The following is a 115,343-nucleotide window of genomic DNA, read 5'->3' on the forward strand; positions in this document are numbered from 1 at the left end:
ACCACGTCCCCAAGGTCGGTGACTTCATAGATATCGTCGCCGAGACCTCCAGCCATGGTATCGGCACCGACACCCCCGATGAGAATGTCATTGCCCGCGTCACCATTGAGGATGTCGTTGCCGCCCAGCCCGTTCAGGATGTCGTTGCCATCACCTCCGCTGGCCACGTCGTCGCCTGGCGTGCCGATAAAAATGTCGGCACCGGGAGTACCGACAAACACTACACCGACGGTCACCGGGGCCGTGGCGTCGGACGCAATGCTTTCGGCCACACCGAAGTCATCCACGTAGCTGACCACCACGCGCACTTGATCGCCGACCTGATTCTGGCCAAGCGTGAGCGTGCTGCCGGTAGCTCCGGCAATGTCGACGAAGGTGACCCCGTTGGTCTCCTGCCACTGGAAGGTGAACTGCGGATTGCTGAGGCCATCGACGTCGACGATGGTCGACAGGTCCGCGGTCAACACCTGGTTCAGAAACGCAAACCCGAGGATGCCCGGCCCAGCGGTCGGTGCGTTGTTCCCCGACGAGTCGACGATCTCCAGCGTACTGCTGCCATCCTGATACACCGCCCGAACGCGGATGTTCAGGCCGGCGACATCGTCCGCCACCTGGTAGGTGGCGCCCGTCACCCGCGATGCCTCGCCGGCGGCAATAACGGTGATGTCGTCATAGATGCCCGAACCGGCAATGGTTTCGACCTGCCAGTAGTAAGACACCGGACCGGAAATCGCGCCGGTCGGATTGGCCGCACTCGCGCTGTTGGCGTCGCGTATCGACTGAGAGCTGACGCGCAACAGTTGGCCGGCGACAGGTGCATCGCTACGCGCACCGGTGGCAGCATCGAGGATTGCCAGACGCCCCACGGGACCGCTGTTCAAGACGGTGCCAACACCGGACGACTGCGCCAGGTCGGCGAACTGCAGGCGCTCGATGCCCGTCAGGCGATCGACGCCATCACGGCCCGCCACCAGGTCGGTCACAACGACAGCGTTGCCATCGACAGCGACTGTGTACTCCGACGCATTACCGGAGTACACCGCAGTGTCGAAGCTGTCAGTGCCAGTCAGAATCTCCCGCACGATGACCAGCTGGCCCGGGTTGTAGGTACCGTTGAGCATGAACGGCACCAACGGCTCCATGCTGTCGAACGTGGCGATTTCCGCGCCGGTGCCATCAGCGTTTGCCCGTACGCTGATGCGCACGTTCAGCCACTTGTCACCGTCGATGATGTCGTCACCGCCGCGACCTTCGATGAGGTCGCTGCCGCTACCACCGAGGATGATGTTGCCGCCGTCGAAGAACGTCGCTCCGGCTGCCAGCAAATCAGACAGACCGTTGATCAGGCTGATGTTGGTCAGCACACTGCCGGTTGCACCCGCGGTGGGCAGCGATGTCGCATCTGTGCTGTCACCGCGCAGGAAGTCACCGTGGGATGAACCCGACAGGCCTTCCATGATGTCGAAGCGTACCAGCGCCGAGGCACCCGAACCCGGCATCGGTGGTACATCGAAGAAGCGGTCGCTGAAATCGATGCTCACGCCTTGGGCGAGCCCCTTGAAGGTCGCCCAGTCATAGCCGGAGCCGCCGATATAGCGGTCACCGAAGCCGAGACTGCCGACCATGATGTCGTCGCCGCCTTCGCCGTTGAACTTATCGTTCTCGCTGCCGCCGATGTAGACATCGTGGCCGATCACCGGGTCGTTGCCGAGCGGATCGAAGTTGTCGCCAGGTGCACCGTCCGAAGTGCCCTTCTCGATCCAGTCGTCGCCTTCGTTACCCATGTCCTGTTCATTGGCTTTGCTGCCCAGGATGAAGTCGTTGCCCTGGCCACCAATGGCCTCGGAAGCGTCCTCACCGGTAATGATGAAGTCGTTGCCGAACCCGCCAATGATCAGGTTGACGCCATTACCACCGTGCAGCACGTCGTTGCCGTCGCCACCCTGGAGGTTATCGTCGCCGCCAGTGTCGGTGATGATGTCGTCGCCGGCACCACCGCGCAGCTGGTCGTTGCCGTCACCGCCATCGATGCGATCGTTGCCACCATCACCCCAGACCGTGTCATCGCCTTCACTGGAGATGAGGATGTCTGCGTTGTCTGTGCCACCCAGCACGATGTGCTCGGCACCTGTGTACTTGATGTAGTTGGTGTCCAGCCCCACGGTCAGCGGGTTGTCGCGGAACACCACCTGCTCGCCGTTCGGGCCGAGCGGGTCGGCGGTGAGCAAGCCTTCGTTGAATTGCCTGCCCTGGTCCACTTCCAGATAGAACCCCGGATCCGAGAACACCAGGCCCGGCAAGTGAGTGGCCGAGGTGTTGGCCATGATCAGCTTGGCGAACGAGTTGCTTTCAAGCTCGGCATTCATCGTCAGACCAGCGGTACGTTCCAGGTAGTAGAAGCGATCGCCGTCCTGCAGTTTTTCCAGCTGGTTCTCGAACACGAAGTTGAAGGTCGAGCCGAGCATGCCGCCGAACGGAGTTTTCTGTTCGGCCAGGCCGCCGATCCACAGGTCGATGGCATCGACGCCCGTGACCGTCACACCCCTCAGGTCGTCGACAGTACCCAGCACGCCGTCGGTGCCGGGCAGCGTTACGTTGGCAAAGGCACCGGTGCTGTTGAGGAAGTCCAGGCGGTCAGCCGGCGCACCCACACCACCGAAGACCAGCGCCAGGGCTGCGGCGCGTTTGCCTTCCAGCGTGGTCGCCGCCGTGATCGTGTCATGCGTGCCATAGGCCGCGATGAAGTTGATCAACGACTCCGGATGCTTGAGGTACTGCACCAGATCGACCCAGCTGGTGTACGGCTTGAGTTGGGTATCACCGGTTTGGCTGTAGATGTCGCGGCGGATCGCATTGAGTGAGGGAATCCCCACGTCGCGGCCACGGGCGATGTTGATCGCCGGCAGGTCGAGCGGCAGGCCGAGCAGGTTATTGCGCAGCGCCTCGGTGACGAACTCGTCGATTTCGTTACCGGCTTGCCGGGTCACCCCACGTATGATCGCACTGGTCGCATCCTCGGGCGACACGCCACTGGCGGCGTACGCCAACGGGTTGAGGAACGCCGCGATCAGGCCCAGCTGCTGAGTAGGATCAGCACTGTTCGGATCGCTCACCACGTTGAAGTCGATATCGAAGCGATCGACGGTCTCGGTCAGCATCGAGTGGCCAAACCGGTACACGGTGTGGGCGAACTCGGCGACGATCGAGGCATCGAGGTCGACGTCGTAGACCTGGGTCGGTGCGAAGAACAGGTCGATGTTGGGCTGGATGGTCCGCGCAAACTCCTCGAACACCAGGTGCTGATACTGCATCTCGGTGCCGAACTTGGCCGCCTGGAACAGACGCTCGCCATTCCACTGCAGCGCATCGAACTCAGCCTGGGTGGTTGGCAACGCACTCACCGGAGTGAGCAGCCACTCGTTGAGGAAGGCTACGTCGCCCGAATCGAGCACGGTGTCCTTGGTCTGCTGGACCAGGCGGTTGTGTTCGGAGTGGAAGATCGCATGCACCGCGGTCAGGCCGATGTTCTCGTTGACCCGGCCGTCGCCAGCCATGTAGTGAGCATCGAGCAGTTCGTTGTCATAGGTCAGGTTGTTGCCGGCCCCGTCAACAGGCTGCGCATTGCCGACAGCGGTGTCGGCATCAGCCTGCAGAACCCCACCAACGACTACCGGCACGGCATTGTGGGCGATGTCGACGAGGAACTGGTGACCGGTGCGCACAGCATTGGTCAGGTCAAGTGGAGCAAGCGGATTGCCCTCGACAAGTTCGTCATCAGCCGTGCCACCAATACCGTCATCCCCTGTCATCACCACCATCGGGAAGCCGTTCGGCCCCTTGATGAAATTGCCATAGGCGTCAGTCGCCAACAGCGGGGCGTTGTCGACATCGGCATCGGTAAGGTTGATACCCAGGATGTCGCGGGCTTGCGCCTTGACCACCTTCCAGGTCGCCATGCCACCAATTTCGACGTCGTCCGCGGTACCAAACGTGCCATCCACACCCAGATCACGGTTGGTGATCAGCCTGCCGGTCGCTACGGGGCCGTTGGCAGTAAGTTCATAAGCACGCAGGAACACCTGGTGCGACGGATGCGAGCTATAGGTCTGGTTCTGGTCCACGAACGGCGAGGTGGTATTGGTGTGCTCATGGATGTCGTCGGCCGTGCCAAGAACGCCATCCGCCCCTGGCAGGTTGGTCGCGCGGGTCAGGACCATGAAGTTCGTCGGGCTACCTGGAACAAACAGCGGATCATCCGGCTGAAGCGGAATGAAGACGGTACCCGAACCACCTTTGGTCACCAGGTCCAGGCCATGATCGAAGAACTGCCCGAAGAAGGTCATCCAGGCGTTGAACGGCGCGGACAATCCCGCGTCCGGCGCGGTGTTCTCGATCAGGAACACATCGTGGTCGTCGGCTGTACCGAACTGTCCATCCAGCCCGGGGCTGGCAACGATCTGTACGCCTTCCTTGAGCACGTCGTCGTTACCCACCGCGCCGAAGTTGAGCACACCGTCCAGGCCCGGGTCGAATGCCGTGGCATAGGCCGCCGGGTTGTTCGCCGTCTGATCGACGATCAGGTTACTGATGGTGCGCGGCTGCGAGTCAATCACAAGGCCGCTGTTCTGCGTATACGACGTTCCCCCTTCCGCCGGATTGAAGACCGGATCGGTCACGCGCGGAAAGAGGTTATCGGCGGCACCGAACTCGGTGTTGTTAATGCCGTTGAGGTTCATCAGGTTGTTGTTCGACCCGTCGACCGTACGCAGGCCCAGCGGCGCGCGGATATTCGGGATCAGCGAGAGGATGTCCTGACCGGCCGCATCAGCCTCGGCAATCTTGATCTGGTCAAGAATGAAGTTGAGGTCGGAGCGGACCATGTGCAGGCCCGCGCCACCCGCGGTGGCATCGACTACAGGTACCTGCGCCGTTGGCGTAACCGGTGCACCGGCAACGATGGCAGCCGTCGGCGTGGAGAACAGGATCTCCGTGGTGCCGTGACCGTCCTGATAGATCGCCTTGACCCGCAACGACAAACCGGCGAGATCAGGAGAGACCTTGAACGCGGTACCATCGGCGCTTTGGAACGCCAGGTCGCCAGCCGGCAACAGGATGATGTCCTCGAATACACCAGTGCCTGGATCGGCCTCGAACTGCCAGATGTAGGACACCGAGGAGTTGGTGATCAACCCCTGCGGATTACCCGCCGCGACGTTGTCGTCATCGGTCACCCCGGCCACGCTGACAGTCAGTATATCGCCCACCGTGATCGCGCCGCCGTTGCCATCCGCGACAGTCGGACTGCCATCCGGTTGAGCATTGAGCCCCGCCACCAGCACTTGCTGGTTATCGGCGAACTGCAGGCGTTCGATATTCAGCAGGGTATCGGTGCCGTCGCGACCCACTACGCTATCGGCCACCGTCCAGACATCGTCCGTCACATCGTCCGTGCCACGGTCGTCGACAGTCACCGCATACTCGGCCTCAAGCCCGGAGAAAATGGCAGTGTCGAAGGCGGCCCCGCCAGTCGAGGTGCCGGGCATGATTTCCCGCACGGCCTGGAGCTGACCAGGGTTGATGGTGCGGTCCAGAATGAACGGGATCATATCGACCATGCTGTCGAACGTGGCGATCTCGGGGCCGACATGGTTGACGTCAGCCGGGTCATAAACGGCAATTCTGACATTGATCCATTTGTCGCCATCGATCAGGTCATCGCCACCGCGGCCCTCGATCAGGTCGCTGCCATCACCGCCGAGGATGATGTTGCCAGTGGCAAAGCCGGTGACCGGCAGACCGGCATCGGCGAGGAACTGGTCCAGTCCGCGGATCAATGCGACATTGGTCAGCGCACTACCCGTGGTACCACCGTGGTTGATGATAGTGTCCGCATTGACATCATCGCCTCTGAGCACATCGCCGAAACTCGAACCGGACAAGCCTTCGACCTCGGCAAAACGGTCAAGAATCGAGGCTGGCGAAGCACCGACCGGATTGAATATGCCGGCATTCTGGTTTGGTGTATTGCCGTGGGGCTGCGCCAGCGCGGCCATGCTCAGGTCGGCGGTCACGCCGATCCGGTCATTCTTGTAGCTGATCCAGTCGAAACCGGACATGCCTTCCATCTTGTCCTGGGCATCGCTGCCGATAAAGATGTCATCGCCACCCTCGCCGATCATTTCGTCGAAACCGCCACCACCAATAAAGATGTCGTTACCGATCACATCGTCATTGAGCAGCGGCGAGAAGTTATCGCCAGGCGCACCGTCCTGGGTGCCCTTCTCGATCCAGTCGTCACCTTCGCCACCGGTAGGTGGCAGGTTGGTCTTGGCACCGAGTATGAAGTCGTCACCCCGGCCGCCGAAGGTCAGGGAGATGTCTTCCGTGGTGATGATGAAGTCCTGGCCGTCGCCACCCAGGATCAGGTTGCCACCAACCAGCATGCTGCCGGCCACGATCACATCGTTACCGTCATTGCCTTCCAGACGGTTGTCACCGAACGAGTCGCTGATGATGTCATCACCCGCGCCGCCCAGTACCGCATCGTTCCCGGCACCGCCTTCGAGGCGGTCGTTGCCGGCGTCGCCGTAAAGGGTGTCATCGCCTTCACCGGAAATGATGATGTCATTGCCGGCGGTGCCGCCCATGACGATATGGTCTTCACCGGTGTACTGCAGATAATTGGTGTCCGGCCCCACGGTGTCAGGGTTGTCGCGAATTACCAGCGCCACGACTTCGACGCCGTTGATCATGATGCCGCCCGTCGGATCGGCGCGGCCGTCCACGCCAAGGCCGGTGAACTGCGCTGTCTGATCCACCTCGAGGGTGAACGTCGGCGTGAGGAACACGGTGTTCGACAGGTGGGTGACATCGGTGTTGAGCATGATCAGCTTGGCAAAGGAGTTGTTTTCCAACTCGGTGCCGAAGTCCAGGCCCGCGGTACGCGCCAGGTAGTAGAAGCGGTCGCCGTTCTGCAACGCCTCCATCTGGGTTTCAAACACGAAGTTGAAGGTCGAGCCGAGCATGCCGCCAAACGGCATCTTCTGTTCGGCGAGGCCACCGACCCAGAAGTCGATGTCGTCGACGCCCGTGACCGTCACACCGGTCAGGTCATCCGCGGTACCCAGTACCCCATCCGCGCCGGCCAGCGTTACGTTGGCATAGGCACCGGTGCTGTTGAGGAAGTCCAGGCGGTCAGCCGGCGAACCCGCAACATTGAATACCAGCGCAAAGGCTGCAGCGCGTTTGTCTGCCAGCGTGGTCGCCGCCGTGATCGAGGCATGCGTGCCATAGGCCGCGATGAAGTTGATCAACGACTCGGGATGCTTGAGGCTGTCCGCCAGGTCAGCCCAACTGATGTACGGCTTGAGTTGGCTGTCGCCGGTTGACGCGTAGAACTCACGGCGCGCCTCATTCAACGTGGGGATGCCCGTGTCGCGACCACGTGCCAGGTTCAGGCTCGGCAAATCGAGCGGCAGACCGAGCAGGTTGTTGCGCAACGCTTCGGTGACGAACTCATCGAGTTCGTTGCCGACCTGGCGGGTCACACCGCGAATGATCGCCCCTGCCGCCTGGTCTGCAGTCACCCCGCTGCTGGCGAACGCCAGCGGGTTGAGGAAGGCCGCGATCAGCCCCAGTTGCGAGTCCGGGTTGGTCGGGTCAGTGAGGAGCGGATTGAACGCGGGATCGAAGCGATCGACAGTTTCGGTCAACATCGAGTGACCGAAGCGATACACCACGTGGGCGAACTCGGCGAGGATTGCCGGGTTGATCGAAGTGTCATAGCCGCTGGGCGCAAGGAATTCGTCGACCTGCGGCTGAATGGTCCGCGCGAACTCCTCGAACACCAGGTGCTGGTACTGCATCTCGGTGCCAAACTTGGCGGCCTGGAACAGGCGTTCGCCGTCCCACACCAACGCTGCAATCTCGGCGGGTGTAGTCGGAATCGCGGCCACGTCGACTGCCAGCCACTCATTGAGGAAGGCCAGGTCGCCGGCGGCCAGGAGGGTGTCCTTGGTTTGCTGGACCAGGCGGTTGTGCTCGGAGTGGAACACATGGTGCACGGTGGTCAGGCCGATGTTCTCGTTTACCCGACCGTCGCCGGCAATGTAGTGGGCGTCGAGCAGTTCGTTGTCATAGGTCAGGTTGTTGCCGACCCCGTCAGTTATCTGCGCATTGCCGACAGCGATGTCGGCATCCGCCTGCAGAACCCCGCCGACGACTACCGGCGCGGCATTGTGGGCGATGTCGTCGAGGAAACCATGCCCGGTACTCACGGCACTGGCCAGACTGATGGGAGCTGCCCGGTTGCCTTCGACCAGTTGCGTGACGTCATCAGCCGTCCCGGCGATGCCGTCAGCACCGTTACTAATGCGAATCACCACCTGCGGCATGCCGTTCGGCCCGCGGATGAAGTTGCCGTACGCGTCGGTTGCCAGCAACGGCACGTTGTGCACATCGGCGTCGGTCAGGTTGATGCCGAGAATGTCACGGGCCTGGGCCTTGACCACCTTCCAGGTCGCCATGCCGCCATTTTCGCCGTTGCCATCGTCGGCAGTGCCGAACAGGCCATCGGCGCCGAGATCACGATTGGTAATCAAGCGCCCCGTTGCAACAGGATCGCCCGCCGCGTTGAGCACGTACTCACGCAGGAACACCTGATGCGACGGGTGCGAGCTATAGGTCTGGCTCTGGTCGACGAACGGCGAGGTGGTGTTGGTCTGGCCATCATCGGCAGTGCCGACTACTCCGTCCGCGCCGGCGGTATGCACTGCGCGTGACAGCACCATGAAGTTGGTCGGGCTGCCCGGGACGAACAACGGATCGTCCGCCTGCAGCGGAATGAACACGACGTCGGTAGTGCTCTTGGTGACCAGGTCGAGACCGTGGTCGAAGAACTGGCCGAAGAAAGTCATCCACGAGTTGAAGCTGGCGGTCAGGCCGACATCCGGCGACACGTTGGGCATGAAGAACACGTCCTTGTCATCGGCCGTGCCGAACACGCCATCCAGTCCGGGGCTGGTGACTATCTGTACGCCATCCTTGAGTACGTCGTCATTACCCACCACGCCGAAGTTGAGCACACCGTCCAGGCCCGGGTCGAACGCTGAGGCATAGGCCGCCGGGTTGTTGGCGGTCTGGTCGACGACCAGGTTACTGATAATCCGTGGTTGCGGGTCGATCACCGTACCTGTTCCGGCGTATTCCGCCGATAGAAAGGAGGGATCAAGCAGGCGCGGAAAGTCAGTGTCCGCCGCGCCAAAATCAGTCTGGCCGGTGACCAGGTTGTTGAAGCTGCCATCGACGGTACGCAGGCCGAACGGCACCTGAGTGTTGGCAAGCAAATCAATGAGGCTGGCGCCGTCGGCATTCGCTTCAGCGATGAAGATTTGCTTGAGGATGAACTCCAGGTCCGACTTGGTGAAATTGGCCATTTTGAATTGCCCTCGATATGTCTGGGTAAAGGCGCGGGACGAGAAAATCCTCCCGCGCCAAGTCAAGTGCTGGCTTGCGCAGTTTGTTGGTTATGTTTTTTTGCGAGAGCTGGCGTTACCCGGGACCCGGGATTCGCGCCTGGAATTCGCGATATGAATTGCTCGCCGGGCGATCAGGCAGAGCGGATTCGAGCCCTGGGGGGGCCATGGAATCTGGAAGTGAAGGCGAACGTCCTGGACAGCCCCTTCCCTCTGCAAAAGAACGAAATGATCGACATGATTTTGCTCCTCCCGGGAAAATCACCGCGCCTTGCGCTGCCAAAACGATGGCAGGCTTCAGGCGGGCGGGCCCCCCGATAACTAAGACTAAAGTTCCATAGCAAATCTTTGTCAATATTACGTCGCTAAAACAGACGACTGGTGTTGAGCCTCACAACTAGCTGTTTTTAAAAGACATATAGAAAGTTGAGTGCAGGTATAGAGCGAAATGTTATTTCGGACTGTTACGCTGCCACCTACGCTGCTGCATAAGGGAGTAACGCAGCGATTTCGGAAGACTCGCCATCCATAGAGCGACCAGCCTGCGTGTCCATAAGCTGTTTAAGGAACTACATTTATCGTTAGCTGTTGCGCCACAAGGGCAACCGGCTTTTCGAAGTGGGAGGACCAACATGTCCAGGCAGTCGAGCATCCGTTCCGAACTGGCCGACGCGCTCTTTCGTCTGCGCCGCAGCTTTTACTTGCTGGCAGGGTTCAGCGGCGTCATAAACGTCATGATGTTGACGCCAGCTATTTATATGCTGCAGGTCTATGATCGAGCCCTGGTCAGTCGCAACGTCACGACGCTGGCGATGTTGACGGTCCTGGTGGTGGGTCTGTTCCTGCTGATGTCCACGCTGGAAATGGTCCGCACCCGCGTACTGATCCGGGTCGGCAACTGCCTCGACATGGACCTCAACCGACGCATTTTCACCGCTGCATTCGAGCGCAACCTGAGCCGCGCCGGAGGTAATCCGGCCCAGGCCCTGCAGGACCTCGCCCAGGTTCGTCAGTTCGTCACCGGCAACTCCCTGTTCGCTTTCTTCGATGCACCGTGGACGCCGATCTACCTTCTGGTCGCCTATCTGATTCACCCAATTCTCGGACTGATCACGCTGATCGGCTCGCTGATTCTGGTGGTCCTGGCCTGGCTCACCGAGCAGGCGACGCAGAAACCGTTGGCCGAAGCCAACCAGGCCGCCCTCTCCTCAGCCCAGTACGCCAACAACAACTTGCGCAATGCCGAGGTCATCGAGGCCATGGGCATGCTGCCGTCGATCAGCAAGCGCTGGTACCAAAGCCATTTGCGTATTCTGGAAATGCAGACCCTGGCCTCCGACCGCGCCGCCATTATCAGCAGCACCGGGCGCTTCGTGCGGATCACTTTGCAGTCTCTGATCCTCGGCGCCGGCGCACTGCTGGCGATCGAAGGCAAGATCACACCGGGGATGATGATTGCCTGCTCGATCCTCACAGGCCGTGCGCTGGGCCCGGTGGAGCAGGTCATCGCGTCGTGGAAGCAACTGCTCGGCTGCCGTTCGGCCTGGGGGCGGCTCAACGAGATGCTGCAAGACTATCCCCGCAGGCCACCGAGCATGTCGCTGCAGCGGCCAATGGGCATGCTGGCCGTGGAGAATGTATATGCCGGTGCCCCCGGTACCAACAACACGATTCTGCGCGGGGTGAGCTTCAGCCTTATCCCCGGCGAAAGCCTTGGCATTATCGGCCCGTCCGCCTCGGGCAAATCCACCCTCGCCCGCCTGCTGGTCGGCGTCTGGCCGGCGCAGGCAGGCAAGGTGCGCCTGGACGGCGCTGACATGTTCACCTGGAACAAGGGCGAACTTGGCCCCTGGCTCGGCTACCTGCCACAGGATGTGGAGCTGTTCGAGGGCAACATCGCCGACAACATTGCGCGCTTTGGCGAAGTCGACAGTGACGCGGTCATCCGCGCCGCCAAGAGCTCTGGAGTGCACGAGATGATCCTGCGTTTTCCGCAGGGTTATGACACCCGCCTGGGCACCGATGGCAGCCCGCTTTCCGGTGGTCAGAAGCAACGCATCGCCTTGGCCCGCGCGCTGTATGGCGACCCCAATCTGATCGTGCTGGATGAGCCGAACGCCAACCTCGACGACGTCGGCGAAAAGGCCCTGGTGGATGCGCTGGCCGAACTCAAGGAACGCGGCGCCACCGTCATTCTGATTTCTCACCGTCCCAACGTACTCTGTGCCGTCGATAAGGTGCTGATGATGCGCGACGGCGGCGTGCAGATGCTCGGCACGCGCGATGAAGTATTCGCAGCGCTGCGCAAGGCCAGTGTGATCCCTGCAGGCGCGTCAACTCCGCTGGCCTCCGTCAAAGCACGGGAGTGACCGATCATGCAAATGAGCCAACGCACCGAAATGATTCCCTCCGACCCCAAGAGCCTGATCGATCTGGATGTCCGTAAACCCGCGCGGTTAGGCATTTGGCTGGTGATCGCCGGCTTCGGCGGCTTTCTCCTGTGGTCCTGGTTGGCGCCGCTGGATGCCGGCGTGGTAGCGACAGGTACGGTCAAGGTCACCAGCAATCGCAAAGCCGTGCAGCATCTGAGCGGCGGTACCGTGGACGCCATTCTCGTTCGCGAAGGCGATCTGGTGACAAAAGGCCAGGAGGTGGTCCGTCTCGACTCGTTGCGTGCCCTTGCCGAACAGGGTGCGGTCAGCGCTCAGTACATCGTCAGCAAGACGGTGGAGAACCGACTGGAAGCGGAACGTGACAACCGCGACGTGGTGAAATTCGACCCTGAACTGCTCAAGCGCTTCAAGGATGACTACCGCCTGGAAGCCGCCATGGACCTGCAACAGCGCCTGCTCGACACCCGGCGCGCCGGTCTCGCTGGCGAAATCAGCATCCTGCAGGAGAACCTGGCGGCGTCGGCCGTGCAGCTCAAGGGCCTGCAGCAGGTCTATAGCGCCCGCGCCTCGCAGATCAGCTTCCTCAACCAGGAACTGCAAGGCACCCGTGTGCTGGCGGCCGAAGGCTATGTGCCGCGCAACCGCCTGCTTGAGCTGGAACGCAGCAATGCCGACCTCTCCGCCGGCCAGGCCGAGAACCTCAACAACATCGCTCGCGTGCGCAGCCAGACCACCGAAATCAAGCTGCGCATCCTGCAGCGCCAGCACGATTACCTGAAGGAAGTCGAATCGCAGTTGACCGACACCGCCAAGGAAAACACCACCCTGGCCGACCGCTTACGCGCGCTGGACTATGAAGTGACCCACACGGTGATCCGCTCGCCGATCGACGGCATGGTCCAGGCCCTGAGCATCGCCACCGTCGGCGGGATCATTCAGCCCGGCTTCAAGATCATGGAAATCGTTCCGGTCAACGAACCGTTGCAGGTCGACGCGATGATTCCCGTACAGGCCATCGACAAGATGTTCCCCGGCCTGCCTGTGGACATTTCCTTTCCGGCCTTCAACCATGCCCAGACGCCAAACATCCCCGGCCGCGTGATGACCATCTCCGCCGACCGCCTGATGGACGAGGAAAGCAAGCAGCCGTTCTATCTGGCCCAGGTGGAAGTCACCCCCGATGGCATGAGCCTGCTTGGCACCAATCACATTCGCCCCGGTATGCCCGCCAGCGTCACCATAAAGACCGGCGAACGCAATATGTTGAGCTATCTTCTTAAACCAATGCTCGAACGTGTGGACAGCTCATTCAAGGAACAATGAAATGGACCGTCATTGCCTGCTCTTCTGCCTGATGGGGTTGGCTTTGCCGGCCGACGCCATGGACCTCAAGCAAGCCTGGGATCTGTTGCAGTTCCAGGGCCCTATCTACCAGGCCGCGGTGCATGAAAAAGAGGCCGGCGGGGAAAACCGCGCCATCGGCACGGCCGGCCTGCTACCGCAGATCAACGCCTCGGCCTACGACAACAAGGTCAATGGCACACAACGCCAGAGCGGTATCGAAAGGGATCTCGACTACGACTCCAAGGGCGCAAACGTGCGCCTGCGCCAACCACTGTTCAACAAACAGAAAATGGCCGAGTACCGCCAGGGTCAGCAGCGTGCCGACTACAGCAACGCGGTATTCGATGCCAAGAGCCAGGACGCCGCGGTGCGCCTGGCCGAAAGCTATTTCGATGTGCTCCTGGCCAGCGAAACCATCACCCTGGCCAAGTCCAAGCTGAACGCCTTCGAAGAACAACTCGCCTCGGCGAAACGGCGCATGGAATTGGGGGCCGGCACCGTCACCGACATCGACGAGTCGGCCGCTCGCCGCGACCTCGCCGAAGCCGAGCTGATCGAAGCGCAAGACAACCTGGTCAACGCGCGCCGCAAGCTCGAGGAGTACATCGGTGAAACCCCCGAATCGCTGACCACCTTGCGTCCGAGTTTCGATACACCACCGCTGGTACCAAGCAACCTGCAGGACTGGCTGGTCAAAGCCCAGGTCGATAGCCCACTGCTCCATGCACGCCGGTACAGCCGCGACCTCGCTGAAGAAGAAGTGAACCGTGCCAGGGCCGGCCACTGGCCAACCCTGGATTTCGTTGCCGGCTACACCGCGGGTGAGAGCCAATCACTCTCCGAGCTGAATCAACGCAACCGCTACGGTTCGATCGGACTGGAAGTCAATGTCCCGCTGTTCAGTGGTGGCGGCGTCAGCGCGCTGACACGCCAGGCCAGTGCCAATAGCGATAAGGCCACGGACGAACTCGACGCCGCGCGACAGGAAGTCATCACCGGAACCACCCGAGAGTTTCAAGGCATACTGAGCGGCGCCAAACGCATTCGCGCGCTGGAGAAGGCCGTAGCGTCCAACGAACGCTCACTGGCATCGTCACGCAAGGGCTTCAAGGAAGGTGGCACCAGCACCAACTCGGACGTCCTCAACGCCGAAGAGCTGCTCTTCGTTGCGCGCCACGATCTGTTCGATGCCAAGTTGCGCTATTTGATGTCACGCCTGCGCCTGGCCTCTTCGGTGGGCAACCTGGGCGACGACGATATCGACCAGATCAACAACTACCTCGGCCCGGAACTGCTGGTCACCAAATAACGTTCACCTGCCAGCCGGTCTAGCCAAATGACGGCTGACCGGTGCTCCCCTTCCATGATCGCCACCCCGTCAATTCATCTCTCGTTTAACCCGGTCATTCATTGCTGCATCTCGGCGCAGAACGGCAACCGCCAGCGAAAAAAAACCGTCGCCGCTGAAATTTGCCCACTAAGCCCTTGATTCCCTTTATGCTCGATCCAGTTCCTAATGAAAAGCCACGCCCGGCTCCAGGCTGTAAACTGTTTTCCCATGCGCAAACTTTTGTACCTGACATTTTCCATGGCGTTGCTCGCCGCCCTCACGACCTACGCGATGTGGGCCGCGGACCGGCCGGTGGGTCATTACCTTTCGGACCTGCGGATCAACCTGGCTGTCGACCAGGGTACGCCTGCGGACCGCGGCAATCTGTTGGGCATCCAGCCCGAACTGTTTCCTACCGATTATCAAAGCCCCGAGCGCTTGCACCGCAAGCTCGCGGCCTATCTGCAGGCAGCCCGGGACCAGGGCTTGTTGAACAGCAAGACCGTCGTCGTATTGCCGGAGCACGTCGGTACCTGGCTGATGGTCAGCGGCGAGAAGGATGAGCTGTATCAGGCCAGCAGCCTCAAGGAGGCCATGAACTGGCTGGCGGTGAGCAATCCCCTGAAGTTCGCCAAGGCGTTGATCAACGCCGAGGGCGGCAACCGTCTGGACGATGCCCACCTGCGCATGAAAGCCAAGGCAATGGCCAGGGACTACCAGGCATTGTTCGGAGGGCTGGCCAGGGAATTCCACGTGACGCTGGTGGCGGGTTCCATCGTGCTGCCCGAACCGAGCATCATCGACGGCACTTTGAAAATCGGCCGCGGCGCGCTGTACAACAGCAGCGTGGTGTTCAACAGCGAAGGTTTGCCGATCGGCCAACCCCAGCGTCAGATACACCCGTTCTTCGCTGAACAGAACGGGATCAAGGCGAACGGCGAGCACTCGCTCAACGTCGTTGATACCCCCGCAGGAAGGTTGGGCGTATTGATTGGCCACGACAGCTGGTACCCGGAAAACTACCTCAAGCTCAACGATCAAAGCGTACAACTGGTTGCGGTACCGGCCTTTGTTGCCGGCCGTGGCACCTGGGATCAACCGTGGCGCGGCTACAGGGGTTCGTCGGCGCCGGCATCGGTCAACTTGAAGCCTGGAGAAGTCAGTGAAGGCCAGGCCTGGCAGCGCCTGACCCTCACGACCCGGATGCCGGCCAGTCAAGCCGTTGCTGGCATGAGTGTGTTCCTGCGGGGTCAATTCTGGGATCAGGCCAGCGCCGGGCATAGCTTCCTCAGCAGCAACGGCCAGCACTTTGCCGACGGCAACTCCCAGGGTGCGCATTTGCTGAACCTCTGGTTGTAAGCCATGAAACCGCAGCCGATGCGCCTTGGCGATCTGTCAGTGGGCTTTGTTCATAGCCTGGCCGATGCCGTGCGCAGTCATGGCGTCGATCCACAGCCACTGCTCGATCAATACGGCCTTGATGCCGCTCGCCTGAGCGAAGCCGGTGCCCGGCTGTCGATACCGCGCTACATGCGCCTGGGCCACGGCGCCATTCAACTGACCGGCAACCCGGCCCTTGGCTTGCGCATGGGTCAGCTCAGTCGCCTGAGCCAGGCAGGCCTCGCTGGCATCACCGCGGCGCAGGCACCGACGGTACGGGAAGCCGCGCGCTGCCTGATTCGATTCGAAGCCTTGTATGGCTCCAATTATCGGGGTCAATCAAGCTTTCACGAAGACGCCCAGGGCGCCTGGCTGCGCTTCTATTCGATCAGCCCCTATAACGCCTATAACCGCTTTGTGGTGGATTCGATCATCGCCGGCTGGTTGCAGCAATTATCCAGTGTCAGCCCTGCCCCTCTGCGCGCCGAGCGCATCGAAATCGAATTCGAGGAGCCCGGTTACCGCGCGGCCTATGACGTGTTGGGTGACTGTCCGATGCAGTTTGGCGCAGAGCGCAATCAACTGCGCTTGAGCCTGGCAAGTCTCGCCCAGCGCAACCCCGAGCATTGCCCGAGTACCTGGCGGCATTTGCTGCAACTGTGTGAGCGGGAACTGGAACAACTGACACGTACCCGCAGCCTGCGTGAACGCATCATCGCGCTGCTGGGACCCTTGCTCAATGGTGGCCGGGAGCCCGACCTGCAAGAGGTGGCGGCACGCCTGAAGCTGCCCACCTGGACCTTGCGCCGCAAGCTCGCCGATGAAGGCACACAATTTCGTGCGATTCTCAACGACACCCGCCGCGACCTGGCCATGACTTACATACGCGACACCGAATTGGCGTTCGGAGAGATCGCCTACCTGCTGGGCTTTGCCTCAGCCGAAGCGTTTCAACGCGCTTTCAAACGCTGGAACGGGCAGACACCCGGCGAATTTCGCCGCAGCCATAGAAAAACAGCCCAAAGCCTCTAGCTGCAAGCGACAAGTTGAAGCCTTAAAGCTCAGTAGCGTCTTCCGCTGGCTCCAGTGGGTCCAGTTCGAATGCCTGGTACTCGAGCAGCTCTTCTTGATAATCGTCCATTTTTGAATCCCCCAACCCTTATTGAAAAACGTCTGAATAAATGACCAATCCCTTGAGCATAAAGTGCCCGCGTGAAGGAAAAATGACGCGGACACGACACTCTGTCGCTACTGAATAAAACGTAGCAGCTGGTCAGGAATTTATCATTGGTTTTTTCGCGGGAGGGCACAGAACAGCGGACTTGCTTGATGCGGGTCAATCTTTGCGCCTGCTACGGGATCGTTACTCGTTGGCCGATCCCGTAACGCGATCGATCACTGGCCAGAGACAGGAATCGCCTGAATCGGCTCGCTCGGCGGTGGTATGTCCGTCGGGTTTGTCGGTGGCGAGATGGTTTCTGCCGAAGGTGCCGGTTCTGTGTTCTGAACCGGGGTAATCGGCGCCGCTTCAGGAGGCGGGGCAAGCGGCTCGGAGGCCGCCGGAGCCGCTTCAACGGGTGCAGGTGCCACAGGCTCTACCGCGGGAGCTGCTGCCGGGGCAGGTGCCAGCGGTGCCGGTGCCGTCTTGGCTTCAGGCATGCCCAGGTCGGTTTTCGGCTTTTCGGGGATGTGCGCAGCCTTTTTCGCTTCCGGCGGCAGGAACAGCTCGACCAGTGCGAAAAAACGCTCGTAGAACTTGGCAGACGATACGGTTTCGCTGGCGACCTTGACCATCGAGTCATCGGAGGAGCCGATCGGCATCGACACCGAACCCAACACACCCACACCGAGACTGGCGGAGTTGTTGGTCTTCTTCAGCGCATAACGATCCTGCAGGGCATTGGCGAATACGGTCGCGTGATGCCCTTCGCTGCCGTCATCGGTACACACCACACTGAAGCTGATCTCCATGTGATTCTCGCCGGTCTGCTGAAAGCTCTTGTGACCGCTGACCAGCTTCGGATCGTTGCTGGTGATGATGTATCCCTGGCTGAGCAAGGCGCGACGGGCGGCTTCACAACTCTGGGTATCGGTGACCGGATAGTTGCGGGAAAAGGTACCGGAGTCGTCGAAATTCTCATGCTCATAGATGGCGGTCTTGTTCGATGAACAACCGGCCGCAGTGGCAAACACGGCTGCCAACCCGACAACCCGCATGGGAAGTGATTTAAACATTGAACATCCTGAGGAAAACGGTTCGGGGCGTATTGTGCAACAGATCGATGCTTAGCGGAGCATCGATCATGTCTTAAAACGGTTACAGGCTGATTGACCCCGGTTTTGTGCAAAAGTCACCGCGGCAAATGACGTACGGCAAAACAAAAAAAAAGACCCCGGCCTTCCGGCCGGGGTCTTCTGTGCAGCGCTAAACCTGGTGAGGCATCAGTAACGCTTGATCTCTGCCTGGCTTTCCAGTTGCTTGCGATAAGCCGCGAAGTCTTGCTGGCCGATGCGCGAAGCGAGGTAGCGACGATACTGTGCTTTCTCTTCTTCGGTTGGCGCCGCGGCTTCGTTCACGCCATTGAGGCGCACGATCATCAGGCTGCCATCAGCCAGCGTCACGCTGCTGAAGGTCGGCTTGTCCTTGGCCGCTGGCTTCGCCATGCGGAACAGCGCTTGCAGCACCGCTGGGTCGACCCCTTCCTGAGCGCGAGTCGCCGCCTCGGTGACTTTCCAGGCCTGGCCGTCGACCGCCTGATCCAGCGGGGTCTTGCCATCGCGCAGACTGGCAATCAGGGCGTCAGCCTTGGTCTTGGCATCGGCGCTGGCGTGCTCCTTGGCCAATTGCACACGGATCGCGGCAGAGACGCTTTCCAGCGGCAATTGCGAAGGCTTCAGGTGCTCCTTGGCACGCAACACGACCACGGTTTCCGGATCGAGCTCGATGGCGGTGCTGTTCGCGCCCTCATCCAGGACTTCCGGGCTGAACGCGGCAGTGATCACGGCACGGTTGGCCGCAATACCCTCACCGCCTTCACGGCCGAACGGCTTGGACGTGTGGACGGTCAGCTTCAGGTCCTGCGCTGGCTGAGCCAGATCGGAGGCTTCGAACGCGGCGTCTTCCAGTTGCTTGGTCGCCTCGACAAAACGCTGTTCGACCTGCTGGGTCTTCAATTCGCGGGTCAGCTTGTCTTTGAGGCTGGCGAATGTCGGTACTTCAGGCGCTTCCACGCCCAACAGCTTGATCAGGTGGAAGCCGAAATCGGTGCGAACCGGCGCGGAAACCTGGTCCTTGGCCAACGAATACAGGGCTTTCTCGAACGCCGGGTCGTAGACGCCAGGACCGGCATAACCCAGGTCACCGCCGTTGTTCGCCGAACCCGGATCCTGGGAGAATTCCTTGGCCAGAGCCTCGAATTTCTCGCCCTTGGCCAGACGGGCCTGGATCTCTTCGATCTTCGCCTTGGCTTGCGCCTCGGTGGTCTTGTCGTTCACTTCAATCAGAATGTGCGCCGCCTGGCGTTGCTCGGACAGGTTCGCGATTTCTTTCTGATAGGCCGCCTGCAGGTCTTCGTCATTGACGCTGACCTGATCGAAGAAGGAAGCCTTCTTCAGTTCGAGGTAATCGATGACCACCTGATCCGGCGTCATGAATTCCTTGGCGTGCTCGTCGTAGTAGGCTTTGACCTCATCGTCGGTCAGCTTCACCGCGGCCGGGTCGGCCTTGATGTTCAGGGAGGCGAAATCGCGGGTCTGTTTTTCCAGACGGGCAAACGCCAGCACCTGTGCATCGGTTACGAAACCGCTACCGGCCAGACCGGCACGCAGCTGACCAATCAGCATTTCCTGAGCCAGCATCTGGCGGAATTGCATGCGGCTATAGCCGAGTTGGCGAATCACCTGGTCGAAACGCTCGGAGCTGAACTTGCCATCCACCTGAAACTCAGGAGTTTGCAGGATGACCTGATCCAGAGCCGCTTCGGAAAAAGCGAATTTCGAACTTTCTGCGCCTTGCAGCAGCAGTTTGCGATCGATCAGACCCTTGAGAGCCGACTCGCGCAGCATTTTTTCATCGAGCAAGGAAGCGTCGAAATCCTTGCCGAGCTGTTGCATGAGCTGACGGCGTTGCATATCGACCGCCTGGCTCAGCTCGTTCTGGCTGATTTCTTCACCATTGACCTTCGCCGCTTCATTCTTGGTCGTCGTGGCCTGAAAAATGGCGTCGAAACCGGTCAAAGCCATCAATGCAACGATGACCCCGATAATAGTCTTGGCAATCCAGCCTTGTGAATTGTCCCTGATATTCTGCAGCATGCGTCCCCCAGAAACGGTTGAACTTCAAAAATTAGGCAACCGTGGAGCGTGGGTAGAATCCGAATAGAAGAAAGGCGCATCCGAGGATGCGCCTTCTCGTAACTGGCGGAGCGGATCGAGGGCTCGAACTGGCGACCCTCGGTGTCTTGAACCGGCGACCTGCAGTCAGGACTGCCGCTCCGCTGCCAAGTCAGGCATGACCCCGACCCGGATGGGTAAAAACCTGAATCGAACTTAGTTGACAGCTTCTTTCAGTGCTTTACCGGCTTTGAAACCTGGTTTTTTGGCTGCTGCGATTTCCAGCGTCTTACCGGTCTGTGGGTTACGACCAATGCGAGCTGGACGATCAGTTACGGAGAAAGTACCGAAACCAACCAGAACAACAGAGTCGCCAGCCTTGAGAGCGCCAGTGACGGATTCGATTACAGCGTCCAGCGCACGGCCAGCAGCAGCTTTCGGGATATCAGCGGATGCAGCGATAGCATCAATCAGTTCCGACTTGTTCACTCTAAGTCCCCTTATATCTATTTGAGTATGATTCTAAGTTTTTTTGGTGAAAGCAAAAACGAGTGCTGAATGGCCTACAGACACTTAAGAGCCGCTTTATAACAAGGGCTCTAAAAAGCTGTCAAGAAAGCCCCCCAGGCAAATACGTACTAATGCGTGCTAATTCTTTCCTTAGAATCTGCGTCGCGTTTCTCATCCTTCGCGACTATCTCCGGAGCCACGTCCGGCAAGGGCTCCGGCGCGTATTGCAACGCAATTTGCAGGACCTCGTCAATCCATTTAACCGGTTTAATCTGTAGATCCTGCTTGATATTGTCCGGAATCTCTTTGAGATCGCGCACATTCTCTTCAGGAATGATCACGGTCTTGATTCCGCCACGATGGGCAGCCAACAGTTTTTCTTTCAAGCCGCCAATGGCCAGTACCTGGCCACGCAACGTGATTTCGCCGGTCATGGCGACATCCGCGCGTACCGGAATGCCGGTCAATGCCGATACCAGGGCCGTGCACATGCCCACGCCGGCGCTAGGGCCGTCCTTTGGAGTCGCCCCTTCCGGCATATGGATGTGCGTGTCACGCTTCTCATGGAAGTCCAGGGGGATCCCCAGGCTCTTCGCCCGACTGCGGACAACGGTCAAGGCCGCGGTGATCGATTCGACCATCACGTCACCCAGGGAACCGGTCTTGATCAACTGGCCCTTGCCCGGTACGACGGCCGCTTCGATAGTCAGCAGTTCGCCACCCACCTGAGTCCATGCCAGCCCGGTCACCTGGCCGATCTGATCCTGCTGCTCGGCCAGGCCGTAGCGGAATTTGCGCACGCCCAGGAAGTGCTCCAGCATGTCTGCGGTGACCTTCACCGAGAAGCGTTTTTCCAGCGCATGCTCCTTGACGGCCTTGCGGCAGACCTTGGCAATCTGGCGCTCCAGCCCGCGCACACCGGCTTCACGGGTGTAGTAGCGGATGATGTCGCGGATCGCTTCTGCGTCAAACTCCAACTCGCCTTTCTTCAGGCCGTTGGCAGTGATCTGCTTCGGCGAAAGGTATTTGACGGCGATGTTGATCTTCTCGTCTTCGGTGTAGCCCGGCAGACGGATCACTTCCATCCGGTCCAGCAACGCTGGTGGGATGTTCATCGAGTTAGAGGTGCAAAGGAACATCACATCGGACAGGTCGTAATCGACTTCCAGATAGTGATCGTTGAAGTTGTGGTTCTGCTCGGGATCAAGCACTTCCAGCAACGCCGATGCCGGATCGCCACGCATGTCGCTGCCCATTTTGTCGATTTCATCGAGCAGGAACAGCGGGTTGCGGACCCCCACTTTTGTCATTTTTTGAATCAATCTTCCTGGCATCGAACCGATGTAAGTACGGCGATGACCACGAATTTCCGCCTCATCACGCACACCGCCGAGGGCCATGCGCACGAATTTGCGGTTGGTGGCGTGAGCAATCGACTCCGCCAGGGACGTTTTACCCACCCCTGGAGGACCGACCAGGCACAACACCGGACCACGAATTTTTTTCACGCGCTTTTGCACGGCGAGGTATTCGAGGATGCGTTCCTTGACCTCTTCCAGGCCATAGTGGTCGGCATCCAGAATGTCTTCTGCACGCGCCAGGTCCAGGCGCACCTTGCTCTGGGCCTTCCACGGCACCTGAACCAGCCAGTCGATGTACGAGCGCACCACGGTCGCTTCCGCGGACATCGGCGACATCTGCTTGAGCTTGTTCAGTTCAGCCGTCGCCTTGGCCAGCGCGTCTTTCGGCAGGCCGGCGGCATCGATACGTTTTTTCAGCTCTTCGACTTCGTTGTGACCTTCGTCGCTGTCGCCGAGCTCTTTCTGAATGGCCTTCATCTGCTCATTCAGGTAGTACTCGCGCTGACTGCGCTCCATTTGTTTTTTGACGCGGCCGCGAATGCGTTTTTCGACTTGCAGCAGATCGATCTCGGCATCCAGCAGCGCCAGAACGTGCTCGACCCGGGCCGACAAATCGATGATTTCGAGGATTTCCTGCTTCTGTTCGATCTTCAGGGCCATGTGCGCGGCCATGGTGTCCACCAGGCGACCTGGCTCATCGATGCTGTTGAGCGACGACAGGACCTCAGCCGGGACTTTCTTGCCCAACTGCACGTATTGCTCGAACTGGGACAGCAGGCTGCGAACGAACACTTCCGACTCGCGCTCTGGGGCGTCAACTTCGTCGATCAGGGAGACTTCGGCACGGCAGTGGCCGTCCACTTCGCTGAAGCGCTCGACAGCGCCCCGCTGCTCGCCCTCGACCAGAACCTTGACCGTTCCGTCAGGCAGCTTCAGCAGCTGCAGAACGGTGGCAATCGTACCAACGCGATACAGGGCATCTTCACCGGGATCGTCGTCAGCCGGGTTTCTCTGGGCCAGCAGAAGAATCTGCTTGTCACCCGTCATCGCAGCCTCGAGGGCTTCGATGGATTTCTCGCGCCCCACGAACAGCGGGATAACCATGTGCGGATAAACCACGACATCACGCAATGGCAGGAGAGGCAATTCGATGGTTGTCTTCATGATTTCGCCTCTACGGCGGCCGCAAGGCCGTAAACAGATGGAAGTAAGCTTGAAACCAAGATGGGGGCTGCCTTGGAAAAAAACAAGCGGATAAAAGGTCCACTTGAAAGATTGCAGCTTACGAAAGCTGCTGCGATGGGTCGGATACGCCTTCAAGGACCGCCATCGCTGGCAAATCAACGCTTGCAGGCCAGGTCCCACAATAGCAAAGGGGCCCGAAGGCCCCTTCTTTATTCAAGCTGCGTGACGCTTAAGCGTCTGGCGCGGCCTTGGCGGTCGGCTCACTGTTTTCATAGATATACAGTGGCTTGGACTTGCCTTCTATCACGCTTTCATCGATCACTACTTTGCTCACCTCCGATTGCGAGGGGATTTCATACATAGTGTCGAGCAATACACCTTCGAGAATCGAACGCAGGCCACGGGCACCGGTTTTACGCTCCAGGGCACGCTTGGCGACCGATTTCAGAGCGTCGCTGCGGAATTCCAGATCCACGCCTTCCATCTCGAACAGCTTGGCATACTGCTTGGTCAGAGCATTTTTCGGCTCGGTGAGGATCTGCATCAACGCAGCCTCGTCAAGCTCGTCCAGCGTGGCAAGTACCGGCAGACGACCGACGAATTCCGGGATCAGACCGAACTTGACCAGATCGTCAGGCTCGACTTCACGCAGGGATTCACCGACTTTCTTGCCTTCTTCCTTGCTGCGCACTTCTGCGTTGAAACCGATGCCACCCTTGGTGGAACGGTTTTGAATGACCTTCTCAAGACCAGAGAACGCACCACCGCAGATGAACAGGATGTTACGGGTGTCGACCTGCAGGAATTCCTGCTGCGGATGCTTGCGACCACCTTGAGGTGGAACGGAAGCGACCGTGCCTTCGATCAACTTGAGCAGGGCCTGCTGCACGCCTTCACCGGAAACGTCCCGGGTAATCGAAGGGTTGTCAGACTTGCGCGAAATCTTGTCGATTTCATCGATGTAGACAATGCCCATCTGGGCTTTTTCCACGTCGTAATCGCATTTCTGCAGCAGCTTCTGAATGATGTTCTCGACATCCTCACCCACATAACCCGCCTCGGTGAGGGTGGTTGCGTCGGCGATGGTGAACGGAACGTTCAGCAAACGGGCCAGTGTTTCGGCAAGCAGGGTCTTACCCGAGCCTGTCGGGCCGATCAGCAAAATGTTGCTCTTGCCGAGTTCGACGTCGTCATTCTTTTTGTCACGCTGGTTCAGGCGCTTGTAGTGGTTGTACACCGCTACGGCCAGAACCTTTTTCGCACGTTCCTGACCAATCACATACTGATCAAGGATGCCGCTGATTTCTTTAGGCGAAGGCAATTTATGCGCGCTGCTTTCGGCCTGTGCCTCCTGCACCTCCTCGCGGATGATGTCGTTGCACAGGTCGACGCACTCGTCGCAGATAAAGACCGAGGGGCCGGCAATCAATTTGCGTACTTCATGCTGGCTTTTGCCACAGAAGGAGCAATAGAGCAGCTTGCCGTTGTCCTCGCCGTTGCGGGTGTCAGTCATTCGTTCGATCCAAATCCGATAGGCTTGCAACACAAGATGAAGGCTATTGCGGGCTTTTTCAAGCCCGCAGGTGTCGGACCCGCCGACCAACCCTATTTTGAGCTGCTTATTTTAAGCAGGGCGCTGGCTGATCACTTCGTCGATCAACCCGTACTCACGCGCGGCTTCTGCACTCATGAAATTGTCGCGGTTGGTATCGCGCTCGATTTCTTCAAGAGTGCGCCCGCTATGCTGGGCCATCAGCGTGTTGAGACGCTCACGAATAAAGAGGATTTCCTTGGCATGGATTTCGATATCCGACGCCTGGCCCTGGAAACCGCCCAGTGGCTGGTGAATCATCACACGTGAGTTCGGCAGGCAGTAACGCTTGCCATGGGCGCCGGCCGTCAGCAGGAACGCCCCCATGCTGCACGCCTGACCGATACAGGTGGTCGCCACGTTGGGCTTGATGAACTGCATGGTGTCGTAGATCGACATGCCCGCCGTCACCGAACCGCCCGGGGAGTTGATGTAGAGATGGATGTCCTTGTCCGGGTTTTCCGCTTCAAGGAACAGCAGTTGCGCACAGATCAGGTTGGCCATGTAGTCCTCTACCGGGCCAACCAGAAAGATCACTCGCTCCTTGAGCAGGCGCGAGTAAATGTCGTATGCGCGCTCGCCACGAGCGGACTGCTCGACAACCATCGGGACCAGGCCGCCTGCGGCCTGGATATCAGAGTTCTGCTGAATATACGAATTACGGAACATGCTCTGCAGTCACTCCCAAATAGTTATGTCTTGAATACGCATAAGCCAGCTCGAAGGCTGGCTTATGGTGTGTGCTTCTTACCGCAAAAGTGATCAGTCGGCTTGTGGTGCTTCTACCGGCTTGACCGCTTCTTCGTAAGAGACCGATTTGTCGGTCACGCTAGCTTTCTGCAGAACAGTATCCACAACTTGCTCTTCCAGCACAACCGAGCGAACTTCGTTCAGTTGCTGGTCGTTCTTGTAGTACCAGGACACAACTTGCTCAGGCTCCTGGTAGGCCGAAGCCATTTCCTGAATCATCTCGCGAACGCGGGCTTCGTCAGGCTTGAGGTCGAATTGCTTGACCACTTCAGCCACGATCAGGCCCAGCACTACACGGCGCTTGGCTTGCTCTTCGAACAGCTCGGCCGGCAGTTGGTCAGGCTTGATGTTGCCGCCGAACTGCTGAACAGCCTGCACGCGCAGACGGTCAACTTCGTTGGACAGCAGGGCCTTTGGCACTTCGATCGGGTTGGTGGCCAGCAGACCGTCCATTACCTGATTCTTGACCTTGGACTTGATCGCCTGACGCAGTTCGCGCTCCATGTTCTTGCGAACTTCGGCGCGGAAGCCTTCCAGACCGGTTTCCTTGATGCCGAATTGAGCGAAGAACTCTTCGGTCAGTTCTGGCAGCTTTGGCTCGGAAACGGTGTTGACGGTCACGGTGAACTCGGCGGCTTTGCCAGCCAGGTCCAGGTTCTGATAGTCCTCTGGGAAAGTCAGGCTCAGAACGCGTTCTTCACCGGCTTTTGCGCCAACCAGGCCATCTTCGAAACCAGGGATCATGCGGCCGGAACCCAGAACCAGCTGAGTACCCTTGGCGGAACCGCCAGCGAACACTTCACCGTCGACCTTGCCGACGAAATCGATGTTCAGCTGGTCTTCGTTTTGAGCGGCGCGATCGGCCACTTCGAAACGGGTGTTCTGCTTGCGCAGGATGTCCAGCATCTTGTCCAGATCGGCATCAGTCACCTCAGCGCTCAGGCGCTCTACGGTGATACCTTCGAAACCGGCAACGGTGAACTCGGGGAACACTTCGAATACGGCTACGTATTCCAGGTCCTTGCCAGCTTCCAGGGATTTAGGCTCGATCGAAGGCTGACCAGCCGGGTTCAGCTTCTGCTCAACCACAGCTTCGTAGAAGGAAGACTGGATCACGTCGCCTACAGCTTCCTGACGAGCGTCAGCACCGAAACGGCGCTTGATTTCGCTCATTGGCACTTTGCCTGGACGGAAGCCAGCAATCTTGGCCTTTTGGGCGGTCTGCTGCAGACGCTTGTTGACCTGGCTCTCGATGCGCTCAGCCGGCACGGTGACGCTCATGCGGCGCTCAAGAGCAGTAGTATTTTCAACAGAAACTTGCATGGATATTCCTCGTTGCACAGACGTTAGCCGGCCGTTTCCGACCCCAGAATCAAGGGCATGCATTCTAGTGGGTCAAACTCAAGAAGTCACCCTACTGAAAACGGGTAAAAACGCAGCAGGCAATTTATAGGTGCGAATGCACGAATGCACCTCGCCCCGATGGCAAATACAACCAATCACGCCAGGGCTCTGCGCCAACCTTTCCATATATAGAGGAGGACGCCAACCATCTCCCTGACGACCGATCTCGCAAGCGAGGCCGGCGGACAACACAGCATCATCGAGAAACATAAATACGACGAAACGCCCTGCCCTTGCGGCCCGGAACCTGCAGCCACCGAAACAAAAAAGGCGCCAGACTTTTCAATCTGGCGCCTTTCGAAATATGGGGTGGACGATGGGGATCGAACCCACGACAACGGGAGTCACAATCCCGTGCTCTACCAACTGAGCTACGCCCACCATATTGCCTGTTAAAGAAGCCAAACAACTTCTTTATCAAGCTCCAGCCAGGCCAACAGCCTGATTGAAGCTTTATTTGGTGCGGATGAAGAGACTCGAACTCTTACGCCTCGCGGCGCTGGAACCTAAATCCAGTGTGTCTACCAATTCCACCACATCCGCGGATGAAGCCTTTAAAGCAAAGGCGCCAGACTGTTAATCTGGCGCCTTTCGAAATATGGGGTGGACGATGGGGATCGAACCCACGACAACGGGAGTCACAATCCCGTGCTCTACCAACTGAGCTACGCCCACCATATCGCGTTACTTGTGCCAAAGCTGCCTAATGGCGCACCCGGCAGGACTCGAACCTGCGACCATCCGCTTAGAAGGCGGATGCTCTATCCAGCTGAGCTACGGGCGCCTTGTTAGCTGTAACCTTGGAGGACTACAAACTAAGTGCTTTCCAGTCTTGCAGAATCGTAATCCCGCTCAACCTTCCTAACCAGTGCTAGGCTGTGCCCGACAAGTGCGACGAATAGTATAGAGCCACCCGAAGGTCGTCAAATCCTTTTTAAAAAAAATTCATTTAATTAAAGGAGTTAGGGGAATTTGCAGACCAAGCGCCTTTGCCCTCACCGCATGACATGCGAGAATGCGTTCTCTTTTTTTCCCCTCTCGATGGTTAATCACGCGCAATGACTGCACAACTTATCGACGGCAAATCGATCGCCGCCAGCCTGCGCCAGCAGATCGCCCAACGTGTCACCGAGCGTCGCCAGCAAGGCCTGCGCACGCCCGGCCTTGCGGTGATCCTGGTCGGCAGCGATCCTGCCTCTCAGGTTTATGTCTCGCACAAGCGTAAAGACTGTGAAGAGGTCGGCTTTCTATCCCAAGCCTATGACCTGCCTTCGGAAACCACTCAAGAAGCGCTGACCGAGCTGATCGATCGCCTGAACGACGATCCTGCAATCGACGGCGTTCTGCTTCAGCTTCCGCTTCCCGAACACCTGGACGCCTCCAGGCTGCTGGAGCGCATTCGTCCGGATAAAGACGTCGACGGTTTCCATCCTTATAACGTCGGTCGCCTGGCCCAGCGTATCCCGCTGCTGCGCCCATGCACCCCCAAAGGCATCATGACCCTGCTGGAAAGCACCGGTGTCGACCTTTACGGGATGAATGCCGTGGTTGTCGGCGCGTCCAATATCGTTGGCCGCCCGATGGCCATGGAATTGTTGCTGGCCGGTTGCACCGTGACGGTCACCCACCGCTTTACCAAGGACCTGGCCGGCCATGTCGGCCGTGCGGACCTGGTCGTCGTCGCCGCCGGCAAGCCGGGCCTGGTCAAGGGCGAATGGATCAAGGAAGGCGCGATCGTGATCGATGTCGGCATCAACCGCCAGGACGACGGCAAGCTGGTCGGTGACGTGATCTACGAAACCGCCCTGCCCCGCGCCGGCTGGATCACTCCGGTACCGGGCGGCGTAGGCCCGATGACCCGTGCCTGCCTGCTGGAAAACACCCTGTACGCCGCTGAAACCCTGCACAGCTGAGTTTCAACGCGCACGCTGTCAGCGTGACAAGGAACCCCGCCCTGGCGGGGTTTTTTTTGCCCACGAAAAACACCGACCGCTCGCCGGAAAATGACTTTTTTTTCATGTTTCTCAGGACTTTCACCTGCTACTTGAACAACCATCGACAGTTATTCAGCCATACTCCAGAATGTCGCGCTTTTTGGGAAATAGCCCGTTACAAAACGGCTTATCAATACTTTATGAGTCTGCCAGCGTGAAAATCCGTCTTTCCATCCTGAGCCTATTTTTTGCAGTTACAGGGACTTTCATCACGCCAATCGCCAGCGCTGGCGAAACCACCGCAGCGCCTCGAAATACCTCGCAACTCAAGCTCGCTTCCGGCAGCTCTTTACTGCTGGATATGCAGACCAACAAAGTCATCTATGCCAGCAATCCGGACGTCGTCGTCCCCATCGCGTCCGTCAGCAAACTGATGACCGGCCTGGTCGTGGTTGAAGCCCGGCAAAACATGGATGAATACATCAACATCAACATCAGCGACACACCGGAAATGAAAGGTGTGTACTCCCGGGTCAAGCTCAAGAGCGAACTGCCGCGCCGGGAGATGCTGCTGATTGCCCTGATGTCATCTGAAAACCGAGCCGCTGCAAGCCTGGCCCACCACTATCCGGGTGGCTATGTCGCGTTCATTGCTGCAATGAACGCCAAGGCCCGGGCCTTGGGCATGACCAATACCCATTTCGTCGAACCGACAGGTCTCTCGCCGCGCAACGTTTCGACCGCTCGCGATTTGAGCAAACTGTTGATCGCCGCGCACAAGCACCCGCTGCTGACGGAGCTGAGTACAACCAAGGAAAAGACCGTTTCGTTTCGCAAACCCAACTACAGCCTGGGTTTTCGCAACACCGACCATTTGGTCCGCAAGCCGGACTGGGACATCCAGCTGACAAAAACCGGTTTCACCAACGAAGCAGGTCACTGCCTGGTGCTGGTGACCCGAATGAGTAACCGCCCGGTGGCCTTGGTGATCCTTGACGCTTATGGCAAGTACACCCATTTTGCCGATGCCACGCGCATGCGTAATTGGGTAGAGAGCGGAAAGAGTGCGGACGTGCCTTCCGTAGCCTTGCAGTACAAGGCAGACAAGAACCTCAAGCAGCGACAGAGCGGCGTGGTTGAAGCCTCGAAGTAACAAAACGGCAACGCACAAAAAGCCCCGATCATTCGGGGCTTTTTTTCGCCAGACACTCAGTCGTTGGGCAGCGGCATCTGGTCGTCATCCGGAATACCGTCGCCGGCACTTGGATCTCTCCACCCCTTCGGCTTTTCAGTGGGCACTACCGTTGGCCGCGCCAGGGGATCCCTCAACGGGCTGTCGGGATCCATCACCGGATCGGTGCTTTGCTCGGGGGTTGTGGGGACGGTTTCCGGACGCTTGTCGTCGAAACTGGAATCGGTAGACATACGCACCTCCATTGGACCTAAGGCTTCAGGTCACCCAGTGGATCGTAGGGCTTGGCGGGAGCCTTGGGGTTGTCACCCGGCTTCACATCCCGCGGGGCCTTGGCGGGTCCGATCGGGTCGACCTGAGGATCGGCAAGGTCCGGGGAATCGGGATCGAAACCCAGCTCGTTGCCAGACGAATGTTCAGACGAATGCGGACCGACGGGCGTTGTGGAATGAGCCATGGGCGCCTCCTGATCTCGGCCCGAAATAATGTTCCGGGCCCTTAAAGATCAGAGGCTGGCGATGGGCGAAGGTGCCCGGCGGGTGACCAACGGACTTACTGGCTGGCCAAGGCTTTTTTAGCCTTGGCGGCGGCCTGTTCCTGACCGGCCTGAGCCAGATCGCTGGCGGCCTTGAGCCAACGCTGCTGATCGACATGGGCCGGGATTTGCGTCGGATTCTGGATCAGCACAGCCCAACCACCGGCGTCCTTGAACGCCGACTCGAAGGAGCTGAAGCTCATCAGTTCGCGGTGATTCATCCCGGCCCGCAGCAGGACTGTCTGCTTCTGGCGGTTGTAGCCGGCCAGAATGGCGTAACGCGGTTCGGCCCACATGGCCGAGCCCTCAGTAAAGCGCACCATCACCGGATAGCCGGCGGCGACTTGCGCCAACAGGGCCGGCAGGTTGCTGTCGAGGGGATAAACCACCATCCCGTACTCACGGGCCAGGTTCTGCATGTTCTGTTGCAACCGGGCTTCGCCCCCCGGCAAATGCAAGGGTTTTTCGAGCAACCCCGGGGTGATCACGATGCCCTGCTGGGACAGCATGCTGGCCAGCACCTGCGGCCCGCTTTGATACGCATCGCCCCGGTAGAATCGGCCGCTGAGCTCGACACGCTCCGGCAAACGCTTGATCTCGGGCGCAACGCTACCGGCACAGCCCGCCAGGCCTGCCATGCAACCGGCGATGAGCATGGCCGACAAAATTCGAGAAAATACCCGCACCATCGTCTCTCTCTTTTTCAGGTTCAGACGCCAGGCAATCCCATTCCCGGCTTGGTCGTCGATCATAGGTCGCCGCGCCGCTACGGTATAGCTCTAAACGGTAGTCGCGTGCATTCGATAGAGCGAACTGGTTGGTGACTGCCGACTTTCGGTCAATAGCCTGAAATACAGCAACGGCTAGACTGTTCCCTGAAGGAACGACAGCGAAGCACGTGTGCCCACAGAAGGGCAAAAAGGAGGCACAGATGAGCCTGACCATGATCATTGTGATGTTGATTGGCGGTTGGCTGGCGGTAGCCGCCGCCATGTTGTGGGGCGTGCTGCGCATTACTCGTCGCCACCATCACCCTGTCCAGCCGGCTCCTGCGCCGGAAGCGGACAAGACGCCGAACCAACACGCCAACGCCCACTGACCAGACCTTTACCCGAGACCAACAAAAACGGCCGCCTGCACTCCTTCGAGTTCAGGCGGCCGTTTCCTTTAGCGTGGGTCAGGCCTCAGTGGCTGCCCGCTTCTGCCTGGACCGGCGGGACATCATGTTCAACACCTCGATCGAAGCCGAGAATGCCATGGCCGCATAGACGTAGCCTTTCGGTACATGGGCGCCGAAGCCTTCGGCGATCAGCGTCATGCCGATCATGATCAGGAAGCCCAGGGCCAGCATCACCACCGTCGGGTTGTCGTTGATGAACTTGGCCAGCGGATCAGCCGCCAGCAACATCACCAGGACCGACACCACCACCGCGATGACCATGATCGGCAAATGCTCGGTCATGCCGACAGCGGTAATGATGCTGTCGATGGAGAACACCATGTCCAGCATCAGGATCTGACCGATCGCGGCAGCGAAGCCCAGGGTCACGGTCGAGGTCGCCGACTTCGGATCTTCCGGCGCCGGGTCCATGCTGTGATGGATCTCGGTGGTCGCCTTCCACAACAGGAACAGGCCACCGGCAATCAGGATCATGTCTTTCCAGGAAAGCGCGTGGCCGAGAATCTCGATCACCGGATTGGTCAACTGGACGATGAACGCGATGGTGCTCAGCAAGCCAAGGCGCAGGATCAACGCCATGCCGATACCGATGCGCCGTGCCCGCTGTCGATTGTGCAAGGGCAGCTTGTTGGTCAGGATCGAGATGAAGATCAGGTTATCGATGCCGAGCACGATCTCCATCACAATCAGGGTGGCAAGGGCGACCCAGGCGGTGGGGCTGGCGGCAAGTTGTAAAAGGTAGTCCATGGGTCAGTCCTGACTCGTTGTAATACGGTTTAGATTTCCTGGGAGGAAGATTCGGTTTTTTCCGAGTCTTTTTCCGATGATTCTTTTTTGCTGATCAACCCGCTGGTGGCGTCACTGAGTGCTTGCTCGGCGGCCTTGTGGGTATCGTCAATCGCCTGTTTGGCGCTTTCGGCAGCCTTGCCCATCAATTGTTGCGCGCTTTTCTCGGCCTGGTCGCAACCGGCCAGTACCAGTAAAGACGTAATCAACAGTGCCGTGGCTTTAAGCTTCATGATGCTTTCCTCGATAGAACGAACGGGACCTAAACGATGGCCCGTTGATAGCGATGCATTCTAGGGAAGCAAACACTTCAGGAAAATTCGTATTTTCAGCTGTTATACTTCGATTTTTGCGAAGTGTTAGACGCCATGCTCAACTATCGGCAATTGCATTACTTCTGGGTGGTGGCCAAGACCGGCAGCATCGTGCGCGCCTGCGAGCAGCTCAATCTCACGCCACAAACCATCAGCGGGCAGATTTCATTACTGGAACAGACCTTTGGCATCGAGTTGTTTCGGCGAGTCGGACGGCAACTCGAACTGACCGAGGCCGGCCGCCAGGCACTGCCCTACGCCGAACAAATGTTCCAGCTCGGTGGCGAACTGGAACTGATGCTGCGGGCACAACCCAATGAACAGCAGATCCTGTTTCGCGTTGGTGTGGCCGACGTGGTGCCCAAGTCCATCGTCTATCGCCTGATCGCACCGACCATGGAGCTGAGCGAACCGCTGCGCATTACGTGCCGCGAAGACAAGCTTGAACGTTTGTTGGCCGACCTGGCGATCCAGCGCCTGGACCTGGTGATCTCCGACAGCCCGATGCCGTCGCACCTCGACATCAAGGGCTACAGCCAGAAACTCGGTGAGTGCGGGATCAGCTTCTTCGCCACCCCTGAGCTGGCGGCACGTTATGGACACGACTTTCCGCGCAACCTGCACGGTGCGCCGCTGCTGATTCCCGGGCCGGAAACCGTGGTGCGCAGCCGTTTGCAACGCTGGTTCGCCGAGCAGCAGATCCAGCCGCAGATTGTCGGTGAGTTCGACGACAGCGCCCTGATGCAGGCCTTCGGCCAATCCGGCAGCGGGATCTTCATCGGCCCGAGCGTGATCGCCGATGAAGTGCAACGCCAATATGGCGTGGAAGTGATTGGCCAGACTGACGCGGTGAGCGAGTCGTTCTATGCCATCTCAGTGGAACGCAAGGTCAAGCACCCCGGCATTGTCGCCATTACCGAAGGTGCCCGACGCGAGCTGTTTACAGCGCTGTGACCTCTTCGCGCGGCTTGAAGGTCATCAGGGCGATGGCCAGCAGGATCGACGCCAGAATGAAAGCGGCGGCTGCAAAGCCAAGGCCTTGCAGGCCGACGCTGTCGATCACCCGACCACCGATCATCGCGCCCAAGCCAATACCGAGGTTGGCCCCGGCGATGTTCAGCGACGCGGCGAAGGCCGGCGCTTCGGGCGCGGCTTTCATCAGGCGCACATGGCTGACCAGGAACAACGCCGCCTGAGTCACGCCCCAGATGCCCATCGCTGCCGCCAGACCGAGCGGCGAATGGATGTTCGGCACCAGCGCCACCAGGCCGGCAATCATGAACGCACAGAACATCATCGACGCCATCAGCGGATGACGATCCACCGCCCGGCCGCCCAGGGAGTTGCCGAGCAACCCGACCGCGCCGAAGCCCATCAGGCACCAGCCGACCACGGTACCGTTGAAACCGGCCAGGCGCTCAAGGATGTCCGCCAGATAGGTGTACGCGGTGAACATGCCGCTGAACACAATCACAGACAGCAACACGTGACCGAGCATCAGCGGGCTGCGCAATATCTTGAACTGCGACCGGAAGCTCACCTGATGCTGGTGCAGGTTGGTCTTCGGCAGATAGATAAACAGCAGCAACGCCTTGGCAAAGGCAATGACCGCCAGAATCGCGAAGGCACTGCGCCAGCCGAACGCATCGGAAATCAGCGTGCCCACGGGAATGCCGAACACCGTGGCGCAAACGATGCCGAAGCCGATCTTGGCGATGGCGCGACCGGCGTAATCCGGCCCGACGATGTCCACTGCCGTTTCGCTGGCCAAGGCCCAGAACACCGGCAGCCCCAGCGCCGGGATCAAGCGGGCAAACGCCATCACCCAGATGTTCGGCGCCAGCGCCGCGAGCGTGTTGGCCAGACCAAACATGATCAGCACCGAGATGAACAGCTTGCGGCGCTCGAAGCGGGCGAAGTACGCCGTCAGGAACGGCCCGAACGCGGCCACGGTGAAAGCGAACAGGGTCACCAGCAAACCGGCCTGCGGGATGCTGACCTCCAGATCCCGGGCGATGGCCGGCAACAGGCCAACGATGACGAATTCCGTGGTCAGCACCGTGAAGCCGGCGGCGGACAACAGAAGAATGGGCAACAGCATGCAGAACTCCAGAAAACGACGACACCAGCGATAGCCCGAAGGCCCACTGGCAGACATGAAAATGAGGATGGCGAATCTTAACAGAGTGTTTCCGAACGCGGTTGCACGAACCTGCCTATCTCGTTGAATGCCAGGGTGGCAGTTCGTCACAGGTCTGAAAGATCGCTCCTGCGCTGTGATAAAGTCCGCGCCCTGAAAAACGTACACCCTGTGATCAAAGCCGATCATTCAAGGGGCAAACCTGTGGGAGCGAGCTTGCTCGCGATGGCGGACTGTCAGTCAACGCATGTGTCGACTGTGCCACCGTCATCGTGAGCAAGCTCGCTCCCACAAGGAATGCGGCGTTCTACACCCTGTGTTCCCCTCTCGGTTTCCCGTCTGCGGCCTGCCCTGCTTGTTGCTGCAACTGCGGCGAAACCATGCACTTATAAAAAATCAGAGATGCCGTTTTATGACTGCTACATCCCCTTCTCTATTGCACCGCCTTAAACGCTTGAGCCTGGTCACACAGATCGTGATCGGCCTGATCGCCGGTATTGCCCTGGCGCTGATTGCCCCCGACATGGCGAAGTCCACGGCGTTCATCGGCAAAGTGTTTGTCTCGGCGCTGAAAGCCGTCGCGCCGATTCTGGTGTTCGTGCTGGTCATGGCGTCGATTGCCAACCACAAGCACGGTCAGGAAACCCACATCCGGCCGATTCTGTTCCTGTATCTGCTGGGCACTTTCGCCGCGGCCGTGGTCGCGGTGGTTGCCAGCATGACGTTCCCGTCGAACCTGGTGCTGTCGACCCAGGACGTCGCGGTCACAGCGCCAGGCGGGATTGGCGAAGTCTTGCAAAGCCTGTTGCTGAGCGTGGTCGATAATCCGGTCAGCGCCCTGATGAATGCCAATTTCATCGGCATCCTGGCCTGGGCCATCGGCATGGGCATTGCCATCCGCCACGCCGGCGACACCACCCGTGAAGTGCTGGGCGACCTGTCCAACGGCGTGACGGTGATCGTGCGCCTGGTGATCAGCTTCGCCCCGCTGGGCATCTTCGGCCTGGTGGCCTCGACCCTGGCCACCTCCGGTTTCGGCGCCTTGATCGGCTACGCCCACCTGCTGGCCGTGCTGCTGGGCTGTATGCTGTTCGTGGCACTGGTGATGAACCCGCTCATCGTGTTCTGGAAACTGCGTCGCAACCCGTACCCGCTGGTGCTGACCTGCCTGCGCGAAAGCGGCATCACGGCGTTCTTCACCCGTAGCTCGGCGGCGAACATCCCGGTCAACCTGGAATTGAGCAAGCGCCTGGGCCTGCACGAAGACACCTACTCGGTATCGATCCCGCTGGGCGCGACCATCAACATGGCCGGCGCAGCGATCACCATCACCGTACTGACCCTGGCGGCCGTGCACACGCTGGGCATCGCCGTGGACATTCCTACCGCGATCCTGTTGAGCGTCGTCGCAGCCATCTGCGCCTGCGGCGCCTCGGGCGTGGCCGGTGGTTCGCTGTTGCTGATTCCACTGGCGTGCAGCCTGTTCGGCATCCCGAGCGAAATCGCCATGCAAGTGGTGGCGGTTGGTTTCATCATTGGTGTGTTGCAGGACTCGGCGGAAACCGCGCTGAACTCGTCCACCGATGTGCTGTTCACCGCGGCGGCTTGCCTGGGTGAAGAAGATAAAGCAGCACGATTGGCGTAACACCGCCGCCCCATGTGGGAGCGGGCTTGCTCGCGAAAGCGGTGTGTCAGTTAATGAAGATGTTGAAGCTGATGGCCCCTTCGCGAGCAAGCCCGCTCCCACAGGAGACCGCGTACACATGAAAAAGCCCCCGCAGCCAAAGGCTCCGGGGGCTTTTTTGTACCCGGACGGTTTAGAACGCGCCCATGTAGTCGCGCTTGCCCACTTCCACGCCGTTGTGGCGCAGCAGTGCGTAAGTGGTGGTGACGTGGAAGAAGAACTGCGGTAGGCCGTAGGTCAGCAGGTAGGACTGGCCGCTGAAGCGCTTCTCTTTAGGCGTGCCCGGGCGGGTGACGATCTCGATGCCTTCCTTGCCGTTGATCTGCTCTGGCGTGAACTCGCCGATGAACGCCAGGACCTTGGCGATCAACGCTTGCAGCTCGGCGAAGGTGGTTTCAGTGTCGTCGTACTTCGGCAGTTCGACTTCAGCCAGACGCGCCGAAACACCCTTGGCGAAATCAACGGCGATCTGCACCTGACGCACCAGCGGGAACATGTCCGGGTACAGGCGAGCTTGCAGGAAAGCGTTCGGGTCGATGTTCTTGGCGGTAGCGTGGGCTTCGGCCTTCTTCAGCACATCGCTCAGGGCGTTGAGCATTTGCTGGAAAACAGGCACGGAAGCGTCGTACAGGGAAATGGTCATGGCAAGTCTCGTCTGGAGGGAACGTGGGTCATTTGTAGGAGCGAGCTTGCTCGCGATGGACGTGAACGATAACGCGTTCTGTCTGAATAAACGCGTTGCGCTGGAGTTCATCGCGAGCAAGCTCGCTCCTACAGGTGATCGGCATCAGGGGCCGATTATAGCCATGCATACTCCTCCCGAGACCGTTCTTTTTCAGCTGCCGTAAACCTTCGCCGCCGGAACGGCCTGAGTCATCAGCTGCGCAATCGCTTCGCCCATCTCAGCGACCACCCAGCGGCCCTGGCGATCCAGTTGCGGACCACGGCGCCAGCCGTCGGCGATCGACAACTTGCCGCCCTCGACTTCGAACATCTGCCCGGTCACCTCGGCGGAAGCCTCGGAACCGAGCCACACCACCAGCGGTGCGACGTTTTCCGGGGCGAAGTAATCGAAGCCTTCTTCAGGCTTTTTCATGGTGTCGGCGAACACTTGCTCGGTCATTCCGGTGCGCGCGGCCGGCGCCAAGGCGTTGGCGGTGATCCCGTAGCGGCGCAGTTCAGCCGCCTGCACCAGCGTCAGCGAGGCAATACCGCCCTTGGCCGCCGCGTAGTTGGACTGGCCGATGGAGCCCTGCAACCCGGCGCCGGAGCTGGTGTTGATGATCCGCGCATCGACCTTGGCACCGCCCTTGGCCTGCTCGCGCCAGTACTTCACGGCGTGGCTGGAAATGCAGAAGTGGCCTTTGAGGTGCACGGCTACCACGGCGTCCCAGTCGGCTTCGCTGAGGCTGGCGAACATGCGGTCGCGGCAAATGCCGGCGTTATTGACCACCACGTTCAGGTCGCCGAAGGTTTCGATGGCCTGGCGCACGATCAGCCCTGCCGAGTCATAGCGGGTGATGTCGTCGCTGTTGGCCACGGCGCTGCCGCCCTGGCCGAGGATTTCGCCGACCACGGCGAGCGCCGCTTCGCGGTTGATGTCGTTGACCACCACTTTCGCGCCTTCGGCAGCGAAGGCCAGCGCGTAGGCGCGGCCCAGACCACCGCCGGCACCGGTGATGATCACGACGCGGTTTTCACAGATATTCATATTGCTCATCCTTCAAATTCATCACGGGTCGCCGCAACTCCCTGTGGGAGCGGGCTTGCTCGCGAAGGCGGACTGTCAGCTACATCAATGTTGGCTGACCCACCGCTTTCGCGAGCAAGCCCGCTCCCACAAGTTCAGTGGGCATCTTGAAATCACAAGCGTTCGATAATCGTCACGTTGGCCTGGCCGCCGCCTTCGCACATGGTCTGCATGCCGAAGCGTCCGCCGCTGCGTTCCAGTTCATGGAGCAAGGTGCACATCAAGCGGGTGCCGGTGGCGCCCAGCGGATGGCCGAGGGCAATCGCGCCGCCGTTGACGTTGGTCTGTTCATGGGGATAGCCAGTCTCTTTCAACCAGGCCATGGCCACCGAGGCGAAGGCTTCGTTGATCTCCACGCGGTCGATGTCTTCGAGTTTCATGCCGGCACGCTTGAGTGCGTAAGCGGTGGCCGGGATCGGCGCGGTAAGCATCCAGATCGGGTCTGCGGCGCGCACGCTCAGGTGATGGATGCGTGCCCGTGGCGTCAGGCCGTAACGCTTGAGCGCCGCTTCCGAGACGATCAGCATCGCACTGGCCGCGTCGCAGGTCTGGCTCGACACCGCGGCGGTCACCCGGTCGCAGCCGAACAGGAATTCCAGCTCGGCCATTTTTTCCAGGCTGGTCTGGCGCGGCGTTTCGTCATGCAGCACACCGGCCAATGGCACGATCTCGCGGTTGAAGCGGCCCAGTTCGATAGCCTGCAAGGCACGTCGATGGGACTCAAGCGAATAGGCTTCAAGCTGCGCCCGGGACAGGTCCCACTTTTCGGCGATCATCTGCGCCGAACGGAACTGCGTTGGCGGTTGCGCGCCATAGCGCCGCACCCAGCCTTCGGAACCGCTGAACGGATCGGTGAAGCCCAAGGGTTCGGCGGCGATCATCGCCGAGGAAATCGGGATCTGGGTCATGGTCTGCACGCCACCGGCGGCGACCACGTCCTGAGTGCCGCTCATCACTGCTTGCGCCGCGAAGTGCACCGCTTGCTGGGACGAACCGCACTGACGATCGATGGTGGTGCCCGGCACCGATTGCGACAGGCCGGCCGCCAGCCAACTGGTGCGGGCGATGTCCCCGGCCAGCGGGCCGATGGTGTCGACACAGCCGAAGATCACGTCGTCGTAATCCTCGTCGGGAATGGCGTTGCGCTCGACCAGCGCGCGCAACACATGGGCGCCCAGGTCGGCGGCGTGGATCTGGCTCAGACCACCCTTGCGCCGCCCGGTGGGCGTGCGCAGGGCGTCGACGATATAAGCTTCAGGCATGGTCTACCTCGGTATAAAAATTAAAATCAGGCGCCGATAACCTGTGGGAGCGGGCTTGCTCGCGAATGCGTCAGTTCAGTCGACAAAAATGTTGAATGTGCTGCCGCCTTCGCGAGCAAGCCCGCTCCCACAGGGATTTCGTCACCCTTAATGACTGGTTAGAACGTACTGCCCGCACCCAGCGCAGGCTTGCCGTCCAGCAACGCCGCGCGAATCCGCCCTTTGTGATGGCCGCGATCGCCCCAGACCTTGTCCAGGGCCCAGGCGCGCTTCATGAACAGATGCAAGTCGACTTCCCAGGTGTAACCCATGGCGCCGTGGGCCTGGATGGTGTTCTTCGCCGCGAGTATCGCCGCTTCCGCCGTCGCCAGCTTGGCGTGGGACACCAGCACGTCCTGCCCCGGTTGTTGCTCGGCCAGCGCATAAGCGGCGCGATACAGCGGGCCTTTGGCGAACTCGATCTGCACCGCGACGTTGGCCATCAAGTGCTTGACCGCCTGGAACGAACCCACCGGCTTGCCGAACTGCTTGCGCTCAAAGGTGTAGTCCACCGCCAGGTCGACCATGCGTTTGGCCAGCCCCAACAATTGCGCGGCACTGGCGAGAGCGCCACGGTTGAAGGCGGCTGCCCACAAACGCCGTCCCTGTTCACCACTGGCCACGCAGGTAGCAGGCGTTGGCGTCCACTCGACCTGGAACAGTTGACGGCTCGGGTCGACCGACTCGTTGCGGGTCAGGCGCACGGCATCACGCTCCAGGGCGTGCACTTCGTCACCATTGGCCAACAACAGCAGATCGGCGACATGGGCATCGCTGACCAGCGGATTACCCGGCTCGGAAACCGCGAGACGTGCACCGCCCTCGGCCACTCGCGACAGCCATTTTTGTTTAAGCGGCGCGTGTTGCTCATCCAGGGCGGCGAGCAATGGCACGCCGACCAGCATGGTGTCCACCAGCGGTTCGGGCAGACCGGCGTAACCGCATTCCTGGGCAATCAGCACGAAGTCCAGCTCATTCATCCCCATGCCGTCCTGTGCCTCGGGCACGGTCAGTGCGGTCAGGCCCAGCTCCACCAGTTGCGCCCAGAGTTGTTCACTGCGCCCGCTGTCGCTCTGCCACAGTTCGCGAATGCGCTCCGGGGTGACTTCGTTGATCAGGAAGCTGCGGACGTTGTCCTGAAACAGCAGTTGGTCGCGGCTGAAACTAAAGTCCATGGTCTACTCCTCAGGCACGCGGCATGCCGAGCATGCGTTCGGCAATGATGTTGCGCTGGATCTCGTTGGTGCCGGCGTAGATCGGCCCGGCCTGGGCAAACAGGAAACCTTCCAGCCAATGACCGACGTCACCGGCGGCCGGGGCTTGCGGCAGCAGTTCGCCGCGCAGGCCGAGAATACTCATGGCGGTGTCGTGCATGCGCTGATCGAGTTCCGACCAGAAGATCTTGTTGGTCGACGATTCCGGCCCGATCTTGCCGCCCTGCACCAGTTGCGAAGCAGTCATGTAGGTGCTCAGGGTGTAGGCCTCGGCATCAAGCCAGGCGCGCATCACCGCCTCGCCAATGGCCGGGTCGCGGTCGGCGTGCTCACGGTTGGCCAGGTACAACTGCACCAGACGCTTGGCGGTTTCCTGGAAGCGCGCCGGTGAACGCAGCAACAAACCACGCTCGAAACCAGCGGTGGACATCGCCACGTGCCAGCCCATGCCTTCGCCACCGAGGGCGTTTTCCACCGGCACCTTGACGTCGTCGAAGAAAATTTCGGCAAAGCCCGGCAAACCGTTGAGCTGCGGAATCGGCCGCACGGTGATGCCCGGCGTGTCCAGCGGCAGCAGGATGAAGGTCAACCCGTGATGACGCTGGGACTGCGAGTCGGTACGGAAAATACCGAACGCCCAATCCGCCCACACCGCACGGGTCGACCAGGTTTTCTGGCCGTTGATCACGTAGTGGTCGCCCACCCGTTCAGCCTTGGAACGGATCGCCGCCATGTCGGAACCGGCACCCGGCTCGGACCAGGCCTGGGCCCAGATGTCCTCGCCTGTGGCCATGCGCGGCAGGAATCGCGCTTTCTGCTCTTCGCTGCCGTACTCCATCAAGGTTGGGCCGAGCAGGAAGATGCCGTTCTGGTTGACCCGTGCCGGCGCCCCGGAACGGTAGTATTCCTCTTCGAAAATCAGCCATTCGATCAGGTCGCAGCCGCGCCCACCGAGTTCGGTCGGCCAAGTGACCATGCCCCAACGACCTTCATTGAGTTTGGCTTCCCAGGCGCGGTGCTGGGCAAAGCCAGGCTCGGTGTCGAACGATTGCAGCGCTTCACTCGGTACATTGGCCGCCAGCCAGGTCCGCGCCTCGGCGCGAAAGGCCTGCTGGGCCGGGGTATAGGTCAGGTCCATGGATATGCCTTCAGCCGTTGAATCGGGCATCGCGTTTCTCGACGAACGAGTCGCGTGCTTCCTGAGAGTCCAGTGAGCGGTAGGCTTCGAGGGTGAAGCCCTGCTCCCAGCGGTATTTGTCTTCCAGATTGCCGTCTTCGATGCCGCTCAGCGCTTCCTTGGCCAGGCTGATCATGCCGGGGCTCTTGGCGGCGATGGTGCGGGCGATCTGCAACGCGGCGGCGCGCAAGTCTTCGCGCTTGACCACCCGCTCCACCGCGCCCAGGCGGTAGGCCTCGGCGGCGTCGATGGCCTCGCCGGTGAAGTACATGTGGCGGACTTTCTGCACCGGGAACAAACGCTGCAAATGCGCACCGCCGCCCATGGCCCCGCGATCCACTTCCGGCACGCCGAAGGTGGCGCACTCGGACGCGACAATGATGTCGGCGGCGCCGCAGATGCCGATGCCGCCGCCCAGCACGAAGCCGTGCACGGCGACGATCACCGGTTTCGGGTTGCGGTGAATGGCCTTGAAGCTGTCGTAGTTGCCCTTGTTCACCGCGACGATCAGGTTGCCGTCGGCGGCCAGTTCCTTGATATCGACCCCGGCGCAGAAGCCGCGACCTTCGGCACGGATCACGATCACCCGCACATCGCTGTTGCGGCCCAGGCCCTCGATCTCGCTGGCGATATCGGCCCAGCCCTGGCAGTTGAAGGCATTGACCGGTGGTCGGTTGAAGACCAGTTCGGCAATGCCGTGTTCGATGCTGACGCTAAATGGTTTCATGGTTTCCTTCCTTCACAATGCATGGCCCCTTCACGACACACGGCGACACAGCTCGCCCAGGCGCGCTTCGGCGTCGCGGACGATCTGTTCAATCAATTGGGCGCAGCTGGGCAAGCTGTCGATGGATGCGGCGATCTGCCCGGCGGGCAACACGCCCGCGGCCGGTTGCCCGTCGACCATGGCTTTCTGGATCACCATCGGCGCGTTGGCGGCCATGATGCTTTGCGCGGCGGTCAGCTCTCCGCTGCCGCGCATCTTCAGCGCGCTAGTGAGCAACTGGGTCAGGCTCATGCCCGTATGGCGGCGGTAGGCCAGGCCACTCTGCAAGGCCAGCAACAGGCGCTTGAGGCCGCCGCTGTTTTCCAGCTGGTTGAGCAATTCGTTGCGGATCATCCGTTGCGGCATACCGTCGATGGCGCGACTGATGATGATCGCCGCCGGGTCCTTGACCGCCAGGTAACGGGCAAGCGTCGCCTGGGGCACCGGGCTGTCGGCGCACATCAAAAAGCGAGTGCCCATGGCGATGCCTTCGGCGCCGTAGGCCAAGGCCGAAACCAGCCCTTTGCCATCCTTGAATCCGCCGGCCGCCACCACGGGCACCGACACGGCATTGACCACCTGATCAAGCAGCATCGAAGTAGGTACGGAACCGGTGTGTCCCCCGCCCTCGCCGCCCTGTACGGTCACCGCATCGGCGCCCATTTCCACGGCTTTCTGCGCATGCTTGAGCGCGCCCACCGTGGGAATGCACACCACCCCGGCGTCCTTCAGACGGCTGATCATTTGCTTGCCCGGCGAACGGCTGTAGCTGACCGCCCGGACTTTGTGGCGCAACACCAGCTCGACGATCTCGCCGGCATTGGCCTGGTACATATGGAAATTCACCCCGAACGGCTGATCGGTCAGGCGCCGGGTTTCGATAATCGCCGCTTCCATCTGCTGCGGTTCGATGGTCGCCCCGGCGAGAAAACCAAAGCCACCGGCATTGCCCGTGGCCGCCACCAGTTTCGGGTCGGCGACCCAGCCCATGGCGGTCTGGATGATCGGATAACGGCACCCGAGCAGTTGTGTTAAACGGGTATTCAACGAGATCGCCATGCTCACGCCTCGCCCGTTTTGCGCTGGGAACTGGCCATGGCCTTGGCGTCGTAGCCGCCGAGACGGTCGCCGGACACCAGTTCATTGTGGGCATGGGCAAAGTGATGCAGGCCGAACACCATGTCCATGGTTGCGCGCTTGCCCATCAGGTCTTCGGCGTTGTTCACCGCTTGCTTGCTCAGTTGCAGGCCCAGGCGCGGCATCTGCGCGATGCGCCCGGCGATGTCGAGGGTCTGTTGTTCCAGTTCGTCGCGAGCCACCACCCGATTGAGCATGCCCATCTGATAGGCGCGTGGCGCCGGCATGCGCTCGCCGAGGAACAGGAACTCCTTGGCGATGCGCGGGTTCAGTTCATGCACGTGGGCGAAATACTCCACACCGGGAATGCCCATGCGCACCACCGGATCGGCGAAGTAGGCATCTTCGCTGGCGACGATCAGGTCGCAGACCCAGGCCAGCATCAACCCACCGGCAATGCACGCGCCCTGGACCATGGCGATGGTCGGCTTGGGCATCTCGCGCCAGCGGCGGCACATGCCCAGATAGACTTCCTGCTCGCGGGCATAGAGAAACTCGCCGCCCGGTTTGTTCACATGGTCGTACCACAGGCTGGCGCGGTCGAAGGTCTTGTCGACGTCGCGGTCCGGGGTGCCGATGTCATGCCCGGCGGAGAAATGCTTGCCGGCACCACGCAGCACGATGACCTTCACTTCATCGTCATCGCAGGCCCGGCGAAACGCCGCATCCAACGCATAAGTCATCTGCGAGTTCTGCGCGTTGTGGAACTCGGGGCGGTTCATGGTGACCAGGGCCACCGCGCCACGCACCTCGTACAGCACCACCTCGGCCTGATTGTTATCGTTATGTTCAGCCATCACTTTTCTCCGCAACGCGTTGCTCAGCGTTGGCCTGGCGGGTTGTCTTTGAGTTGCAGGGCGCGCAGGTTGTGCGGGTCCAGGCGCTGGATCAGCTGCAACTGCTCGGCCGTCGGTGCTGCCGTGGTCGGACAGTCATCCGGAACGTGCAGCTCGAAGCCGGTGTTGTCCTGGACTTGCGCCGCCGTCACGCCGGGGTGCAGCGAACGGATGCGCATCTGCCGCTGCGGGCCCTGGAAATCCAGGACACAGAGGTCGGTGATGATCAGGCGGATGTCGATGTCGTCCAGCGACCAGCCTCGCGCCAGGCGGGCCGGGTTGTAACCGACCGAGGCGACCATATCGACCTCGCCTTCGACGAACACCCGACGGTTATGGCTCGGCACGCAAAACGAGTTGGCGTGGCTGATCGAGTTGCCAGGGAAACCGCGCACGCCGAGCATCTGCGCCTTGGGTTTGGCGTAGTCGCCGATGCAGGAAATGTTGGCCTGACCGTAACGGTCGATCTGGGTCGGGCCGACCAGTGCATGGCGCTTGCCGCCCCAGACGTTGTCGAAAATCCGCGAGAAACCCATCCAGCTGTCGCGCTTGGGTTCGTAGCTTTTACGTGCGCCCAGCGGCACCGGTTCGGCGACCATGTAGGCTTCGGAGTCGGTCATCAGCAGTTGCGGGTTGCTGGTCAGCATGGCCAGCGATGCCGCCAGGCGCGGGATCACGCCGATGCCGGAGGCCAATACTTCGCCGTCTTCGCGCCAGGCTTCAGAGGCCGCGCAGATCATCAACTCAGCGAGGCTGAAATCAGTAGTGCTCATCGAAAGGCTCCTTAGAAAATCGGCAACGGCAGTTCACGGATCGCAGCCAGGCCGCCGACCTTTTCCAGATACTGTTCGTGGGTGCAGTCGACGTAGTCGCGCACGTAGCCTTCCCAGCCATCGGCCGCCTGGACCGTGGCGTTGTAGGCCTTGAAGTGCGCGACGTCGAAACCGTACAGCGGCGCACAGGAAGACGGATGCGCCCCACCCGGCACGTGGGCCACGGCGGTGGTCAGGTTGCGTTCCCAGAACACTTGATGTGCGTGGGCGGCGTCCTGATGGAAATACTCGCTGTCGACCAGCTCATCGCAGGTCACGTAGCTGTGGGTCGCGGCCCGCACGAACAAGTCGTCCATGTAGTGATCCGGACCGCTGATCTGGCACACGCCGCGTTTGTCGGCGCGGTCGACATGCACCAGCGCCGCGTCGAGCTTAAGCGCCGGCATGGCCACCCAGTCCTTGCCGTCGGCATAGGGCGAGGCGATCAACTTGATCTGGCGGTTGTGGCGCAGCACGTCAGTGCCCAGGCCCACCGCCGTCGGAATGAACGGCACATTCATTGCCGCTGCGCGCAGACCGAGCAGCAGCATGCCTTCGTCGATCTCCATCACTTCCAGCGCCGCTTCCTGGCGCGCCTTGCGGAAGTACGGCTCCAGCGGAATGAAATCCAGGGACACGAAGGCGAACACCAGTTTCTTGATCTTGCCGGCCGCGCAGAGCATGCCGACATCGGCACCACCGTAGGCGACCACGGTCAGGTCCTTGAGGTCCGAGCGCAGAATCTCGCGCACCAGCGCCATCGGCTTGCGGCGCGGGCCCCAGCCTCCGATACCGATGGTCATGCCGTCACGCAGTTGGCCGACGATCTCGGCGGTGCTCATTTGCTTGTCCATCGTCTTGTTCCTCATTGGCGACCGACACTGAAGTCGTGGCCCCAGTGGCTGACCACGGTGCTTTCGAACGGCGTGTGGCGGTCCCAGTCGACCACCAGGCCATCGCAGCCGTACTCCAGGTCAAACCCGGACGGGGTCTTGATATAGAAAGAAATCATCTGGTCGTTGGTGTGCTGGCCGAGGGTGGCCGACAGCTTCACGCCGTTGGCGTGCACGCGGTCCAGCGCACGGCCGACTTCGTCCAGCGCGTTGACCTCGACCATCATGTGCACGCAACCGTGAGGCATCGGGCACTCGAAAATCGCCAGCGAGTGGTGGCGGCCGTTGTTGCAGTGCAGGAAGTGAATGCGCTTTTGCGGCTCGGCCGGGTCCGGGGTGAAGCGGACTTTCATCAGGTCCGACAGGCCGAAACCCATCACCTGTTCGTAGAAGTCGCGGCAGCGCTCGAAGGCCGGGGCTGGCAATACGACGTGGCCCATGCCGAGGTCGTTGGTAACGAAACCTTTGACGCCCACTGGCGAGACGAAACGGGCGAAGTCCTGCAGCGGGCCCCAGAACAGTTCGTGGCGATTGCCATCCGGGTCGCTGAAGTGCACCAGCTCCTGGACCTTGCGCAACTCGGCCTCGGCCGCAGTGCCACGGGTCACTTGCACGTCGGCCTGTTGCAGCTCGCTGACCGCCTGTTCCAGCGCCGCCTTGCCGGCCACTTCCCAACCGCAGGCACCAAAGCGGTTCTCGGCGTTCTTCTGCACCAGGAGGCGGTAGTGGCGCTCGTCCATCTTCAGGTACAGGTGCTCGTCGTCATCGCTGCCGATGACCATCATGCCCAACACCTGGCTTGCGTAATGGCGCCATTGCGCCAGGTCGCTGGACAGCAGGGTGACGTAACCCAGACCACGGATATCCATGGATGCACTCCTCGTTTTTCTCAGGCGGTGCCGCCCTTCGGCGACTGCCGGGGGAGACTTTATGTAGGGCCTATTCAAGCGGGTTCGGGGAGGGGCAACATCGTCCAATGGGACTAGCGGATTTGGTGGGGTACACGCATCAAAAACTGTGGGAGCGGGCTTGCTCGCGAAGGCGGCGTGTCAGGCAACATGAATGTTGAATGTGCCGGCCTCTTCGCGAGCAAGCCCGCTCCCACAGGGGTAGGTGGTGTTGCGGGTTTATGCTGGCGGGTCGATTTGATCGAGCACGCGGTTCGCGGTGATTTCGGCCAGCATGACGCTATTGGAAATACCCAGCAGGGCATTGCGGTCACCGCCCTCCAGATGATCCACCAGTTGATGCACCATCACATCCACCGAGGCCAGGGTCTCGACCAGATAGACCACCAGGGTTTCGGTCGTGGCCCCGGGGTCGACGCTGAACAGCGTGTTGATTGTTCGAGGGGTGGCTTTGATGTCGGCGGTCGAGGGGAAGTGGTAAGCGAGGGCTCGCTCGGCGGCCTCGTTGAGTTTTTTTGAATCGGGTTCGTACGGGGATGCCGGATCGGTGTCCGGCGGGTTTGGTGTGACCTTGAACATAGTGTGGATTCCTGATGTGGGCTGGAAACCACTTCTCTACTAAAAGAAGGGGTGGCAGCTGTACGCAGGTTAGTAGACCGGGGAATCCAAGAAGCCGGCGCGCCCAAGGGCGCCCTACGTACAGCCACCATCAAAATGCAGGCACAAAACCTGATTGATGCGTCGTACGTCTCGGATTAAGCCACGGGCTACTAAACCCGATCACTGGGAGTCAGTGACACGAATCAAGTTACCGAGGGGGCCCAAGGCGCACAAGCCGGCGGATTCTGGCGTACCTGTAGGCAACGACGCAAGGCGTTGTAGCTTTCATCAAGTAACGCTGACAGCCGTTAAATATGCGCTGTTTAAAGATTCACAAGGGATTGGTGCAGGCATAAAAAAACGGGCCTTGGGGACCCGTTGGAAAGTTGGCCTGACGTCCTTGCCTGGCCTGAAATGCGGTCAAACTGTGGGAGCGGGCTTGCTCGCGAAGGCGGTGTGTCAGGCAGCATAAATGTTGAATGTGCCGGCCTCTTCGCGAGCAAGCCCGCTCCCACAGGGGTTGTGCGGTGTTCATGCCTTATGTGGCAGGACTTAGCCCTTGCGGAAGTGCGGAATCACCTTCTCGCCAATGTTCTTCAAGGTCTCCAGCTGCGCCCACTGCGGCACGGTGCCCATCTGGCAGATGAACAGGATTTCGTCGGCGCCGGCATCGATCAGGCGCTGCACGTAGCCGATGCAATCCTCGACGGAGCCGTAGGCGTGGTTCGGGTTCATCATGGCCATGGTCGGATCGGAGAAGTCGACGCTGACTTCTTCCGAGGCGAAGCGCGACTTGATCACGCTCTGGCCGTTGCCATCGACGTAGGTGTCGTCTTTCCACTTCTCCGGGTCCGGACGCTCACCGCCGCCGTACCAGTAGCCCAGGGATTCCATGAAGTAGCGCTGGCCACGGATACCGATACGGCGCGCTTCTGCGTTGTCGTCCAGCACGATGGCCGGGCACAGCGCGGCGATGTGACGGTTAGGACGGAAGCCCACTTGCTTCTTCTCATCGCGGTTGTCGTAGGCCGTGTGATACACCTCGACCTTCTTGGCGATCTCTTCCGGGCCACCGAAGCCCAGCACCAGTGCGCCCATGCCGCGACCGCCGGCATTCTTCAGCGACTCGGTGTTGGTGCATGCCAGGTACATCGGCGGGTGCGGATCCTGGTAAGGCTTTGGATGGATCGGGCGCTTGGGGATCTGCACGAAGTCGCCGTTGTGCTCGATCTCGTCCTGTACGAACATTTTCGGGATCAGGTACATCATCTCGTCGATCTGCGGCTGCAAGGTCGCCAGGTCGTAGCCGAAGGTGCCGGCTTCCTGCTGGGTGCCGCCCTTGCCCACGCCAAAGTGCACACGGCCCTTGGACAACAGGTCGAGGGTGGCGATGCGCTCGGCGACTTTCACCGGATGGTTCATCGCCGGAGGCAGGCAGACCACGCCGTGGCCGATGCCGATGCGTTCGGTTTTACCGGCAACGAACGCCAGCATGGTTTCCGGCGCGGACATGTGCGAGTAGTTGCTCAGCGCGGTGTGCTCCACGCACCAGAAGGTGTCGAAACCCAGCTTGTCGGCGAGCACGGCCTGCTCAACGGTGTCTTCAAAAATCTTGCGGTCGCCTTCACGGCTGGAATCCACCGTCTGTGCTTCGTAAATCAGGGAAAATTTCATGGTTGATCCTTGTGCTTATTTGGATGCGCAGTCGGCGCCAGAGACCTGTGCCTTGCGCCCATGCTCGGGTATTGGCAGGGCGCTCGAATCACGCAAACGGACTAGCCGATTCGGTTAAAAAATCAGAGGAAAAAGTCGTTACTGTCCTGCCCCATGCTCACGCCGCCGAGATTCCAGGCGTACTTGGCCGGGCTGTTGGCGACGTGGGCGCGACCGGTGTGAATGTCGCGGAAGGCACGGTTGATCGGATGGCTGCGGAAGATCGTCGAAGCACCGCTGTTGAACATCAGGTCGCCAACGGCCTTGGCACACTTGTCGGCCACCAGCGCCGAGTCGTAACGCATTTTCACCCGCTCAGGCATGCTCAACGGCTCACCCTTCTGCGCGCGCTCCAGCATCAGGGCGAAGTTGCGATGCAGCGCGGTCTTGCACTCGTCGACGCAGACCATGGCATTGGCCAGCGCCGCTTGCGCGGCCGGGTCCTGGACCATTTTGCGACCGTCATTGACCCCGACCCGGGCGCGGTTGTGCTCGACAAACTGATCCACCGCGCCTTGCAGGGCACCGATAGCGGACGACGAAACCGCACGCACGAAAATCTGCCCGAATGGCAGGCGGAACAACGGCGAGGTATTCACCGCGTTGCCCGGACTGTTCTGCATGAAACCGTCCAGGGAGCGATGAGTGCGGTACTCGGGAACGAAAGCGTTCTCGACCAGAATGTCGTGGGAACCGGTGGCTTCCAGACCCATGACGTTCCAGTTGTCGAGAATCTGGTAGTCGTTGCGCGGCACCAGGAACGTCCGGTAATCCGGCGCCCCACCCGCCTCTTCCGGCGGCACCAGCGCACCGAGGAACGCCCAGTCGCAATGCTTGCTGCCGGAAGAAAAGCCCCAGCGCCCGCTCAACTTGAAGCCACCGTCGACGCGTTCGACCTTGCCGACCGGCATATAGGAAGACGAGATCAGCACGCTGGAATCGTTGCCCCAGACATCCTGCGCGGCGCGGTCGTCAAACAGCGCCAGTTGCCAGTTGTGGATCGCCACCACCCCCAGTACCCAGGCCGAGGACATGCAGCCTTCGGCAAGGGTCATCTGTACGTCGAAGAAATCCTTGGGCTCCAGCTCATAGCCTTCCCAACGAGATGGTTGCAGGATGCGAAAGAACCCGGCGTCCTGGAAATCCTTCAGGGTTTCTTCAGGCAACTGGCCTGCTTGCGCGGCGTTCAGGGCGCGTTCACGCAGGATCGGCACCAACTCCCGGGCACGTTGGCTCAGACGCTGGCGAATCAGGTCTTGGTTGAGCATTTTTATTGTTCTCCTTTGTTCACCCCATCCGCCGGGGCGCGCGTGCAACGGGGCGGGTGTAGCGCCCCTACACTGGCATTCAAGCAATGCGCAACAGAGTGGACATCCCTCAAACGGACCATATGGTTTTGGGGGAACAGGTATCAGGGGGTGTATCTGAAAGGGATGTGTTGGTTGGCAGGCCGCCATCGCGAGCAGGCTCGCTCCCACATTGGGTCTCCGGTTTTACTCGGGACTTGTGGTCACTGAAGATCCCTGTGGGAGCGAGCCTGCTCGCGATGGCTTTGTATCAGGAGATGATTGTTTTGTGGGTGTACATATCCGTTGCTGCGGTAACGGCCTCCGGCGGTTCCGCTCTTACAGCGGGTCACTTGGAAAAGCCCCAAGTAACCAAGGGCTCTTGCCCCTGACGTTCGGTGCCTCGCTTAGGCTCGGCATGCCCTCGCTCCGGTCCTGCTCCGTGGGCCCGCCGCCATCGGCCATCCATGGCCGACGGCGGCTAACCCGGCATCCATGCCGGGTTGCCCACTACGCAGAACCTCCACTCGGCCTCACGAGGGGGCAAGAAGATCAAGATCAAAAGCCAAAGCGAGGCGGCCTACCGGCCGGCCTGTTTGCGGGGTTCGTTCGCCTGTGATGCTCTTGGTCGACAGGTAGGCCGTCATCGCGAGCAAGCTCGCTCCCACAAGAGGGCGGGGATGTACATGGATTTTGCGCCTGACACTGGTCAAATGTGGGAGCGGCGGTGCGACGATTCGACTTGCTCGCGAAAGCGGAGTGTCAGCCAACAGAGATGTTGAATGATCAACCGCATTCGCGAGCAAGCCCGCTCCCACAAAAAAGCAAAAGCAGAACGGCGTACACCACGCTTCTCACCACTCATCAGGCCGAGCGTTAGCTCGCCTGCAGCTCTTGATCTTGATCCACCCGCCCCCTCGGAAGGCTGAGTGGAGGCGTTCATCCGGGGGGTAGGCGCGCAGCGCCGTTCGGCGCAGCCGAACACATCGAGAGGAGGTCGCGCGAAGCCGACCGGAGGCGATGCCCCCGGATGAATGCCGGAGCGAAGGAACCCCGAGCCTTAGCGAGGGGCCGGACGTTCGGGGCGAGCGCTTTTTTTGCTTACTTTTTTTGAGGCGCTTGTTAAAAAAGTGAGTCGCCGTAAGGGCGAAACCATAAGCCGCCGTTACCGCAGCAACGGATATGTACTCAGTCAACCCAGCAGCCTGGTCGGCCCAAAGGCCGCCAAGGCCAAGACCTAGTCCCCTCGGACGATGCTCCAGACAAGAGCCAGAGCAAGAATCCATCGCACTCCCCAACCAACAAAAAGGCCCAGTGCGATGAACGACGTCAATCTCAAAGCCGACATGCTCCAGGCCATGCGCCGCCTGGCCAAGTCAGTCACCATTATCAGCACCAGCAACGGCTCCGAACGCTTCGCCATGGCCGCCACCGCGGTCGACTCCCTGAGCACCGAACCACCATCGCTGCTGATCTGCGTCAACAAGACCGCCTCGCCCCACGCCGCACTGGCGACCGGCGCCGACTTCTGCGTCAACATCCTCGGCGTCGAACAACAAGACCTGGCCAACCTGTGCAGCGGCGCGATCAAGGGCGAAGCACGCTTCGACCGCGGCAACTGGCTGACCAGCCCAGGCGGCATCCCATACCTGGGTGACGCCCAGTCGGCGATCCTCTGCCGCCAGGACGGCCACTTCAGCTACGGCACCCACACCGTGTTCATCGGACGCATCCTGCAGATTCACACCACCGATGCGATCACCCCGCTGGTCTACCTCGACGGCAGCTACACCACCACCGCCAAACCCACTCCTTCTTTCGCTGTAGCCGGCTGAGGCCTGGACATGGACGGCGTGAACGGGTTGACGGCGTTGCGAGTGAACAGCGCCGACCAGTTGCCATGGGATGACCGTTGCGATCTGCTGATCGTCGGGTTTGGCGGTGCCGGCGCCTGTGCCGCCATCGAAGCCAGCACTCGCGGCCTGTCAGTGCTCGCACTGGATCGCTTCGAAGGCGGCGGCGCCACGGCGCTGAGCGGTGGCGTGGTCTATGCCGGCGGTGGCACGTCGTATCAGCACCAGGCTGGCTATGAAGATACCAGCGACGCCATGTTCAATTACCTGCGCCAGGAAGTCGGCGAAGCGGTCAGCCACGAGACATTGCGCAATTTCTGCGACGGCAGCCGCGAGCAACTGGCCTGGCTGGAGCGCCAGGGCGCGGCGTTCGAGGCCAGCGTGCCGCCGCACAAAACCTCATACCCGAGTGACCAGTACTACCTCTATTACTCCGGCAACGAAGCCGTGCCGGCCTACGCCGCCAGCGCCAAGCCGGCGCCCCGTGGCCACCGCACCAAAGGCCCGGGCATGTCCGGCGCCAGCCTGTTCGCCCCGCTCAAGGCCAGCGCCTTGCGTCATGGCGCGCGCCTGCGCAGCCAGTGCGAAGTGCGGCGATTGGTGCTCGACCTCGACGACAAGGTCCTCGGTGTCGAAGCCTGGCAATTGCCGTCGGGTAGCCGTGCCGCCAAACAACATTCGCGTCTGTCACGCTGGGCCGCCGCCATTCATATGTACGCTCCGGCGTTGGCCGACCGTTTGCGCGCCCGCCAGCGCCACATCGAACAGACCAGCGCCATTCGGCAATTGATTCGCGCCGAACAGGCGGTGTTGCTGAGCAGCGGCGGTTTTATCTTCAATCGCGATCTGGTGCGCCAACACGCGCCACAGTATCTGGCCGGCCTGCCACTGGGCGCCACCGGGTGCAACGGCAGCGGCATCGCCCTGGGCCAAAGTGCTGGCGGCAGCGTGGCGCGGATGGACAAGGTCAGCGCCTGGCGCTTCATCAACCCGCCACTGGCCTGGGCTCGCGGGCTGATCGTCAATGCCCGCGGGCAGCGTTACGCCAACGAAGAAATCTACGGCGCAACCCTCGGCCACGCCATGGTCGAAGAACAGGGTGGTCGCGCCATTCTGATTCTCAATCGGGCGCTGGTTCGAGAAGCACTCAGTCAAGTCGGCCCCGGCAAAGTCTGGAATTTCCAGCGCCTGCCGGTCCTGCTCAATCTGCTGTTCAACGCCAAGCGCAGCAACAGCCTGGCCGGGTTGGCCAAACGTTGCAACCTGCCGCCCGAACTGCTGCGCCAGAGCGTCGAACGCTATTCCCGCGCGGCACGCGGTGAGGTCGCCGACGAGTTCGGCAAATCCGCCGCGATGCTCGCCAACCTCGAACAAGGCCCGTGGTACGCCCTCGACCTGTCCTTCGACAGCAAACTCTTCCCCTGCCCGGTCATCACACTCGGCGGGCTGAAGGTCTGCGAAGACAGCGGTCGGGTGCTGGACCACGCCGGCCAGCCAATAAGCGGCCTGTACAGCGCCGGCCGCAATGCGGTCGGGGTCGCTTCCAACCTGTATGTCTCCGGCCTGTCACTGGCCGACTGCATTTATTCCGGTCGCCGGGCTGCCGCCCACGTGGCCGACCAATTCGCACTTCAAACCGCACGATCAGGAGAACAACAATGCAACGTGTAGAAGGCAAAGTCTGCATCATCACCGGCGCCGCCAGCGGCATCGGTCGCGAAGACGCCCTGCTGCTGGCCCGCGAAGGTGCCAAAGTGGTGCTGACCGACCTCAATGAAGAGGCCGGTCGCCAGGTGGCTACAGAAATCGGCGCCAATGCGCTGTTCATCCGCCACGACATCGCCAGCGAAAGCGATTGGCAACACGTCGTTAAAACCACCGTCGAACACTTCGGCCGCCTCGACGTACTGGTCAACAACGCCGCGATCCTGGCCCTGGGCAGTATCGAAGACACCACCCTGGAGCTGTGGCAGAAGGTGCAGAAGATCAACGGCGAAGGCTACTTCCTCGGCTGCAAGTACGCGATCCAGGTCATGAAGGAAACCGGCGGCGGTTCGATCATCAACATGTCGTCGGTCGCGGCCTTGGGCGCGATGCCGATGTTCTGCGCTTACTCGGCGTCCAAAGGCGCGGTGGCGGCGATGACCCGTTCCATTGCGCTGCACTGCAAGCAGCAGGGCTACCGCATTCGCTGCAACAGCGTGCACCCGGATGGCGTGAACACGCCGATGACCCAGGCCCTGGCTGGTGGTCAGCCGATCCCGCAGGAAGCGCTGGACCAGGACCCGATGAACCGCATGGCCGCGCCACGGGACATTGCCAACGTGGTGCTGTTCCTCGCCGCCGACGAGTCGCGGTTCGTCAACGGTGCCGAGATCCGCGTCGACAACGCCCAACTGATCAGCGGGCTCTGAGGCCGAGGTGAACATGGGCACGCAACAACAGAACCTGACCCCGGCCGAACACACGACGGCAAGCGTCTCATTGCAAGTGTGCGCGGTGATCGACGAGACCGCTGACGCGCGCTCGCTGGTGCTGGACGTACCGCCAACCCTGCGTGAGCGCTTTCGCTACAAACCGGGCCAGTTCCTGAGTTTTCGCGTGCCCTTCGCCGGCAAACTGTTGACCCGCTGCTATTCCATGGCCAGCTCGCCCCTCGCGGACGCGCTACCCAAGGTCACCGTGAAACGGGTCGATGGCGGCCGGGTGTCGAACTGGATGAACGAAGTCCAGGTCGGCGACTGGCTGGAAGTGCTGCCACCGGCCGGACATTTCTGCCTGGACCCGCAGGCGGACACCGAAAAGCCCTTGGTCCTGTTCGGTGGCGGTTCGGGCATCACCCCGGTGTTTTCCATTCTCAAATCGGTGCTGCACAGCAGCCGGCGGTCGATCAAGTTGATCTACGCCAACCGCGATGAGGCGTCGGTGATTTTCAAGGACGAGCTGTGCCGGTTGATCAAGGCGCATCCTGATCAACTGCACGTGGTGCACGTCCTCGATTCGGTGCAGGGTTTCCTGACGGACCATCAGGTCCGTCATCTGCTGCGCGGATCGGCCGGCGGCGACTACTTCATCTGCGGGCCGGGACCATTCATGGACACCGTGGAGCGCACGCTGCTGGCACTGGGCGAAGCGGCCGAGCGGATTCATGTCGAACGCTTCGTCTCACCACCGGATCCCGATGAACTGTTGGCCGAAGAAGCCCTCGCCCGCGAGGCAGCGATGGGGTCGCAGTGCGAAGCGCTGATCGTCGAACTCGATGGCGAACAACACGAAATCGCCTGCCAGCCCGGCGATACCTTGCTGCAAAGTTGCAAAACCGCTGGCCTCGACGTGCCGTCGTCCTGTGAAGAAGGTTTCTGCGGGGCCTGCATGTGTGTGGTCAAGGAAGGCGAGGTTCAGTTGGCACGCAACGATGTGCTGACGCCCAAGGAACTGGCCGACGGCTGGACACTGGCCTGCCAGAGCCGACCGAGCGGGGCGAAAGTACGCCTGAAATTCCCGGATTGAGGTTACGTTCCTACGGGGGAATGCGGTCAATTGTGGGAGCGGGCTTGCTCGCGAAGGCGGTGTGTCAGACAACGATGATGTCGAGGCTGCCGCCCCCTTCGCGAGCAAGCCCGCTCCCACAGTTGAAATGTGCACGACGGGGGATCTGTTGCTTAGTCTCAACGGACGATCACTCGGGCCCGGTCTGCGGTTAGACTCGGCCACAGCATTAGCCCACAACAATAAAGAGGTACAGTTATGGCTCGTTTGCAGAATAAGGTCGCGGTGGTCACCGGCGGCGCTTCGGGGATCGGTCTGGCCTGCGTGCGCCGTTTCGCCGCCGAAGGCGCGCAAGTGGTCGGGCTGGACATCGGTAGCGCACCGGCAGACTTTCCCGGCCTGTTCATGACCCTGGACGTGCGCGACGAAGCGCAGGTGCAGCAGGTCATGCAAGAAGTCATCAGCCGCTTCGGTCGCATCGACGTGCTGGTCAACGCCGCCGGCGTCGCCGACCAGGGCAGCGTGACCCAGACCACCACCGCCGCCTGGCAACGGGTGATGGACATCAACCTGACCGGCAGCATGCTCACCAGCAAATACGCGCTGGAATCGATGGTGTCGCAACGCGGCGGCTCAATCATCAACGTCGGTTCGATCTTCGGCCTGCAAGGCTGTGACGGCAACGTCGCCTATAACGTGTCCAAGGGCGGCATCAACCAGTTGACCCGCTCGATGGCCATCGACTACGGCTATGCCAACATTCGCGTCAACGGTCTGTGCCCGGGCCTGATCGAAACGCCAATGACCAGCATGGTCCGTGAAAATGAGGCGGTCCACGCGTTTTTCGCCTCGCAACACATGCTCAGCCGCTCCGGGCAACCGGAAGAAGTGGCCAACGTCGCGCTGTTCCTGGCGTCCGACGAAGCGTCCTTTGTCAGCGGCCAGATGATCGCCGTGGACGGTGGTTTCTCCGCCGGCCGCCGTTTCGCCCCGCCCGCGCAGTAATTCGTTATCCGGCCGGGCGCCCTGCCCGGCCTACTCCCTTTCTCGTACTTGTCTTCTAACCGGGGAGGCCCCATGCCGCCTGTCGCCACCGCACTGACCATTGCTCAACTGTTCGCCAACGCTGCCCAGGCCTACGGCGACCGCCCGGCCATCGAGGACGCGGGCCACACCATCAGCTACCGACAACTGGACCAACTGCGCCGCCAGGCTGCCCGCGCACTGCTGGCCCTCGACGTACAGGTCGGGGACCGCGTGGCGATCTGGGCGCCCAACGTGTGGGAATGGATCGTTGCGGCTGGCGCCCTGCAAAGCGTCGGTGCCGCCCTGGTGCCGCTCAATACCCGGATGAAGGGTAGCGAGGCCGGCTACATCCTGCGCGAAAGCGGCACCTGCGTGCTGTTTGCCATCGGTGAATTCCTCGGCGCGGACTACCCCGGCATGCTGGCGTCGGAAGACCTGCCTGAGCTGCGCCACATCGTCAGCGTGCGCGGCGCCAACTCGGGCACCCTGGCTTGGGAACGGTTTATGGACCTGGCGGTCGACGTGCCGCACCTGGCCTTGCGCACCCGCGAACAGAGCGTTGGCCCGCAGGCCCTGTCCGACGTGCTGTTTACTTCGGGCACCACCGGCAAGCCCAAAGGTGTGATGACCAGCCACGGCCAGAACCTGCGCATCGTGCGCGACTGGAGCGATATCGTCGGTTTGCGCGAGAGCGATCGCTACCTGATCGTCAATCCGTTCTTCCATTCCTTCGGCTACAAGGCCGGGTGGCTGGCCGCATTGATGCGTGGCTGCACCCTCCTGCCGCAGCAAGTGTTCGACGTGCAGGCCGTGCTCGAATGCGTGCAACGCGAACGCATCACCGTGTTGCCCGGGCCGCCGACGCTGTATCAATCGTTGCTGGCCCATCCGCAACGCGGTGAACTCGACCTGAGCTCCTTGCGCGTGGCGGTGACCGGGGCGGCGGCGATCCCGGTGGAGATGATCCACCGCATGCGCGACGAACTCGGATTCGCCACCATCGTCACCGCGTATGGTCTGACGGAAGTTTGTGGTTTCGCCACGATCTGCCGCTCCGGCGACTCGGCGGAACTGGTCGCCAACACCAGTGGCCGGGCGATGCCGGGGGTGCAAGTGCGCTGTGTCGGCAACAGCGGTCGCAGCCAGCCGGTCAACATCCCCGGTGAAGTGCAGATTCGCGGCTACAACCTGATGCAGGGTTATCTCAACAACCCCGAAGCCAGCCAGGAGATTCTCGACGCCGACGGCTGGCTGCACACCGGCGACATCGGCATGCTCGACGAACAGGGTTACCTGCGCATCACCGATCGCCTCAAGGACATGTTCATCACCGGCGGCTTCAATGTGTATCCGGCGGAGATCGAACAGTGTTTGCTGACCTATCCGGGCGTGGCCCAGGCAGCGGTGATCGGCATTCCTGACGAGCGCCTGGGTGAAGTGGCGATGGCGTTCCTGCTGCCCGCCCCCGGGATGGAAATCGAGCAGGCCCGATTCCTCGCCTGGTGCCGTGAGCAGATGGCCAACTACAAGGTTCCACGCCGGGTGCAGGTGCTGCAGAAGATGCCGATCAATGCGGCGGGGAAAGTGACCAAGAATGTGTTGCGCGAGTGGGCACTGCAACCAGTCGGTTAATCGCAATCCCTGTGGGAGCGAGCCTGCTCGCGATGACGGAGTGTCAGCCAACATCAATGCTGCCTGTGCCGGCCTCATCGCGAGCAAGCTCGCTCCCACAGTGTTCGAGGGTGTACACAGATTTCGCGTCCGACACGGTTCAACTGTGGAAGTGAGCTTGCTCGCGATAGCGGAGTGTCAGCCGACATCAATGCTGGATGTGCCGGCCAATTCGCGAGCAGGCTCGCTCCCACAGTGTTCGAGGGTGTACACAGATTTCGCGTCCGACACAGTTCAACTGTGGGAGCGAGCTTGCTCGCGATAGCGGAGTGTCAGCCGACATCAATGCTGGCTGTGCCGGCCTCATCGCGAGCAAGCTCGCTCCCACAGTGTTCGAGGGTGTACACAGATTTCGCGTCCGACATAGATCAACTGTGGGAGCGGGCTTGCTCGCGAAGGGGGCATCAGTCTCAACATTATTGTTGACTGACATACCGCTTTCGCGAGCAAGCCCGCTCCCACAGGTTTTGGGTGTGTGTGCCGAGATGACGGAGTTAAACCACCCGCGCCGGATGCTGCTGGCGCGGGTCGCCGAGCATGGCGCGGTGGGATGGCGGCTGGCGGCCTTCGGCTTCGCTGATGCCGTAGCCAGGGGCGATTTCGGCGGTGATCAGGGTCTGCCCGGACAACGCCATCAACTGCGGATCATTGAGCAAGGCATGAATCACCCGCCCGTTGAATTGCGGGGTTTCGGCGTGGGCCAGAAACGCCTGGTACTGCTCGCCATGCTGCTCACCGGCAATCTTCGTGCGCTCAGTCAGTTGCGGGCCAAGCCACAGCGACAACGCCGCCACGCCCTGCCCTTCGAAATCGATCGCCATGTCCGCCGCCAGCTTGTCGACTCCAGCCTTTTGCGCGCCGTACGCCGGGCCATGCATGTAGCAGCCGGCACCGAACGACGAGGTAAAGCAAATCAGCCCTTGGGCACTTTTCAGCAACAGCGGCGCGGCGTAGTAGCTGGCGATGTAGGCCGAGCGCAGACCGACGTCGAGAATGCGCACCAGCTCCAGCGGCTTGGCCCAGAACGGTCCTGGTTCGATCAACTGGTCATGGATGAACGCAGCGTTGTTGACCAGCAAATCCAGATGTCCGCACTCTTCTTCTACGCGGGCAAACAGTGCCTGAACCTGCGCGTCATCGGCGTGATCACAGACCACCGCGATACCGCGTCCACCGGCGGCGGTGATCGCAGCGGCGGTGTCCTCCAGCGAGCCGCGCAAGGCATGCCCGTACAAATTCGATCCGCCCTGCGTCGGGGCGCGGCCAGTGACGTACACGGTCATGCCGGCCGCCCCGAGGGCCAAGGCGATGCCCTGGCCCACTCCGCGACTGGCGCCGGTAACGACAGCGATCTGTTGACGTGGGTGATTCATTCGACACTCCCGAACAAGGCTTTCGCCGAAGCGGTTTCGCTCTGGCGCTTGATGTGATTGGCCGCCAGGTAACCGAAGGTCATGGCCGGGCCGATGGTCGAACCGGCGCCCGGATAGGTGCGGCCCATCATCGAGGAGGCGCTGTTGCCGATGGCGTACAGACCGCTGATCGGTTCGCCGTCTTCATGCAACACACGGGCGTGCACGTCGGTCAGCAGGCCACCCTTGGTGCCGATGTCGCCGGCGTCGATGCGCACGGCATAGAACGGCCCTTTGAGCAACGGCGCCAGGCACGGATTGGGTTGCACGTTGGGGTCGCCGTAGTAGCGATCGAACAGCGATTCACCCTTGTGGAAATCCTCGTCGACACCCTGCACGGCCATGCCGTTGAAACGCTGCACGGTGCGCACCAACCCGCCCGCATCGACGCCGATTTTCGCCGCCAGCTCTTCCAGGCTCGACGCCTTGTGGAAGTAGTCGCGCAGGTGCTCGGGCAATTGCCAGTCGCGCTGGGCATAACCCGGCAGCAAGGCACCGCACGGGTATTTGCGGCGGAACTCGGCGTCGAACACCATCCAGCACGGCACGCTCGCGGCGCCTTCGCGGTTGTTGGCGTACATCGCGTAAACGATATCGGTATAGGGCGCAGCTTCGTTGACGAAACGCTCCCCCGCTGCGTTGACCATCACGCACCCCGGCAAGGTGCGTTCAACGAACAGCGCACGCTGTTTTTCTTCGCCCTTGACGTAAGTGGTCGGCGCCCACCAGCTATGTTCCATCAACGCGGTCCGCGCGCCGATGGCCTGACCGGCGCGAATGCCGTCGCCGGTATTGTTCGGCGGCGTGGCACTCCAGTTCGCCCGGGACGGCTGCGGCAGGTACTGCTCGCGCATCGCCTGGTTACGCTCGAAACCACCGGCGGCGATGATCACCCCGTAGCGTGCCTTGACGTTGAGCAACTGACCGTTGCGATTGACCCGCGCCCCGCCGACCCGCTCGCCGACCAGCAGCAGCTCTTCGAGCGCACAGTTGAGCCACAGCGACTTGCCGCGATCCTGCAACGAACAGCGCAAGGCACCGATCAAGGCATTGCCCAGGGTCAGGAAACGGTCGCGGCGGGACAAGCGCCGCCCTTCACGATCACGCCAGTAGCGCCACATCACCCGCAGGGTCAGGCGCAACCAGCCGGGGCCGCGGCACAGCAACACTTGCGCTTCTTTCATGGTCATCGCCATGCGCCCCATCATCAGGGTGCCGGGGGACGGTGCGCGCATGCGCAAAAATTCTTCACCGAGTTCGGCGGCATCGAACGGTTGCGGATCCATCGAGCGATAGCCCGGTTTGCCGCCCTCGACTTCCGGGTAGTAATCGGCGTAGCGCGGTTGCGCCTCGAAGCGCACGCGGGTGTGTTGTTCCAGGTACTCGACCATCTCCCGGCCGTGCTCGACATAGGCTTCGATGCGCCCGTCGTCGATCTCGCCATGGGTCACCGCGCGGATGTAGGCAATCGCTTCGGCCGCCGAATCACTGCCGCCGATCGCATTGATCCGGTGGTTGTTGGGGATCCAGATGCCGCCGCCGGACACCGCCGAGGTGCCGCCGTACTCGCCGCTCTTCTCGATCAGCAGCGCATTCAACCCCAGGTCATGGGCGCGCAGCGCAGCGGTCATGCCCCCGGCTCCCGAGCCAATCACCAATACATCACAGCACTCGTCCCATTTGATCCCGGCAGCGTTCATGCGATCACCCTTGTTCAGCGCCCATCAGGCAGAAACCGCCACCGCCGGATCTTCGCCCGGTGCAGTCGGTCTCGGGATTGTTCGCCGCGCGCGCCGGGTGTTCATCGTCCGATAAGACTAAGGCCTGGACTGCGGCTGCCCTGTACAAATCGCTTAGTCCGCTTGGACGATGTTGCGCACAATTGGTGACTCCATAGTCGCCCACAGCACCAATCACCCCCTGAAATGCAGGTCGGGCAGGTCTGACCTGGGCCATGAGGACGACATGATAAAAACAATAATCGCCCCACCAACACAGCACCCTCGCACACAGCTTGTTCTATTGATGCTGGCTGGCGGACTTAGCGCTCACGTTAACGCCATGAGCTTTCAGCCAAGCGAAGACTTGAGCATCGACTGGGACACCACACTGACGTACAGCCTCGCCTGGCGGACCGAGGCTCGTGATCACAAACTGACCGCGAACGCTAACGGCAACGATGGCGACAACGCGTTCGACAAAGGCAGCCTGATCAACAACCGCAGCGGCTTTCTCACCGAAGCCAACATCAAGTGGCAGGACGACTACGGCGTGTTCGTCCGGGCAACGGGCTTCTACGACAACGTTTACGATCAGGACAACGACAACACCACCGGCACCTCGAACTGCTTCGCTGGCGGCCATTGCAGCAAACCCGACCGTTTCTCCCAGGACACCATCGACCAGCACCGCAATGAACTGCGCATGCTCGATTACTACGCCTATGGCACCTGGGACGTGAGCGGCCACGCCCTCAACGCGCGCCTGGGTAACCAGGTGGTGAGCTGGGGTGAAAGTCTGTTCTATCCGGGTATTTCCGCGGCCCAGAGCCCGGTGGACGCGACCAAGGCGACCACCCCGGGCGTCGAGGTCAAGGAAATCCTGCTGCCGGTCGGCCAACTGTTCACCCAGTTCGCCCTGACCGAAAGCCTGGGGATCCAGGCCTACTACCAATACAAGTGGGAGAAAACCGAGTTGTTCGGCGTGGGTAGCTACTTCTCCACCACCGACTTCATCGATGAGGGTGGTTTCAACGACGCCTTCGGTTTCATAACCCGCCTGAAGGACGACAAACCGAGCGACAGCGGCCAGTACGGTCTGGCCTTCACCTACGCCGCCGAGTCGCTGAAAAACACCGAGTTCGGCATCTACTACTCGCGTTATCACGACAAGACCCCGTCGCTGGACTTCGCATCGACCCTGGGCCGCTATCAGGTGCGCTACTTCGACAACATCGACCTGTTCGGCGCGAGTTTCGCCACGGTGCTGGGCGACGTCAGCTGGGCCGGTGAAGTCAGCTACCGCGACGGTACGCCGGTGATGGTCGACAACGGTTTCTCCAGCCCCGTGCGCGGCAAGACCGTGCAAGCGCAAACGTCGATGATCTACGTGCTCGGCCCGACTTCTTTCGCCGACAACACCACCCTGACCGGCGAGGTGGTCTACAACACCGTGGTCAGCAACGACAAGTCGCAGCCAGTGACCCTGGCCCCTGGCTTCGCGCTGCCGGGAACCGACAGCCTGGTCTATGACCGCGATGCCTGGGGCTACACGGTGCAGGCGAACTTTGACTACAACAACGTGTTCAACGGATGGGACATGTCGGTGCCTGTCACCTTCAGCGCCGCCGCCCACGGCGACAGCTCGATGGTCGGCTCGATCAACGCCGGCCAGAACGATAACCGCGCCAGCATCGGCAGTTCGTGGCGCTACCTGGGCAACTTCACCGTCGAGGCCCGCTACAACGCCTACCTCGCCAGTGCCAACAACAGCCCGTTGGCCGACCGCGACAACGTCGCACTCAACTTCAAGTACCGGTTCTGATTCCCCTGTCGGAGGAGCACAGCATGTCCAGATTCACCCAAACATTATTGAGCACCGCGCTGACCGTCGGCCTGCTCGGCAGTGGCCTGGCCTACGCCAAGGTCAGCCCCGAAGAAGCCGCCCGCCTGGGCCAGGACCTGACCCCGATGGGCGCCGAAAAGGCCGGCAACGCCGACGGCAGCATCCCGGCCTGGTCCGGCAAATGGCGCGGTCTGCCACCGGGTCTCACATTCGGTGGTTCAGGCACGCCGTACCCGGACCCGTACGCCGCGGAAAAACCACTGTTCGTGATCGATTCGAAGAACATGGACAAGTACGCCGCCAACCTCACCGACGGCCAGAAAGCGTTGTTCAAGCGCTACCCGGACTCTTTCAAGATGCCGGTGTACCCGAGCCATCGCGACTTCCGTGTCGATCAGCTCACCGAAGACGGCATCAAGAAAAACGCCCTGAACGCGGAGCTCTCAAACGACGGCAACGACACCAGCAATGCCTTCGGTGCCTCGCCTTTCCCGATTCCAAAGAACGGCAACGAACTGATCCTCAACCACACCATGTCAGGACGGTCCTTCACCGAAGAGGCCGTCTACCAACAGGCAGTGATCTATCCCGACAAAAATCGGGTGACGGAGAAGGTCGACTACAAGATCTTTTCGGTGTGGGCCGACCCCAAAAAGACCCTGGACACATCCGGTGGCATCCTCACGCACTTTTTGCTCACCACCCTGGAACCCGTGCGCAAGAAGGGTGAGATCGTCGTCGGTCACGAGTTCATCAATGCCACCGCCGAACCTCGGCAAGCCTGGCAATACTCCCCGGGTCAACGCCGCGTGCGCCGCGCGCCGACCGTCGGCTACGACTCGCCTAGCGGTGCGGGCGGCTTCCGGGTCTATGATGAAGATCGCTTGTTCAACGGCGCCCCGGATCGCTACAACTGGTCCATCGTCGGTAAAAAAGAGATCTACATTCCGTACAACAACTACAAGATCGACCAACCTGACGTAAACATCGAACAGATCCTGTCCACCACCGGTCACATCAACCCGGATATCATGCGCTACGAGAAACACCGCGTGTGGATCGTGCAGGCCACGCTCAAGCCAAACGCACGGCACCTCTATGCCAAGCGTGTGCTCTACCTGGACGAGGACAGCTGGCAGGCCGCCCTGGCAGACAACTACGACAGCCGTGGGCAACTGTGGCGCACCAACATGCAAACCTCGATCTACGCCTATCACATCGAGCGTTTCCACTCCCGTCTGGGCATCTACCACGACCTGATCGCAGGCTCCTACCTGGTTGACCGCATGCTGGTCGATCAAAAACCTGCCAAGCTCAATGCCAGCAATTTCGTCGACGACGATTTCACCGCCGGCAACCTGCGCAAGCTCGGCACCCGCTAAACCTCTGACGCTCCGACCGATTCATTTGGTCGGGGCGTCATGCTCTGTCAAATCCGCTCCTCCCACGGAAGACTCCCCCATGAACAAACTCCTTACCGGCATCATCGCCATGGCCAGCGTTGGCCTGTCGATGCAAGCCAACGCCCTGAACATTTTGCTGACCAACGACGATGGCTGCCGCGCACCCGGCATCGATGCGATGTACCGCGCCCTGACCGCCGCCGGGCACAAGGTCACCCTCGTTGGCCCGTTGAACGACAGCAGTGGCATCAGTGCTGCCAGCGTGGTCGTGCCCGGCCAAGCGCTGGCGGTGACCGAACTGTCGCCGGGCAAATTTTGCGTCGGGCCGCCGGAGGGCTACACCCCGCCTGCCGGCAAGAGCTCTGCCATCGGCACGCCGGTGGATGCGGTGAATGTCGGTCTCGACGTGATCCTAAAGGACAACCGGCCAGACCTGGTGGTGTCAGGCAGCAACTTTGGCGAAAACGTCGGCCCGCTGACCCAGATGTCCGGCACCCTCAACGCCGCGGTGCGGGCGATGTTCAAGGGGATTCCGGCGGTGGCGGTGTCCACGGCCATCGACATGGACCTGATCATCCGTGACCAGCAGGCCGGCTACCGCAAGACCCTCGGCGCCATGGACGACACGGCGCGGTTTGCCGTGAAGGTCATCGAACAGGCGAGCCTGGCCGGTACAGAAGCCAGACAGACCTGCGCCAGGAACAAACATCAGTGTGATTTGAACGTGCTTGGCCTGCCGGGTGTCAGCGGCTTGAACCTCAACTACCCGCCACTGAAACCCGATGAAGTCAAAGGCGTGAGCTTTGCCCCGATCGGCAACTGGGATCGGGTGAACTTCACCTCACAACGCGGCGCCGACGGCGTGGTCCACGTCAACCTGGCTCCACCGTCGACACCGACCGAAGTCCAGCAAAAGGCCGATGCCTATCAACTATGGCAAGGCCACGCGGTGATCACCGTAATCGACGGCAACATGACCGCACCGCAGGCGATGCAGGATCAGGCGAAGAAGATGTTGCGCGGGATCAAGCCTTGAGCCAATGCGGATGGGGTGTACGCAACTTCTGTGAACCACCCGAATCACTGTGGGAGCGAGCCTGCTCGCGATGAGGCCGGCACATTCAAAATAGTTGTCGACTGACACTCCGCCATCGCGAGCAAGCTCGCTCCCACAGGGTTAGCAGGTGTACGCAATATCTGCGGATATCCAAAAAATCATTGTGGGAGCGAGCCTGCTCGCGATGAGGCCGGCACATTCAAAACAGTTGTCGACTGACACTCCGCCATCGCGAGCAAGCTCGCTCCCACAGGGTTAGCGGGTGTACGCAATATCTGCGGGTATCCAAAAAATCATTGTGGGAGCGAGCCTGCTCGCGATGAGGCCGGCACATTCAAAACAGTTGTCGACTGACACTCCGCCATCGCGAGCAAGCTCGCTCCCACAGGGTTATCAGGTGTACGCAACATCTGCGGGTATCCAAAAATCATTGTGGGAGCGGGCTTGCTCGCGAAGAGGCCGGCACATTCAACATGGATGTCGCCAGACGCTCCGCCATCGCGAGCAAGCTCGCACCAACAGGGTTAGCGGGTGTACGCAATATCTGCGGATAACCAAAAAACAGTGTGGGAGCGAGCTTGCTCGCGATGAGGCCGGCACATTCAACATGGATGTCGCCAGACGCTCCGCCATCGCGAGCAAGCTCGCACCAACAGGGTTAGCGGGTGTACGCAATATCTGCGGGTATCCAAAAAATCATTGTGGGAGCGAGCCTGCTCGCGATGAGGCCGGCACATTCAAAATAGTTGTCGACTGACACTCCGCCATCGCGAGCAAGCTCGCTCCCACGGGGTTATCAGGTGTACGCAATATCTGCGGGTAACCAAAAATCATTGTGGGAGCGGGCTTGCTCGCGAAGAGGCCGGTACATTCAACATCGATGTCGCCAGACGCTCCGCCATCGCGAGCAAGCTCGCTCCCACAGGGTTAGCGGGTGTACGCAATATCTGCGGGTATCCAAAATCATTGTGGGAGTGAGCTTGCTCGCGATGAGGCCGGTACATTCAACATCGATGTCGCCAGACGCTCCGCCATCGCGAGCAAGCTCGCTCCCACAGGGTTATCAGGTGTACGCAACATCTGCGGGTATCCAAAAAATCATTGTGGGAGCGGGCTTGCTCGCGAAGAGGCCGGCACATTCAACATCGATGTCGCCAGACGCTCCGCCATCGCGAGCAAGCTCGCACCAACAGGGTTACCGGGTGTACGCAACATCTGCGAACAACCATATTTACTGTGGGAGCGAGCCTGCTCGCGATGGTGGCAACGCGGTTACGGATCAAACCCAGATAGCGTCCCACAACGGATAATCACCCAGCTTCTCCACCAACCCAGCACGTAACGGGTTGGCGACGACATATCGAGCAAGCTTTACCAGATCCTCATCCCGCCGCAGCGCCCGATCATGATAACCCTGCTGCCAAAGACTGCCGCTACGACCAGAGGTCATGTTCACAGCCCGCGTACTCAATGATTTGGTTTTTTGCATCAGTTGACTGAGTGAGCACTGCTGCAACTCGATCAACCAATGAAAATGATCAGGCATGACGACCCAGGCTAAAGAGTTCGCCCAGTATTGTTCCTGTGCATATTGAAATTGCGTGACGACCAGCCTGCCCAAACCGAACTCCTTGAAAACCGGTTCTCGGCCCAGTGTGTTGCTCGTCAGCAGGTAGATCCTGTTGGGTTCAGGATAGCGGCCTGTGCGCAGGCGATGTGAAGCGGGTAAATCCGGCATTCCTTTGCCCTCTCCATGGTGAATTCAGGAGGAAGGCTAGACCGGTGGATGCTTGAGAGTTGGGTCAGCTTTTGACTGGATGTGTCTGATAGATCGCTATCGTCGGAACGCCGCCCGGAGCAAGCTCGCTCCCACAGGGTTACCGGGTGTACGCAACAACTGCGAGCAACAAAAAACATTGTGGGAGCGAGCTTGCTCGCGATGAGGCCGGCCCAGTCAACATCAATGTAGCCTGACAGACCGCTATCGCGAGCAAGCTCGCTCCCACAGGTTTTGTGTTGGCTTCAGACTACGGGCTGGAACGGCACGAACTCCGTCACTTCCAGATCAAACCCGGACACGGCCTTGTACGGCACTGGCGAGCTCATCAGGCGCAATTTGCGTACGTTCTGGTCGCGCAGGATCTGCGCGCCGATGCCCAGGGTCCGTTGCGGAAACTGTGACGTCAGGTGCTTGCCTGCGTTGCGCTGACGCAGTTGTTCGAGCACGCCCTCGGCGGTTTCCTTTTGCGCCAGAAGTACCAGCACACCGCTACCGGCCGCCGCGATACTGGCCAGCGAACGCTCCAGGGTCCACTGTTGCGGCCCGCCTTCGCGTTCACACCCCAGCACGTCACGCAACGTCTCGATGCTTTGCACTCGCACCAGCACCGGTTGCGTGCTGTCGATCCGGCCCTTGACCAACGCCATGTGCAACGAGCCCTGGTAGGTGTCCTGATAGGTGGTCACCTGGAACTCGCCGTGGCGGGTATGCAACGGATATTCGCCGCCCCGCTCGATCGTGCCTTCATGCAGGATGCGATAGTGAATCAGGTCGGCAATGGTGCCGATCCGCAAGCCATGACGTTGGGCGAAGTCATGCAACTCGGCACCACGGGCCAGTTCGCCGTCCTCGTTGAGAATGCCCACCAGCGTTGCCGCCGGTTGCAGCCCCGCCAGTCGCGTCAGGTCGCAAGCGGCCTCGACATGACCGGCCCGCTGCATCACGCCACCGGGCAACGCCTGCACCGGGAAAATGTGCCCCGGCTGCACCAGGTCTGCCGGAACGCTGGCCGGGTCGACTGCCACCTGGATCGACCGCGCCCGGTCTGCCGCCGAGATACCCGTGGACACCCCGGTGGCGGCTTCGATCGAGCGGGTAAAACCCACGCCATGTTGCGCCCGGGAGTTAGGCACCATCAGGTCCAGGCCCAGCGCGCGGCAGCGCTGCTCGGTCAGGGCCAGGCAAATCAGCCCGCGCGCCTGCACCGCCATGAAGGTGACGGCCTCGGCTCCGGCCTGTTCGGCGGCCATCAGCAACGAGCCTTCGCCGTTGTGTTCGTCGTCGGTGATCACCACCATCCGGCCGGCACCGATGGCCTCGATCAGTTGCGGCACCGTGTTGAAAGCCAGGCCGTTCACTGGAGTGCCCTGCGCAGGTCGGCCGCCGCATCGGACAAGGCATGTGCCGCCCCTTCGACAAAGGGCGCCATGCTGATAAAGCCGTGGATCATGCCGTCACAACGCTGGACGCGCACAGGCACTCCGGCCTCGCGCAGGCACTCGGCCATTTCCTCGCCTTCATCACGCAACGGGTCGAATTCGGCGGTAATCAGGGTCGTTGGCGGCAATCCCGCCAGGCTCTCGGCACGCAGTGGCGAGGCCAAAGGATCATCCGCCTGCCCGACGTCTTGCAGATATTGCTGCCAGAACCAGCGCATCATCCCGGCGGAAAGCAGATAACTCTCGGCAAAGTCTTCGAAGGACTGACTGTCGCAACCTGCGTCGGTAACGGGATAGAACAGGCACTGATAACTGATCTTCGGCCCCTGGCGTCGTGCCGCCAACTGACTGACAGCCAGCGCCAGATTGCCCCCGGCACTGTCCCCGGCCACAGCCAGCCGGCTGCCATCGACGCGCAGTTCAGCCGCGTGCTCAACCAACCAGCAGGTGGCCGCGTAACAATCGAGCGGTGCCGCCGGGAACTTGCTTTCCGGCGCCAGCCGGTAGGCGACCGACACCACCACCGCTTCGGTCTGGCGGGCCAGCGAGCGGCAGAGATTGTCGTGGGTATCGAGATTGCCCATGACAAATCCGCCGCCATGGAAAAACACCAGTAACGGCAGGTAGGGTTCTTCCGATGGCCGGTACAGCCGTGCGTCCAGATCACCGTCCGCGCCGGCCACCCGCAAGTTCCGCACCTCGCTCATCGGATCGCCGGGGATGGCCGGCAGCAGGTTGTCGGAGAACTGCCGGTACTGTGCGGCATCGACCTGACTGAAATCGGGTTCCGGGATGTCGCGAAACTGCTGGAGTACTCCAGCGATCTGCTTATCGAGCGGCATGGACATCGTCCTCTACGTCAGTCATTTGAAACTGCGGATTGGTTTCTTCCAGGATGCTTTGCAGACGGCGCTCAAGGGCCGGTTTGAAACTCTTGTGGGGCAGGATCCAGAAACGCTTTTGCTCGACGGCGGCGAACACTTGCGCGGCCAGCTCCGCCGGGGTCATGCCCTGGCGAACGGTGCTGTCGAGCAGTTGACTGAAGTCGGATCCGGCGGTGCCCACTTCCTGGTTCGACGCCATGATTTCACTGGCCACCGGCCCCGGGCACAGCACCGAAACCGACACCGGTGCACCCAGCATGGCGAGTTCGTAATGCAGGGTTTCCGAGAGCGCGACCACGGCCTGCTTGGTCACGTTGTACGGTGCCATCAATGGACTGCTGACCAGTCCGGCAAGGGACGCCGTGTTGATCACATGGGCTACCCGGCCCTGACTGAGCAGCAGCGGCACAAAGCTGCGAATGCCGTTGATCACGCCGTTGAGGTTGACGTTCAGTATGCGCTGCCATTGCGCCTCGGTGATTTCCCAGCTGAAGCCGGTTTGCATCACCCCGGCGTTGTTGAACAGCAGGTCGACCCCGCCAAAGTGTTCGACTGCCTGGTCACGCAAGCGCTCGACCTGCTTCACATCACCGACATCGGTGACGCAGGCAATCGCTTGCACACCGCGGGCTTTCAATTCGTCGCACAGGGCTTGCAGGCCCGTTGCATCCCGATCCGCCAGCACCAGGCGCATGCCCAGTTTCGCCGCGTGTTCGGCCAGGCCTCGGCCAATACCACTGGCGGCCCCGGTAATCACCGCTACCGGCCCTTGTTCATTACTCATCGCCTACTCCTGCCATGGGTCCAATGTCGCCAGTAGAGCGGGCCAACCAAAAGCAGCCATCGTCCATTCAGACGATGCCCGCTTTTACAGGGGCGGCAGAATCCGTTACATGCGCCAAACCCGTGATCCCTTGGGAGAATAATAAGATGAGTACCCTGCACCGCATCGAAGCCAAACTGCTGGAAGACCGTTACGCCCGTGGCTGGCATTGCCTGGGCCTGGCCGCGCAATACCGCGACGGCAAGGCCCATCGCCTGGAGGTGTTCGGCACCCGCCTGGTGGCGTTCCAGGGTGAAGACGGCGAACTGCATATTCTTGATGGCTACTGCCCGCACATGGGTGCCGACCTGAGCACCGGTTGCGTTGAAGGCAACTCGATCCGCTGCCCGTTCCACGCCTGGCGCTGGGGTGCCGATGGCGTGTGCGATGACATCCCTTATGCCAAGCGCATTCCGCCACGGGCCAAGATCAAAAGCTGGCCGATCATGGAAGAGAACCAACTGCTGTTCGTCTGGAATGACCCCGAAGGCAACCCGCCGCTGCCGGAACAACGCATTCCGCGCATCGACGCCTGCTACAGCGACGAATGGGCGGCGTGGGAAGTTGCCGAATTGCAGATTGGCACCAACTGCCGCGAACTGATTGACAACATCGCCGACATGGCGCACTTCGGCACCGTGCACGGCGCGCCGGTCGAAGAGTTCATCAACATTTTCCAAGGCCACCTGGCCACCCAGATCATGCGCGCCCGCAGCGAGCGCCTGTCCGGCGAAAGCGTGTTGACCACCGAGGCCACCTATTTCGGCCCGGCCTATCAGATCACCGAAATGAACGGCGCCATGAACGGCCAGCCGATCCACTCGATCCTGCTCAACTGCCATGTGCCGATCGACCTGGACAGCTTCACCCTGCGCTACGGCGTACTGGTGAAAAAGATCCCGGGGCTCAGCGAAGAGCAGAACCAGGCAATGGCCAAGGCCTACGTGGCGCAGGCGCAGGCAGCCTTCTACGAAGACGTGGCCATCTGGCACAGCAAGACCCGCGTCGACAACCCGCTGCTGTGTGACGGCGACGGTCCGGTCTACCAGTTGCGTCGTTGGTACGAGCAGTTCTACACCGATGTGGAAGCGCTGTCGGCCGACGTTGCCGAAAACAAGAAGTTTGTCGTGCGCGCCAGCGAACGGGTCTGACGCCAGCAGCTTTTCGCCCGCCTCGGGCCTGACCGGCAGCCGCCTGTCAGGCCCTGAGCCCAAGCGTTGCAAGGAGTCGATACCGGCGCTTATTCTCGGCCACCGCCAATGCTAATAATAAAAACGGTTTTTCCCCATGCAGCAGAGCCTCAGCCTCGATACGTTCAGTGATTTGATCGGCAACCTCTATCAGGGTCCGCTGGAAACCATTCCCTGGGCCACCTTTCTCAATCAGCTCAACGTGCATCTGAACAGCAAGTACGTGACCTTCATCCTGCGTCCGCCCAGCGCCCACGTGGACGGCCTGATGGTCAACACCACCGGCACCTCGACCGAGGCGACCGCGTCGTACAACACACACTTTTTCAGCCTCGACCCGTTTGTCGACCTGCCCAACCGCCAGGTCGTAACCCTCGCCGAGTTCGTCTCCAACGACGACTGGCAGAACTCCGAGTTCTACAAGAACTTCCTTGAACCGGTGGACGTGTTCCACATCCTCGGTGCCGACATCAACACCGTCGACGGTGCCCAGTGCCGCATTCGCATCAGCCGCGGACGTGAAGACAAGCCTTTCGGCAATGAAGAAAAGGCCATGCTCACGCATTTCATCCCGCACCTGGAACGTTCGATCAAGATCCACATGCAACTCAACCGCATTGAAGCCGAGCGCAACCTGTACGCCGGCGCGGTGAACCAGATGGCGGTCGGCACGATTATCCTCGACGAGTCCGGCAAGGTGCTGCAGACCAACCAGGTCGCCGACCGGCTGATCCTGGAAAAGGACGGCATCAAACTGGTCAACGATGGCCTGCAGGTCGGTACGGCCCGGGACACCCAGGAGTTCCGCCGACTGGTCAAGCAGTCGCTGCTGTCGCAAAAGAGCAGCAACCCGTCGGTGGTCGAAGCCCTGCGCGTGCAGCGGCCGTCCGGCAAAGCGGACCTGGGGATCATCGTGCGCTCGGTGCCATTGACCGACTGGAGCGAAGGCAAGCAGTGCCCCACCGTGGTGATTTTCATCAGCGACCCGGAACAACAGTCCACCGCACCGCAGGAAATCGTTCGCGCACTGTTCGACTTCACCCCGGCGGAAACCCAGCTTGCCATGTTATTGGCCAACGGCTTGACCCTCGACGAAGCGTCGGAGGAGCTGGGCATCAGCCGCAACACCTCGCGGGCACACCTGCGCTCGACCTTCTCCAAGACCGGCGTGACCCGCCAGACCATGCTGGTGCGCCTGATCCTGCGCAGCGTCGCGACACTCGGCTAACCCTCATTGTCGCCCTCGTCCGCTCGGACGATGGCGGCCCCCGTTGCACAGCGCACAGTGTCTTTATCCCAAACAGGGGACTACCCCATGCGCAACTGCCCAACCATCCTCAAGACTGAACTGCTGGCGCAAAGCGGCCACTTTCAGATCGAAGCCCTGCACCTGCAATTCAGCAACGGCCAGCAGCGGGTCTACGAACGCCTGCGCGGCACCGGTTATCGCTCGGTGATGCTGGTGGCGATGCCCGATCCTGCGCATGTGCTGCTGGTGCGCGAATACGCGGTCGGAGTGGAGAAAACCATTCTCGGCCTGCCCAAGGGCGGTGCCGAGCCCGACGAAGACTATTTGCAGGCGGCGCAGCGCGAGCTGAGCGAAGAAGTCGGAATGCGCGCAGCACGCCTCACCGAACTGGGCGAGCTGACGCTGGCACCAGGGCATTTGTGCCATCGCTACCGGGTGGTACTGGCCGAACAACTGAGCCCCTGCCAACTGCAAGGCGACGAACCCGAACCGCTGGAGTGTCTGCGCATCCCACTGGCACAAATCCCCGAACTGGTGGCCCGCGGCGACCTCCATGAAGCCCGGGCCATTGCGGCGCTGTTCATGGCAATAGGCGCCCTCGCCCGCCGTGTTTGACACAACACAAAAAAACTGTGGGAGCGAGCTTGCTCGCGATGAGGCCGGTACATCCAGCATCCATGTCGCCTGACACACCGCCTTCGCGAGCAAGCCCGCTCCCACAGGGGATCACCGCCAGACACAAATCCCGGAAACGCCAAATCACCTTGTGGGAGCGGGCTTGCTCGCGAAGAGGCCGGCCCATCCAACATCCATATCGCCTGACATACCGCCTTCGCGAGCAAGCCCGCTCCCACAGGGGATCACCGCCAGACACAAATCCCGGGAACGCCCAATAACCTTGTGGGAGCGGGCTTGCCCGTGAAGAGGCCGGCCCATCCAACATCGACATCGCCTGACCCACCGCCTTCGCGAGCAAGCCCGCTCCCACAGCGGATCACCGCCAGACACAAATCCCGGAAACGCCCAATAACCTTGTGGGAGCGGGCTTGCTCGCGATGAGACCGGTACATCCAACATCCATATCGCCTGACACACCGCCTTCGCGAGCAAGCCCGCTCCCACAGGGGATCAAGGCCAGACACAAATCCCGGGAACGCCCAATCACCTTGTGGGAGCGGGCTTGCCCGCGAAGAGGCCGGCCCATCCAACATCGACATCGCCTGACACACCGCCTTCGCGAGCAAGCCCGCTCCCACAGGGGATCAAGGCCAGACACAAATCCCGGGAACGCCCAATCACCTTGTGGGAGCGGGCTTGCTCGCGAAGAGGCCGGCCCATCCAACATCCACATCGCCTGACACACCGCCTTCGCGAGCAAGCCCGCTCCCACAGGGGATCAAGGCCAGACACAAATCCCGGGAACGCCCAATAACCTTGTGGGAGCGGGCTTGCTCGCGAAGAGGCCGGCCCATCCAGCATCCACATCGCCTGACACACCGCCATCGCGAGCAAGCTCGCTCCCACAGGGGATCAAGGCCAGACACAAATCCCGGGAACGCCCAATAACCTTGTGGGAGCGGGCTTGCTCGCGAAGAGGCCGGCCCATCCAGCATCCATGTCGCCTGACCCACCGCCTTCGCGAGCAAGCCCACTCCCACAGGGGCCTGCAGCGCTTTCTAGCCATCACCTAGTCCATTCGGACGAAGTCACGCTCCGCCCGCCGTCATACCGTATCGCTACAACAACAAAAATCCGTATCGAGGCTCGCCATGCGAAAAGCCACCTGCGCCCTGTTCATCATCGTCTGTGCCGGCAGCACCGCCAGCCTGTGTGAATTGTTCAAGAATGAAGCCTACCGGCCGACCACGGCCTACTTCAGCTGTTCGAGCGCGGCCATCAACTGTTACCCGCCCGTGGTGCGCAATCTGCTGCCTTGAGCGCGGTTTCCACCGGCCATAAAAAAACCACCGGATCGGTGGTTTTTTCGTTGCCGCAATAATCAGGTCGGCAGTACACCCCTGGCCCGCGACAGGGTCAACGCCAGGTCTTCAATCATGTCTTCCTGCCCTCCCACCGTGCCACGCCGGCCCAGCTCTACCAACAGCTCACGAGCAGCAATCCCGTACTTCTGCTCAGCCCGCTTGGCGAACAACAGGAACGAGCTATAGACCCCGGCATAACCCAACGTCAGCGCATCGCGGTCGAGGCGGATTGGCTGGTCCATCATCGGCACCACCAGGTCTTCGGCCACGTCCATGATCTTGTACAGGTCGACACCACTACTGACACCCATCCGCTCCAGCACCGCGACGAACACTTCCAGCGGCGTGTTGCCCGCCCCCGCGCCAAGGCCCGCGACCGAACCGTCGATCCGCGCAGCACCGGCCTCGATGGCGGCCAGGGAGTTGGCGATGGCCATGCCCATGTTGTGGTGGCCGTGGAAACCGACTTCGGTCCCGGCGTTCAGTCCGGCACGCAGGGCCCCGATCTTTTGCGTCACTTCATCGGGCAGCATGTAGCCGGCCGAGTCGGTGCAGTAGATGCAATTGGCGCCGTAGCTTTCCATCAGCCGCGCCTGCTCCAGCAATTTCTCCGGGCTGACCATGTGCGCCATCATCAGGAAGCCGACGGTGTCCAGGCCCATCTTCGCCGACATGCCGATGTGCTGGCCGGACACGTCTGCCTCGGTGCAGTGGGTCGCCACGCGAATGGTCGACACGCCGTGTTCGTGGGCCATCTTCAGGTGGTCGAGGGTGCCGATCCCCGGCAGCAGCAGCGCCGAAACCTTGGCCTGTTTCATCTGCGGGATCACTGCGGCGAAGTATTCCTCGTCACTGTGGGCCGGGAAGCCGTAGTTCAGCGACGCACCGCCCAGGCCATCGCCGTGGGTGATTTCGATCAGCGGCACACCCGCGGCATCGAGGCCGGTGGCCACCGAGACCATTTGTTCAATACTGATCTGGTGCTGTTTGGCGTGCATGCCGTCGCGCAGACTCATGTCGTGCAGACGGACACTCTTACCTTGCAAATTCATCGGGATTCTCCACTCAACGGACGGGCAGTTGCAGGGTGCCCTTGTGGGCTTCTTCGGCGAACATCTCGGCGGTGCGCAAACCGGCGGCGGTCATGATGTCGAGGTTGCCGGCGGACTTGGGCAGGAAATCGCCGAGGCCTTCGACCTCGATGAAAATCGACACCTTGCGCCCGTCGAACACCGGCCCGTTGATCAACTTGTAGCCCGGCACATAGCGCTGAACTTCGCGGACCATCTCCAGCACCGAGGTGCGGATCGCGTCCTGGTTCGGCTCGTCATCGGTCAGGCAGTGGATGGTGTCGCGCATCATCAACGGCGGCTCGGCCGGGTTGATCACAATGATCGCCTTGCCGCGTCGGGCGCCGCCGATCTTCTCCACCGCACCGGCGGTGGTGCGGGTGAACTCGTCGATGTTCTGCCGCGTGCCCGGGCCGACCGAACCGGAAGAAACCGTCGCGACGATTTCGCCGTAGCTCACCGGTTGCACCCGCGACACCGCCGCCACCATCGGGATGGTCGCCTGGCCACCGCAGGTGACCATGTTGACGTTCATCGCCAGGCTCAAGGCGTGTTCCTTGAGGTTGACCGGCGGCACGCAGAACGGGCCGATGGCCGCAGGCGTGAGGTCGATCATGATCACCCCCAGTTCGTTGAGCTTGCGGCTGTTTTCCGCGTGCACGTAAGCCGAGGTGGCATCGAAGGCGATGCGAATGTCATCGTCGAGCACGTGGGGCAGCAAGCCGTCGACACCACCGGCGGTGGTTTTGATGCCCATTTCCCGGGCACGTTTCAGGCCTTCGGATTCAGGGTCGACGCCGACCATCCACACTGGCTCGATCCATTGCGATCGGCACATTTTCATCAGCAGATCGGTGCCGATGTTGCCCGGGCCGATAATGGCCGCTCTGAGTTTTTTGCTCATTGGGTCAAACTCCAAAAGTCAGGCGCAGAAAGACACCCGGGCACTGCCCAGGCCATCAATAGTCAGCGAAAAAAGGTCGCCGGCACGGGCCGGTTCCAGTGGCACCAGCGAGCCGGACAGGATGATTTCCCCGGCCTTGAACGGAATGCCGAAAGCGCCCAGGGTGTTGGCCAGCCAGGCCACGGCGGTCAGCGGGTTGCCCTGCACCGCCGAACCCAGGCCTTCGCTCAGGGGCTCACCGTTCTTGAACACGCGCATGCGCAAGTTGGGCAGGTCCAGCTCGCGGGGGTCGACCTTGCTGTCGCCCAACACAAACACTCCGCAAGAAGCGTTGTCAGCGACCGTGTCCTGGATGCGGATGCGCCAGTCGTGAATCCGTGAGTCGACGATCTCGAAGCACGGCATCACGTATTCGGTGGCGGCCAGCACGTCGGCTTCGGTGATGCCGGGGCCGACCAGGTCATGCTTGAGCTTGAAGGCAATCTCGCCCTCGGCACGGGGCTGGATCAGTTTGTTGGCGGACAGGGAAATTTGCGCATCGTCATCGAACGACATCTGCCGCGTGATGAAACCGAAATCCGGCTGATGCACGTTGAGCATCTGCTGCACCGCCGCCGAGGTCACGCCGATTTTCTTGCCGACAATCTGGTCACCGGCCGCCACCCGACGCTCAATGGCGTACAGGGAAATGTGATAGGCGTCTTCGATGCTGATCGACGGCCAACGCTCGGTCAGCGGCGCCAGGGTGGAGCCGCTGAGCAGCGCCTGATAAAGCTCTTCGCCGAACTCACGGCGCAGTTGCACGCTCATCCGCGGGCCTCCTGAAAAAATGCCAGGCACTGGCGGTTGAAAAAGTCACGGTGCTCGACCTGGACCCAATGCCCGCACTCGCTGAGCATCACGAAACGGATTTTGCTGCAGTGTTCAAGCATGGTCTGGGCACCGGAGGACGGGCAGAACTTGTCGTTCATGCCCCAGAAGCCGAGGATCGGGCACTGCAATTCGCCCAGGCGCGACGTCAAGTTCGGCACCTGCATGGTCGACAGCACGCACACGGGTTGCTGTTGCACCACCGTCACCCGCTCGTTGACCGTCTCGTCGCTGATCAGGCTTTCGTCGAACAGTTGCAACGCCAATAGGCGACGCATCCCGGCGGCGTCATTCAGTTCACCCTTGGCGAAGGCCGCGCCCATTTTCTGGATGCCTTCCATCTGCAGGTAATACTGTTCCTTTTCCATCAGGCCACCGGGCGCCATCAGCACCAGACGGCTGACACGCTGCGGTTGGTCGAGGGCCAGTTTGATCGCGATCGCGCCGCCCAGGGAGTTGCCGACCAGCACGCAACGCTGGATGTCGAGTGCATCAAGCAAACCGCTCAGGGCTGCGACAAAGAAGTCCAGGGTGTAGAGGGTGTCGGGTTTGTGCGAAGCGCCGTAACCCGGCAAATCCGGGACGATCACCCGGTAACCGGCTTCGGCGAACACCGGGTAGTTCTGCTTGAAGTTGCTGTGACCGCTGGCGCCCGGCCCGCTGCCATGGATGAAAATCACCGGCTCGCCGTTGCCGGTGTCTTTGTAGTGCAGCTGCAAACCATCCGGCAGCGTAACGAAGTGCCCTTGCGCTGAAGCGCCCATAAGGTGTCCTCCCGGCCTGTTGTTGTAGCGGGATTATTCCGAGGGGCCGGGTCGCCAACATCGTCCGACAGGACTACGCCCCTGTAGGAGCGAGCTTGCTCGCGATGGACGTCAACGAAAACGCGCCCAGCCTGATTGAACGCGTTGTCCAGACGTTCTTCGCGAGCTCGCTCGCTCCTACAGTCTCTAGTCTCATTGGACGTTGGCCTGCAAAGACGGTCGACCTAGCATCGATAGCATTCCCGAGCGACAAAAAAGAGAATTCCCATGCTTGATCCGATGGACTTTCGCGGCAAAGTGGTACTGGTCACCGGCGGTGGCAAAGGTGTGGGTCGCGGCATCAGCCAGCGCTTCCTCGACTGCGGCGCCGAGGTGGTGATCTGCGGTCGCGAAGCCCCGCCAACCTTGCCCGCCAGCGACGGGCGCGAGGCGCTGTTCCTGCCCTGCGACCTGCGGGACGTCGAGCAGTCCGGGCGTTTAATCGCACAAATCGTCGAGCGTTTCGGTCGCCTCGATGTGCTGGTCAACAACGCTGGCGGCTCACCGAATGCCGACGCGGCCACGGCTTCGCCGCGTTTCAGCGAAGCGATCATCCGCCTGAACCTGATAGCACCGCTGAACCTGTGCCAGCAGGCCAACCAAGTGATGCAGGCCCAGGCCGACGGCGGCGCGATCATCAACATCTGCAGCGTCAGCGCAACCCGCCCTTCCCCGGGCACCGCCGCATATGGCGCGGCCAAGGCCGGTCTGCTGAACCTGACCACTTCGCTGGCGGTGGAATGGGCGCCGAAGGTGCGGGTCAACGCCGTGACCGCCGGGCTGATTCTCACCGAGCAGGCGGCCAAGCATTATGGTGACGACGCGGGCATTGCCCGGGTGGCGGCGACCATTCCTATGCAACGTATGGCAACCCCACAAGACATTGGCGACACCTGTCTGTACCTGGCCTCGACATTGGCCCGTTACGTCAGTGGCGCGGACATCGCGGTGCATGGCGCGGGTGAACGCCCGGCGTTTCTCGACGCGGCCCAATCCCATTCATAAGAGGAGCTCCGAAATGTCCGCAATCGCTAGCCACAGTGTTTTGCTCGATCTCCCACCACAAGCCGCCTGGGCCAAACTGCGCGACCTGAACCTTGCCCCGCACTATGTGCCGGGCCTGACCGGTTGCCAGTTTCATCCAGGCGCAACGGAAGGCCTCGGCGCCAGTCGCCGGGTGTTGCGCAAGGGCGGTCAGTATCTGGATGAAAGCGTGGTGCAGTGGCGGGAAGGCACGGGATTCGTGCTGCGGTTGCACAAGGGCGGCAATGACTCGCCCTTTCCGTTTCGCGAGGCGAGTTTCAGTTATGCCTTGCAAGCTGAAGGCAACGCGACCCGCATTACCCTGCAAATGAATTACAGCCTGCGCGGTGGCAGGCTGATGGAATTATTGTTGGGAAAAGCCTTCAACAAAGTCGTGCGGCAGATTGCCGAGAACCTCAAGGCCTACTACGAAACCGGCCGGACACAGAATCCGGATATGGCTGTCAGCATATCCAACATCGATGTTGCCTGACACGCCGCCTTCGCGAGCAAGCCCGCTCCCACAGGGGATTGGGGGTGTTTGCAAATGCCGGGGTCACCACAAAAACTGTGGGAGCTGGCTTGCCTGCGAAGAGGCCGGCACATCCAACATTGATGTTGCCTGACATGACGCCATCGCGAGCAAGCTTGCTCCCACAAGGGGGGGATCGGGTTGTACGCTAATGCCAGGTTCACCACAAAAAAACTGTGGGAGCGAGCTTGCTCGCGATGAGGCCGGCACATTCAACATTGATGTTGCCTGTCATGCCGCCATCGCGAGCAGGCTCGCTCCCACAGGGGGATGGGGTTGGGTCAGCTCTTGAGTGAGCAGCCTTCAGGAACGCGCCACTTCCGAGTGAGCGGTAAAACGGGTGGCGACGATCTTCCATTGGCCGGCGATACGCTGGTAACGGTCCTGATAGAACCCACCCAACTGCCGCGTCGCCCCGCTCTCGCCATCCAGGTTGAAATACCACAGAGCCCAACGGCCCTGGGCTTCACTCTCGCTCAGCACCTCGATTTCCGGGTTGGCGCCGTGATGCAGGTCGATCACCCGCTCATGGCAAGCCAGTTCGCGGTACAGCGCAACAAAACTGTCGCGCTCACGAAAGACCCCCAACGGCCCGTAATCGATCAGCACCTCACCTTCGGCAAAGCAGTCGGCAATCACCTCGACCTGCTTGAGATCACAGGCGTTGAGGTAGCGATGCTTGAGCTGGCGGATATCCTCCAGCGCTTCCAGGCGGGCGATCCGCTGCTCCAGGTTCATGCTGCACCTCGCGGGGTTACGTTAACTTCACTCCAGTAGGCTTTCATCGAACGGATCTTGCCGTCGGCATCGAACTCCATCACGTCGATCACATGCAGCGAGCACGGTTGCCCGCCCCACTCCATGTCGACCCGGAACGGCATCGCGCCGCAACCGTTGAGCGTCGCGCGCACCGGGCCGGTCCGGGTCGCCGAGACCTTCATCGCCCCCAGTCCCTCACGGTAAAAACGCGCGATGGCGTCGATGCCCTGCAACGGCGCGTGGCCGACCGGGTCTTCAACGGTGGCGTCATTGGCGTAGAGCGCGAGGATACCGTCGATGTCGCTGGCATCCACCAGCTCCACATAACGCGCCATGGTCGTCTGGATATGTTCTGCGCTGATCATTCAGACCACCTCGAACAGAGCAGCAGCGCCCATGCCGCCACCGATGCACATGCTCACCACCACATAACGCAAACCGCGGCGCTGACCTTCGACCAATGCGTGGCCAACCATCCGCGCCCCGGACATGCCGAACGGATGGCCGATGGAGATCGCCCCGCCGTTGACGTTCAACCGCTCGGCCGGAATGCCCAGGGTGTCGCGGCAGTACAGCACCTGACAGGCGAACGCTTCGTTCAACTCCCAGAGGCCGATGTGGTCCATGGTCAGGCCGTGGCGCTTGAGCAGTTTGGGGATGGCGTACACCGGGCCGATGCCCATCTCGTCGGAATTGCAGCCGGCGACGGCCATGCCGCGATAGATCCCCAGCGGTTCCAGGCCACGCTTCTCGGCCATTTTCGCGCTCATCAGCACCGAGGCCGACGCACCGTCGGACAGCTGCGAGGCGTTGCCGGCGGTGATGAAACGACCCTTGTCGCTCCACTGACCGCCCGGCCACACCGGCTCAAGCGCCTTCAGGCTCTGGAGGGTGGTGTCGATGCGGTTGCACTCGTCGCGCAGCAAGGTGACGGTTTCATAACGGGTTTCGCCGGTAGCCTTGTCGAACAGTGCCTTGCGGCTGGCCAGCGGCGCGAGCTCGCGGTCGAAGCGCCCGGCGCTCTGGGCCTGTGCAGTGCGCAGCTGGCTCTGGTAGCTGTATTCGTCCTGCTCGTCGCGGGAGATGCCGTAGCGCGCGGAGACGATCTCGGCGGTTTCGATCATCGGGATGTAAGCGTGCGGGTCCAGTTCGATCACCGAACCCGACTGATTGCGATACAGGTTCTTGTGCTTGTTCTGCACCAGGGAAATCGACTCCAGGCCACCGGCCACGGCGATGTCGATTTCGTCGCACATGATGCCCTTGGCGGCCATGGCGATACTCATCAGGCCCGACGAGCACTGGCGCTCGACGGCCATCCCGGCAACCGATGCCGGCAAGCCGCCGGCAATCGCGCACAGGCGGCCCAGGTTATAGGACTGCGTGCCCTGCTGCGCCGCGGCGCCGATGATCACGTCGTCCACTTCACCCGGCTCGATGCCGGCACGGCGCACAGCTTCGCGCACCACTTGGCCGCCCAGTTGCGGCGCTTCGGTGTCATTGAACGCACCGCGAAAGGCTTTGCCGATTGGAGTGCGGGCGGTCGAAACGATGACGGCTTCTTTCATGCTGGATTCCTCGAAAATGCTGTTGAAGGTCAGGCCGGGTAGTAACGACTGATGGTGTCGACCACGCAGCCGGGGCGCTCCTCGCCGTCGATTTCGACGCTGACGCGGATGGTCGCCTGTACGCCGCCTTTCACTTCCTCGACCGCGATCAGTTGCGCACTGCCACGCACCCGCGAGCCGACGCGCACCACCGAGGGGAAGCGCACCCGCTCACAGCCGTAATTGACGCCCATGGCCAGGCCACGGACCTCGACGATCTGCGGCAGGAACAGATTGACCAGCGACAGGCTCAGGTAGCCATGGGCAATGCAGGTACCAAACGGGCCGCTGGCGGCCTTGACCGGATCGACGTGAATCCACTGGTGATCACCGGTGGCGTCGGCAAACAGATTGATTCGGTCCTGATCCAGCAGCAGCCAGTCACTGGCGCCGAGTGATTCGCCCACGGCGTCGAACAAGGCCATCGGCGTGTCGAAAATACGTGGCATGGTCACGCCCTCTGGCTGGACACCGACAACACTTCGCCGGTCATGTAAGAGCTGTAGTCGCTGGCCAGGAACATCATCACGTTGGCCACTTCCCAGACTTCGGCAGCACGGCCGAACGCTTCGTTGGCGGCCAGTTGATCGAGCACCGCTTGGGGCGCGGATTTGCGCAGGAAATCGTGCAGGGCAATGCTCGGGCTGACTGCGTTGATGCGGATGCCGTAGTCGGCGGCCTCGACCGCTGCGCAGCGGGTCAGCGCCATCACGCCAGCCTTGGCGGCGGCGTAGTGCGCCTGTTCTTTCTGCGCGCGCCAACCCAGCACCGAGGCGTTGTTGACGATCACCCCGGCACGCCGCTCCATCATTTTCGGCAGCATGGCGCGGGTCATGCGCATGGTGCCGGTGAGCGTCACGTCGATGACCCGATTCCACTCTTCGTCGGCCATATCCACCAGCAAGCGCGAGCCGCCAAGCCCGGCGTTGTTGATCAGCACATCGACGCCTTGCAGGTCACGCTCGGCGCAGGCGATCAGCTGCTGCACCTGGGCTTCGTCGGCGACGTTGCAGACCTGGCCGAACACTTGTTGCAGCCCGGTGGTTTCACGAATCTTCAGCACCGCTTCGGCCAACCGGCCTTCATGGATATCGCTGATCATCAGCGCGCGGCAGCCTTCTTCGGCAGCGCGCACGGCGGCGGAAAAACCGATCCCGGCGCCTGCGGCGGCGGTGATCAGTACCGACTTGCCGCGCAGCAGGCCGCGACCTTCAACATATTGAGGTACAGACATGAACTCTCTCCTTTCAGGCGCGCGGACGCGGCTCTTTGGGCATACCCAAGGCACGCTCGGCGATGATGTTGCGCTGGATTTCGTTGCTGCCGCCGTAGAGGGTATCGGCGCGGCTGAACAGGTACAGCGACTGCAAACGGGTCAGTTGGTAAGGCGCGGCTTCGAGCAATTCCGCCTCGGCGCCGAGGACGTCCATCGCCAACTTGCCGAGGCTGGCATGCCAGGTCGACCAGAACAGCTTGTAGATGGTCGCCTCCTTGCGCAGCGAACCGTCCTGGCTACCCGAGAGCATGCGCAGCGAGTTGTAGCGCATGATCCGCAACCCGCTCCAGGCTTCGGCAAGGCGCTGACGCAGGATCGGGTCGCGGTCGGCGCCATTGGACTTGGCGATGGCGATGATTTCGTTGAGTTCGTTCTGGAACTGCATCTGCTGGCCGAGGGTCGAGACACCTCGCTCGAAACCCAGCAGCGCCATGGCAATCTTCCAGCCTTCGCCCGGCGCGCCAATGATGTTAGTGGCGTCGGTGCGGGCATCGTCGAAGAACACTTCGTTGAATTCCGAGGTGCCGGTCAGTTGCTCGATCGGTCGTACGGTGATTTCTGCCTGGGCCATCGGCACCAGCAAGAACGACAGACCGCGATGGCCGATGCTGCCCGGCTCGGTGCGGGCGATGACAAAACACCAGTCCGACTCATGGGCCAGGGACGTCCAGACTTTTTGCCCGTTGATCAGCCATTGACCGGACGCCTCATCCAGCGTTGCGCGGGTCTTGACGTTGGCCAGGTCAGAACCGGCGCCCGGCTCTGAGTAGCCCTGACACCAGAACGATGTACCGCTGACGATCCCCGGCAAAAACCGTTGTTGCTGTTCGACCGTGCCGAACGCGGCGATGGTCGGCCCGGCCAGGCCTTCGCCGATGTGCCCCATGCGGCCGGGACCACCGGCGCGGGCGTACTCCTCGTTGAAGATCACCTGCTGGGTGATCGACAGGCCGCGTCCGCCATGCTCCGGCGCCCAGCCGACGCAAGTCCAGCCGCCTTCGGCGAGTTTGCGCTCCCAGGCTTTGCGCTCTTCGGGAAACATGTGCTCGTCACCCGGGCCGCCGCGAAAGCGCAAGGCTTCGAACTCGCCGCAGAGGTTGGCGCTCATCCAGTCGGCGACTTCCCGACGGAAGCATTCATCCTGCTCGCTGAAACTGATTTTCATGGCTGCTCTCCCAGAATCACCGAAGCAATGCGCTCGCGATGCCAGGCCGGTAGCCCGAGGAAACTCTCGCTGGCGCGAGCGCGCTTGAAGTAGAGGTGCGGGTCGTATTCCCAGGTGAAACCGACACCGCCATGCAACTGGATCGATTCGGACGCGCAATAGAAGTAGGTTTCGGAGCACTGCGCCTTGGCCAGCGCCGCCGCCAGCGGCAGTTCGGCCGCGACCTGCGGATCACCCTGCGGGTCGAGGACTTCCTGGGCCACGCACGCGGCGTAATAACTGGCCGAACGCGAGCATTCGACTTGCAGCATCATGTCGGCGGCACGGTGTTTGAGGGCCTGGAAGCTGGCAATCGGGCGACCGAACTGCTGGCGTTCCTGCATGTAGGCCACGCTGAGGTCGAGCACCTGCTGCGCGCCTCCGGTCTGCTCGGCGGCCAGGCCGATGCAGGCCAGTTGCAGGACTCGCTCAAGGTGGGGCCAGCCATTGCCGAATTCACCCAGCAGGCAGTCGGCTTCAAGGTACAGGCCCTTGAGCTGGATCCGCGCCTGGCGCCGGGTCTGGTCCATGGTCGCCAGCATTTGCCGTTCGATGCCGGCCCGCTCGGCGCTCACGGCAAACAGGCTGATGCCCTTCTCGCCAGTGGTCCCGGGTTGTCGTGCGGCAATGATCAACAGGTCGGCGCCATGGCCGTCGAGCACATGCTTGAGGCTGCCGTCGAGGACGAACCCGTCGCCTTCGGCCACCACCGTTGCCTGGACATCGTCGGCCGACCAGCCGTTGGCACTGCTGAACGCCAGCGTTGCGGTCACGCTGCCGTCGGCAATCGACGGCAACCAGCGCTGCTTCTGTTCTTCATTGGCGGCCAGCAACAGCGCTGGGGTGGCCATGCAGGCGGTGGCGAAAAACGGCGAGCACAGCAAGCGCCGGCCCATCTGTTCCAGCAGGATCGTCAGCTCGACAAAGCCGAGGCCCAGGCCACCATAGGTTTCGGGGATATGAATGGCCGGCCAGTACATTTCCTGGCACAGACGCTGCCACAGGGTTTCGTCGAAACCCCGTTCGCTGACCATTGCCGCACGCACGGCGGCAGAATCCGAGACATCGGCGAGGAAGCCCTCGGCCGATGCGCGGATCATTTCCTGTTCGTCGCTGAATGCAAACTCCATCGCGGCGCCTTCTGCTCGTTTGGCGGGGCGCGCGTGGCGCAACACCCCTTTGAGCATGAAGTTTGGCGCCGCCCGGACGCGGCAGAATCGTTAGCCTTGCCTAGTCCGAACGGGCGATGTCAAAGTGCGCTTACGCAAGTGAAAAACATGAATCGGCTAAGGATGCAGAACCATGAGCACTGAGCAAGAGACGACGTTCGACGAGCCGCGGCTCAACAGTACGGAAATCCGCATTCTGGGTTCGTTGATCGAGAAACAGGCCACCAGCCCGGAAACCTATCCCCTGACCCTCAATGCCCTGGTGATTGCCTGCAACCAGAAAACCAGCCGCGAGCCGGTGATGAACCTGACGCCGGGCCAGGTCGGCCAGAGCCTGCGCGCGCTCGAAGGACGCGGCTTCGCCAGACTGGTGATGGGCAGCCGCGCCGACCGCTGGGAACACAAGGTCGACAAGGCCCTGGAACTGGTGCCGGCGCAGGTGATCCTCACCGGGCTGATGTTTCTGCGCGGCCCGCAGACCGTCAATGAACTGCTGACCCGCAGCGGCCGCATGCATGAGTTCGAAGATGCCGAACAGGTGGTGCATCAACTCGAACGCCTGATTGCCCGGGGTCTGGCGGTGCTGATTCCGCGTCAGGCCGGCCAGCGCGAAGACCGATACACCCACGCCCTTGGCGACCCGGCGGATATCGAAGCGATCATGGCGGCAAGGAACAACCCGGCCGAGCGTGGCAACAACGGGGTTTCGGTTGAACGGATCGAAGAACTGGAAGCACGGATTGCGGCGCTGGAAGAAAGGCTGGCTCGGCTGGAATAATCAGGCAGCAGAGATCCCAATGTGGGAGCGAGCCTGCTCGCGATGGCGGATTGTCAGTTACATCAATGCCGGATGGGCCGACGCTATCGCGAGCAAGCTCGCTCCCACAGTGGATCGTGGACTGGCTTGGCATTGGTGACCGACACAAAACCTGTGGGAGCGAGCTTGCTCCGGGCGGCGTTCCGACGATGGCGGTCTGTCAGTCACATCAATGCTGAGTCGACCATCGCCTTCGCGAGCAAGCCCGCTCCCACAGGGGTTTGGCGGTGTTTGCGCTTACTCGCCGTCCCAGTAATCCACCCCATCGGCCTGCCGGGCAACGGCAACAAAGCCTGACGCCTTACCCTCGGCATCCACCTTGAAGTCATCCATCACGGCGTATTTGCCGGAATCCGGGTATTCACAGATCTCTGGTGATTGCTGGGTGCTGACGGCCAGGTACCGCAACTCGCCGTTGCTGGTATTGATGATCTGATGCGCTTTTTCAGGCCCACCCGGTGGACAGGCGATCACATCACCGGCACGGATCGGAAAGCGTTCGGTTCCCAGGCGGACTTGCCCTTCCCCGGCCACGACGTAGAACATTTCCTCATTGACCCGATGACTGTGAAACGGGCTGCCGCGCATGCCTGGCTCCAGCACGTACAGGCGATAACCCAGCTTTTGCGCCCCCAGTTGCTGACCGACGCGGGCCAGGCGCTGTTGATAGCGACCGGCGGTTTCCCCGCTCGGCGCAAACGCTTCGGGCAGCGGTTCAAGTTCGACTGAATTCAGATTGAGAATGGGCGGATGCATGGACACCTCCTAGCTGCGGGCAAACGCCACTGCCTTCTGGAATTGCTCGTCTGTCGGCCGTACGCCGGTATAGAGCACAAATTGCTCCAGTGCCTGGATCGCGATCACTTCCAGCCCGGTGATGACCCGCTTGCCTTCGGCACGAGCACGCACGATCAGCGGTGTTTCCGAGGGAATCGCCACCACATCGAAGACAGTGTCCGTTTTTTCGATCACGTCCGGTTCAAAGGCCAGTTGATCGGCCTCCGGTCCTCCCGTCATGCCGATCGGGGTGACGTTGACCAGCATTTGCGGGCGACGACTCCCCAACTCTGCCTGCCACTCATACCCCAAAGACTGCGCCAGCGCCTGCCCGGCGCGCTCGTTGCGGGCTACGATCAGGCCGTTTTCATAGCCGCCATCGCGCAAGGCACTCGCCACGGCCTTGGCCATGCCACCACTGCCGCGCAAGGCAAAGGTCGAGTCCTTGGGCACCTGGTGTTTTTCCAGCAGCTGGGCAACGGCGATGTAATCGGTGTTGTAGGCCTTGAGATGTCCGTCGGTGTTGACGATGGTGTTGATCGATTGAATGGCGGCGGCCGATGCATCGAGTTCATCCACCAGGGCAATGCAGGCTTCCTTGAACGGCATCGACACGCCACAACCACGAATCCGCAGGGCGCGAATGCCGGCAACGGCACCCGTCAGGTCCTGGCTGGCAAAGGCCTTGTAGTAAAAGTTCAGGCCCAGCTGTTCATACAGATGATTGTGAAAACGCAGGCCAAAGTTCCCGGGGCGTCCTGAAAGGGACATGCATAGCTGGGTGTCTTTGTTGGGGTTCATCTGCATGGGCAAGCTCCTTCAAATGCACTTTTCGGATGGACGGGATTAGCCCTCCATCGGGTTCTGATCGATCATGTAAGTGTGTTAACGCGGGCTTACACGGGTCGGTAAGAAAGTCGGTACAGACCTTACACAAAATTTACCTCGCGGCCGTGCTGTTTTTCAGAAAAACGCTGTCTTAGAAGTATCCCCGCGACAATCCTTGGGTCTATTGCAGACACAAGCGCCGGGCTGAAGAACCGAGGAACTATCATGATCCGTAAAGTCCCCACAGTAGCCTTGCTGATCGGCGCCCTCGCTATCGCAGGACAGGCGCAAGCCGGTGGTGGTAATGACGCGGCGGTATTTGGAGCGATCGTCGGTACTGCCATCGTCGGCTCGGCTCTGATCAACGCCAACCGCCCGGTTTATGTTGCGCCGCAACCGGTCTACTACCAGCCCGCGCCGGTTTATTACGCACCACCGCCTCCGGTTTACTACCAGCCGGCCCCGGTCTACGTGCAACAACCGATCTACTACCGCTCGGCCCCGGTTTACTACGGCCCACCCCGTGGTTACTACGGTCCACCCCGTGGTTATTACGGCCCGCCACGGGGCTACTACGGCCCTCGCTACGGCCGCTGGTAACGAACTCATCCAGCCCCGCTGAAACAGCGGGGCTTTTTTATGCCCGTTTGTCGGTGCAGGTCTGGATAAATCTCGCCAAGGTCGCTATCGGGACAGTGTCCGCGGCAGAAATGGGCAAGATGGACTCGACCCGATTTCTGCCCTGCGGAAAAAAAACGGTCATATTTTTGTCATGACAGTTCCGCAAGCTAAGTGCTGTCCGTCGAAAACAGGTTGATAACAACAAGGACGACCACATGCCAACGCAAAACCCGCACCGCATCGTCGGTCTGTGCACCTCCAGCAAGGTGTACAACGCACTGACCGAACTCAAGCACCTGGAAGGTCATCGCAGCGCCAAGTTTCTCTCGCTGCTGACCCAAAGTCTGGTGCGCAAGGGCCTGCTCAACGAGCAGGAAGTGGTTCATATGCTCGACCAGGTGGTCAGCTGACCGACCAACGGTCTTTTGCCCCCTCTGGCATCAATGACCACTATCGAAAGCGTTGATTACCCCTCAAGGCACCCGGACCTTAAAGTAACTCCACAGATTGATGGAGGTACTTGTCATGTCCAAGGTTCAGATCATGTCCGTTATCGGCAGCGCCGTCCCCGCACCGCTCAGAGAGCTGGGCATGCTCGCCTGCTGGTATCTGGTGCAGGACGGGGTGCAGATCAGCGGCCCGCTCACTTCGCTGCCCGCCGCCCGGGAACTGTCGCAACGCATCGGCACCGGCCAGTCCGGCAGGCTCAACGCCTAAGGCAGCTGCACCCGCGGTTTGGTTTCAATGAAAATGGCCCAGCTCGACATGAACAGGGCCGCGATCAACGGGCCGATGACAAAGCCGTTCAGTCCGAAAACCGCCAGGCCGCCGAGGGTCGAGATCAGGATCAGGTAGTCCGGCATTCTGGTGTCCTTGCCTACCAGCAATGGCCGGAGCAGATTGTCCACCAGCCCGATCACGAAGACCCCGAACAATACCAGCACCACGCCTTGCCAGATCGCCCCGGTGAGCAGGAAAAACACCGCCACCGGCACCCAGACTATTCCCGCTCCCACCACCGGCAGCAGCGACAGAAACGCCATCAACACCGCCCAGAGCAACACGCTGTGGATGTCCAGAAACCAGAAAATCAAACCGCCCAGCGCGCCTTGGGTGATCGCCACCAGCAGGTTGCCTTTCACGGTGGCCCGCACCACAAGATTGAACTTGAGCTGCAAACGGCGTTTCTGCTGTTCCTGCAACGGCACCGCCGCACGCACCTTGCGCGCCAGTTCCGCACCGTCGCGCAGGAAGAAGAACAGCAAGTACAGCATGATGAAGATACTGACGATGAACTCGAACGTGCCTTGGCCGAAACTGAACGCCTGAGAGGCCAGCACCTGACCTCCGGTCATTGCGCTCTTGACGATTTTCTCTCGCAGCCCACTCAACTCGCCCATGCCGAAGCGATCCAGCAGATACTGGAAATACGGCGGCAGGCTGTGCTTGAACTGCAACACGTACCCGGCGATGTCGAGTTCGCCACTCTCGATGCTTTTGTAGAGTGCCGCGCCCTCCTGAACCAGCAAGGCGCTGATGATGATCACCGGCAGAATCGCGATGACCAGGCAAATACTCAATGTGCACAGCGACGTGAGGTTGCGTTGCCAGCCGAACTTCAGTTGCAGTCGGCTCTGCAGTGGCGCAAAGACGATGCCGAGGATCACCGCCCAGAACACCGCACCGTAAAACGGCAGCAGGATCCAGATGAAGGCAGCACTCACCAGCACCAGCAAAACCGTCAGCGTTTTGTCTTGCAGGGTCGTTTCGTTCATGTCCGATCCGTGCCAGCCAGTCAGGACGAAAAACTTTCGCCTTGATGTTTAGTCCGCTACGGCTCGCGCGAGTGCCATCGGTTTGTTGATCAGGCATAGATCCAGATCAATAAACCCTTGGCACAGGGCATTTACCCTGTGCGGCTTTTGCGACCGACACCGCCATGAACCTCACCGCGCCAGAACTGCTCGCCCCCGCCGGAACCCTGAAAAACATGCGTTACGCCTTCGCCTACGGCGCCGATGCCGTGTACGCCGGCCAGCCGCGCTACAGCCTGCGGGTGCGCAACAACGAATTCGACCACGCCAACCTGGTCCTCGGCATTCGCGAGGCCCAGGCTCAGGGCAAGCGCTTCTACGTGGTGGTGAACATCGCGCCGCACAACGCCAAGCTCAAGACCTTCCTCAAGGACCTTGAACCGGTGATCGCCATGGCCCCGGATGCGCTGATCATGTCCGACCCCGGCCTGATCATGCTGGTGCGCCGGCACTACCCGCAGATGCCGGTGCACCTTTCGGTGCAGGCCAATACGGTGAACTGGGCGAGCGTCGAGTTCTGGCAGCAGCAAGGCTTGAGCCGGATCATCCTGTCGCGGGAGTTGTCGCTGGAAGAGATTGCCGAGATCCGCGAGCAGGTTCCCGCCATGGAACTGGAAGTGTTCGTGCATGGCGCGTTGTGCATGGCCTACTCCGGACGCTGCCTGCTGTCGGGCTACATGAACCGGCGCGATGCCAATCAGGGCAGTTGCACCAATGCCTGTCGCTGGAAATATTCGGCGCAACCGGCCATGGAAAACCAGCTCGGCGAGATCGTCCAGTCATTCGACCCCGAGCCGACCCTGGGCATCGGCGCACCCACCGACCAGGTGTTCCTGTTGCAGGAAGCCAACCGTCCCGGCGAACAGATGCCGGCCTTCGAAGACGAACACGGCACTTACATCATGAACGCCAAGGACCTGCGCGCCGTGCAGCACGTCGAACGCCTGACGCACATGGGCGTGCACTCGCTGAAAATCGAGGGCCGGACCAAATCGCACTTTTACTGTGCGCGCACCACCCAGGTGTATCGCCGGGCCATCGACGACGCGGTGGCGGGCCGGGCCTTCGACCGCGGCCTGATGACCGACCTGGAGTCCCTCGCCCAGCGCGGCTACACCGAAGGTTTTCTGCGCCGGCATGTGCATGACGAATACCAGAACTACCAGAACGGCAGCTCGGTGTCGGAGCGCCAGCAGTTTGTCGGAGAGTTGACCGGCCAGCGCCGGGATCGACTGGCCGAGGTCAAGGTGAAGAACCGCTTCGGCCTGGGCGATCACATGGAGCTGATGACGCCCAAGGGCAACTTCCACTTCGATCTGCATCAGTTGCAAAACGCCAAGGGTGAGGCGATCGAGGTTGCACCGGGGGATGGGCATACGGTGTATTTGCCGATACCGGATGCGGTGGATCTGGAGTTTGGGTTGTTGATGCGGGATGTGAACGCGAACTGATCTTCAACTAAACAAAAAACACCTGTGGGAGCGAGCTTGCTCCGGGCGGCGTTCCGACGATAGCGGTGTATCAGTCAATATTGTTAGCGACTGACACTCCGTCATCGCGAGCAAGCTCGCTCCCACAGGTTCTCCCACAGGTTCTGCGTCAGGCAAACTCTTCGCGAAGCATCGCCACAAACGCCTCACGCGCCGGGTGCACCCCGGCGTTTTCGTGCCAGTAAAACAGGTTGTCGACGGCGGTCAGTTCGGGGAATTCAAACCCCGCGCACCCCGCGCCTTTGGCGTATTGGTCGAACACGCCTTTGGGCACCAGCGCCACGCCGGCCCCGGCGCTGACGCAACCGACAATCGCGCCATAACTGGCCAGGCTGACAATCGGCAGCGCCTGGCCCTGTCGCAACAGCCAATGCTCCAGCGCTGCCCGGTACGGACAGCCCTGGGGCCACATGAACACGGTCTGGTCCTGCAAATCGCTGACGCCCCGCAGCGGCCCCAGGGAGGTCGAGGCGATCAGCAGCAGCTCTTCGCGGTACATCGGCGTGCGCTTGAGGTGCGAACGCTCGACATCCACCGCCACGATGGCGCCGTCGAGCTTGTGGTTGAGTGTGTCGTCGAGCAACTGTCCCCAGGAGCCGGTGGTCAGCTCCAGCGCCACCTGCGGGAAACGCTTGTGGAATTTCGCCAGCAGGCGCGGCAATCGCCCGGTGGCCGACGACTCGATGGCCCCGATGCGCAACGGCCCCGAGGGCTCGGCCGAAGGGTCGACCGCACGCTTGGCCTCGGCGGTGAGGGCGAGAATTTTCGAGGCGTAGGCCAGGAAGGTTTGCCCCGACGGGCTGATGCGCAGCCCTCGGCCCTCACGCAGAAACAGCGCGACACCCAGTTCGGCCTCAAGGGCCTTGATCCGGGCCGTGATGTTCGACGGCACGCAATGCAACAGCTCGGCCGCGCGGGCGATGCTGCCGACATCGGCCACGGTCTTGAACATGCGAATCTGTGCCAGCTCCATACATCACCCACAGTGAACGATTAGCACAGTATAAGTCAGTTGTGGCGAACGATCAGCTTTCTGATACTCGGTGCATCCACCCACAGGTGCACGACCATGACGCCCCTCACACCCTCCCCCGTTTCCCCCTGGAAAATCATTCTGGCCATGGCCTTTGTCGTGGCGTGCTGGGGCTATTCCCCGACCGGCATCCATATCGGGCTGCTGGCCTACGACCCCGTACATCTGGCACTGCTGCGCTTCCTGCTGGCCTCTGTGTTCATGGCCGTGGTCGCGATGTTCAAGGGCATTCGCCTGCCGAACATCCGAGACTTACCGCTGATGTTCGGCCTAGGCTTCTTTGCCGTGAGCCTGCACCACGTGGCGATCAACTTCGGACAGCTGGGTGTCAGCGCAGGTGCTTCGAGCGTGTTGGCGCAGACCACGCCGCTGTTCAGCACATTGATTGCACGCTTCGTGTTCAAGGATCAGGTGAGCCTGTGGCGCTGGGGTTGTGTGCTGCTCGGGTTGTTGGGCGTGGTGATTGTGGTGGCGGGCGATCATGGCCTGGGCAGCATTGACGCCCACGGCTTGCTGATCCTGCTGGCGGCGGTGTCCTGGAGTCTCTACTTTGCCCTGCAAAAGCATCACACCGGGCGTTACGACGGCTTGACGCTGGTGTGTTACACGGTGTGGTCCGGCACGGCGCTGTTGCTGGTTTTCTTGCCTGGCCTGGTGGATCAAGTCGCCGTGGCGCCAATGCGCGTGCAGTTTGCGGTGATTGCCCTGGGGATATTCCCCAGTGCCCTGGCTTACCTGGCCTGGGCCTATGTGCTGGCGCATGTCGATTTGAGCCGGGCGACGATGACGCTGTATTTGACGCCGCCGACGGCGATGGTCATTGCGTCCTATGCGCTTGGCGAGCGGCCGACATTGATGATCGTGGTCGGGGGACTGGTGGTGTTGGTGAGTGTGCTGGCGTTGAATCTGGAGCGGCGGGCTGTGGTTGTTCAAGCTGCTCGGGTCTGATCCATTTATTTTGCTGCCTGGACTGACGCCTTCGCGAGCAAGCCCGCTCCCACAGGGTTTTATGGTTGCCGCAGTTCTTGAGCACGACCCAAAACCTGTGGGAGCGGGCTTGCTCGCGAAGAACGATGACGCGGTGCCACTGAAAAACAGCCAACCTCAACTAGCCGAAAACCGGTCACGACTGTTAGTCAGGTGCAGCCACATTGCCGCCCGCGCCGCGTCCGGGTCCTGGCGCTTGATGGCGTTGAGAATCGCCTCGTGCTCCAGGTTGGCCAACTGACCGAGCTTGCTCAAGTCCACCGCGCCACGCTCGGCGGCATTGACCCGGGTGCGTGGGATCATCGCACTGCCCAGGTGCTGCATGATTTCGGTGAAGCATACGTTGCCGGTGGCTTCGGCGATCAGCAGATGAAAACGCCGGTCCGCTTCGACACAGCTGTCGTTGTTGGCCAGCAGGCTTTGATAGTCGTCCAGCGCTTCACGCATCTGCGCCAGTTGCAGATCGGTGCGGCGAGTTGCCGCCAGCGCCGCCGCCTGGGTTTCCAGGCCCATGCGCAACTCCAGAATGCTGCGCACCCCCAACGCGGTATCGACATTCAGCCGCAGCCCCTGCTCCGGTGCGCGCTCGATCACGAACGTGCCAATGCCGTGCCGGGTTTCCACCAGCCCCGAGGCCTGCAGCTTCGAGATCGCCTCGCGCACCACCGTGCGACTGACCCCGTGTTCCTGAACGATGGTGTTTTCCGACGGCAGCTTGTCGCCGGGCAACATCTGGCCGAGCAGGATGCGCTGGGTCAGTTTCTCCACCAGGTCATGGGCCAGATTGTGGCTGCGCTTGCGGGCGGGTACTTCGAGGTCTTCTTGCATGGGGGTGTCCGGAAATCAGGGCTATCGAATCGTAGCACCGCACCGGGCGGGAATCCTGAAAAATCTCGCCAAACTTGTATGACAACACTCAACAACATGCCCATATTGAGCCACCCGAAAGACCATCCAGCACCACCAATAGAATAAACAACCCCATAAAAAGCGCTATTTTGTTGGACGAACGTGGTTGCGCGATGAAAAAATCTAGTTGTATGATGTCTAGCAACAACGCAGCACCCAGCTTCACCCCGCATAAAAATAACGAGTGGGAGAAAACGCAGTGAATACATCCATATCCGGGATGCACGACGACGCCAATTCAGCGCTGAAGTCCGCCATCGCCAAAGTCAAACGTCACGTCTTGCCGCTGTTCGTCATCATGTTCATCGTCAATTACATTGATCGCGTGAACATCGGTTTCGTCCGCACCCACATGGAACACGACCTGGGTATTGGCGCGGCCGCCTATGGCCTGGGCGCCGGCCTGTTCTTCATCGGTTATGCACTGTTCGAAGTGCCCTCCAACATCCTTCTGCAGAAAGTCGGCGCACGCATCTGGCTGACGCGGATCATGCTGACCTGGGGCCTGGTCGCCGCGGGCATGGCGTTCATCCAGAACGAAACCCACTTCTACATCCTGCGTTTTCTGCTGGGCGTGGCCGAAGCCGGTTTCTTTCCCGGAGTGATCTACTACTTCACCCGCTGGTTGCCCGGCGTGGAGCGCGGCAAGGCGATTGCCATCTTCCTCAGTGGCTCGGCGATTGCCTCGTTGATCTCCGGCCCGCTGTCCGGGCTGCTCCTGCAAATCAACGGCCTGGGCATGCACGGCTGGCAATGGATGTACTTCATCGAGGGGATGTTCTCGGTCGGGTTGTGCGTGTTCGTCTGGTTCTGGCTGGACTCCAGACCCCACGACGCCAAATGGCTGAGTCGCGAAGAGCAGGACGCGCTGGTCAAGGCCATCGACGACGAACAATTGGCCCGGGAAGCCGCCACGCCGATCAAACCGTCGCTGGGCAAATTGCTCAAGGATCGCCAGATCATCCTGTTCTGCCTGATCTACTTCTTTATCCAGCTGACCATCTACGCCGCGACCTTCTGGCTGCCGAGCATCATCAAGAAGATGGGCGACCTGAGCGATGTCCAGGTCGGGCTGTTCAACTCGATCCCGTGGTTGCTGTCGATTGTCGGCATGTACGCCTTCGCTTCCCTGTCAGGCAAATGGAAACACCAGCAAGCCTGGGTCGCCACTGCCCTGCTGATCGCCGCAGCCGGGATGTTCATGTCCACCACCGGCGGGCCGGTCTTCGCCTTCGTTGCGATCTGCTTTGCTGCACTGGGTTTCAAATCGGCCTCGTCGCTGTTCTGGCCGATTCCCCAGGCCTACCTGGATGCGCGCATTGCCGCTGGCGTCATCGCGCTGATCAACTCGGTGGGCAACCTTGGCGGTTTCGTCGCGCCGACCACATTCGGCCTGTTGGAAGAACGCACCGGCTCCATCCAGGGCGGGCTGTACGGCCTGGCCGCGACCTCGATCATCGCCGCCATCATCGTGTTTGCCGCCCGCAACAAACCCAAATCCGCGCCTGCCGTCGAATCGGCCAAAGCTGCGCCACGTCACGCCTGAAAGGATAAAAAAATGACTGCACAAGAAATCGCCAAGGCCCCGATCATCACCAGCATGCAGATTGTTCCGGTGGCCGGCCACGATGGCATGCTGCTCAACCTGAGCGGCGCCCACGGCCCGTTTTTCACCCGCAACATCGTGATCCTCAAGGACAACTCCGGGCACACCGGCGTCGGTGAAGTGCCGGGCGGCGAGCGCATTCGCCAGACCCTGGAAGACGCACGCAGCCTGGTGGTCGGCAGCCCAATCGGCACCTACCAGAAAATCCTTAATCAGGTACGCCAGACCTTCGCCGACCGCGATGCCGGTGGCCGCGGTTTGCAGACCTTCGACCTGCGCATCACCATTCACGCCGTCACCGGCCTGGAAGCCGCATTGCTCGACTTGCTCGGCCAGCACCTGGACGTGCCGGTGGCTGCCCTGCTCGGTGAAGGCCAGCAGCGCGATGAAGTGAAGATGCTTGGCTATCTGTTTTATGTCGGCGATCGCAACGAGACCGACCTCGCCTACCGCAGCGAACCGGACGCCGACAATGACTGGTTCCGCGTGCGACACGAGAAAGCCATGACCGCCGATGCGGTGGTCCGTCTGGCCGAGGCGGCCCACGCGCGTTATGGCTTCAAGGACTTCAAGCTCAAGGGCGGCGTGCTCAGCGGCGACGCCGAAATCGAAGCGGTCACGGCCCTGGCCGAACGCTTCCCCGATGCGCGTATCACCCTCGACCCGAATGGCGCCTGGTCACTGAAAGAAGCCATCCGCCTGTGCCGCGATCAGCACCACGTGCTGGCCTATGCCGAAGACCCGTGCGGGGCGCAAAACGGTTACTCGGGACGCGAAGTCATGGCTGAATTCCGCCGGGCCACGGGACTGAAGACCGCGACCAACATGATCGCCACCGACTGGCGGGAGATGGGCCACGCGATCCAGTTGCAGTCAGTCGACATTCCCCTGGCCGACCCGCACTTCTGGACCATGCAGGGCTCGGTGCGTGTGGCCCAAATGTGCCACGAATGGGGCCTGACCTGGGGTTCGCACTCCAACAACCACTTCGACATCTCCCTGGCGATGTTCACCCATGTCGCGGCGGCCGCGCCGGGCGAGATCACCGCCATCGACACCCACTGGATCTGGCAGGACGGCCAGCGCCTGACCAAGGCCCCACTGCAAATCGTCGACGGCTGCGTGCAGGTTCCACAGAAACCGGGGCTGGGGGTGGAACTGGACATGGATCAGGTCGCCAAAGCTCATGAACTGTACAAAGGCATGGGCCTGGGGGCCCGGGATGACAGCGTGGCGATGCAGTTCCTGATTCCCGGCTGGAAGTTCGATAACAAGCGGCCGTGCCTGGTGCGTTGAATCAACGGTTGCGCGTGGCCGCCTGTTGGCGGCCGATTTTAAAAAGCGCTCGGAGCATGGCGCTTCACGCCCTAAAATGACGCGCAACTGAATCAACGACGGATGAAACCAACATGGACAGGCTGAAAACCATCGCCGCTTGCATGGCGATATTCGCCGCGGGCCAGTGCGCGGCACAGGATCAAATCGAGACAGTGGTGAACGCCGCCGTACAACCGGTGATGCAAGCCGAGGGTATCCACGGCATGGCCGTGGCAGTCACCGTCAACGGCCAGGCGCATTACTTCAACTATGGCGTCGCCTCGATAGAAACCGGCAACCCCGTCACGCAAGACACCCTGTTCGAAATCGGCTCCGTCAGCAAAACCTTCACCGCCACCCTCGCCGCCTACACCCAGGCCACGGGCAAGCTGTCGCTGTCGGACAAGGCCAGCCAGATCCTGCCGGCGTTGCGCGGCAGTGCGTTCGACCACATCAGCGTGCTGCAACTGGGCACCTACAGCGCTGGGGGGCTGCCGCTGCAATTCCCCGCTGAATATGATTCGGCAGACAAAATGCTCGGCTACTACAAACAATGGAAACCGCTCTACACACCCGGCAGCCACCGACTGTATTCGAACCCCAGCCTCGGCCTGTTCGGCTACCTCGCTGCGCAAAGCATGGGCCAGCCGTTTGATGACCTGATGGAGAAAACCCTGCTGCCGAAACTGGGCCTCAAGCACACCTATGTGCATGTGCCGCAAGATCAGATGGCGCTGTACGCCCAGGGCTACAACAAGGACGGCAAACCGGTACGGGTCACTCCAGGTGCGCTGGATTCCGAGGCGTACGGGGTGAAAACCAGCGCCGCCGACTTACTGGACTACGTCGGCGCAAACATGAAGCCGGCGTCTCTGGAAAAGCCGTTGCAGCAAGCCATCGCCCTGACCCATAGCGGTTACTACACCGTTGGCGATATGACCCAGGGCCTGGGCTGGGAAATGTATCGCTACCCGATCACACTGGATCGCTTGCTGGACGGCAACTCCACACCGATGGCCATGGAGGCGCATAAGGTCCAATGGCTGAACCCGCCGAAAGCGCAGCCGCAGAACGTGCTGATCAACAAGACAGGTTCAACCGGTGGTTTTGGTGCTTACGTGGCGTACGTGCCAGCGAAGGACATCGGTATTGTGATGCTGGCCAACAAGAACTTCCCGAATGCGCAGCGGGTCAGGATTGCTCATCAGATTCTGAGTGCCCTGACTCAATAAGCCTTGCCACCATTTCTATAGATAAGGGCGACCTCTAGAGGTCGCCTTTTTTACTTTATCGTCACACCTTCGGGCGGGTCGATATTGTCCAACGCACGGTTCACCAACAATTCGCCCACCACTGCCAGTTGCTGAATCGAAAGAGCCACATTGCGATTGGAGCTTTCCAGGTTACAGGCCAGATCGGTGACCAGCACGTTCAGGGACGCGAGGGTTTCACAGGCGTGGCACAGCAGCGTTGGGGTGTCGACGTTTGGGAGGATGGTGAAGATGTGGCTGACCGGGTCGGCTTGCTTGGGGTTGCGCAAGCGAGCGCTGACGGCGGGTTCGGTGATGTCTGACAGTGGTAAATCTGAGTCGGATGGGGATTCCGGGGGATTCGGACTTAGCTTTTTCATGAAGAAGTACCATTGGGGATTATTGAGAAAACTACCCATCTCACTTCCACATGAGGGTGGCAGCTGTACGCAGGTGTGGAAGTCCAGGTCAATCCACCAAAACCCGGTGCACTCGAAAGTGCTCCCGCGCACAGCCGCCAAAACGCGGCGATGTTGACATAAAAAATGTCGACTTGCGCTTTAGGGGCATTGGTAGATGGCTTGAACCAACGGACTTCCACATCCGACCGCTGATTTGCAGCGGCTGACGAAGATTATCGGTACGGCCCAATGGGCACCAGTTCACGGTGTGCGCCACGTCATGCAGGAAATTTCCGACGCAATTGAAGTCCTTTGCCTACGCTCGATTTTCTGAGCATTTAGTTACAAACACCTTTTTGCTCATGACCGTTGTGATGCAGGTGAATCCGTTGTATCTAATGGACCTCCCAAGCCTGCGAACGGCATCGGATCAATCCGTGGCCGGGAATGACATAATGCGCGCTCACCTATTCAAATCGACTGACCCTAAAAGGGCGTTGTAATGGAAATTTTCAGCTTCAAGCTCAAGGATGTCGGTCGCTTCACCGATATGACCATTTACCTGGCCCCCACCCCCAAACACCGCTCAAATGTGACGGTGCTTGTGGGAAACAACGGTGCCGGGAAAACCACCCTTTTAAAGTCATTGGCCACCTCATTGAGTTGGCTAGTTGCCAGGATTCGTACCGAGAGGGGCATTGGCAGCCACCTTACAAATGAAGACATTCGAAACGGCGCCGCAGTCGCAATCGTTTTGACTGCCGTATCAGATAGTTCGCCAGCGCAACCAAGTTCCCCCGAAGATGATCCAAAACATGATCTCTTCACGTGGGCCATTGCTCGTGGCAGGCAAGGGCGAAAGAGTGATATCCATAGTGAATTAGCGGAAGCCAGCCTCCTTGCAGACCACTATCGCACTCAACTAACCATTGATGAAAAAGCTTCACTCCCTCTGATCGCCTACTACCCGGTAGAGCGCTCGGTTTTGGAAATCCCGCTAAAAATCCGCACCAAACATACCTTCGATCAGCTCGACGGTTACGACAACGCGTTGAATCGTGGCGTGGACTTCCGCCGTTTCTTCGAATGGTTCCGTGAACGCGAAGACAGCGAAAACGAAACCGGCGTATCCGACACTGCACTGACCGAAATTTCCGTAAAATTCGGCAAGGACAGCGACATCTGGAAAACCCTTTCCCAGTTGAAAGCTTCTTCCCGGGATCGTCAGTTGACCGCAGTTCGTTCCGCCATCGCCGCGTTCATGCCCGGCTTCAGCAACCTGCGAGTGCAACGCAAACCGCGCCTGCACATGGCCATCGACAAAAACGGCGTAACGCTGAATGTCTCCCAGCTGTCGCAGGGGGAGAAATCGATGATGGCATTGGTCGGCGACATCGCTCGCCGATTGGCGATGATGAACCAGTCTCTGGACAACCCATTGGAGGGGGACGGCATCGTCCTGATCGACGAAGTCGATTTGCACCTGCACCCCAAATGGCAACGCAGTCTGATTCGGCAGTTGAGCGAGACTTTCCCCAACTGCCAATTTGTCCTGACCACTCACTCGCCACTGGTCATCAGCGACGCGAAAGACGTGCTGTGCTACGTGCTCAATGACGGGGAACTGCAAGAACACAATGGCCTGTATGGATTGGATGCCAACCAGGTACTTCTAGAAGTCATGGACACCGATGTACGTAACAGCGAAGTGCAAAAACGTCTGAATCTATTGCTCAAGCATTTGCAGGATGGTGACCTGGACGCTGCGAAGAAACTGTATTCCGAGCTTTCTCTTGAGCTGCCAGAGGGACATCTGGAGTTGGCGAAGGCGGCTTTGTTGATCCGTAAGTTGGAGTTACGTCGTGCGTAAGATCGACAAAGGCATGGAGCCACCCTCGTTGACTCGTTTTAAACGCTCGAACAACACGTTGCGTTACCGGGACTTACCAGCGGATGAGAGCCGGTCGATTCGATCATCCTGCATTTCGGAGCAATACGGTTTATGCGCCTACTGCTGTCACTCCATCACGGTTGATAATGCTCATAATGAGCATCTTGAAGCTCAGGATCATGCACCGAATCGAACGTTGGACTTTTCCAATATCGTCGCCAGTTGCCAGCGCTTGCGCCAATGCGGTCACGGCCGAGGAACACGTCTGTTGCCACTCACACCGTTGATGGCCGAATGCGAAACCGAACTGAAGTTCTATTTTTCCGGTCTGGTTGAGGGACAAACCGAGCGGGCCCGGCTTTCAATTGAGGCCTTGAACCTGGGTCATACCGAGGAAAGTAATCGAGGCCTGATCGGTGCGCGTAAGCAGTTGGTCGATGCACTGATATTTGACCAGTGCATGCAACCCGCAGAATTGCAATTTGAAGACGAGGAACTACTGGTCCTGCTTCTGGACACCCTGAAGACTCCGAACCCGGCACAATGTCTTCAGCCGTTTTCCCCCGTACTGGTCAATATCATCCATCAATTTCTGGCTCAACCTTGAGCTAGAGCCAGCGGTTCTGCAGGCCCGGATTACGCTGCTGCGCAGGGTTCAATCATCCGGCATTTCAGGCGGCTTGGCAGGCTTGGCCGGTTTGCCTGGTTTTGTACCTTTGGCGCCTTTGGCCGCCGGCTCCGCTTCAGCGACGGGAGCGGCCACGGTCGCGGTAAATTCTTTTTCGGCCGCCGGCAACTGATCGACAGCGCTGAAAATCTCGTCCAGCTTGATGGCGTCCGATTGTTCAAGTTTCTTTTCGCCGTCCTTGCCGACCAGAATCACCTTGGTCTTGGCGCCGGCACCCAGCTTGAGCGAGCGGATCAGTGCCGCCGTGTCCTGTGGCCCGAGGTCTTTGCCGTCGCGCTGGCCCATCAGGTTGAGTACGGTGTAGAGCACCATGTTGCGGTCGGTGAAACCCTTGCGATTGGCCGGCTCATCCAGCGACTTTTTCAGGCTGACCCAGATCGGATCAACCGTGCTCGGCGCGATGACAATCAGTGGCCGGGCCCTGCCCTTGTCCATGTCCAGCGGTGAGTCGCCATCAGCGGCGAACGAGGTGCCGGCAATCGCCAGCAAAGTAGCCAGGGTCAGTGACCTGATGAGCATGCGCATCTCCTTTTGATATCCACGCTCTAATGATTGCGCATCGCGGCGATCGTTCCGGGTGACGTACCGCAAATATTGTTCGCCTTGCCCCAAGCTTAGGTCAGGGCGGTCATTGCGCAACAGGCTGGGCTAATCTGAAGACTCATGACAACCCGCCTGATCCGTCGCGAGGACTGGCCCATGAGCACTCAGTTGAACCACACCATCGTCTGGTGCCGGGACAAGCAGGTTTCGGCGAATTTCCTGGCCAGCCTCCTTGGCCTGCCCGCCCCGCAGCCCTTCGGGCCCATGCTGATCGTCAAACTGGATAACGGCGTGTCACTGGACTTCTACGACAACGACCCGCCGATAGCGTCTCAGCACTACGCATTCTTGATGGGCGACGAGGATTTCGATGCAGCCTTCGCACGCCTGCAAGCCAACGGTCAGCCATGGTGGGCCGACCCGGGCAAGCAGCGACTGAGGGAGATCAATGATTTCGCGGGAGGACGGCGGGTGTATTTCGATGACCCGGACGGGCATCTGCTGGAAATATTCACCCGCGAATGAAGCTTTCGTGGCGGCTTGAATCAGAACGCCAGTTTGTAGCCGATCAGCAACAGCATGGTCGCCAGGCAAGGGCGCAGCAGTTCGTCGGAGATGCGCCCGGTCAGGTGGCTGCCCAGGTAAATCCCCGGCAACGAGCCCACCAGCAAGTAACCCAGGACGTGCCAATCCATGTTGCCCATGCTGGCATGGCCAAGGCCTGCGACCAGGGTCAGCGGCACGGCGTGGGCGATTTCAGTCCCCACCAGGCGGCGGGTCGGCAGCATCGGATAGAGAATGAACAGTGCCACGGTGCCCAGTGCGCCGGCGCCGATGGACGTCAGCGCGACCATGGTGCCAAGGACCAGCCCGGTGATGACCGTCATCACGTTCAAGCGCAATCCACTGGGGTTGTAGTTGCCGCCCGCACGTTTGTGGGCGAAGTCGAGCAGGCGCTTCTTGAACAGGATCGCCAGTGCCGTGGCAAACAACACAAAACCGAGGGCCTGCTTGATGATCGCGTTCATCGCCTCGGGGGCGCTGTGCAGGGTACTGAGGAACCACAGCGTCAACACCACCGCAGGCACGCTGCCCAAGGTCAGCCAGCCGGTAATCGCCCAGTCGATGTTGTTGTTCTTGCGGTGAACCAGTACACCGCTGGATTTGGTGATGGCGGCGTACAGCAGATCGGTACCGACCGCCGTCGCCGGGTTGATGCCGAACCCTAGCAGGATCGGCGTCATGAGCGACCCGCCACCTACGCCAGTCATGCCGACGATGAAGCCGACGACCAGCCCGGCAACGACCAATCCGATGTTCACTAAATCCATGAATACTTCCACAAAGATCGCAGGGGAAATCTGGACCGCAGCATAGCGATATTTCTTATAACAAGTTATATCGATGCGATCTATCTTTATGCCCTGAAGTGTCATGCCACCCTGTGGGAGCGGGCTTGCTCGCGAAGGCGTCGTGTCAGTCACTATTTGTGTGGCTGATACACCGCTTTCGCGAGCAAGCCCGCTCCCACAGGGTTTCGTACTGGATTCACTGCACCGGCAGGAAATTCAGGAACACCAGGCTCTGCGCATAGTTCAGGCCGATGCGCCGGTAGCGTTCGTCGAGCATCCGGGTCAGCAGGTCCAGCCGGGCGACGATCTTGCCGAACTCGACGGCAAAGCTCAGGTTGCTGCCCTCCTCCGAGATTTCGTTGGAGAACAGCAAGGGCTGGCCTTCTTTGTTCTGTCGCTGGCTGAGGATCCAGGTGGCGATCTCGATGTTGCGCGCGGCATTGCTGACGAATACCGGGTTGATCGTATCGGTCATGTAGAACTCCAGGCGATTGCCATGGGCGGTCACCAGCATGCTGCCGATGGCATAGATGAACGCCCCGACCCGGTCGCCGAGAAACTCCGGGCTCATGGCAAAACGCAGGGCCGCGAGGTCCTTTTTGCCGCCCAGGGTCGGTAATGGCTCCTGCATTTCAATGGCCATGCGCACTTGCTTGCCGGCGGTACGGGCATCGAGGAAACCGGATTTTTTCAGCTCATCGGGGTTACGCAGGTAGAGCTTGCTCATCAGCAGGTAAAGGCTGTCGAGGTTGTCGCGCATGGTCAGGGTGGCCATGCGGTCGACGCTGGTCTGCAGGAACTCCTGGGGTTTGCCTTCGCGCATCTGGTTGATGATGTCGCCGCCCTGCTGTTGGCTGCATCCGGTGACGAAGAACATCGACAGACCTGCCAGCAGCAGGCAATGACGGCGGATTTTTGTGGTGATTGCGGGTGAAACTCGAGCCATGGGTTCTTGGACTTGGGCATGGGCCGGCGGTGGGGATCGCCGCAGGCTGCCATGGATAGAGCCGGACATTTCGAAAAAGTGCAGTCTCGGCACAGAGCAATCGATCACCGGCAAGGTGCAGTTCAAGAGTTCGCAACCTGCGGCAACCCTGCGGCGGAACCGATGGACTATTCTGCTGCCCACTGAAACAACCATCGGCATTCATAAAGGAGGTTTGCATGCGCACGCTTGAACTGGCTGGCGCCAGGGTCCCGGTCATCGGCCAGGGGACCTGGCAGATGGGCGAAGACCACTCACGGCACACGGAAGAAGTCGCGGCACTGCGCCTGGGCATCGAACTGGGCATGACCTTGATCGACACCGCTGAAATGTACGCCGAAGGCGGCGCCGAGGAAGTGGTCCGCGATGCCATCGCCGGCCAACGTGACAGCGTCTTTCTGGTCAGCAAGGTGTACCCGCACAATGCCAGCCGCCAGGGCATTCCCCAGGCGTGCGAGCGAAGCCTGCGCAGGCTTGGCACCGATTACATCGATCTGTATCTGCTGCATTGGTGCGGTCAGTATCCACTGGAGGAAACCGTCGAAGCCTTCGAGCGCCTGCGCGAAAACGGCAAGATCGGTCGTTGGGGCGTGTCCAATTTCGACCTCGACGACTTGCTGGAACTGGACGCCCCGGCCTGCGCCACCAATCAGGTGCTCTACAACCTGGCACAACGGGGCATAGAATTTGATTTATTACCCTGGAGCCAACAGCAACGGCTGCCGATCATGGCGTACTGCCCGATTGGCCAAGGCGGTAAAATGCTCTTCGACGTCACGCTCAAGCAGGTGGCCGCCCGTCACGGCGTCGCACCGGCACAGGTGGCACTGGCATGGATACTGCGTCAGGAAGGAGTGATCGCCATCCCCAAAGCGGTCCAACCCGAGCATGTGCGGCTCAATGCCCAGGCCGCAACATTGCAGCTTGAACCCGGGGATCTGGAGGCGCTGGACCAAGTGTTTCGCGCGCCACAACGCAAACAGCCGTTGACCATGGTCTGAGTCAACGCAGTCTGTCAGAGAGCTTCGCCATGAGAAGCACCGACCACCTGGACCCGTTCAATCTGCAACGCTTTCTCCAGGCTCAGGAACCGGTATTCGACCGGGTTCAAAACGAGCTGAGCAACGGACACAAGCGCAGTCACTGGATGTGGTTCATTTTTCCGCAGTTTGCCGGGCTCGGCGGCAGCGAGATGTCGCGCCGCTTTGCCATCCGCTCGCGGGAGGAAGCCCTGGCCTACCTTGAGCACCCGTTGCTGGGCGCCCGGCTACGCACCTGCACCCAGGAAGTGCTGAACATCCGGGAGCGTTCGGTGGCCGGAATTTTTGGTCATCCCGACGACCTGAAGTTTCATTCCTCGATGACCCTGTTTGCCCAGGTCACCGACGCCGACAGCCTTTTCCAGCAAGCCCTGAACCAATACTTCCACGGCATCCTGGATGACTGGACCCTGTCGCTGATGGACTCAAAACAGGCCCAGTTGCCCACCAACCAGGGTTGAGAAGTCGTCGTCGACAAACGGCAGTATCGCGTCCGCCACCGGTTGCAGCTGCCGGGTGATGTAGTGGTCGTAGTCGATGGGCGCGCTGCGCACTTCCAGCGGTTCAGGGCCGGCAACGGTGATCACGTAGCTGATCCAGCCGCCGTTCTGGTACTGGCGCGGGCGCCCCTGCCGGTCGTTGTACTCGTCGGCCAGGCGCGCTGCGCGCACATGGGGCGGTACGTTGCGCTGATAGTCATCAAGGGTGCGGCGCAGGCGTTTGCGGTAGATCAGCCGGTCATCGAACTCACCGGCCAGGGTCTTGCGCACGTAGTCACGCACATAATCCTGATATGGCTTGCGCAGGAAGATCCGCGAATACAGCTCCTGCTGGAATTGCCGGGCCAGCAGCGACCAGTCGGTGCGCACGGTTTCCAGGCCTTTGTAGACCATCTCCTCGCTGCCGTCCTCCCGGGTGACCAGCCCGGCGTAGCGCTTTTTACTGCCTTCTTCGGCGCCGCGAATGGTCGGCATCAAAAAGCGCTTGTAGTGGGTTTCGAACTGCAATTCGAGAACGCTTTGCAGGCCGTACTCCTGCTGCACATGCTCGCGCCACCACTGATTGACGTGCGCCACCAGCGCCTGACCGATCTGCGCCGCCTCCTGCTGGCCATGGGCGCGACGCAGCCAGACGAAGGTCGAGTCGGTGTCGCCGTAAATCACCGCATGCCCCTGGGCTTCGATCAACTGGCGGGTGCGCAACATGATTTCGTGCCCGCGCAAGGTGATGGACGACGCCAGGCGCGTGTCGAAGAAGCGACAACCGCTGGAGCCGAGCACACCGTAGAACGCGTTCATGATGATCTTCAGCGCCTGGGACAGCGGCGCGTTGTGTTCGCGCTTGGCGGTTTCCCGGCCTTCGGCCACCCGGGCGACGATGGATGGCAGGCAATGCCGGGTGCGAGAAAAGCGCGCGCCACGAAAACCCGACACCGACTCACTGTCGTCCGGGTGCTTGAGCCCTTCAATCAGCCCCACGGGATCGATCAGGAAGGTGCGGATGATCGACGGATAGAGGCTTTTGTAGTCGAGCACCAGCACCGATTCGTAGAGTCCCGGTTGCGAATCCATGACAAAACCGCCGGGGCTGGCTTCGGGTGGCTTGCCACCGAGGTTCGGCGCTACGAAACCCTGACGGTGCATCAGCGGCATGTACAGGTGCGTGAACGCCGCCACCGAACCACCCATGCGATCGGCCGGCAAACCGGTGACGCTGGCTCGCTCCAGCAGGAAGGTGAGTAGCTCGGTCCTGGCGAAAATTCGCGTGACCAGTTCGCAGTCCTTGAGGTTGTATTTGGCCAGCGCCGGTTTGTCCTCGGCGAACATGCGATTGATTTCGTCCATGCGCTGGTACGGGGTGTCGATGGACTTGCCCTCGCCGAGCAAGGTTTGCGCGACGTTTTCCAGGCTGAACGAGGGGAAACTCCAGGTCGCCGAACGCAGGGCCTCGATACCGTCGATGATCAAGCGGCCAGCGGCTGACGCGAAGTAATGGTTGCCGCTGCCGTGTTCACGCCACTGCATTTCCTCGCCGCCACGCCCCAGTTTCAACGGTACCGCCAAGCGCCGGGCGTGTTCGTGAAGCACTCGCAAGTCGAACTGCACGACGTTCCAGCCGATGATCGCGTCGGGGTCGAACCGGGCAAACCATTCGTTGAGCTTTTTCAGCAACAGGGTCCGCGACTCGCAGTATTCGAGCTGGAAGTCCACCTGGCTAGCGTCGCCATTGGGTGGACCGAGCATGTACACCTGACGCTCGCCGCAACCTTCCAGGGCGATGGAATACAACTCGCCCTGAGCGGTGGTCTCGATGTCCAGGGACACCAGTTTCAGGCTCGGCCGGTAGTCCGGATCGGGTTTCATCTGCGCGTCGAGCAGCAGGCCCTCGGCATTCGGCGTGCCACTGAAGCGCACCGGCGCGGTGATGAAGCGTTCCATCATGTAGCGTTCCGGCGGGCGCACGTCGGCTTCAAACACCTCGACACCGGCCCGGCGCAGCGCGGTTTCCAGGCGCATCAACTGGCCGTGTTGCTGGCAGTAAAGACCGAGGACCGGGCGATGTTCGAAGTCCTGCAGGGCCAGGGGCCTGAGTTCGACGTTCTTCTCGTCATGCAAAACGCTTTCGGCCGCCTGACGCTGCACGGCGGGGATGAATGCCACCGACGGTTGATGAGGCAGGCGGATACGCCGGGGACCGCTGTCGGTCGCCAGCCAGAATTCGACTTCCGTACCGGCCGGGGTGTCGCGCCAATGCCGGGTCAGGACGAAGCCCTGCTGTAGATCCACCACTGCAAACCTCGAAACTGATTCAGAGGGTGATTCTACCCGTCATCAGTCGCGATAGCGCGATTGCCGCAGGCCTATCAGGCAGACACCGACCCTGTGGGAGCGGGCTTGCTCGCGAAGGGGCCATAACATTCAACATCTTTGTTGGCTGACAGTCCGCTTCGCGAGCAAGCCCGCTCCCACAAGGTGATTTACTGGCCTGAAAAGGAGACTTACGGAAGAAAAACCGCCAAATGACGTTTTTTGCGTGTTATCTGCCGCATTCGCCCTTGCCCTGAACGCTCGCGTCTACGATTCTTCAAGAACAACGACAACACCCGAGTAACCACCATGAAAACCGTCGCCCAACTGCTCAAGCTCAAAGATCAGAAAAACCAGGAAGTGCACCAGATCAAACCCGACCACATGGTGCTCGAAGCACTGATGAAGATGGCCGAGAAAAACGTCGGCGCCTTGCTGGTGGTGGAGAATGATGAAGTGCTGGGCATCATCAGCGAACGGGACTATGCACGCAAACTGGTGCTGCACGGCCGCTCTTCGGTGGGCACGCCGGTGCGCGACATCATGGTATCGCCGGTGATTACCGTTGACACCCATCAAACCGTGGAGACCTGCCTGGGCATCATGTCCGATAGACGCCTGCGTCACTTGCCGGTGGTCGAAGGCGGCAAATTGATCGGCCTGCTGTCGATCGGCGACCTGGTCAAGGAAGCGATTGCCGAACAGGCGGAACTGATCAAGCAGCTGGAACAGTACATTCGCGGGGAATAAGTCGACACGCCGAGGCCCCCCTGTGGGAGCAAGCCCGCTCCCACATTGGTTTTTGGGTGTTCAGGCCGGCCAATGCCGGGCGAACACCGGTGCCAGTGCCGGGTGGCGGTCGATGCGTTCCAGCCAGGCGAAAAAACCCGGCCGGGCATTGCGCAAATGTTCCCGGCTGCCCGCCCATCGCGAGATCACCGCCGCCAGCACATCCAGGGCCCCTGGCTTCTCGCTGCCCAGGTACAACTCGCCCGAGAACTGATCGGCAAATACCTCCCAACTCCAGTGCAGACGCCGGCGGGCGCCCTCCATGAGGTTCTGCCTGGACGACTCATCCGCCTCGGCCAGCCAGCGCTCGGGGTAATCGATGATGCCAATGGCCGCATAGCAATTGCTGACGATGTACGCCATGCCGCGAATGGCCTGGGCCCGCTCGGCCGGGTCTGGCGGCAACAACCCCGATGCGGGAAAGGTCAGCCCGAGGTGAATCAGGATCGCAGCGCTCTCGGTCAGGACGCCGCCATCGGGTAGCTGCAAGGTCGGAATCTGTTTGAGCGGATTGAGTTTCTCCAGCGCCTGGGCCGCCTCCGTGGATGCCTCGACATCGATGAAGCGATAAGGAATATCACAGAGTTCAAGGGCGGCTTCGATGGCCGCCGCCCCAGAGTTCTGATAACCGTAGAGCTGGTACATAAACGTCTCCTTGCACACCGCGATCTCTGCAGTGCCTCATCAATCGTCCCGGCAGAGGAACGCGCCAGCTATCCAGTGTAGAAGCCGCCGCCCACCACACCGCGGCCATCCGACGATCGCACCATCACGCTCACGAGGGGTCTGGCGTCGGTCCTATCACTGCCGTCGATGTTCACCATCACGTCAATGAAGTTCTCTTAAAAAATCTCCGGCGTAACATCTGCTCCATACCCACCCATAAGCACCCCGGAGCACACCATCATGAAACGCCAGACCCTCCTCAGCATCGCTTTCTCGGTTTTCGCAGTTAACGCTTTCGCCGCTACGTCTGCTCAACCTGTGGTCGCTGAAGGCGGCTCGGATCGTCTGATCGAAAACCGCGTCGCTGCCGATGGCTCCGACAAGTTGATGCAGAACCGCGTCGCTGAAGGCGGTTCCGACACACTTCTGCAAAACCGCGTCGCTGAAGGTGGCTCGGACCGTCTGATCGAAAGCCGCGCTGTCTGAATGCAGTGCTTTACCGCAGGACTCAAGGAAAACCCGGCCTCACCCGCCGGGTTTTTTATGCGTTTTTTCGCCGCGATTAATTTACTGCCCGCGCCATGCAGCGCTGGTAACGTTCATCGACCCGTTTGGCGAACCACGCGGTGGTGAGCTTGCGGGTGATTTTCGGGCTTTGCAGCACGATCCCCGGCAACACTTCACGGGGCAACGGCCGGCCCTCGGCCCGTTCGGCCAGTTCGAAAACCCGTCGATAGAGTTTGCTGTCTTCGAACGCCAGGGTTTTCCCCTCTTCCAGTTGCTCGCGGATCGTCGGATTGCGCATGTCCAGTTGCTTGCCGAGGGTACGCACGGCCAGTTCCGTGGTGCCGGGCATGATCGAACCGTAGCGCACCATGTCGCCATCCAGCGCCAACGGGATACCGGAAGCCCGACTCACTGCGTTCTGGAACGCAGCGTTACGGCTGGCGTACCAACCCGCGTTGAAGTCCGCAAAGCGGTACAACGGCTGTGGGTAACTCACCGGATACCCGAGCAGATGCGCGATGCCGAAATACATGCCGCCGCGCCGGGTGAACACTTCATGGCGAATCGAGCCTTTCACCGGGTACGGATAACCCTTGGCCTGCTGTTCGGCAAAATCGATGCCGACCTGCATCGGCCCGCCGGTATGCACCGGATTGAAGCCGCCGAACAGTTTTTTTCCCATCGGTACCATGTCGATGAAGTCGTCGAAAATGGCGCTCAGTTCCTTTTCACTGCGCACGGCATTCAGGCGGTTGCTGTAGCTTTTGCCGTTGGGCGAATCGAGCTTTAACGCACTGCTCACCAGCAGGCCGGGAATGTGTGCCTTGGCGGCGCGACGGTCGATCTCGTCGCGGGCGATCTTGCCCAGGCCCGGTACGCCAGGATTGACCTGAAAGGTCGACTCCTGTTCAGTCACCGCCAGCACCGAGCACAGGTTTTGCGTGGTCGGCGAGATGTCTTGCGCGGTAAACGCCACCTGGATATCCCTGGCCCAACCCTGGGGATCGGCAGCCTTGGCCGGCAGCAAACGCACAATCTCGGCCTTCACTTCGGCCGGGCTGCGCGCCACCGGTTCCTGGGTCCGCTGGCTGCCGCAACCGGCCAATACCAGCAACACGCCGACGCTTGTGATCAATCTGATTTGCATGTCGTTCCATCTAATCCGTTTGTCCGGGCCAACCATACGACCAATGGCAGGTCAGCGGCTACGTCCGTGGCAGTCCGACGGTTGCCGCCCTCCCCGACTGGACCATACTTGATTCACACAGCGAGGAGGAGGACAGGCTCATGCACCGCAGCGACGTGTTGATCATCGGCGCCGGCCCGACCGGGCTGGTCCTGGCGTTGTGGCTGAGCAAACTGGGTGTGCGCGTGCGGATCGTCGACAAAACCTCCGCCCCTGGCACCACGTCCCGGGCACTGGCCGTCCAGGCACGGACGCTGGAGTTGTATCGCCAGCTCGGGCTGGACGCCGCCGTGGTGCAACACGGCCATCAAGTAAAGGCCGGCAACTTCTGGGTCAAGGGTGAGCCCGTGGCGCACCTGCCCCTGTCCCAGATCGGTGAGGGCCTGACGCCCTACTCGTTTCTCGAGATCTTCCCGCAGGACGAACACGAACGGTTGCTGATCGATCGCCTGGAAACCTTCGGCATCACGGTGGAACGCAACACTGAACTGACAAGTTTCGAGCAAACCGCAGACGGCATCACGGCCACGCTGCACCTGCCCGACGGTCAGCAGGAAATCTGCCAGGCCTGTTACCTGGCCGGATGCGACGGTGCCCGGTCGATTGTGCGCAAGATCCTGGATACCGGATTTCCCGGCGGGACCTACCAGCAGATTTTCTACGTCGCCGACGTGCAGGCCAGCGGCCCGACATTCAATGGCGAACTGCATGTGGATCTCGACGAGGCGGACTTCCTCGCCGTATTCCCGTTGGCCGCCAGTGGTCGCGCGCGCTTGATCGGCACGGTGCGCGACGAGCGCGCCGAACATGCCGAGACCCTGCGCTTCGAGGACGTCAGCAGTCGGGCTATCGAACATATGAAGGTGCAGATCGAGCAACTGAACTGGTTCTCGACCTACCGCGTGCATCATCGGGTGGCGGATCACTTCCGCAAGGACCGGGCGTTTTTGCTCGGTGATGCCGCCCATGTGCACAGCCCGGCGGGCGGCCAGGGCATGAACACCGGGATTGGCGATGCCATCAACCTGGCCTGGAAACTGGCGGCCGTGCTGAGTGGCGGTGCCGAGGCCAGACTGCTCGACACCTATGAAACCGAGCGCATTGCGTTTGCGCGCAAACTGGTGGCCACCACCGACCGGGTCTTCACTTTCGTCACCGCCGACGGACCGATTGCCGATTTGCTGCGTACGCGCCTGGCCCCGTTCTTGTTACCGAAAATGACCTCGTTCGAAACCTCCCGCCAGTTCCTGTTTCGCACGGTGTCGCAGATCACCCTGAATTATCGTGGAATGCCGCTGAGCACGGGCGTTGCCGGGCACGTGCATGGTGGCGATCGCCTGCCCTGGGCCCATGACGGTGAGGGGGATAATTTCGAGTCGCTCAAGTGCCTGACCTGGCAGGTGCATGTCTATGGCGACAGCAGCGACGAGATGATCGCCTGGTGCCACGAGCACCACCTGCCACTGCATGTGTTCGACTGGCGACCGGCGTTCGAAGCGGCGGGCCTGGGGCGCAACGGCTTTTATCTGTTGCGGCCCGATACCTATGTGGCGATTGCCGAAACGTGCTCGGACCCGAAAGTGATCGAACGGTATTTCCGTGATCACGGGATCCGGCCGTTTTTTGGCGCGACCTGATTCAACACAGATCAAAATGTGGGAGCGGGCTTGCTCGCGAATGCAGAGTGTCAGTCAATACATCTGTCACTGACACTCAGCATTCGCGAGCAAGCCCGCTCCCACAAGGGTTATGCGGTGGCTTTCAGATCCCGGCCAGCGCCAGATCCATC

General features: G+C 60.8%; 99 protein-coding genes, 4 tRNA genes and 1 pseudogene (1 of these 104 running past the window's edge). 42 read left to right on the forward strand and 62 right to left on the reverse strand.

The features are described 5' to 3' along the window. On the reverse strand, positions 1 to 9,434 hold a 9,434-nt coding region (locus KGB28_RS30715), incomplete at its 3' end, for a peroxidase family protein (protein ID WP_223449171.1). 671 nt (positions 9,435 to 10,105) lie between these two features. On the opposite strand from KGB28_RS30715, the gene KGB28_RS30720 reads away from it, so the two are divergent. The 5 genes from KGB28_RS30720 to KGB28_RS30740 all read left to right on the forward strand — a co-directional run bounded on the left by KGB28_RS30720 (position 10,106) and on the right by KGB28_RS30740 (position 16,952). After that, the gene (locus KGB28_RS30720) at positions 10,106 to 11,842 is read left to right on the forward strand and encodes a type I secretion system permease/ATPase (RefSeq protein WP_223449172.1); all 1,737 of its coding nucleotides are present in this window, start codon (positions 10,106 to 10,108) and stop codon (positions 11,840 to 11,842) included. 6 nt (positions 11,843 to 11,848) lie between these two features. Then, on the forward strand, positions 11,849 to 13,189 hold the full coding sequence (locus KGB28_RS30725; protein WP_223449173.1) for an HlyD family type I secretion periplasmic adaptor subunit: 1,341 nt from the start codon (positions 11,849 to 11,851) through the stop codon (positions 13,187 to 13,189). Between the two features lies 1 nt (position 13,190). After that, positions 13,191 to 14,519: a TolC family outer membrane protein gene (locus KGB28_RS30730; RefSeq protein WP_223449174.1), complete on the forward strand. Its 1,329-nt coding sequence runs from the start codon at positions 13,191 to 13,193 to the stop codon at positions 14,517 to 14,519. 249 nt (positions 14,520 to 14,768) lie between these two features. Next, positions 14,769 to 15,899, forward strand: coding sequence for a carbon-nitrogen hydrolase family protein (locus tag KGB28_RS30735; protein WP_223449175.1), 1,131 nt, complete (start codon positions 14,769 to 14,771; stop codon positions 15,897 to 15,899). Between the two features lie 3 nt (positions 15,900 to 15,902). After that, positions 15,903 to 16,952 carry an AraC family transcriptional regulator gene (locus KGB28_RS30740; RefSeq protein WP_223449176.1) on the forward strand — a complete coding sequence of 350 codons (1,050 nt, stop codon included), beginning with the start codon at positions 15,903 to 15,905 and terminating at the stop codon, positions 16,950 to 16,952. 363 nt (positions 16,953 to 17,315) lie between these two features. On the opposite strand, the gene KGB28_RS30745 is transcribed toward KGB28_RS30740, so the two are convergent. From KGB28_RS30745 to KGB28_RS30795, 11 genes are all read right to left on the reverse strand, one after another. Then, positions 17,316 to 18,155 (reverse strand): DUF2242 domain-containing protein, encoded by an 840-nt coding sequence (locus KGB28_RS30745; protein ID WP_223449177.1) that lies wholly within the window; start codon positions 18,153 to 18,155, stop codon positions 17,316 to 17,318. 207 nt (positions 18,156 to 18,362) lie between these two features. Beyond that, complete coding sequence (locus KGB28_RS30750; RefSeq protein WP_223449178.1) at positions 18,363 to 20,234, reverse strand: SurA N-terminal domain-containing protein; 1,872 nt, start codon at positions 20,232 to 20,234, stop codon at positions 18,363 to 18,365. A 234-nt stretch (positions 20,235 to 20,468) separates the two neighbouring features. Beyond that, positions 20,469 to 20,741, reverse strand: coding sequence for an HU family DNA-binding protein (locus KGB28_RS30755; protein ID WP_002552737.1), 273 nt, complete (start codon positions 20,739 to 20,741; stop codon positions 20,469 to 20,471). 149 nt (positions 20,742 to 20,890) lie between these two features. Next, complete coding sequence (gene lon / locus KGB28_RS30760; protein WP_104447853.1) at positions 20,891 to 23,287, reverse strand: endopeptidase La; 2,397 nt, start codon at positions 23,285 to 23,287, stop codon at positions 20,891 to 20,893. 250 nt (positions 23,288 to 23,537) lie between these two features. Then, entirely contained in the window at positions 23,538 to 24,821 is a 1,284-nt protein-coding gene (gene clpX / locus KGB28_RS30765) for an ATP-dependent Clp protease ATP-binding subunit ClpX (protein ID WP_007982210.1), read from the reverse strand. 111 nt (positions 24,822 to 24,932) lie between these two features. Further along, complete coding sequence (clpP, locus tag KGB28_RS30770; RefSeq protein WP_223449179.1) at positions 24,933 to 25,568, reverse strand: ATP-dependent Clp endopeptidase proteolytic subunit ClpP; 636 nt, start codon at positions 25,566 to 25,568, stop codon at positions 24,933 to 24,935. Positions 25,569 to 25,661: 93 nt separating this feature from the next. Then, positions 25,662 to 26,972, reverse strand: a complete 1,311-nt coding sequence (gene tig / locus KGB28_RS30775) for a trigger factor (RefSeq protein WP_223449180.1) — start codon at positions 26,970 to 26,972, stop codon at positions 25,662 to 25,664. A 386-nt stretch (positions 26,973 to 27,358) separates the two neighbouring features. Further along, positions 27,359 to 27,434, reverse strand: a tRNA-His gene (locus KGB28_RS30780). Between the two features lie 77 nt (positions 27,435 to 27,511). Next, positions 27,512 to 27,596 (reverse strand) — tRNA-Leu (locus tag KGB28_RS30785). Between the two features lie 56 nt (positions 27,597 to 27,652). Continuing rightward, positions 27,653 to 27,728 (reverse strand) — tRNA-His (locus tag KGB28_RS30790). Positions 27,729 to 27,760: 32 nt separating this feature from the next. Next, a tRNA-Arg gene (locus tag KGB28_RS30795) sits at positions 27,761 to 27,837 on the reverse strand. A 274-nt stretch (positions 27,838 to 28,111) separates the two neighbouring features. Between KGB28_RS30795 and folD the strand changes: the two genes are divergently transcribed. Then, the gene (gene folD, locus KGB28_RS30800; RefSeq protein WP_008001570.1) at positions 28,112 to 28,966 is read left to right on the forward strand and encodes a bifunctional methylenetetrahydrofolate dehydrogenase/methenyltetrahydrofolate cyclohydrolase FolD; all 855 of its coding nucleotides are present in this window, start codon (positions 28,112 to 28,114) and stop codon (positions 28,964 to 28,966) included. Positions 28,967 to 29,201: 235 nt separating this feature from the next. Further along, entirely contained in the window at positions 29,202 to 30,140 is a 939-nt protein-coding gene (gene pbpG / locus KGB28_RS30805; protein WP_223449181.1) for a D-alanyl-D-alanine endopeptidase, read from the forward strand. Positions 30,141 to 30,196: 56 nt separating this feature from the next. Here the strand turns inward: pbpG and KGB28_RS30810 are convergent, their stop codons facing one another. From KGB28_RS30810 to KGB28_RS30820, 3 genes are all read right to left on the reverse strand, one after another. Beyond that, positions 30,197 to 30,412 (reverse strand): hypothetical protein, encoded by a 216-nt coding sequence (locus KGB28_RS30810; protein WP_150753039.1) that lies wholly within the window; start codon positions 30,410 to 30,412, stop codon positions 30,197 to 30,199. A gap of 17 nt (positions 30,413 to 30,429) precedes the next feature. Beyond that, positions 30,430 to 30,636 carry a DUF6021 family protein gene (locus tag KGB28_RS30815; protein ID WP_057714089.1) on the reverse strand — a complete coding sequence of 69 codons (207 nt, stop codon included), beginning with the start codon at positions 30,634 to 30,636 and terminating at the stop codon, positions 30,430 to 30,432. Positions 30,637 to 30,731: 95 nt separating this feature from the next. Continuing rightward, positions 30,732 to 31,466, reverse strand: coding sequence for a peptidase C39 family protein (locus KGB28_RS30820; protein ID WP_223449182.1), 735 nt, complete (start codon positions 31,464 to 31,466; stop codon positions 30,732 to 30,734). A gap of 179 nt (positions 31,467 to 31,645) precedes the next feature. Between KGB28_RS30820 and KGB28_RS30825 the strand changes: the two genes are divergently transcribed. Then, positions 31,646 to 31,813: a hypothetical protein gene (locus KGB28_RS30825; protein ID WP_191628037.1), complete on the forward strand. Its 168-nt coding sequence runs from the start codon at positions 31,646 to 31,648 to the stop codon at positions 31,811 to 31,813. A gap of 78 nt (positions 31,814 to 31,891) precedes the next feature. Here KGB28_RS30825 and KGB28_RS30830 read toward each other — a convergent pair whose 3' ends face one another. Continuing rightward, positions 31,892 to 32,641 (reverse strand): TerC family protein, encoded by a 750-nt coding sequence (locus KGB28_RS30830; protein WP_223449183.1) that lies wholly within the window; start codon positions 32,639 to 32,641, stop codon positions 31,892 to 31,894. Positions 32,642 to 32,670: 29 nt separating this feature from the next. Beyond that, positions 32,671 to 32,913 (reverse strand): hypothetical protein, encoded by a 243-nt coding sequence (locus tag KGB28_RS30835; RefSeq protein ID WP_102672741.1) that lies wholly within the window; start codon positions 32,911 to 32,913, stop codon positions 32,671 to 32,673. A 135-nt stretch (positions 32,914 to 33,048) separates the two neighbouring features. On the opposite strand from KGB28_RS30835, the gene nhaR reads away from it, so the two are divergent. Continuing rightward, entirely contained in the window at positions 33,049 to 33,948 is a 900-nt protein-coding gene (gene nhaR, locus KGB28_RS30840) for a transcriptional activator NhaR (RefSeq protein ID WP_056722345.1), read from the forward strand. Here the strand turns inward: nhaR and KGB28_RS30845 are convergent. Continuing rightward, a complete protein-coding gene (locus tag KGB28_RS30845; protein ID WP_223449184.1) occupies positions 33,935 to 35,095 on the reverse strand; it encodes an MFS transporter in 1,161 nt (386 codons plus the stop codon). The genes nhaR and KGB28_RS30845 overlap by 14 nt on opposite strands. A gap of 451 nt (positions 35,096 to 35,546) precedes the next feature. Between KGB28_RS30845 and sstT the strand changes: the two genes are divergently transcribed. Continuing rightward, positions 35,547 to 36,779, forward strand: a complete 1,233-nt coding sequence (gene sstT / locus KGB28_RS30850; protein WP_223449185.1) for a serine/threonine transporter SstT — start codon at positions 35,547 to 35,549, stop codon at positions 36,777 to 36,779. A 172-nt stretch (positions 36,780 to 36,951) separates the two neighbouring features. Here sstT and KGB28_RS30855 read toward each other — a convergent pair whose 3' ends face one another. The 14 genes from KGB28_RS30855 to KGB28_RS30920 form a co-directional block, all read right to left on the reverse strand. After that, positions 36,952 to 37,461 carry a DUF1993 family protein gene (locus tag KGB28_RS30855; RefSeq protein WP_223449186.1) on the reverse strand — a complete coding sequence of 170 codons (510 nt, stop codon included), beginning with the start codon at positions 37,459 to 37,461 and terminating at the stop codon, positions 36,952 to 36,954. Between the two features lie 192 nt (positions 37,462 to 37,653). Continuing rightward, the gene (locus tag KGB28_RS30860) at positions 37,654 to 38,529 is read right to left on the reverse strand and encodes an SDR family oxidoreductase (protein ID WP_223449187.1); all 876 of its coding nucleotides are present in this window, start codon (positions 38,527 to 38,529) and stop codon (positions 37,654 to 37,656) included. Between the two features lie 152 nt (positions 38,530 to 38,681). After that, positions 38,682 to 39,830, reverse strand: a complete 1,149-nt coding sequence (locus tag KGB28_RS30865; protein ID WP_223449188.1) for an acetyl-CoA C-acetyltransferase — start codon at positions 39,828 to 39,830, stop codon at positions 38,682 to 38,684. A gap of 158 nt (positions 39,831 to 39,988) precedes the next feature. Beyond that, positions 39,989 to 41,044: an acyl-CoA dehydrogenase family protein gene (locus tag KGB28_RS30870; protein WP_223449189.1), complete on the reverse strand. Its 1,056-nt coding sequence runs from the start codon at positions 41,042 to 41,044 to the stop codon at positions 39,989 to 39,991. Positions 41,045 to 41,054: 10 nt separating this feature from the next. Then, entirely contained in the window at positions 41,055 to 42,221 is a 1,167-nt protein-coding gene (locus KGB28_RS30875; protein ID WP_223449368.1) for an acyl-CoA dehydrogenase family protein, read from the reverse strand. 10 nt (positions 42,222 to 42,231) lie between these two features. After that, positions 42,232 to 42,987: an enoyl-CoA hydratase family protein gene (locus KGB28_RS30880; RefSeq protein ID WP_223449190.1), complete on the reverse strand. Its 756-nt coding sequence runs from the start codon at positions 42,985 to 42,987 to the stop codon at positions 42,232 to 42,234. A 30-nt stretch (positions 42,988 to 43,017) separates the two neighbouring features. After that, the gene (locus tag KGB28_RS30885) at positions 43,018 to 44,085 is read right to left on the reverse strand and encodes an NAD(P)H-dependent flavin oxidoreductase (RefSeq protein ID WP_223449191.1); all 1,068 of its coding nucleotides are present in this window, start codon (positions 44,083 to 44,085) and stop codon (positions 43,018 to 43,020) included. A gap of 2 nt (positions 44,086 to 44,087) precedes the next feature. Beyond that, positions 44,088 to 44,960 (reverse strand): enoyl-CoA hydratase, encoded by an 873-nt coding sequence (locus tag KGB28_RS30890; RefSeq protein ID WP_223449192.1) that lies wholly within the window; start codon positions 44,958 to 44,960, stop codon positions 44,088 to 44,090. 23 nt (positions 44,961 to 44,983) lie between these two features. After that, positions 44,984 to 45,772 carry a CoA-transferase subunit beta gene (locus KGB28_RS30895; protein WP_223449193.1) on the reverse strand — a complete coding sequence of 263 codons (789 nt, stop codon included), beginning with the start codon at positions 45,770 to 45,772 and terminating at the stop codon, positions 44,984 to 44,986. Positions 45,773 to 45,783: 11 nt separating this feature from the next. Beyond that, on the reverse strand, positions 45,784 to 46,665 hold the full coding sequence (locus tag KGB28_RS30900) for a CoA transferase subunit A (protein ID WP_223449194.1): 882 nt from the start codon (positions 46,663 to 46,665) through the stop codon (positions 45,784 to 45,786). An 11-nt stretch (positions 46,666 to 46,676) separates the two neighbouring features. Beyond that, positions 46,677 to 47,573 (reverse strand): VOC family protein, encoded by an 897-nt coding sequence (locus KGB28_RS30905; protein ID WP_223449195.1) that lies wholly within the window; start codon positions 47,571 to 47,573, stop codon positions 46,677 to 46,679. 258 nt (positions 47,574 to 47,831) lie between these two features. Further along, positions 47,832 to 48,191 (reverse strand): DUF6124 family protein, encoded by a 360-nt coding sequence (locus KGB28_RS30910; RefSeq protein ID WP_223449196.1) that lies wholly within the window; start codon positions 48,189 to 48,191, stop codon positions 47,832 to 47,834. Between the two features lie 573 nt (positions 48,192 to 48,764). Beyond that, on the reverse strand, positions 48,765 to 49,886 hold the full coding sequence (locus KGB28_RS30915; RefSeq protein ID WP_223449197.1) for an LLM class flavin-dependent oxidoreductase: 1,122 nt from the start codon (positions 49,884 to 49,886) through the stop codon (positions 48,765 to 48,767). Between the two features lie 122 nt (positions 49,887 to 50,008). Further along, positions 50,009 to 51,193 carry a flavin-dependent monooxygenase gene (locus tag KGB28_RS30920; protein WP_223449198.1) on the reverse strand — a complete coding sequence of 395 codons (1,185 nt, stop codon included), beginning with the start codon at positions 51,191 to 51,193 and terminating at the stop codon, positions 50,009 to 50,011. A gap of 1,337 nt (positions 51,194 to 52,530) precedes the next feature. Here KGB28_RS30920 and KGB28_RS30925 point away from each other — a divergent pair. The 6 genes from KGB28_RS30925 to KGB28_RS30950 all read left to right on the forward strand — a co-directional run bounded on the left by KGB28_RS30925 (position 52,531) and on the right by KGB28_RS30950 (position 59,211). Then, positions 52,531 to 53,046, forward strand: a complete 516-nt coding sequence (locus KGB28_RS30925; RefSeq protein ID WP_223449199.1) for a flavin reductase family protein — start codon at positions 52,531 to 52,533, stop codon at positions 53,044 to 53,046. A gap of 9 nt (positions 53,047 to 53,055) precedes the next feature. Next, a complete protein-coding gene (locus KGB28_RS30930) occupies positions 53,056 to 54,735 on the forward strand; it encodes an FAD-binding protein (RefSeq protein WP_223449200.1) in 1,680 nt (559 codons plus the stop codon). Next, positions 54,723 to 55,478 carry a glucose 1-dehydrogenase gene (locus tag KGB28_RS30935; protein WP_223449201.1) on the forward strand — a complete coding sequence of 252 codons (756 nt, stop codon included), beginning with the start codon at positions 54,723 to 54,725 and terminating at the stop codon, positions 55,476 to 55,478. Before KGB28_RS30930 ends, KGB28_RS30935 begins: the two co-directional genes overlap by 13 nt. Before the next feature lie 13 nt (positions 55,479 to 55,491). Then, on the forward strand, positions 55,492 to 56,574 hold the full coding sequence (locus tag KGB28_RS30940) for a ferredoxin--NADP reductase (protein WP_223449202.1): 1,083 nt from the start codon (positions 55,492 to 55,494) through the stop codon (positions 56,572 to 56,574). A gap of 237 nt (positions 56,575 to 56,811) precedes the next feature. Further along, positions 56,812 to 57,558 carry an SDR family NAD(P)-dependent oxidoreductase gene (locus KGB28_RS30945; protein ID WP_223449203.1) on the forward strand — a complete coding sequence of 249 codons (747 nt, stop codon included), beginning with the start codon at positions 56,812 to 56,814 and terminating at the stop codon, positions 57,556 to 57,558. 72 nt (positions 57,559 to 57,630) lie between these two features. Further along, positions 57,631 to 59,211, forward strand: a complete 1,581-nt coding sequence (locus KGB28_RS30950; protein ID WP_223449204.1) for a FadD3 family acyl-CoA ligase — start codon at positions 57,631 to 57,633, stop codon at positions 59,209 to 59,211. Positions 59,212 to 59,744: 533 nt separating this feature from the next. Here the strand turns inward: KGB28_RS30950 and KGB28_RS30955 are convergent. Then, positions 59,745 to 60,623 (reverse strand): SDR family NAD(P)-dependent oxidoreductase, encoded by an 879-nt coding sequence (locus KGB28_RS30955; RefSeq protein WP_223449205.1) that lies wholly within the window; start codon positions 60,621 to 60,623, stop codon positions 59,745 to 59,747. Further along, on the reverse strand, positions 60,620 to 62,362 hold the full coding sequence (locus tag KGB28_RS30960) for an FAD-binding protein (protein WP_223449206.1): 1,743 nt from the start codon (positions 62,360 to 62,362) through the stop codon (positions 60,620 to 60,622). The genes KGB28_RS30955 and KGB28_RS30960 overlap by 4 nt, the downstream gene beginning before the upstream one ends. A gap of 325 nt (positions 62,363 to 62,687) precedes the next feature. Between KGB28_RS30960 and KGB28_RS30965 the strand changes: the two genes are divergently transcribed. The 3 genes from KGB28_RS30965 to surE all read left to right on the forward strand — a co-directional run bounded on the left by KGB28_RS30965 (position 62,688) and on the right by surE (position 66,665). Beyond that, complete coding sequence (locus tag KGB28_RS30965; protein ID WP_317853328.1) at positions 62,688 to 64,205, forward strand: DUF1302 domain-containing protein; 1,518 nt, start codon at positions 62,688 to 62,690, stop codon at positions 64,203 to 64,205. A 23-nt stretch (positions 64,206 to 64,228) separates the two neighbouring features. Beyond that, positions 64,229 to 65,608: a DUF1329 domain-containing protein gene (locus KGB28_RS30970; protein WP_223449208.1), complete on the forward strand. Its 1,380-nt coding sequence runs from the start codon at positions 64,229 to 64,231 to the stop codon at positions 65,606 to 65,608. Between the two features lie 79 nt (positions 65,609 to 65,687). Further along, positions 65,688 to 66,665, forward strand: coding sequence for a 5'/3'-nucleotidase SurE (surE, locus tag KGB28_RS30975; RefSeq protein WP_223449210.1), 978 nt, complete (start codon positions 65,688 to 65,690; stop codon positions 66,663 to 66,665). 1,300 nt (positions 66,666 to 67,965) lie between these two features. Here surE and KGB28_RS30980 read toward each other — a convergent pair. The 4 genes from KGB28_RS30980 to KGB28_RS30995 form a co-directional block, all read right to left on the reverse strand. Continuing rightward, positions 67,966 to 68,424: an REP-associated tyrosine transposase gene (locus KGB28_RS30980; protein WP_223449212.1), complete on the reverse strand. Its 459-nt coding sequence runs from the start codon at positions 68,422 to 68,424 to the stop codon at positions 67,966 to 67,968. A 284-nt stretch (positions 68,425 to 68,708) separates the two neighbouring features. Then, positions 68,709 to 69,824: a 3,4-dihydroxy-2-butanone-4-phosphate synthase gene (locus tag KGB28_RS30985; RefSeq protein WP_223449214.1), complete on the reverse strand. Its 1,116-nt coding sequence runs from the start codon at positions 69,822 to 69,824 to the stop codon at positions 68,709 to 68,711. Beyond that, positions 69,821 to 70,747, reverse strand: a complete 927-nt coding sequence (locus KGB28_RS30990; RefSeq protein ID WP_223449217.1) for an alpha/beta hydrolase — start codon at positions 70,745 to 70,747, stop codon at positions 69,821 to 69,823. Before KGB28_RS30990 ends, KGB28_RS30985 begins: the two co-directional genes overlap by 4 nt. After that, on the reverse strand, positions 70,734 to 71,573 hold the full coding sequence (locus KGB28_RS30995; RefSeq protein WP_223449220.1) for an SDR family NAD(P)-dependent oxidoreductase: 840 nt from the start codon (positions 71,571 to 71,573) through the stop codon (positions 70,734 to 70,736). The genes KGB28_RS30990 and KGB28_RS30995 overlap by 14 nt, the downstream gene beginning before the upstream one ends. Positions 71,574 to 71,719: 146 nt before the next feature. Here KGB28_RS30995 and KGB28_RS31000 point away from each other — a divergent pair, with 146 nt between their 5' ends. From KGB28_RS31000 to KGB28_RS31015, 4 genes are all read left to right on the forward strand, one after another. Further along, positions 71,720 to 72,763: a Rieske 2Fe-2S domain-containing protein gene (locus KGB28_RS31000; protein ID WP_223449222.1), complete on the forward strand. Its 1,044-nt coding sequence runs from the start codon at positions 71,720 to 71,722 to the stop codon at positions 72,761 to 72,763. Positions 72,764 to 72,899: 136 nt separating this feature from the next. Then, positions 72,900 to 74,030: a helix-turn-helix transcriptional regulator gene (locus KGB28_RS31005; RefSeq protein WP_223449224.1), complete on the forward strand. Its 1,131-nt coding sequence runs from the start codon at positions 72,900 to 72,902 to the stop codon at positions 74,028 to 74,030. An 87-nt stretch (positions 74,031 to 74,117) separates the two neighbouring features. Further along, positions 74,118 to 74,666 carry an ADP compounds hydrolase NudE gene (gene nudE / locus KGB28_RS31010; RefSeq protein ID WP_223449226.1) on the forward strand — a complete coding sequence of 183 codons (549 nt, stop codon included), beginning with the start codon at positions 74,118 to 74,120 and terminating at the stop codon, positions 74,664 to 74,666. Between the two features lie 1,154 nt (positions 74,667 to 75,820). Next, positions 75,821 to 75,988, forward strand: coding sequence for a hypothetical protein (locus tag KGB28_RS31015; protein WP_223449228.1), 168 nt, complete (start codon positions 75,821 to 75,823; stop codon positions 75,986 to 75,988). Between the two features lie 62 nt (positions 75,989 to 76,050). On the opposite strand, the gene dmpG is transcribed toward KGB28_RS31015, so the two are convergent. Genes dmpG through KGB28_RS31035 form a run of 4 tightly spaced genes read right to left on the reverse strand, consistent with a single transcriptional unit; the run spans position 76,051 to position 79,641 of the window. Further along, positions 76,051 to 77,085: a 4-hydroxy-2-oxovalerate aldolase gene (gene dmpG / locus KGB28_RS31020; protein WP_223449230.1), complete on the reverse strand. Its 1,035-nt coding sequence runs from the start codon at positions 77,083 to 77,085 to the stop codon at positions 76,051 to 76,053. Between the two features lie 13 nt (positions 77,086 to 77,098). Next, positions 77,099 to 78,007 (reverse strand): acetaldehyde dehydrogenase (acetylating), encoded by a 909-nt coding sequence (locus tag KGB28_RS31025; protein WP_223449232.1) that lies wholly within the window; start codon positions 78,005 to 78,007, stop codon positions 77,099 to 77,101. Positions 78,008 to 78,025: 18 nt separating this feature from the next. Next, complete coding sequence (locus KGB28_RS31030; RefSeq protein WP_223449234.1) at positions 78,026 to 78,817, reverse strand: fumarylacetoacetate hydrolase family protein; 792 nt, start codon at positions 78,815 to 78,817, stop codon at positions 78,026 to 78,028. Next, on the reverse strand, positions 78,814 to 79,641 hold the full coding sequence (locus tag KGB28_RS31035) for an alpha/beta fold hydrolase (RefSeq protein ID WP_223449236.1): 828 nt from the start codon (positions 79,639 to 79,641) through the stop codon (positions 78,814 to 78,816). Before KGB28_RS31035 ends, KGB28_RS31030 begins: the two co-directional genes overlap by 4 nt. Positions 79,642 to 79,908: 267 nt before the next feature. On the opposite strand from KGB28_RS31035, the gene KGB28_RS31040 reads away from it, so the two are divergent. Together KGB28_RS31040 and KGB28_RS31045 are read left to right on the forward strand one after the other, a co-directional pair. After that, the gene (locus KGB28_RS31040) at positions 79,909 to 80,685 is read left to right on the forward strand and encodes an SDR family oxidoreductase (RefSeq protein WP_223449238.1); all 777 of its coding nucleotides are present in this window, start codon (positions 79,909 to 79,911) and stop codon (positions 80,683 to 80,685) included. A gap of 13 nt (positions 80,686 to 80,698) precedes the next feature. After that, positions 80,699 to 81,196: an SRPBCC family protein gene (locus tag KGB28_RS31045; protein ID WP_223449240.1), complete on the forward strand. Its 498-nt coding sequence runs from the start codon at positions 80,699 to 80,701 to the stop codon at positions 81,194 to 81,196. A 342-nt stretch (positions 81,197 to 81,538) separates the two neighbouring features. Here KGB28_RS31045 and KGB28_RS31050 read toward each other — a convergent pair whose 3' ends face one another. From KGB28_RS31050 to KGB28_RS31080, 7 genes are read right to left on the reverse strand one after another with little or no spacing between them, the layout of a single operon-like run. Beyond that, entirely contained in the window at positions 81,539 to 81,973 is a 435-nt protein-coding gene (locus KGB28_RS31050) for a nuclear transport factor 2 family protein (protein WP_223449242.1), read from the reverse strand. Continuing rightward, positions 81,970 to 82,359 carry a steroid Delta-isomerase gene (locus KGB28_RS31055; protein WP_223449244.1) on the reverse strand — a complete coding sequence of 130 codons (390 nt, stop codon included), beginning with the start codon at positions 82,357 to 82,359 and terminating at the stop codon, positions 81,970 to 81,972. The genes KGB28_RS31050 and KGB28_RS31055 overlap by 4 nt, the downstream gene beginning before the upstream one ends. Continuing rightward, positions 82,360 to 83,562, reverse strand: coding sequence for an acetyl-CoA C-acyltransferase (locus KGB28_RS31060; protein WP_223449247.1), 1,203 nt, complete (start codon positions 83,560 to 83,562; stop codon positions 82,360 to 82,362). Between the two features lie 29 nt (positions 83,563 to 83,591). Continuing rightward, positions 83,592 to 84,050 (reverse strand): MaoC family dehydratase, encoded by a 459-nt coding sequence (locus tag KGB28_RS31065; protein WP_223449249.1) that lies wholly within the window; start codon positions 84,048 to 84,050, stop codon positions 83,592 to 83,594. A gap of 2 nt (positions 84,051 to 84,052) precedes the next feature. After that, complete coding sequence (locus KGB28_RS31070; protein ID WP_046042769.1) at positions 84,053 to 84,835, reverse strand: SDR family oxidoreductase; 783 nt, start codon at positions 84,833 to 84,835, stop codon at positions 84,053 to 84,055. 13 nt (positions 84,836 to 84,848) lie between these two features. Continuing rightward, complete coding sequence (locus tag KGB28_RS31075) at positions 84,849 to 86,042, reverse strand: acyl-CoA dehydrogenase family protein (protein ID WP_223449251.1); 1,194 nt, start codon at positions 86,040 to 86,042, stop codon at positions 84,849 to 84,851. Further along, positions 86,039 to 87,211, reverse strand: coding sequence for an acyl-CoA dehydrogenase family protein (locus KGB28_RS31080; RefSeq protein WP_223449253.1), 1,173 nt, complete (start codon positions 87,209 to 87,211; stop codon positions 86,039 to 86,041). Before KGB28_RS31080 ends, KGB28_RS31075 begins: the two co-directional genes overlap by 4 nt. Positions 87,212 to 87,383: 172 nt before the next feature. Here KGB28_RS31080 and KGB28_RS31085 point away from each other — a divergent pair, with 172 nt between their 5' ends. Continuing rightward, a complete protein-coding gene (locus KGB28_RS31085; RefSeq protein ID WP_223449255.1) occupies positions 87,384 to 88,028 on the forward strand; it encodes a YceH family protein in 645 nt (214 codons plus the stop codon). Between the two features lie 276 nt (positions 88,029 to 88,304). Here the strand turns inward: KGB28_RS31085 and KGB28_RS31090 are convergent, their stop codons facing one another. Then, a complete protein-coding gene (locus KGB28_RS31090; RefSeq protein ID WP_223449257.1) occupies positions 88,305 to 88,823 on the reverse strand; it encodes a cupin domain-containing protein in 519 nt (172 codons plus the stop codon). 9 nt (positions 88,824 to 88,832) lie between these two features. Further along, positions 88,833 to 89,651, reverse strand: coding sequence for a shikimate 5-dehydrogenase (locus tag KGB28_RS31095; RefSeq protein WP_223449259.1), 819 nt, complete (start codon positions 89,649 to 89,651; stop codon positions 88,833 to 88,835). A gap of 246 nt (positions 89,652 to 89,897) precedes the next feature. On the opposite strand from KGB28_RS31095, the gene KGB28_RS31100 reads away from it, so the two are divergent. The 3 genes from KGB28_RS31100 (at position 89,898) to KGB28_RS31110 (ending at position 91,010) form a co-directional block, all read left to right on the forward strand. Then, positions 89,898 to 90,272 carry a hypothetical protein gene (locus KGB28_RS31100; protein WP_223449261.1) on the forward strand — a complete coding sequence of 125 codons (375 nt, stop codon included), beginning with the start codon at positions 89,898 to 89,900 and terminating at the stop codon, positions 90,270 to 90,272. Positions 90,273 to 90,508: 236 nt separating this feature from the next. Continuing rightward, positions 90,509 to 90,703, forward strand: coding sequence for a hypothetical protein (locus KGB28_RS31105; RefSeq protein ID WP_008052996.1), 195 nt, complete (start codon positions 90,509 to 90,511; stop codon positions 90,701 to 90,703). 115 nt (positions 90,704 to 90,818) lie between these two features. Then, a complete protein-coding gene (locus tag KGB28_RS31110) occupies positions 90,819 to 91,010 on the forward strand; it encodes a hypothetical protein (RefSeq protein ID WP_223449263.1) in 192 nt (63 codons plus the stop codon). On the opposite strand, the gene KGB28_RS31115 is transcribed toward KGB28_RS31110, so the two are convergent. Beyond that, positions 91,007 to 92,068 carry an AI-2E family transporter gene (locus KGB28_RS31115; protein WP_223449265.1) on the reverse strand — a complete coding sequence of 354 codons (1,062 nt, stop codon included), beginning with the start codon at positions 92,066 to 92,068 and terminating at the stop codon, positions 91,007 to 91,009. The genes KGB28_RS31110 and KGB28_RS31115 overlap by 4 nt on opposite strands. A gap of 164 nt (positions 92,069 to 92,232) precedes the next feature. On the opposite strand from KGB28_RS31115, the gene yegQ reads away from it, so the two are divergent. Continuing rightward, positions 92,233 to 93,558 (forward strand): tRNA 5-hydroxyuridine modification protein YegQ, encoded by a 1,326-nt coding sequence (gene yegQ / locus KGB28_RS31120; protein WP_223449267.1) that lies wholly within the window; start codon positions 92,233 to 92,235, stop codon positions 93,556 to 93,558. A 148-nt stretch (positions 93,559 to 93,706) separates the two neighbouring features. On the opposite strand, the gene KGB28_RS31125 is transcribed toward yegQ, so the two are convergent. Next, positions 93,707 to 94,570 (reverse strand): LysR family transcriptional regulator, encoded by an 864-nt coding sequence (locus tag KGB28_RS31125; RefSeq protein WP_223449269.1) that lies wholly within the window; start codon positions 94,568 to 94,570, stop codon positions 93,707 to 93,709. 96 nt (positions 94,571 to 94,666) lie between these two features. Here KGB28_RS31125 and KGB28_RS31130 point away from each other — a divergent pair, with 96 nt between their 5' ends. Next, entirely contained in the window at positions 94,667 to 95,578 is a 912-nt protein-coding gene (locus KGB28_RS31130; RefSeq protein WP_223449271.1) for a DMT family transporter, read from the forward strand. Between the two features lie 156 nt (positions 95,579 to 95,734). On the opposite strand, the gene KGB28_RS31135 is transcribed toward KGB28_RS31130, so the two are convergent. Beyond that, a complete protein-coding gene (locus tag KGB28_RS31135; RefSeq protein WP_056722458.1) occupies positions 95,735 to 96,445 on the reverse strand; it encodes a FadR/GntR family transcriptional regulator in 711 nt (236 codons plus the stop codon). A 280-nt stretch (positions 96,446 to 96,725) separates the two neighbouring features. Here KGB28_RS31135 and KGB28_RS31140 point away from each other — a divergent pair, with 280 nt between their 5' ends. The 3 genes from KGB28_RS31140 to ampC all read left to right on the forward strand — a co-directional run bounded on the left by KGB28_RS31140 (position 96,726) and on the right by ampC (position 100,681). Beyond that, the gene (locus tag KGB28_RS31140; RefSeq protein ID WP_223449273.1) at positions 96,726 to 98,072 is read left to right on the forward strand and encodes an MFS transporter; all 1,347 of its coding nucleotides are present in this window, start codon (positions 96,726 to 96,728) and stop codon (positions 98,070 to 98,072) included. 12 nt (positions 98,073 to 98,084) lie between these two features. Next, a complete protein-coding gene (gene gudD, locus KGB28_RS31145; protein WP_223449276.1) occupies positions 98,085 to 99,428 on the forward strand; it encodes a glucarate dehydratase in 1,344 nt (447 codons plus the stop codon). A gap of 143 nt (positions 99,429 to 99,571) precedes the next feature. Further along, positions 99,572 to 100,681 (forward strand): class C beta-lactamase, encoded by a 1,110-nt coding sequence (ampC, locus tag KGB28_RS31150; protein WP_411740615.1) that lies wholly within the window; start codon positions 99,572 to 99,574, stop codon positions 100,679 to 100,681. A 50-nt stretch (positions 100,682 to 100,731) separates the two neighbouring features. Here ampC and KGB28_RS31155 read toward each other — a convergent pair whose 3' ends face one another. Next, the gene (locus KGB28_RS31155) at positions 100,732 to 101,079 is read right to left on the reverse strand and encodes a DUF6124 family protein (RefSeq protein WP_223449370.1); all 348 of its coding nucleotides are present in this window, start codon (positions 101,077 to 101,079) and stop codon (positions 100,732 to 100,734) included. Positions 101,080 to 101,602: 523 nt separating this feature from the next. On the opposite strand from KGB28_RS31155, the gene KGB28_RS31160 reads away from it, so the two are divergent. Together KGB28_RS31160 and KGB28_RS31165 are read left to right on the forward strand one after the other, a co-directional pair. Continuing rightward, entirely contained in the window at positions 101,603 to 102,970 is a 1,368-nt protein-coding gene (locus KGB28_RS31160; RefSeq protein ID WP_223449280.1) for an AAA family ATPase, read from the forward strand. Continuing rightward, complete coding sequence (locus KGB28_RS31165) at positions 102,963 to 103,598, forward strand: TIGR02646 family protein (RefSeq protein WP_223449281.1); 636 nt, start codon at positions 102,963 to 102,965, stop codon at positions 103,596 to 103,598. The genes KGB28_RS31160 and KGB28_RS31165 overlap by 8 nt, the downstream gene beginning before the upstream one ends. Before the next feature lie 48 nt (positions 103,599 to 103,646). On the opposite strand, the gene KGB28_RS31170 is transcribed toward KGB28_RS31165, so the two are convergent. Beyond that, the gene (locus tag KGB28_RS31170; protein WP_223449282.1) at positions 103,647 to 104,198 is read right to left on the reverse strand and encodes a DUF4174 domain-containing protein; all 552 of its coding nucleotides are present in this window, start codon (positions 104,196 to 104,198) and stop codon (positions 103,647 to 103,649) included. 180 nt (positions 104,199 to 104,378) lie between these two features. Here KGB28_RS31170 and KGB28_RS31175 point away from each other — a divergent pair, with 180 nt between their 5' ends. Beyond that, a complete protein-coding gene (locus tag KGB28_RS31175) occupies positions 104,379 to 104,747 on the forward strand; it encodes a VOC family protein (RefSeq protein WP_223449283.1) in 369 nt (122 codons plus the stop codon). Positions 104,748 to 104,767: 20 nt separating this feature from the next. On the opposite strand, the gene KGB28_RS31180 is transcribed toward KGB28_RS31175, so the two are convergent. Both KGB28_RS31180 and KGB28_RS31185 read right to left on the reverse strand, forming a co-directional pair. Further along, a complete protein-coding gene (locus KGB28_RS31180; protein ID WP_150725814.1) occupies positions 104,768 to 105,553 on the reverse strand; it encodes a sulfite exporter TauE/SafE family protein in 786 nt (261 codons plus the stop codon). A 217-nt stretch (positions 105,554 to 105,770) separates the two neighbouring features. Then, positions 105,771 to 106,520: a hypothetical protein gene (locus KGB28_RS31185; protein ID WP_223449284.1), complete on the reverse strand. Its 750-nt coding sequence runs from the start codon at positions 106,518 to 106,520 to the stop codon at positions 105,771 to 105,773. Positions 106,521 to 106,738: 218 nt separating this feature from the next. On the opposite strand from KGB28_RS31185, the gene KGB28_RS31190 reads away from it, so the two are divergent. Further along, a complete protein-coding gene (locus KGB28_RS31190) occupies positions 106,739 to 107,560 on the forward strand; it encodes an aldo/keto reductase (protein ID WP_223449285.1) in 822 nt (273 codons plus the stop codon). Between the two features lie 29 nt (positions 107,561 to 107,589). Continuing rightward, positions 107,590 to 108,060, forward strand: a complete 471-nt coding sequence (locus KGB28_RS31195; RefSeq protein WP_223449286.1) for a DUF1810 domain-containing protein — start codon at positions 107,590 to 107,592, stop codon at positions 108,058 to 108,060. Here the strand turns inward: KGB28_RS31195 and KGB28_RS31200 are convergent. Next, positions 108,025 to 110,385: a DNA polymerase II gene (locus tag KGB28_RS31200; protein WP_223449287.1), complete on the reverse strand. Its 2,361-nt coding sequence runs from the start codon at positions 110,383 to 110,385 to the stop codon at positions 108,025 to 108,027. The genes KGB28_RS31195 and KGB28_RS31200 overlap by 36 nt on opposite strands. Positions 110,386 to 110,715: 330 nt before the next feature. Here KGB28_RS31200 and KGB28_RS31205 point away from each other — a divergent pair, with 330 nt between their 5' ends. Further along, entirely contained in the window at positions 110,716 to 111,156 is a 441-nt protein-coding gene (locus KGB28_RS31205) for a CBS domain-containing protein (RefSeq protein WP_007987990.1), read from the forward strand. Between the two features lie 60 nt (positions 111,157 to 111,216). Here the strand turns inward: KGB28_RS31205 and KGB28_RS31210 are convergent, their stop codons facing one another. Then, the gene (locus KGB28_RS31210) at positions 111,217 to 111,840 is read right to left on the reverse strand and encodes a glutathione S-transferase family protein (RefSeq protein WP_223449288.1); all 624 of its coding nucleotides are present in this window, start codon (positions 111,838 to 111,840) and stop codon (positions 111,217 to 111,219) included. A 261-nt stretch (positions 111,841 to 112,101) separates the two neighbouring features. Between KGB28_RS31210 and KGB28_RS31215 the strand changes: the two are divergent. Then, positions 112,102 to 112,338: pseudogene (locus tag KGB28_RS31215) on the forward strand (phage infection protein); the annotation flags it as partial. Between the two features lie 85 nt (positions 112,339 to 112,423). Here KGB28_RS31215 and KGB28_RS31220 read toward each other — a convergent pair. Further along, entirely contained in the window at positions 112,424 to 113,515 is a 1,092-nt protein-coding gene (locus tag KGB28_RS31220; RefSeq protein ID WP_223449290.1) for a DUF1615 domain-containing protein, read from the reverse strand. A gap of 140 nt (positions 113,516 to 113,655) precedes the next feature. Here KGB28_RS31220 and KGB28_RS31225 point away from each other — a divergent pair, with 140 nt between their 5' ends. Beyond that, positions 113,656 to 115,191, forward strand: coding sequence for an FAD-dependent oxidoreductase (locus KGB28_RS31225; protein ID WP_223449291.1), 1,536 nt, complete (start codon positions 113,656 to 113,658; stop codon positions 115,189 to 115,191). Between the two features lie 124 nt (positions 115,192 to 115,315). Here the strand turns inward: KGB28_RS31225 and hemB are convergent, their stop codons facing one another. Beyond that, a protein-coding gene (gene hemB / locus KGB28_RS31230) for a porphobilinogen synthase (protein ID WP_223449292.1) crosses the window boundary here: on the reverse strand, positions 115,316 to 115,343 show its final stretch. 947 nt of this gene lie beyond the right edge of the window; the window shows 28 of its 975 coding nt (coding positions 948-975); the start codon falls outside the window, past its right edge; its stop codon occupies positions 115,316 to 115,318.

The sequence above is a fragment of the Pseudomonas sp. BF-R-19 genome (assembly GCF_019956445.1).
GTDB lineage: Bacteria > Pseudomonadota > Gammaproteobacteria > Pseudomonadales > Pseudomonadaceae > Aquipseudomonas > Aquipseudomonas fluorescens_BH.

Excerpts from the sequence above, each read along its gene's own strand:
- KGB28_RS30980 (WP_223449212.1), bottom strand. The coding sequence starts at position 68,424 with ATGCCGGATTTACCCGCTTCACATCGCCTGCGCACAGGCCGCTATCCT.
- KGB28_RS30995 (WP_223449220.1), bottom strand. The coding sequence starts at position 71,573 with ATGAGTAATGAACAAGGGCCGGTAGCGGTGATTACCGGGGCCGCCAGT.
- KGB28_RS30925 (WP_223449199.1), top strand. The coding sequence starts at position 52,531 with ATGAACGACGTCAATCTCAAAGCCGACATGCTCCAGGCCATGCGCCGC.
- KGB28_RS31185 (WP_223449284.1), bottom strand. The coding sequence starts at position 106,520 with ATGGCTCGAGTTTCACCCGCAATCACCACAAAAATCCGCCGTCATTGC.
- clpX (WP_007982210.1), bottom strand. The coding sequence starts at position 24,821 with ATGACTGACACCCGCAACGGCGAGGACAACGGCAAGCTGCTCTATTGC.
- KGB28_RS31225 (WP_223449291.1), top strand. The coding sequence starts at position 113,656 with ATGCACCGCAGCGACGTGTTGATCATCGGCGCCGGCCCGACCGGGCTG.
- sstT (WP_223449185.1), top strand. The coding sequence starts at position 35,547 with ATGACTGCTACATCCCCTTCTCTATTGCACCGCCTTAAACGCTTGAGC.
- yegQ (WP_223449267.1), top strand. The coding sequence starts at position 92,233 with ATGAACCTCACCGCGCCAGAACTGCTCGCCCCCGCCGGAACCCTGAAA.
- KGB28_RS31180 (WP_150725814.1), bottom strand. The coding sequence starts at position 105,553 with ATGGATTTAGTGAACATCGGATTGGTCGTTGCCGGGCTGGTCGTCGGC.
- KGB28_RS30750 (WP_223449178.1), bottom strand. The coding sequence starts at position 20,234 with ATGCTGCAGAATATCAGGGACAATTCACAAGGCTGGATTGCCAAGACT.
- KGB28_RS30740 (WP_223449176.1), top strand. The coding sequence starts at position 15,903 with ATGAAACCGCAGCCGATGCGCCTTGGCGATCTGTCAGTGGGCTTTGTT.
- KGB28_RS30745 (WP_223449177.1), bottom strand. The coding sequence starts at position 18,155 with ATGTTTAAATCACTTCCCATGCGGGTTGTCGGGTTGGCAGCCGTGTTT.
- KGB28_RS30810 (WP_150753039.1), bottom strand. The coding sequence starts at position 30,412 with ATGTCTACCGATTCCAGTTTCGACGACAAGCGTCCGGAAACCGTCCCC.
- KGB28_RS31055 (WP_223449244.1), bottom strand. The coding sequence starts at position 82,359 with ATGATCAGCGCAGAACATATCCAGACGACCATGGCGCGTTATGTGGAG.
- surE (WP_223449210.1), top strand. The coding sequence starts at position 65,688 with ATGAACAAACTCCTTACCGGCATCATCGCCATGGCCAGCGTTGGCCTG.
- KGB28_RS31100 (WP_223449261.1), top strand. The coding sequence starts at position 89,898 with ATGATCCGTAAAGTCCCCACAGTAGCCTTGCTGATCGGCGCCCTCGCT.
- KGB28_RS31090 (WP_223449257.1), bottom strand. The coding sequence starts at position 88,823 with ATGCATCCGCCCATTCTCAATCTGAATTCAGTCGAACTTGAACCGCTG.
- KGB28_RS30845 (WP_223449184.1), bottom strand. The coding sequence starts at position 35,095 with ATGCTGTTGCCCATTCTTCTGTTGTCCGCCGCCGGCTTCACGGTGCTG.
- KGB28_RS31175 (WP_223449283.1), top strand. The coding sequence starts at position 104,379 with ATGAGCACTCAGTTGAACCACACCATCGTCTGGTGCCGGGACAAGCAG.
- KGB28_RS31035 (WP_223449236.1), bottom strand. The coding sequence starts at position 79,641 with ATGGGCGCTTCAGCGCAAGGGCACTTCGTTACGCTGCCGGATGGTTTG.
- KGB28_RS31030 (WP_223449234.1), bottom strand. The coding sequence starts at position 78,817 with ATGAGCGTGCAACTGCGCCGTGAGTTCGGCGAAGAGCTTTATCAGGCG.
- KGB28_RS31155 (WP_223449370.1), bottom strand. The coding sequence starts at position 101,079 with ATGAAAAAGCTAAGTCCGAATCCCCCGGAATCCCCATCCGACTCAGAT.
- KGB28_RS31060 (WP_223449247.1), bottom strand. The coding sequence starts at position 83,562 with ATGAAAGAAGCCGTCATCGTTTCGACCGCCCGCACTCCAATCGGCAAA.
- KGB28_RS30950 (WP_223449204.1), top strand. The coding sequence starts at position 57,631 with ATGCCGCCTGTCGCCACCGCACTGACCATTGCTCAACTGTTCGCCAAC.
- KGB28_RS30920 (WP_223449198.1), bottom strand. The coding sequence starts at position 51,193 with ATGCTCAACCAAGACCTGATTCGCCAGCGTCTGAGCCAACGTGCCCGG.
- nudE (WP_223449226.1), top strand. The coding sequence starts at position 74,118 with ATGCGCAACTGCCCAACCATCCTCAAGACTGAACTGCTGGCGCAAAGC.
- KGB28_RS31095 (WP_223449259.1), bottom strand. The coding sequence starts at position 89,651 with ATGCAGATGAACCCCAACAAAGACACCCAGCTATGCATGTCCCTTTCA.
- dmpG (WP_223449230.1), bottom strand. The coding sequence starts at position 77,085 with ATGAATTTGCAAGGTAAGAGTGTCCGTCTGCACGACATGAGTCTGCGC.
- lon (WP_104447853.1), bottom strand. The coding sequence starts at position 23,287 with ATGAAGACAACCATCGAATTGCCTCTCCTGCCATTGCGTGATGTCGTG.
- KGB28_RS30945 (WP_223449203.1), top strand. The coding sequence starts at position 56,812 with ATGGCTCGTTTGCAGAATAAGGTCGCGGTGGTCACCGGCGGCGCTTCG.
- KGB28_RS31050 (WP_223449242.1), bottom strand. The coding sequence starts at position 81,973 with ATGAACCTGGAGCAGCGGATCGCCCGCCTGGAAGCGCTGGAGGATATC.
- KGB28_RS31085 (WP_223449255.1), top strand. The coding sequence starts at position 87,384 with ATGAGCACTGAGCAAGAGACGACGTTCGACGAGCCGCGGCTCAACAGT.
- KGB28_RS30825 (WP_191628037.1), top strand. The coding sequence starts at position 31,646 with ATGAGCCTGACCATGATCATTGTGATGTTGATTGGCGGTTGGCTGGCG.
- KGB28_RS30865 (WP_223449188.1), bottom strand. The coding sequence starts at position 39,830 with ATGCCTGAAGCTTATATCGTCGACGCCCTGCGCACGCCCACCGGGCGG.
- KGB28_RS31190 (WP_223449285.1), top strand. The coding sequence starts at position 106,739 with ATGCGCACGCTTGAACTGGCTGGCGCCAGGGTCCCGGTCATCGGCCAG.
- KGB28_RS30955 (WP_223449205.1), bottom strand. The coding sequence starts at position 60,623 with ATGAATCACCCACGTCAACAGATCGCTGTCGTTACCGGCGCCAGTCGC.
- folD (WP_008001570.1), top strand. The coding sequence starts at position 28,112 with ATGACTGCACAACTTATCGACGGCAAATCGATCGCCGCCAGCCTGCGC.
- KGB28_RS31125 (WP_223449269.1), bottom strand. The coding sequence starts at position 94,570 with ATGGAGCTGGCACAGATTCGCATGTTCAAGACCGTGGCCGATGTCGGC.
- KGB28_RS31070 (WP_046042769.1), bottom strand. The coding sequence starts at position 84,835 with ATGTCTGTACCTCAATATGTTGAAGGTCGCGGCCTGCTGCGCGGCAAG.
- KGB28_RS30905 (WP_223449195.1), bottom strand. The coding sequence starts at position 47,573 with ATGGATATCCGTGGTCTGGGTTACGTCACCCTGCTGTCCAGCGACCTG.
- KGB28_RS31105 (WP_008052996.1), top strand. The coding sequence starts at position 90,509 with ATGCCAACGCAAAACCCGCACCGCATCGTCGGTCTGTGCACCTCCAGC.
- KGB28_RS30990 (WP_223449217.1), bottom strand. The coding sequence starts at position 70,747 with ATGCCGCTCGATAAGCAGATCGCTGGAGTACTCCAGCAGTTTCGCGAC.
- gudD (WP_223449276.1), top strand. The coding sequence starts at position 98,085 with ATGACTGCACAAGAAATCGCCAAGGCCCCGATCATCACCAGCATGCAG.
- KGB28_RS31110 (WP_223449263.1), top strand. The coding sequence starts at position 90,819 with ATGTCCAAGGTTCAGATCATGTCCGTTATCGGCAGCGCCGTCCCCGCA.
- KGB28_RS30970 (WP_223449208.1), top strand. The coding sequence starts at position 64,229 with ATGTCCAGATTCACCCAAACATTATTGAGCACCGCGCTGACCGTCGGC.
- KGB28_RS31220 (WP_223449290.1), bottom strand. The coding sequence starts at position 113,515 with ATGCAAATCAGATTGATCACAAGCGTCGGCGTGTTGCTGGTATTGGCC.
- KGB28_RS30820 (WP_223449182.1), bottom strand. The coding sequence starts at position 31,466 with ATGATCGACGACCAAGCCGGGAATGGGATTGCCTGGCGTCTGAACCTG.
- KGB28_RS30940 (WP_223449202.1), top strand. The coding sequence starts at position 55,492 with ATGGGCACGCAACAACAGAACCTGACCCCGGCCGAACACACGACGGCA.
- KGB28_RS30965 (WP_317853328.1), top strand. The coding sequence starts at position 62,688 with ATGCTGGCTGGCGGACTTAGCGCTCACGTTAACGCCATGAGCTTTCAG.
- KGB28_RS30960 (WP_223449206.1), bottom strand. The coding sequence starts at position 62,362 with ATGAACGCTGCCGGGATCAAATGGGACGAGTGCTGTGATGTATTGGTG.
- KGB28_RS30860 (WP_223449187.1), bottom strand. The coding sequence starts at position 38,529 with ATGAATATCTGTGAAAACCGCGTCGTGATCATCACCGGTGCCGGCGGT.
- KGB28_RS31135 (WP_056722458.1), bottom strand. The coding sequence starts at position 96,445 with ATGCAAGAAGACCTCGAAGTACCCGCCCGCAAGCGCAGCCACAATCTG.
- KGB28_RS30855 (WP_223449186.1), bottom strand. The coding sequence starts at position 37,461 with ATGACCATTTCCCTGTACGACGCTTCCGTGCCTGTTTTCCAGCAAATG.
- nhaR (WP_056722345.1), top strand. The coding sequence starts at position 33,049 with ATGCTCAACTATCGGCAATTGCATTACTTCTGGGTGGTGGCCAAGACC.
- KGB28_RS31195 (WP_223449286.1), top strand. The coding sequence starts at position 107,590 with ATGAGAAGCACCGACCACCTGGACCCGTTCAATCTGCAACGCTTTCTC.
- clpP (WP_223449179.1), bottom strand. The coding sequence starts at position 25,568 with ATGTTCCGTAATTCGTATATTCAGCAGAACTCTGATATCCAGGCCGCA.
- KGB28_RS30730 (WP_223449174.1), top strand. The coding sequence starts at position 13,191 with ATGGACCGTCATTGCCTGCTCTTCTGCCTGATGGGGTTGGCTTTGCCG.
- KGB28_RS31160 (WP_223449280.1), top strand. The coding sequence starts at position 101,603 with ATGGAAATTTTCAGCTTCAAGCTCAAGGATGTCGGTCGCTTCACCGAT.
- KGB28_RS31065 (WP_223449249.1), bottom strand. The coding sequence starts at position 84,050 with ATGCCACGTATTTTCGACACGCCGATGGCCTTGTTCGACGCCGTGGGC.
- KGB28_RS31000 (WP_223449222.1), top strand. The coding sequence starts at position 71,720 with ATGAGTACCCTGCACCGCATCGAAGCCAAACTGCTGGAAGACCGTTAC.
- ampC (WP_411740615.1), top strand. The coding sequence starts at position 99,572 with ATGGCGATATTCGCCGCGGGCCAGTGCGCGGCACAGGATCAAATCGAG.
- KGB28_RS30930 (WP_223449200.1), top strand. The coding sequence starts at position 53,056 with ATGGACGGCGTGAACGGGTTGACGGCGTTGCGAGTGAACAGCGCCGAC.
- KGB28_RS31075 (WP_223449251.1), bottom strand. The coding sequence starts at position 86,042 with ATGAAAATCAGTTTCAGCGAGCAGGATGAATGCTTCCGTCGGGAAGTC.
- KGB28_RS31130 (WP_223449271.1), top strand. The coding sequence starts at position 94,667 with ATGACGCCCCTCACACCCTCCCCCGTTTCCCCCTGGAAAATCATTCTG.
- KGB28_RS31080 (WP_223449253.1), bottom strand. The coding sequence starts at position 87,211 with ATGGAGTTTGCATTCAGCGACGAACAGGAAATGATCCGCGCATCGGCC.
- KGB28_RS30890 (WP_223449192.1), bottom strand. The coding sequence starts at position 44,960 with ATGGCTGAACATAACGATAACAATCAGGCCGAGGTGGTGCTGTACGAG.
- KGB28_RS30875 (WP_223449368.1), bottom strand. The coding sequence starts at position 42,221 with ATGGACCTGACCTATACCCCGGCCCAGCAGGCCTTTCGCGCCGAGGCG.
- KGB28_RS30880 (WP_223449190.1), bottom strand. The coding sequence starts at position 42,987 with ATGAAACCATTTAGCGTCAGCATCGAACACGGCATTGCCGAACTGGTC.
- KGB28_RS31040 (WP_223449238.1), top strand. The coding sequence starts at position 79,909 with ATGCTTGATCCGATGGACTTTCGCGGCAAAGTGGTACTGGTCACCGGC.
- KGB28_RS30915 (WP_223449197.1), bottom strand. The coding sequence starts at position 49,886 with ATGAAATTTTCCCTGATTTACGAAGCACAGACGGTGGATTCCAGCCGT.
- KGB28_RS30910 (WP_223449196.1), bottom strand. The coding sequence starts at position 48,191 with ATGTTCAAGGTCACACCAAACCCGCCGGACACCGATCCGGCATCCCCG.
- KGB28_RS30735 (WP_223449175.1), top strand. The coding sequence starts at position 14,769 with ATGCGCAAACTTTTGTACCTGACATTTTCCATGGCGTTGCTCGCCGCC.
- KGB28_RS30830 (WP_223449183.1), bottom strand. The coding sequence starts at position 32,641 with ATGGACTACCTTTTACAACTTGCCGCCAGCCCCACCGCCTGGGTCGCC.
- KGB28_RS30835 (WP_102672741.1), bottom strand. The coding sequence starts at position 32,913 with ATGAAGCTTAAAGCCACGGCACTGTTGATTACGTCTTTACTGGTACTG.
- KGB28_RS30900 (WP_223449194.1), bottom strand. The coding sequence starts at position 46,665 with ATGGACAAGCAAATGAGCACCGCCGAGATCGTCGGCCAACTGCGTGAC.
- KGB28_RS31045 (WP_223449240.1), top strand. The coding sequence starts at position 80,699 with ATGTCCGCAATCGCTAGCCACAGTGTTTTGCTCGATCTCCCACCACAA.
- KGB28_RS31170 (WP_223449282.1), bottom strand. The coding sequence starts at position 104,198 with ATGCTCATCAGGTCACTGACCCTGGCTACTTTGCTGGCGATTGCCGGC.
- KGB28_RS31115 (WP_223449265.1), bottom strand. The coding sequence starts at position 92,068 with ATGAACGAAACGACCCTGCAAGACAAAACGCTGACGGTTTTGCTGGTG.
- KGB28_RS31015 (WP_223449228.1), top strand. The coding sequence starts at position 75,821 with ATGCGAAAAGCCACCTGCGCCCTGTTCATCATCGTCTGTGCCGGCAGC.
- KGB28_RS30815 (WP_057714089.1), bottom strand. The coding sequence starts at position 30,636 with ATGGCTCATTCCACAACGCCCGTCGGTCCGCATTCGTCTGAACATTCG.
- KGB28_RS30725 (WP_223449173.1), top strand. The coding sequence starts at position 11,849 with ATGCAAATGAGCCAACGCACCGAAATGATTCCCTCCGACCCCAAGAGC.
- KGB28_RS31210 (WP_223449288.1), bottom strand. The coding sequence starts at position 111,840 with ATGTACCAGCTCTACGGTTATCAGAACTCTGGGGCGGCGGCCATCGAA.
- KGB28_RS30885 (WP_223449191.1), bottom strand. The coding sequence starts at position 44,085 with ATGGCGATCTCGTTGAATACCCGTTTAACACAACTGCTCGGGTGCCGT.
- KGB28_RS30895 (WP_223449193.1), bottom strand. The coding sequence starts at position 45,772 with ATGAGCACTACTGATTTCAGCCTCGCTGAGTTGATGATCTGCGCGGCC.
- tig (WP_223449180.1), bottom strand. The coding sequence starts at position 26,972 with ATGCAAGTTTCTGTTGAAAATACTACTGCTCTTGAGCGCCGCATGAGC.
- KGB28_RS31205 (WP_007987990.1), top strand. The coding sequence starts at position 110,716 with ATGAAAACCGTCGCCCAACTGCTCAAGCTCAAAGATCAGAAAAACCAG.
- KGB28_RS30720 (WP_223449172.1), top strand. The coding sequence starts at position 10,106 with ATGTCCAGGCAGTCGAGCATCCGTTCCGAACTGGCCGACGCGCTCTTT.
- KGB28_RS30870 (WP_223449189.1), bottom strand. The coding sequence starts at position 41,044 with ATGGACTTTAGTTTCAGCCGCGACCAACTGCTGTTTCAGGACAACGTC.
- KGB28_RS31025 (WP_223449232.1), bottom strand. The coding sequence starts at position 78,007 with ATGAGCAAAAAACTCAGAGCGGCCATTATCGGCCCGGGCAACATCGGC.
- KGB28_RS30935 (WP_223449201.1), top strand. The coding sequence starts at position 54,723 with ATGCAACGTGTAGAAGGCAAAGTCTGCATCATCACCGGCGCCGCCAGC.
- KGB28_RS31005 (WP_223449224.1), top strand. The coding sequence starts at position 72,900 with ATGCAGCAGAGCCTCAGCCTCGATACGTTCAGTGATTTGATCGGCAAC.